This is a genomic window from Vibrio jasicida CAIM 1864 = LMG 25398 (assembly GCF_000400365.1).
GTDB classification, from domain to species: Bacteria; Pseudomonadota; Gammaproteobacteria; order Enterobacterales; family Vibrionaceae; genus Vibrio; species Vibrio jasicida.
The window spans coordinates 1-115,343 of sequence record NZ_BAOG01000090.1; the positions used below are offsets into that span (position 1 = coordinate 1).

The window sequence follows — 115,343 nt, forward strand, 5'->3', positions numbered from 1 at the left end:
GATATGTAGCTATTCTACCTGATAAGCCGATAACGCAGTAGAAAGCACCTACAAACGCTGCCCAAAGGGTTCGGCTAAAAGCGTTTTACTCTTTGTTGAGTCAATTTTACTTAGAACCACTAGGTTTCAATCGACTCGCCGCGATTAAAACGCTTTTATCTCGAACAAAATTTAACCACGAAAGATAAACAGACCCTAGTTAGCAATGACTTGGTTCAGCTCTTTAATCATGGTTTGCGTCGATTGGTAGCCACCTGCGGTTAAGTACCAAGCCGCTGGGTCCATAAACAGCACGCGGTTGTTTTTCGCTGCTGGAGTGGACTTCACAAGATCGTTGTCGAACAGCTGTTTTGCTTTACCGCTGCTCTGACCGATCGCTTGTTCGCGGTCAAGGATAAGCAGTACCTCAGGTTGCGCATCAGCAATGTATTCGAATGAAATCAGGTTACCGTGGGTACGTGGTACAGATTTCACGTTCTCAGAAGTCGACGTTGCAAAACCTGCTTCTTCATACACAAATGAGAAACGGCTGTTGGTGCCAAACATCGCCAAGCTGTTACCGCTGTTTGAGACGGTCAGTGTGCGTGGTGGCTGAGTTTCTACTTTTGCGTGCAGGTGATTAATTTGTTCTTGAACGCATTCAATCAACTGCTCTGCTTGCTCTTCTTTGTCGAAGATGTCACCCAGCGTGCGCCAGTGTTCTTGGGTTGTTTTCCAGTAGTCGGTGGTGTCGATACGGAACATGTAAGTTGGCGCGATGTCGCTCAGATCTTTGTAAATATCTGCCATGCGACCTTCTGCGATGATTAAGTCTGGCTTAAGCATAAACAGTGTCTCGAAGTTCACTTCTTTCACGCTGCCCGTGTTTGCGAACGAGTCGATTTGGAATTTTTCTAGCGACTTTGGTAGCAGCGTCTTTGGCATGCCGACGGGTGTTACGCCCAAAGCATCAATGTAGTCTAAACTGCCGTAGCCCAATACAACGACGCGTTGTGGTACGCCATCAATGTCTACTGTGCCCAAGCTGTGTTGGTAGGTTTTAGCCATTGCCCCCATAGGAGCCAATGCAAGCAGCAAAGCTCCCGTTGCTACGCGAAGAGAAGTTTTACTAAACATAATGATTTCCAAAAGGTGCGATGCAATCTCGCAAGAGTGCCTTAAAAACAAATAATGCTTTAAAAAATAGAGCGCGAGATTAGTCGTAAAGCGGTATAACTTATTTGATTAAAATCAAATAAGAATGATTATTGATTGCAGACACATTAGCAGATAGTCTATATGCAGCAACAGAATTAGCGGAATAGTGAGTATTCAAAAAATGAATTTAGCTCAAGTCGACTTGAACTTATTGTTTATTCTCAAACACCTACTTGAAGAGAAGCATGTTTCCAACACCGCGGTATCGCTCAATATGAGCCAACCATCGGTGAGCCGCTCTTTACAGAAACTCAGAAACTTGTTCAACGATGAGCTGTTAGTACGTACTGCACACGGCTATGAATTGACCCCAAAAGCGGAAGTGATCAAGCAAGATTTGAACACGGTGTTAACTGGGCTAGAAAAGCTGATGTACGGTCAGTCATTTGTGCCAGAAAAGAGCAACGGTACGATCCGTTTTTACGGCTTGGTTCCGCAGGTGATTTTCTTACTGCCACCGATTGTTTCGCGCATCCGTGAAGAAGCGCCGAACATGATTGTCGATATCGATTCCATCCCGAAGCGCCATTTCGATTCGCTGATCGCAGGGGATGTGCATTTTGTGCTCTCAACCGCCGAGCCACCTAGCTCTGAGCAGAATTTGTACCGCATGAAAATTGCCAATCGCGACTACCGATTCTTGATGAGCGAAACCCATCCACTTGCCCATATTGAGGAACTGACGGTGGAGATGCTGCTCGATTGCAACTTCGGTCAGATCTCACTTCAAGGTGGCAAAACACTGTCGATTTATCACCGTTTTGTTGAGCTTGGCGTGGTGGATAAAAAACGCCAATTATCGATTCCTGTTCAGCTTTCAAACTTCAATGCTGCGCCCGCGATTGCTGAGCAAACGGATGTGATTTTTCACTTGCCAACGCCGTTTGCGGAAGACGCTTGTCAGGGAAGAAAGCTGATCACGAAAACCGTACCGAAAGCGATTCGAATGAGTGAAGAATCGGTCTATTTGTACTGGCATAAGCGCTATCATAACGACCCGATGTGTAATTGGGTTAAGTCATTATTTAAAGAAATATATGGCTCAACTGAGAGTGAATGGTAAAGAATATTATTATTCATAATTGACATAGTCGTAATAGCTTCGGTAAATGCTCGGTTGCTTGTCTTCGTCAAATAAAGGCTATTTAATGCGAACCATTATCATTATAAGTTCCATTAAAATTTATAGGTTTTTACCATGTCGAAGACGACTCCGTTTGCGCCAAAACCATTAGCAGTGGTGATTGGTGCGCTATGTACCTCTTTTTCCGTCTTTGCTGATACAACGCCAATCGAAACCGATGAGCAGCTTGTTGTAACAGCAACTCGTACCCAGATGGAGCTGAAAGACGCTCCAGCTTCTATGTCGGTGATCACTGCTGAAGACATCGAAAACGATCCAGGCATCACGTTGGCGGACATCGTGTCTAACGCAACCAGCGTGGAGTCAGACTTCGACAGCACACGTGCAGGTCGTCAGCAAATTTCGATTCGTGGTATGGATTCGAAATACACACTGATCATGGTAAATGGCCGTCGTATGAGTTCGGCAAGTGCGATCGTACGTGGTAACGACTTCGATCTTTCTGCGATCCCAATGGATTCAATTGAGCGAGTAGAGATCATCCGTGGTCCTATGTCGGCGCTTTACGGCTCTGACGGTATGGGCGGTACGATCAACATCATCACTAAGTCACCAAGTAACGATTGGAGCTCGCAACTTAGCTTAGACAACACCACGCCAAACGATGGCAATGGTGGTCAAGAGTACACTGTGGGTCTAACCACGTCTGGCGCTCTGATTGAAGACACGCTATTTGCTCGCTTCTCTGTTTCTCAAACGAGTCGTAATGCATGGCAGCCATACTCTGGCGAGAAAGGCGGCATCGATCGTGAAGAGGTTACTGCACTTGAAGATCGCGATAGTTTAGCGATGTTCGGTACACTTTCATGGCATTTGGCGGACAATCAATTTATCGATCTTGACCTTGGTTACAGTGACGACGAGCGTGATACCGCAGCGGAAAGTGGTACTACGATTTTGTTCTCGGAGTCTCGCGTTAAACGAAACAGCCAAGCGCTATCGCACACCGGTTTTTGGTCTTGGGGTGATACGCAAGTTCGTTACTCACGTGAAAACGTAGAGAACATTGAAGCGGCAAACGATGGTGCTGATTCAATTGAAGAACTAACACAAATTTTTGAAGCATCAGCTACGACTTACCTAGGTGAAAGCCACACCGTGACGTTTGGTGTGGACTACCAAACTAGTGAGCTGACCAACCCAGAGCACATCGTGGGTAACAAAGCAGAAGCTTACCAAGGTGCGGTATTTATCCAAGACCAATGGGAAATGACCGATACGTTGATGGCGACGATTGGTGGTCGTTTGGATAAGCACGAGCACTACGGTGAAGAGTTCAGCCCGCGTGTGTACCTAGTACACCAAACAACGGACGACTTGGTACTGAAAGGTGGTGTGGGTAAAGCGTTTAAAGCACCAACCATGACGCAAAACCACCCAGACTTCTCGATGAGCAGCTGTAAAGGTAACTGTAACATCGTAGGTAACGAAGATCTGGAAGCAGAAACCAGCGTGAACTACGAGTTCTCGGCGCTTTACAGCGGTCGTAACTGGAACCTAGAAGGCGCGGTATTCCGTAACGAAATCGAAAACCTAATCGAACAGACAAACATCTTCTGTGAAGTCGGTACGTGGTCGAGTGCAGTGATGAGTTGTATTGATGACAATGGCGACCCAATCGATCGTGAACTGTCTAACCCGTACAAGTCTTACCAAAACGTATCGAAAGCCGTTATCCAAGGTGTGGAGCTAACGGGTAGCATTCAGTTCAATGAGCAATGGGCGATGTCTGGTAACTACACTTACTTAGACACCGAAGATAAGTCGACAGGTGAAGAGCTGAACGAGCGTTACAAGCACTCAGCATTTGCACGCCTAAACTGGTACCCAACTCAAGATTTGAACCTGTTTGCGAGCGCACGCTACCGTAAGATTGATTCTCAGTTAACGCAAGACGCTTACACCACGATGGATTTAGGTACGGTTTACCATGTGAATGATGCACTACGTATTCGTGCGGGTATCACCAACCTAACCGATGAAAGTGTATCAAGAGAGCTAGAAAACATCGGTTATGTTGAAGCACCGCGTACTTACTATGTTGGTATGACAGCAGACTTTTAAGCTCTAGTTACAGATTGATTCGATTGGATTTAAGTCGAATTTAATCGAAGCAAGACATGGCGTTGCAGTACACTCTGTAACGCCTTTTTGCTTTTAGGGATGAATAGGAAAAGACAATGCTTCAAACTTCTTGGTTATTTTGGGCGCTCATGTCGGCGGTATTTGCGGCGATGACCGCAGTGTTGACCAAACTTGGTGTGGCGAACATCAACTCAGACTTGGCGACCTTTATTCGTACCTGCGTGATTCTTGTTTTGGTTGGTTTGATTGCTTACGCGACCAAGCAGTTCAGTGCCATTGGAGAGATCTCGACCAAAGGCATGGTGTTCTTGGTGCTATCGGGTTTAGCGACAGGTGCATCGTGGCTGTGTTACTTCCGCGCCATGTCATTGGGGCAAGCCTCTCAAGTTGCGCCGATCGACAAACTAAGCGTGGTGCTGGTGGCCATATTCAGTGTGGTTTTACTGGGAGAAAAGCTCAGCATGATCAACTGGATGGGGATTGGCTTGATCACCGTTGGCGTGATTTTGGTAAGCCTACAAAGTTCTTAAAGGTCACTATCACCTGAGTATCTCGTCTCTTGGAATAGCGAGAGACGGATGTAATTCAGAATCGATATGCAGAGTGCATGGGGTTCAAGAGAACAGTTTGGTTTCTCAGCACTTTGCTCTTTGACTCTTCGGGCACTGTTCTTTTCATTACGTCCTTTGCGCTACTTTCTGAATCACAAACGCTTGGCACTGGTTAAACTGCGCGAAAGCTTGTAGTTCCTCTTCTAAGGCGACGAAAAACGCTTCTCTGTCTTTGAGCAAAGGCTCGGTAACTAGGTTAAGAACGTTCAGCGTTGAACTGGTTTTATCCACTTTGCAGTCGGCGCGCGCGACCAGCTTTCCATCCCACAATATTGGCAAACAAAAATAACCGAACTGGCGTTTTGGCTCTGGAACATAACACTCAAGCAAGTAATCAAAGTTGAAAATTGCACTGGCGCGTTTTCGTTGGATAAGCAGGTTATCAAATGGGGAAAGGATTTTAGCGCGTTTGCGGTTGAGCCGTTTGTCGAGCAAGTTCAGCGCATCGCTACAGGCATAATAAGCTGAATTGTTGATGCTAATGGCTTCAATCTCACCCAAATCGACTAATTCGGACAGAGCTTGTTGTACCGGCTTCTTGACCCCTTTCAGTAGGTAAACCATTTCAGGCAAAGTACCGAACCCATGAGATTTAAGATAGTTGAGGACTAAGAATCGCGCGTGTTCTTGCTTGGTTGGCATCGATGTATCAATGTCTTGAGGCAGAACATGTGAGGTTAGGTCGTACACTTTCTGGAAACCACGACGTTCGCTTATCATCAAATCGCCCTGCATGTATAAGTTCTCTAGGGCGCGTTTGGTTGGCTTAGTATTCCAGCCATCGGTCTTATGGTTGGCAGATTCGAAATCCTTTGCCATCAATGGGCCTTCTTGCTCAATTCTGTTCAAGATAGACGCCATTAAGTCGTGGTCTTTTTTGTACCAATGCTTTTGCTGATCGGATTTGATCGCCGCTTTGCGAGGTAAGCTATGACGGTATTGCGACATAGGTAAATACGCCGCCGCGTGAGACCAATATTCGAAGACTCTCTTTTCTGCCACCAGTTGGTCTAGGTGCTCAAGTTGGTAGCTTGGGTTTCGACTCCATAAAGTATGATGGTGGGCGCGCTGAACGACAGAAATCGTATCAATCTGCACATAGCCCAGCAGCTCAAAGACGGCTAAGGTCTTCGCTTTGGCGCTGCCTTTGTTGCTTGTTAGTGGCAACCCTTGAGAGAGCAAAGCCAATTTTTGTGCTTGAGCAAGATTGAGTAATTTCATGTCGTTATTTGTCTTCCTTGTTACTTTCTATTGCCCGGACTCTATTGCTCGGAAGGTTGCTCAGTGGCAAAGCCTCGCAGAACGTTGGTTAGTGTGATGGTCGCAAAGACCACAATCACCAATGACAGATGCCACGCTTGGCTTAACCCGAGCTGCACCAATGCCATACTTACAATCGATGACACCACCATTTGGCCACCGCCCGACATCGCCGCAGCTGCTCCCGCTTGCTTCTTATAGGGTTGCATTACCATGGCTTGAGCACAAGGTAGAGCGATAGCATTGCCTAAAATCATCAGAAGTTGGCCTAGCATTAAGTACAGCGGCTCAACAGGGCAGAAGAACAGCCACGCTGCGGAACTGACGTGCAGGATTGGCGTGACCAATAGCATCTTCTTCGTGCCGATGATTGGGCGCACACGGTTACAGATACTGGTGCCGCAGATCATGCCGAACGCCGGAATCAGTGCCCACATCGCGTATTGATCGGATGTCATACCGATTTGGTTTTGCATGATAAAAGGCATCACCGAAACGGTTGTGATCATCAAGCTGAAGTTAAGCCAACCAATGCTGGCAAAGCTCATAAAGTAACGAGAAGTCAGTAGGTCACGATATTGCAGCAGCATCTTTTTCGGTGATGGCAACGCAGAGGTTTGTGTGATGGTTTCTTGGAAACGAAATACGATCACAGTCCAAGCCAACAATACGTAACCCAACAGTGAGATAAACACCATAGTCCAGCCGAAGTGGGCGTTAATGAAACCACCAATAACCGGAGCAACTAACGGTGTGATAGAGGCCGCCATCGCAATATAGGACAAAGCGACAGGGAGCTCAGGGCCACTAAAGCGGTCGCGAGTTGACGCTCGGGCTAACACCGCGCAACAGCCAGTGCCTAAACCTTGCAGAAAACGGCCTGCTACCATGCCAGTGAAAGTGTGGCTTAGGAAAATGATCATCAATAGACCGAGCATGGCAATCAACAAGCCAGCTAACAGCACCTTTTTACGGCCTAACGCATCAGATACCGGGCCATAGATAAACTGAGATGGACCGAAACCAAGTAAGTAAACACTGACTAGCAGCTGAGCTTGGTCGAGGGAAATATCGAAATCTTTCGCGATCCAAGGCAGGGATGGGAACACCAAGCCCATGCTGAGTTGACCAACACTGATGATAAGACACGCCAGCAAGATGGTTTTAAATTCAATCGGTCGACTCATGATTTTTCACCATCGCCACGGCGGCGCAGGCTTCCTTCCTCATCAAATTCATTCAATTTGGCTTTCACACGTTTGACCGTCGATAGGCTGACTTTGCATTGCTCTGCGACGCTTTGTAGCGTATTGCCTTCCAGAAGCAAAGTTGCAATGTGTTGATGTTTCGCTTTGTCTGCAGGGCGACCTCGGAATTTTTGCTTCCACATCTGTGGGTCGTCTTTTAGTGCTTTTCGGCCTTGTTCTGCGGCGAACAAGCGATGTTGAGTTTGCACTTGTCCGTAGCCAGCAAGCAGCGAAAGCAAGGTTTGCGTTTGTACGGAACCAGGTTCAAAGGTCAGTGGTTCACAAACGGTTTTTAGGATGACACCTTTGTTAAGCAGGGTTTGAATCGTGCTTAAGGCTTGGCTGAAGTCTCGGCCAAAGGCGGTTAGCCACCAAAGTACAACGGTGTCGCCGGTTTGCACCGTAGTTAAGAGCTGTTGAAAGGCTTGTCGCTCGGCTGGTGGCGTGCAGCCGCGTACCTTGTCTTCAAGGTGAATTGCTTCAGGAGCAAAGGCTTTCAAAGCGTTGAGCTGCTCAGGGTAAGCTCGGTTTTTTGGCGAATGCCGCGTATAGAGAAAGGTAGCCATGGGTACAATGCGTCTCTTGAAATTGGTTCATATACTGTAATGGTCCATAAATATACAGAGGTTCATTAATAACCACAACACCAAATGAGCCTACTTAAGGTGGTGATCTTTTATCTCTATGATACATAAATGAAAACTAGCCGAAGAAATGGGCTAGTTTTACAGGACTGAATGAGTTCGGTGGGTTTATCGCAATAGGAAGTAAGGCGTATTAACGTAAGCATGTCCCGCTGAAATCGCATAAGGCAGTACGACTTTACCAACAGAGACCGCCGTGTTTACCAGTGGTTGAACGTTGATATTGGCATTCATCAAAGTAGGGCGAACGTTGGGAGCCAAGCGATAGTGGCTTGGAGTGGAAACGCAGCCAGAAAGTGTAGACGTAAATAGCAGTGCAATGATGATTGATTTGATGGTTTTCATAATGGTGACTCTCAAAAATAGTATTTTGGCTCTGGTTTTGGTTATCGGGATGAGCCTTGGTTGAGAGGAAGATTGCCTGAGTCGAACGAACGTCACCATCAATGTAAAACAAGTCATAGCGTGCAAGACTAAAAGTAATACTGGGCGTTACTAAGTATTAGTTTTTACGAGTAAGGTCGTACTAAATGCCCCCTGGATGGGTTGTTTAGTGCTTTGGAAGGAAATAGAAAGCAGTAAAAAAAGCCAGAATGAAACCGCCCATTCTGGCTAGGAGCCAAACGAAGGTGCTCAAAACACAATCTGGAGGCAGATTGCTTACATGGAACGTACGGTCAGTGGTCGGCGGCGACCAATCTTAGTTAGAGCGAGCTGCCATAAGCTCAAGTCTCGTGAGCGGAAGGCGCCAGCACAGCTGAGTAAGTAGTATTTCCACATACGGTAGAAATCTTCACTGTAATCGCCTTTGATCTGATTCCATGAGTGTTGGAAGTTAGAGAACCAGCACATCAGGGTTTTGTCGTAGTCTTCACCGAAGTTGTGCACATCTTCGATATTGAATCGATCTTCCATCGCTTCTGCGAGGTTCTTCATTGATGGAATGACGCCATTTGGGAAGATGTATTTCGAGATCCACGGGTCCGATGCGGTAGTGCTGTGGTGTGAGCCAATGGTGTGTAACAAGAACACGCCATCGTCTTTCATGAAGCGTTCTGCGCACTCGAAGTATTCCGCGTAGTTCTTCGGTCCCACGTGTTCAATCATACCGATAGAAACGATGCGATCGTACTGTACGGTGGGTTTGAACTCGCGGTAGTCCTTCAAAATGAAGTTCGCGACTACGCCATTTTCTATCGCCAGTTTGCTGCCTAGCTTCTTCTGCTCTTTCGATAGAGTCAGGCCATCGCAAATCACACCATACTTCTTCGCAGCGTAAATCATAAAGCTGCCCCAACCACAGCCAATATCGAGAATACGCATCCCCGGTTGCAGATCGAGCTTACGACAAATCAAATCCATTTTATGTTCTTGCGCTTCGTCCAGCGTTGCTGCTCGATTCCAGTATCCACATGTATAGGTCATGTGCGAGTCGAGCATTTTTTGGTAAAGCTTATTGCCGATGTCGTAGTGGTGCGGTACATCGAATTTACAACGTTCAATGCTTTGTGGGTTAACCCAGCTTTTCAGTTTTAACTTCGCAGCGGAAGAGGCGAACTTGAGCTTTTCAGCCAGTCCTAATTTGCCTTCAATATCGTTTAAAAGTACGCGCTCAAAGAACTGATCCAAGTGGCTGCAATCCCACATCTTGGACATGTACGCTTCCCCTAAACCCAAGGAGCCTGACTGCATCACAAGCTCATACACTTTTGGGTTAAACACTTGGATATCCCACGGTTTAGAACCATTGATGGTGATACCTGCTGGGGCTAACGCCTCTTTAAACATTTCTTCTAGTTTGTTCATACTATGCCTATTTCACGTGCATGTTCGCTACGTATTCATCTTCTGCCCAATACATACGTTCGGCGACTTTGGCTTCCGGATTTAGGCTAACGCCATCTAAGACGCGCTCTCTAAAACGCAAGTAGCCGCCTTTATCAATCAGATGTCCCATGTGGAGGTAAATCGGCTTACCGCCCAACATCTCTTTTTCAAATTCGAACAGATTGTCGATGACAGGGTGTAGGACGTCTTCCGTTACCCAATTGAGGAACATCTTGCCAACGCGAGGGGTCTTCTTCGAAGTTCGACCGCCCAGTTTGACCATATAGAATTGTTTTGGATCTCGACGCCAAGCCAGCGTCGGACAAGCGAGCACACATTCGCCGCAGCCAATGCATTTGCTTTCTTCTTTCACCGCTTTACCGTCTTTGAGTGACAAGCAATCTACTGCGTGGTGCGCACAAGCTTTGACGCAGGCGCCGCAACCAATACAGCGATGACTTTCGAAATTAATCTTGGCGATACCTAAGATGCCAAAATCCGCCATATTGGCTTTGGCACAGTCGTTCGGACAGCCTGCCATGACCATTTTTAAATGGTATTTGCTAGGGTAAACGTGACGCTCCATTCGCTGCGCCAAGCCAGTGGTATCGGTATTAGCTTTCTGGCAGATTCGACTGCCCTGACACGCGACGATATTACGCCCACCAATCGACTGATAACCTGCTTGCGTGTCTTCGACATCAATGCCACATGTATCAACGGTGATGTCTTTGATGAAGGGCTCCAGTGCTTTGTTGACCTCTGGAATGTCTTCATAACGAATGCCGGGCATCGCCAGCTTTTGTCGTGTGGTGAGGTGAATAACACCATTGCCCCACTTTTCGGCGATCTCTTGCGCAGCACCGAGTAAGTATGCGGGCATAATGCCCCCCGGAATGCGCACGCTGATCATGCACTCGCCACGCACTTTTGATAGGCGGTAATCGCCATTGGCGCGCATTTTGATGATATCTACGTCCATCGTCATTGTGATTCCCTCCTAATCGATCATGGTTCTAGCATGGTCATAACGGAAAACCGGACCATCCAAGCACACGTATTTGTCGCCAATTCGACAGTGACCGCACTTACCTACTGAGCAAGCCATTCTGCGTTCGTAGTCGACCCAAATCTGATCTTCTTGAATGCCTCTGGATAAGAAGTCCTGCACGACGAACTTAATCATGATCGGTGGACCCACTACGATGACGCGGATGTTCTCTTTGTCAGAGAGGTCGAGCTTGCTGATGTGCTCGGTGACTAGGCCGCTCTCATAGAAATGCTCATCGCCGCCGTCATCCAAGGTGGTGATGACGTGATTGGAGTAAGACCAATTCAGCAAATCGTTTTTGTACAACACGGCATCTTGGTTTTTGAATCCGAGGATCAAAGACATCTTCTTCACATCACTTGGGTTGTTGTGAAAGTAGTTAATCAGCCCTTTAACCGGAGCAACGCCAGTGCCGCCCGCGACCACAATGAGGTGTTTATCTTGGTATGCTTCCATCGGGTAGCCGTTGCCCATTGCGCCGCGCATCATCACGCGGTCACTGGCGTTTAATTGGAACAGCTCGCTGGTTACCTTGCCGACATTACGTATCAGCAAGTCGACGTAACCTAAGCCGTAATCGGAGACGGAGATAGGTGCTTCGCCCACAAGGGATAAACCCACTTCGACAAATTGTCCGTAGTGCACCGGAAAGTCGCACGCAACGCGAAAATTCCATTCCAGTTCGGTGTGCTTTTCGATATGAATAATCGGGTAGCTTTGCGGCAACATTTTGTTTTCACAATCGCACATTAGAGCGCCTCCTCTACAATCGATGTCATCTTGTTGATGATGTTGCTAAATGAGATGTAGTGAGGGCATCGGTCGTCGCAGCGTCCGCATCCAACACACATATGGTGTTCGCCTTGGCGAGACTTAAAGTCGTTGACCTTGTGTAAGGCGCGATAACATAAGCGCTCTCCGGTTTTATGACGGAAGCTGTGACCGCCTGCCATATCCGAGAAGCCATCAATCATGCAACTGGCGTGTTGGCGGCGACGTTCACCCACTTTGGCTTCTTGGTTGTAAACCACATCAAACACGTTGAAGCAGGCACAAGTCGGGCATGAAGAAGTGCAGCGACCGCAACCAATGCAGCGTGAGTCGTATTCTGACCACACCGGATGGCTGAGTAACACTTCACGTATTTTCGTTGGGTCATCGCAAACCGAATCTGGCGTACGGACTTTGACCGGATTGGACTTGACGAAGCTGACACTGTGCTCAACGTCTTTGCCTTGTGAAAAGTAGGGCGTCAGCTCTGGATCTTTAATAGTGACAATGGCGCCGTGATCACTAAATTGCACTGAAGCGGCGAAATTATCGGTTTTGTTGGTGCCCATAGAGACACAAAAGCAGTTTTCGAAACTTTCGCTGCACTCAATCAGTACAAGTTTGAGTTTTTGACGTAGACGTTTGTAATAGAAGTCTTCGTGGCCGCCGTTTTCTAAAAACATGTAATCAAGACTTTTGAGCGCATTGATGTCACAAGCTCTGAGAAACAGAAACACAGGGCGCGCATCAACACTGGATTCTCGCAACTCGTCGGCGTTAAACCAAAATAGGGTTTCGGTGATCGGAAAGACGATCTCTTTGGGTGAAAAATGGCTTTTCTCTTTCCACTCCAGTTGGTCGTAACGTTCCAATTCTTGGTAATCCAAATTTGGGGTATGGGCAAAACGCCCCGCGTATTCTTCATAGACGGGCGCCATCACCTTATAGTTCTGACGTAACGCCTCGATCGCCGAACCCATTTGCTGAGTAGTTAAAAACTTAGGCATTGTTCTATCTCGTTATTTTCAAAAACTAATGAATCGTGCGTTCTAAACAGGGCTCGGCGGTGGACTCAAACCATTCCAGTGACTGGGAAAGGGAAACCACGTTTCCAACCACTATGATTGCTGGCAGTGGTGGTTTTTGCGTTTTGCAGGTTTCATACAGTCCGGCTAAGGTAGTGACGATCTTGCTTTGATTTTCTCGTGTCCCATTGCTGACGATGGCGCAAGGTGTATCTGGCGCGAGACCGTGAGCAATGAGGTTGTCTGCGATCGCTTCTGCTTTGTGTAGCCCCATGTAGAAAATTAGGGTGTGGTCGATGGCGGCAAGTGCGCTCCAATTCGGTTCGCTAGCATCATTACAGTTTCGTCCCGTTACCAAGGTGACACCCCTCGAAACTTGTCTATGAGTGACCGGTATCCCCGCGTAAGCGCAGCATCCAAGTGCCGCAGTTACACCCGGTACAGCCTCATAGTTGATGCCTTGCTGTGTTAAATAGGTCGCTTCCTCACCGCCTCGACCAAATACAAACGGGTCGCCCGCTTTTAGGCGACATACCGTAAGGCCTGTGATTGCGTAGCCCTTCATCATTTCGTTGATTTCTGCCTGAGTTTGCGAACATTTACCGTAGTGTTTACCCACGCAGATTTTTAGGGTTTTTCGTGGGATGACGTCCAAGACTTCTTCCGAAACCAGGTGGTCATAAAGCACGACATCAACGCGATTAAGCAGACGAAATGCCTTAATGGTAAGCAGTGACGCATCGCCTGTGCCTGCTCCAACCAAATAAACCTGACCATAAGATGGATTGGATGCCTTCATGAGAAAATACCCCAAATCAATACAACGAATAGGATGGCGGCAATAACCCAATAAAGAACCTGATGGACGTTATCGCTGACCCAACCTAGTTCTTCTAACATCTCGCTAGTCAGGTCTAAATTTATCTGCTCTACGTAATCGTCCAGTTCTTTCATTTTCAATTGGCTTCGTGCAATCCCCTGATGTATTTAAGGTTATTGATGAGAGCCGTTAAGTTAAATCAAAGAAAAATAAACACCTGTTCAGAACTGATTAACGATAGGGTGTTTGGGGGCAGAATTTGAATCGGTCAAAAGACGGCGGAAAGAGAGAAGTGTCGTGTCAGATCTTGTGACTTAACTGACTGTAATAGAAATAAAAAAAGCCATAGCGATATCTGCTCTGGCTTTGTCTTTTTTCGTAAGAAATTCGCTATGCTGCTTTGAGGTGGCAGACGCGATTCTTGCCCAATCTTTTTGCTTGATAAAGTGCTTTGTCAGCTTGCTCCACTACATGGTGATAGCTGGTTTCTAATGGCGTAAACCCAACACTTGCTGTAAATCGCACATCGCCACAACCCAATGTGAGATGGCTTCTTTGCAACGCGGTTAGGAAGTTATCCAGCTGATGTTTGGCATCAAACTCGTCATTGGCTTGGAACACGATGGCAAACTCTTCACCACCATAACGCGCTAAACAAATCCCTTTTGGTTTAGGGAAGCAATCGCGCATCACTTCTGCAGTCTTTTGGATGACTAAATCGCCCACTGGATGACCGAATTTATCGTTGATGTATTTAAAATTATCAATGTCGACCATCGCGATAAAACGGTTCTCTGAATGAAGCTCTCTCGACACTTTTGCTGCCAAGCACGCTTTGTTTTCGAGTTGCGTCATTGGATCTTGATGGCGCAAACGGTCATGCAATTTCAGGTTTGCCAACGCTACTTGGGCGTAGTTTTGAATCAAGCTCAGTACGCATTTGTAGGTTGGGAATCGGCAACTGACGTAAGTCACGCCAAGCAGCTCTCGTCCATCAAACAATGGAATACAGTAGTGGTTACTGTTGATCTTGAGCTTTGTCGTCAGCTCGTCGCCGTACTTCTTCGTTCGGTAAGTCAGCGCGCTATGAGAAAAACGCGCAGCGAGTTCCGCTTCGGTTAACACCAGCTTTTTGTTGCCGTGATAATCGAGGGTGTAGAAGCTGTAATTCAAGCTGTCGTAGACACAGAACTGTATGCCTCTGTGGTAGCAAAAGCGATCCAAGACATGCTTGAGCTGGGTTTTGAACTCACCAACGCTCTCCGTGCCATTTAGGCAGGCTAAAGACAAATGCAGTTGGTAAGTGAGGTAGTTGATTCCGATGGCGAGTGCGAGTAGAGAGGCAATGACACCGGCGGTTAGCGTGAACGGATAACTGCTGTTGAGGATGTCGGCACGGTCTGTCCCTGCGACAAACACCCAGTTTAAGCCGTTGTCTGCATCGAAAACCGAAATTTTAAAATTATCTTGGTAATAGTATTCGTGTTTACCAAACAGTAAGCCCGACGCGACTTTATCGCTGATACCGCCATGATAACTCACTGAATAGTCACCGATGCGGCTTGGATCTGGATGGAATACCAAGCGTTCTGTATCTCTGTCTACGACAAACACATAACCTTTATTCAATGTTTTAAGACCACGCAATTGTTGAGTGGTATGAAGAAGATCGAACTCAAGCCAAAGTTGGTATTTCAGATTTGGGTTGGCGTGCTTGATGGCGAATACCCAGCGTTGCTGTGGGTTTTGGTACAGCGAAGAGATAGAGAATTTATCGCTGACAGTATCCAGTTTGTGCCATTGAATTGCGCTGGTGTCTGGTTGTTTTATTTGACCAGATAGGCCATAAGCGATGCTGTTGTTGGATGTGGTATAGAGGATATTGGAGTATTGCGGAGAATAGTCGATGATGCCTTGGCTTAGTTCACGGAAGTCAGGATCATTGAGGTCTTGTTTGCTTGCTTTTAATGCGGTCTCTAGAAGGTAGAATTTGCTGAAAGCCGCTTCGATTTGGGAGTGTATCAACCGTTCTGCAGTGATGATATTGGTCTGTGATTGCCGATAGACCATCGACTCGGAATCGACTAACTGAGCGTAAGCCAGATAGACCATGAAGCCTGCGAGTAATAGCAAGTAAGGCCGCAGAATGCGGATTAAGAATTTAGGTAAAGCCATATGCCAAATAACGTTGTATATATTATAAATGTGATTTGGCTAACAATATTAGATTAGTTTCACTTGTGCATCAATGCGTATGGTGTGCTATTTGAGCTGATTGCTGTTTATGTATCCGAAACGTCGATAAAACAAACCCAGCTTACGGCTGGGCTTGTCAAAACTTGTAGGAATAAGCTGCATTTCTGTCAGGTAAGCTTTTTACTCTGGTTGATAATGCAGAATTGCCATTGAAGTCGGAGAAAGCAGTACTTCGCCCTCGGCATGACCAGGATTGAGGTTACGCACATTGGTATCACACACGGTCACCCACTCTTGACCACGCTCATTTGGTAGCTTAAATCGCGCAGGTGCGTTGGTTTTGTTGATCAGGTAAACCAACTCTTGCCCTTCCTTGCCGATGCCTAAATGCAGCGCCACAGAGCTTAAACGGTTCCAATCGTCGTGCTCCATCAAGCTGCCATCAATACGACGCCAGAAGATACGGTTGTTATTGCGATTCTCACCACTGAACGCTCGAATGAATGGCACCATATACTGATTACGATTAGCGACCATTTGTGACATCCACACTTTGAAGTGCTGTTTGCGTTCTGTGCTCGACCAATCTAGCCAACTGGTTTCGTTATCCTGACAGTAAGCGTTGTTATTACCGCCTTGCGTGTGCGACAACACATCTGCGGTTAGGATATGAGGGATACCAAATGCAAACAACAAGCTCGCCATTAAGTTACGCTTTTGTTTTTCACGCGTGGCGATGATCATCAGGTTTTCGGTTTCGCCTTCCACGCCATAGTTTTCAGAGCGGTTATCACCGTGGCCGTCGCGGTTTTCTTCACCGTTCGCTTCGTTGTGCTTCTGTTTGTAAGACACTAAATCTTGCAAGGTGAAACCATCGTGATACGTGATGTAGTTGACCGTGAGTTTGTAAGGCCAGTTTGCTGCGCTGTAGATATCACGAGAGCCCATCAAACGAGTCGCAAATTCTTTTAGATAGCCTTGGTCACCGCGCCAGAAGCTGCGAGAGATGTCGCGCAGTTTATCGTTACATTCGTTCCAACCAAATGGGAAGTTACCCACTTGGTAACCGTTAGGACCGATATCCCAAGGTTCGGCGATCAGCTTGGTTTCGCGAAGAATTGGGTCTTGTGCGACCGCTTTAAAGAACGCTGCTTCTGGATTGTAATCGTCGCCTTGGCGACCTAGCGTTGCTGCCAAGTCAAAACGGAAGCCATCGACTTTAAATTCACTCACCCAGTATCGCAGCGTATCCATAACGAGATTCAGTGCTGGCTGGTAAGTTAAGTCGACTGTGTTGCCACAACCAGTAAAGTTCGCGAAGTTCTGACCATGTTTGATGTAGAAACGTGAGTCGAGCGCTTTTAGGTTGAAGATCGTTGAGCCTTCACCGCCTTCCGCCGTGTGGTTATACACCACATCAAGAATCACTTCGATGCCGTGTTTATGTAGCTCGCGGATGGTGGTTTTGAGTTCGGTTACCGCGTTTTTTTCTGCATAGCGAGGATCTGGCACCATGAACAAGTATGGGTTGTAACCCCAATAGTTCACTTTATCCATCTTTAGCAAATGCGGTTCATGCATACACGCTGCGACAGGTAGCAATTGCAACGTATTGATGTTTTGCTGCTTGTAGAACGCCAACATTTCAGGTGAAGACAAACCTAAATAACGGCCTTTTGTATCGCTTGGAACTTCAGGGTTTTGCTGAGTGAGTCCTTTAACATGAGTTTCAAACAACACCATCTCTTCTCGTGGTATGCGAGGATGATCGATGTCTTGCCAATCAAAGTTGTCTTCTATGACGACACACTTTGGCATATCGAAGCTTTTTGCAGGAGAAAATGGAGGCTGGTAGTGAAGGGCTTTATCAATCGACTTTGCATAGGGATCGGAGATCAGCAAAGGTTCGTCTTTGTGCGTCACCACATAGCCATACTTTTGCCCCGGTTTGATGTCAGGGATAAAAGTATGGCGAATGCCTGCATATTCGCCTGGTAAGTCGTGAAGCTTGTAGCTACCGTCTTCCGCAAATAGCGCAAGTTGAATGTCTTTACTACTCGGAGCATGAATAGAGAAGTTACAACCTTCTTTATTTACGGTTGCACCGAGTGGGTATGGGCGAGAGTGAAGTTGTGTCATCAGCGAATCTTTTTTTAATTTTATTGCTACCTTTAAGAAACTATAAGTAAAAAACTTTGTCTTACTAAGGTCAACCACCTTATATCGAAAATTATCACTGTAATTAAATTACTTTCTACGACCTATTTTTGACAAAAATATGAAATGGCTATCACTTTGTAGCGGCCATAAACTGAAGAAACTTACTAATTCCTCCCTAGATTGGTGATCTGACTCGAAAAAACACCATTCGGTATATTTTCTCATCCCTTCTCATCCCCCCTAAATTAGTTTGGGGTGGAGGACGTCATCCTTGTACTCCTTGGGTAATCTTAAGACTGTTGAAACAAACGGGGACTTGTTCCCATCTTACCTCTCTTTCTTTTGGTGCGTTTTTACTGCCTATATTCACCAAAAAGAGCGAGCAGGGAAGACAGAATTATAAATACCCTTAATGGAGTTAAGAATGAAAAAAGTAAGTGCAATTGCAGCGGCTGTTGCTGCAACTTTAGCTGCTGGTTCTGCGTTCGCAGTGGATTTCCATGGTTATATGCGTGCTGGTGTTGGCGTTAGCGCTGACGGTGGCCAACAAGTAACATTTGAAAAGAACAAAATCGGTCGTCTAGGTAACGAAGGCGATGTATACGGTGAAGTTCAACTAGGTAAAGAAGTTTACAACAACAACGGTAAAACGTTCTACGTTGACTCAATGTTTGCAATGACTTCTAACGGTTCAAACGACTGGGAAAGCACTTCTGCTAACTGTGGTCTTGACGGCGCTGGCGATGTTAAATGTGTTGATGATGCACAATTCGCACTACGTCAGTTCAACGTTCAAGCTAAAGGTGTTCTAGATTTCGCTCCAGAAGCGACTCTATGGGCAGGTAAGCGTTACTACCAACGTCACGACATCCATATCTCTGACTTCTACTACTGGAACATCTCTGGCGCAGGTGCTGGTATCGAAAACATCGAAGCTGGTCCAGGTAAACTATCTCTAGCATGGGTTCGTAATGACCGTTCTGACATCGCTGACCCAGGTAACGATGGCGGTGACGCAAACGTAAATACACTTGATGCGCGTTACGCGGGTCTTCAAGTATGGGATAACGGTTCTCTAGAACTAGGTCTAAACTACGCGCTAGTTAACGAAACTGACGCTGCGCCAAACAGCACTAAAGATGCGAAAGATGGCGTAATGTTCACAGCTGAATTGACTCAAGGTCTAGATTCAGGCTTCAACAAAACTGTAATTCAATACGGTACTGAAGGTTACTCTAAAACAATGGCGTTTTACGGTGACGGTAGCTGGTACGGTGCAGAAGCAAACAGTGGCGCATCTGGTTACCGCCTAATCAACTGGGGTGTAATCGGTATGGGTGATAGCTGGGAACTTGGTCACCAACTTGTTTACGGTGTAGGTGAAGACATGTGGGACGGCCAAGACAAATGGGAAGCAATGTCTGCTGTTGTTCGTCCAATGTACAAATGGGATGACAACCACAAAACTATCTTCGAAGCAGGTTACGCTATCGATGATAACGACGGTGCAGAGAACAAATACGGTAAGCTAACAGTTGCTCAAGCATGGTCTGCTGGCTCTAGCTTCTGGGCTCGTCCTGAAATTCGTCTATACGCTTCTTACCTAACAGCGGATAAAGACGACAACTCGAACACATTCGACAACGGTCGTTCTGACGATACATTCCAGTTCGGTGTACAAGCTGAAGCTTGGTGGTAATCATCTAGCCACTAAGTCCTAAATTGTCCTAGAATGATACAGCCAGAACCTTATCTGGCTGTATTTATTTCAAAAAACAATAATGAGTCGAGGTAGACGGTAATGAAAAAATGGCTTGCTCCCGTACTGTTGGGAATGTTGGCTACAGGTTGTACTTCTGTAGAACAAGTCGATATGAGCCCGAAAGGTCAGCAACAAGTGATCACGCAATCGGGCGACATTCAATGGGTACCAATTGATGTGCCTGTGGTTACTGAGTTCGCTTTGACTGACAAAAGCCAAATGCTGTTAGATGGTAATAGCGCTGGCGCAATTGCAGCGTTCGCGTTACCAGGTAATCGTGGCAGTCTAGATATCAAACTAGAAACATTCGTAAACAAAAATCTAGAGTTTTACGCACCTAATGTCGTTGTTATGAACACGGCTGGCGAAACTATTTATCAAGCAGATTTCTCAAAGTTTAAGTACGAGCCAGCAAAACTGTTGGATAACGATAAATTCGTACTTGAAATGAATGTGATTCCTGACATGACAGGTAACGACTTGCATGTTTTGGTTTACACGACTTCTTCTGATCTCAAAGGAAGCTCAGAAGTTCTTCACCCTGCAAAAGCCTTCGCTCTGGCAAATCACACTCAGCCGCCAGATATTGCAGATCCTCAAGCAAAACACAGCCCACTCGGTCAGTTCCGTTTTTCAGTATCCGCGAATGATATCGTGAATACTAAGATTGTCGCGAAGAACGACAATATTCCGCAAGGTACAGACTTAACCAGTTACTACCATAATGCCATCAAAGCAGCCGTCGAAGCGGATGATATCCCGAAAGCTCTGACGCTTCTCGATGAGGCAAAAGAACTGGGCATTGAAGGTGCACAAACTGTATTTGTTAAAGCGGTAAATACCAAATAAATGAATAAAAAAGGTCAGCAAATTGCTGGCCTTTTTTAATTGCTTTTAGAACGATAAAACTCACCCCTACATATAGTTAGCTTATTCACAAATTTATTTGTTTTACTTTGTTTTTCATATTTAACAGATCAATAATTAAAGTGTGTTCCTAACCTTACTCGTCATCGATTAGGAAATAATTAAACCTCTCAAAGTAATCTGGCTCAGCAAGATAGAGAACAATATTCTTTATCGCTAGTTTGGTATTTTGTTCTTTTTAAATATTAACTTTATCCAGATTGGTGAGTTTGTATTTACTTTGGAATATTAAAAAGGAATTAACGTGAAAATGAACATGATGAAAACTTCACTTGCTGCTGCCTTACTTGTTGCTCTTGCTGGTTGTCAATCGACAGCAGAACCAGAAGGTGCTGCTGAACCTATTGTTAATCTGTCTCAAGACGAAGTCGTTGCTTTCATGGCGGCTTGTGACAACCCAGATAGCACGGCGAAAGGCCCAATTTCTAAACCTCTGTTTGTTGTCGGTACGTTTGCTGATTCAGATTGGAAACATGTACCTCAACGTAAATACACTTACAAAGGCAATAACTTCTATCAAGTTGTGACGCAAGAAAACGCAGGCTCTTTCAAAATGCAGTACGCGACTGAGTTGTGGTTCCCACAATTTACCGCGAAAGGTAATCGAATGAATGTCGGTGAATTAACGCCATTAACATTTGGTGGTTACGGCACAGATACTTCGGTTGATATTAAAGAAGATGGAAAATACGTTTGGAGCCTTCAATTTGAAGGAAAAGGTAAGCCACTTCACGTAATGGTAAATAAGTGCCAATAATATTCCATTCAGTTATTTGAAATTTATTTTTATTTATTAACCCCTGCATGGGAAACATGTTGGGGTTAATTTTATTTGGGAGAGTTAAATGCGCAACGTACGATATAAAAAACTATTTGGCCAATCGCTTTTAGCCTTGAGTGTGGTTGGTGTTTTATCCGCGTGTAATTCCTCTGGTGGAAGCGATAATGGCAGCACGCCACTTCCTGATGCAAGTTATGCTTGCCAAGCGAATGTAATGGAGCAAAGCAACCAACTTCGCACCTATCAAATCATGGTTGAGAGCTTTGTTGATGGCGATTCGAGTATCGGCCATGGCACAGGTTACGGCACCAGTCATCATAACGGTGATCTTCAAGGGATTATTGATTCGCTCGATTACATCCAAGACTTGGGCATGAATGCGATTTGGTTGACGCCAGTTTTTGAATCGGAAGCCATTGATGGACAAGAATATTGGGCCGATCGTTTGGATGCAACGGGCTACTTTGCTACGGACTATTTTAAGATTGATCCTCGCTTTGGCGATTTAGAAACGGCGAGAACCTTAGTTGATGAAGCACACAAACGCGGCTTGTATGTTTTCTTTGATGGCGTGTTTGGTCATCACAAAGAAGGGTTGATTAAGCCGTCTCCATCGGGTTTATTACCTTCTGGTTCGAGCAATCCGGTCGACTACCCAGCAAGCTTGGATTTCTATAAAGAAGTCGCGACTTACTGGGTCAAAGAGCTAAAAATTGATGGTTGGCGTTTAGACCAAGCGTACCAAGTTCCAACCGACGCATGGACACAAATCCGCAAAGCGGTGGATGAAGCCTCACAGAGTGTGACTTACACCAACGTGGAAGGTGATCAAGTGAATCCTCTGGGTTACATGGTCGCTGAAATCTGGAAGGGCGAGTCAGAAATCGCGAGTAATGCATATGGCGCGGCTGACGATCCTGCGCTGTGCTCTGCATTTGATTTCCCAATGCGCTATCGCGTTGTGGAAACACTGGCTGTCAATGAGAGCGGTGTCGGCGGTCGTGGTGTGGATTGGTTAGACAATGGCTACCAAACACACAATCAATATCCTTCTCATGCTCAACCAAACTTGATGATTGGTAATCACGATTTGGTTCGCTTTGGTGACTTGTTGCAACGAGGCGGATTAGCGGATGTGAACGATGCTGAATACTGGCAACGCCACAAAGCCGCGTTTGCATTCCAAGCGGCTTACACCGGACCAATCACACTCTATTATGGAGATGAAATCGGTGACCAAGTTGATGGTTTTGACGCAAAAGAAGACAACAATACGTGTGCGGTTCGTGGCGTGTGTGATGACCATGTCGCGCGAAGCAGCGCCAAGATCGAAGGCGTAACAGCAACCCTAGATGCCAACCAAGTTGATCTGAAAAACTACGTTAAGTCATTGATGACTATGCGTGCTGCTCATCCTGCTTTGTATCAAGGCAGCCGAACTAACTTGGTAGCAAGTAATGGCAGTTATGTGGACTTGAAAGTATCTGGCGATGACCAAGTCTTATTTGCTTTGAATACCTTTGAGAGTGCTCGCAACATAGTGCTGACAGAAGCGCAAGTCGGTAGCAATCAAGCGCTGGTGGATTTAATCACTAACCAACAAATCACACCAAGTAACGGGCAATACCAGATCCCGATGTCATCATTACAAGGGCGCTTCTTCAAAGTGAGGCAAAGCGGACAATAAGTTTTCCCCATTCATCCAAAGCCAAGTGTTGCTGCTGACCCCCATAGGCGCACGCTTGGCTTTTTTCGTCTCATTGTCTAAGGTGCCGTTCTTTCTTGTTCTTCGGTGGCGATATTGCACGTCGAATTCCAGCTTTCCTTTCTAAATCTATTTGTGTTATATCGAACATTCACCGCTAAAAATTGAAAGAAACAGTACGCAGTTTGTGAGATGTGCTGCACGATTATGAGAATATTCACATTCATGCAAAGTAAAAGTGTGATTTAAGGCTTACTCATGTGTAATTGTTATGTTTATCTTTTTGTGGATTTATATAACTAATGGAAAATTATAATGAAATCCATAACGAAACCCCTCTGTCTATTACCCCTTATTTGCTCTCCATTCGCGTTCAGTCACGTTCTTAATGGCGACTTTGAACAGTGGAATGGCAATGCACCAACGCAGTGGTCTGTGATTGATTCCGGCATTGCTGTTTCACCGACCAGTGACCCGCACCAATCTGGTGGCCTTGCGGCTCAAGTTATCGTAAATACAGGTACCCAAAGCAACACCGACTTTTTGCAAACCATTAATGTGGAGCAAGGGAAAACCTACCCATTTTCTGTCGCGGTTTATCATACGGAAGGTAATGTTAAAGCGCGTTTGGTGGTTGATGGATACCACAGCTACTCTAACCCTCAGCAAACCAATCAGTGGCAACAACTCACGCACAGTTACACTGCATCATCAAACAAAGCGATCAATGTCGGGTTACGCTTTTATGATGAGTCGGGTTTTGACGGTTCTGAAGTCGTTTATGTCGATAACTTTCAGCCAAACCAAAATGGTGGTACTCAGCCACCGGTAGAAAGCTGTAATGACAACGAAGTGTTATTGACATTGAACACCGATAGCTATGGCTCAGAAACGAGTTGGGAACTGAAGGACAGCCAGTCAAAAGTGTTGTTTTCAGGCCAAGGTTTCGAATCTTCGAAAACTTACGAAAAAACCATGTGCCTAGCGAACGGTGATTACCAGTTTACGATCAGTGACAGTTATGGTGATGGGATTTGTTGCGGTAACGGCAGTGGCTCATACGCCTTAATGTTTGGCCAAACCACATTAGCGTCTGGTGGTGAATTCACGAAATCTCAAACCACAAGCTTTACTCTTGGTGGTTCAACGACGCCTCCGCCAGTGGTTGGGGAATACTATAAAGCCGCAGAAGGCAAAACAGGTTTTGAGTTGAAAACAGCGCTGTTTAACATCATCAAGGATCACACAGGACGCGGTTACTCAGCGATTTGGACCTTAGTGAAAGACGCGGACATAGACACCTACTACGAGAAAGATGGCTCCATTCTCGATATGTATTCTGAAAAACCATCTGGCAGCGATACGGTGAGCTTTACCAAGGTCACTGACCAATGTGGCCAATACAAAACGGAAGGCGATTGCTACAACCGTGAACACTCATTCCCTAAGAGCTGGTTTGGTGGCAAGGTTGAACCGATGAACTCGGATGGTCACCACCTATTTGCAACCGATGGCTATGTGAATGCGAAGCGCAGCAACTGGCCATTTGGTGAAGTGGGTAACAGCACTTACGTATCTAGCAATGGCTCAAAAGTTGGCTCAGCAAGCTCTACTTTGGGCTATTCAGGAACAGTATTTGAGCCTATTGATGAGTTCAAAGGTGATTTTGCTCGTGCGTATTTCTACATGGCGACGCGCTATGAAAACGTCATTGGCAACTGGGAAAGCAATTCTAGCAGCTCTGACGCGGTATTGAACGGCACGAAAACGACCGTCTTTGAACCATGGATGCTGAACATGTTGAAACGTTGGCACAAAAACGATCCTGTTAGCGCGAAAGAGATCAGCCGTAACCAAGCGGTGTTTGAATTCCAAGGTAACCGCAACCCGTTTGTGGATCACCCTGAGTTTGTAGAGATCATTTGGGGAAACTAACCCCATAGTTAAAGCAAATCGTTAGAAACAACAAAGCCGCCATCGTCACTGTTCGAGCGGCTTTTTTAATGCCGTTTTACAGGCACAAAAAAGGGGGAGGTTTTACCCTCCCCAAGCTAGCACATGATTGCGCCTACTGTTTTTAGTTCTTAGTCACCGTCACGATTGGTGCGGCTTTATCAGCTGCGTTGAAGTGGAAGTTGTAGTTTCCTGCTTCTGCAATTGTGATTTTAAGGTTTGCACTGTCGCCACCAACATCCATGGTGACTGCTGCGCCGAGCTCTACATTGCCTTCCCCACCGAAGTTGGTGTCACCCGCCCAATCCGCACTTGCGATTTTCATTTCGTAGCTACCTGCTGCTAGGTCGATGTCTAAAGAGTAAACATCGGCGGCTACGTAGTTGAACTTCGCGCTTGAATCTTCAGCTGGCGTATCCCAAGTAGTGATCGTGCCGCGTAGGAAGAGTGAAGTTTCACCAAACGTTGGTGCGTCTGCCGCTTTCGTTACAGAAACAACCGGTTTGTCAGCTGAATCGCTTTGCTCATGAATTGCATTTAGAACGAAGGTGTATTTGCCTGTTTCAGTAACGGACAATGCACAGTTACCTTCAGTACCCAAGTCTAGAGATCCAGAAGCTTGTTCTGCGTAATCACAGCCAAAGTTTGGTGTACCCCAGCTATCATCAGCAAACTTAAAGCCGTAATCACCAGCTTCAAGTACACCCGTTACCGAGTACATACCGTTGCCAATGAATGACATTTCCCATTCTTCTGATGGATTCCAACCGTTCATGTCACCACGAACATAAACCTTGGTTTCACCGTAAGGAGGAATGCTCGATACGTCTTTGTTATCTGTATCAACAGGCAGACCAGCACCTTGTGCGTTACCTTGAGGTTGTACAAATACCGCTGTTGTAAGTGCCGGAACCGTGAAAGTCTCACCGGAGAAGCTTGCACTCTTAACGGTCATGTCAGCCGAGTTCTTCTGAACGTCATGCAGTTCGAAACCCGTTGCGCCCTCAATTTTGAAAGATTTCTCTTCTGCTGTTGAGTTCACTACCGCGACGATGGCGTCGTAGTTTGTATCTAGATTTGCACCAGCTGACGTACCGTCGTCAATAGACATCACAATCAAGCCTTCAACTTGGTCTTTGCCTACGTTGCGGAAATCAACGCGGTTCATGACCTCTTGAGCGGTATCTAAACGGAACAGTTCGCTTGAGCTACGGATAGTTAGTAGTTCTAGGAATTGTTGTTTAGTAAGTTCAATATCAGTCGAGTCTGGTTTTGCTGTGCCATCCGCAACGATGGTTTTGATTAGCTCCCAGTTCGCGCCGTCTTTGTCTTCACGAGGTAGGCCTACGTTCCAGTTGTTGTCGCTACCGTCGAAGTAAACACGGTTGAACCAGTCACCTGAATCGTAAGAGTCACGCTGCATTGATTTAGAGCGTAATAATTCTGAACCCATGTGAATGAACGGAATACCTTGACCAAGCATTACCGTCGATAGAGACACCGTTTGCATACGAGCGCGCTCAGCGGAAGAAGTGCCAGTCGCAATCTTGTAAGCGTTGTTGTCCCAAAGGGTTTGGTTATCGTGCTTAGATACGTAAGAGATGTTCTCAGAAGGCATCTTAGTGTAGCCCGCAGGTGCACCGTTGTAGTCTACGTTCTTACCAAGCTTCGTATCCCCTTTGTAATCGAGTAGAACGAATTCTGCTAGGTTGCCAGCCATGCCTAAACGAACGATATCTTGGTTGTGTAGACGACCGTTTACTGAATCTGCATCTGTCTTTGTTTCTTCGTTCGGGTACCCTGCGTTACCAAAGCCCTGGTTGAAGCGAAGTGGGTGTTTACCTTCAGAGTCCATGCCGCCATCGAATGGGCTACCACCACGGACCGCATCACGTAGACGGTCAGAGAAGGTACCGATTTCTGTGCCAGCCATATTTAGCTGTGTTGCTTGGTCGAAGCGCGCGTTGTTCGCGACTTCACCGAAGTCCCAACCCTCGCCGTAGAACAGCGTATTAGGATCAACCTTACGTACTTGTTCTAGCGCGTACACCATCACGTCTTTTGGTTGGTGGCCCATCAAGTCGAAGCGGAAACCATCGACTTTGTAGTCATCTGCCCACACAAGCAATGAGTCAACCATCAGTTTACCCATCATTAAGTTCTCAGTTGCTGTGTTATCACAACAAGTTGAGTTCTCAACGCCACCTGTGTTGACGTTCAGACGGTGGTAGTACCCTGGGACGATTTTATCGAGAACTGACTTGTCGTTTACGCCAGATGCGTTGGTGTGGTTGTATACCACGTCCATAACCAGCTTCAGATCCATTTTGTGCGTCGCTTGCACCATTTCACGGAATTCAAGGATACGTTTAGAACCGTTTGGATCAGTCGCGTAGCTGCCTTCTGGCACAGTGTAGTGGAATGGGTCGTAACCCCAGTTGAAGCTGTCTAGCATGCGTAGATCGTTCATCAGAGCTTGTGCAGCACCTGTTGCTGGATCGTAGCTGTTTAGGACATCTTCAATCACTTTTGCATCGTCTTCGGTTTCACAAACAGAGGCTTCAGGCTTAATGCCACATAGCTTGCCTACCGTATCCGTGATATCAACGCGTTTAGCTTCGTTTTCATCAACGGTTGCGATATCGAAGGCAGGAAGAATGTGAAGCGTTGTTAAACCAGCATCTTTCAGGGCTTGAAGGTGAGTAACAGATTCACGCTCAGCTTCCGTCAACGCAAGGTATTTGCCGTTTAACGATTCTGTGCCTTTCGTGTCACTAAAGCTAAAATCACGTAAGTGTGATTCATAAAGGACATGGTCTTCGTCTTTTTCAACCGTTGGGCGATCGTAATCATTCCAGCCTTGTGGTTGCAGGCTAGCACTGTTTAGATCCACAACTTGTGAGTAAAGCGAGTTTTCAGAAAGGCTTAATGAATATGGGTCAGTCACAAGGCGCGTTTCTACCACACCTGTTGTTGGGTGATAAACCTTCACTTCGTAGCGGTAGTATTTATTCAGTGCATCGCTTTGCGCTTCAGAAGCCCAGATACCAGTAGTTGGGTTTTCTGTCATCGCAACGGTGGATTCTTCTTTCAAATCGGCATCGTAGATGATCAGGTCAACGTCTTGCGCTGTTGGTGCCCAAAGTTTGAATGTTGCTGCATTGCCTTCAACAATGGCACCAAGTTCCTGACCAATGGCGTTACCTGCGTCTGCATCTGCGAATACCGCATCAAGCACACCTGGCTTTTGGACTTCAGTGGCAGAGATAACATCGCCACTTGCGTTGTATGCCACCATCACGATTTGTGACTTCAGAATAGAGCGTAGCGTATCAGAATCCACATCAATGCCTGCGGCTTGTAAGCTCGCAAGGTGACGGAAACGAGATTTCAGTTCTTCAGACAGGTCTCCTGCTTTCGTCAACTCAACGGCTGTACCGCCAGAAATCTGCTTGTCTTCGTCCATCTTGATGTCGTTGGTCAAGCTGTAGAATAGCTTCATCGAGTCGGCGTTTGCTGCCGCTTCCCAAGCGATAGTGTCGGCATCTAACCAGTGTGCTTTCTGGCCATCAATATCAACAGGACGATCTGCAATTGGCTCATAGTAAAGCTCACTACTGCCGTGGAAGCCGAATAGACCTTGAGACTCACCCAGTTTGGTTAACTCCACTTTAGAGTTCGCGCTGCCAAAGGCTTTTTCATCGCCTTTGTGCAAGATGAAGTTCATACACTCGTGTGGGTCTGATGCGTCAGGGTTCACTTTAAGTACGTAGTAAGCGCCGTAAGTTTCGCTGATGCCTTCGAACGAAAGCGGTGCTGCCCAATCCGTACCGCCGTCAGCGATCCCCATTGCTTCTAGGTCAGTACTGGTACAGCCTTCGCCATTCCAAAGGTGTAGGCCCCAACCGTCGTAATCACTTGCTGTTGAAGCCGAAGCAACATCGCGTTTGTAATAGATGACAACTTCGTTCTCTCCCGCAGGGTGAAGGCCGGAGCCAGGGTTCGTAGTGTCATCGCTAGAGCTGTCACTGCCACAGCCGCTGATCACTGCTACAGAAAGTAGAGGTAGCACGGTTTTGGCAATCGCTGATAATTTAAATGTTTTATTGTCCACGTTTACAAATCCATTGTTATTGAATTGAGAATAGATTGGGCAAGATGCCGAAAAGGAAATGTTCAACTAAATGCTAATACACTGAACTATCAGCAAAATGTGAGAGCAGGCGGTTAAGTTTTTTACAAGAGAAAATTTTCTATCACACTAGATTTTGTTCACAAATTAAATAATAAAACGAGCGCATAGTGAGATGTTAAGCACAGCCTAAAAATGTAAATTTCTATAGGAGGAGATCGGGGGGATGATAGGGGAGGAGAATGTCTAAGCCCCAAAACTGTGATTAGGTTCTATAAAAGCAAGGGTGATATTTTTCTTTAAAAAATAAGTTTAGATGATATTGAATAAATTGCCCTCACAGTAAAATTGTAAACTTCAGATTTTGCCTACATGGTCGTTATATAATAAAGGCGGTGTACAGTGGAATGATTGCTTTCACACCCAAATTAACAATTTTCTAGATTCCCCGAGCTACGGGAAATCCTTATGGGCCCTGACCTAAAAAGAGGCTATTTATGAGTAGTATGGGCATTGCCATTGTGGCAACTGGCCTTTCACTCGTCCTGATATTTGTGTGGATGATCTCGTTGTCGATGCGTAAGCAACGTCTCGAGACCGAGAGGAAAGCTCGTGAAGCGGCATACCGCAAAGCGATGCAGAAGGCGCGAGAGCAAGAGCGTAAAGAACGTGCGTTTAAGGCGGAAACGGGGCATATCCCGACCATTCTTTATTTAGCAAAAGAAGCGGAACGAGAGAACATTAAACAGGCGCTCTATTGGTATGATAAAGCGGCCAAGTTAGATAATGTCACTGGTATGTACGGTGTAGTAAGACTTGCCGAACGTATGCGTGAAGATGTGATCTTAAGAGAGCAGGCAAACTTCTGGCGTACGGCTATTTCGGGCATGGAAGGCGATATCGATGCGAAATTCGCGACCGGAAAAGCGCTCGTATTTGGGCGTGGTACAGAGAAAAACATTCCTAAAGGTCACCAATTAATCGAAGAAGCTGCCGATGAAGGCTGCATTCCAGCCATGCTGTATATGGGCGAATGGCAGTTGTCACCAGAAAACACATCAGGTCAGCGGGCTGATGCGTTGTTTTGGTTTATGAAAGCTGCAGAGCAAGACAGTGCTGATGGCAAAATCCAAGTAGGTCTATGCTATCTCAATGGCATTGGTACTGAAAAATGTATGGTCAAAGGCTGTTATTGGTTAGAAAGAGCGGCGGAAAGCGGCAGTGCAGAAGCCATGTTCCATGCAGGTGAAGCGTGGAAAGACACTGGCAAAACAGGTAACGCGATTGCTTACGTTTGGTTGTTCTTGTCTGCGAACATGGGTTATGAGCCTGCGAGAGTTGTACGTGATGAGGTTGCCAGCAACATCGGTGTAGATGTGGTGGTTGGCTTACAATCAATTGCTAAACCGCTACAAAGAAAGTTGGCTTCTGGCGTGGTGAAAAAGCACTCAATCATCAGAGCCTTAAACAAGGTTTACAAGCGTGAGCCGTATTTCCCTGGAGAAGAAGAACTGAACGAGTTGCTTAATGAAGAGCATCATGAAGAAGCAAACGTACCTGATGGGATGCCAGAGTTAAACTTCGAAAGCGAAGTGTCCGCACAACAAGAATTTGCGCCTCCACCAAAACAACCTTCCAAAGAAGTGCTCGATTTTACGCAAAACTTCTTACAGCCACAGAATCTCAACAAGCCTCATTCGTGAGGCTTTTTTATCACTCAAATTCTTCTTTACTCTATCGATTGCATAATTGTTGGGTGATCTTTATGCAAAGCTTCAACAGAATTCTACCTGTCACCGAGCTGTTGGTATATAAATCGACAAATAGAGGGAAATCCCCCCTTGCTGAAAATACATGAATTAAGCTCCAATCCATTATTATTGATTAGCTCATATCATGGCTATGAAATTACTTTGTTAGCTTAAATTATTTTTAGTTAACTAGAACCATTACTTTAACTAATATTTGCTATTAAGAATTATATTATTAAATCTTAATTTCTATTTTTGTTACTAAGTGAATGCTATTGATCTTTAATTAAATTGAGCGCAAGATACCAAAAATAAAAATAGCGCATACTCTGCGTATAAATACAGTCGGAAGTAACCTGTTATTATCCTTTTCAACATAAAAGAGCAACGTCGTGCTCTTTTTGTTTCTATTAGAGATTTGTGTATGTTGAGAATCATTAGTGCAGATAAGTTCATCTCTTCAAGGTTTATCTTGGAATACAGCAAAGTGGAGTTTGCATCTTTGTTGGGTGTTTCCGTAGCTAAGATAACCAATATAGAGAATGGCAAATCTTCGATTCCCCCGGTGTACGATTACGCCATCAATCATTTGCTCAGTGAGCATCCGTTTAAAGATAGTGCAGTGGACGCCTTGTGCTCCCATGAGACACTTAACTTCGCTCGTCGTGTTGACGTAAACAGTAAGGTTCAGCGTCTTTCTTGTAAGCGCTGTGACAGTCGAAGGTTACACGTTATGGCTGGTATGAGTGGTTTGTATTTTGTCGAATGTATGGACTGCAAGCACACCATGTATTCGTCTGGTAACGCGGTGAAACGGTATCAATTGTGGTCAAATAACGGCGTTAAACTCGATAGCCATTTGTTCGATTAGACTTGAGCTCGAAGAAAGCACCAAAGAAAAAACAATAACGTGAAAAGCCATCAGCAGAAATGTTGATGGCTTTTTGTTATAGTTTATAAATTGTTAAATATAAGCGTATTTATTGTGTTTGTTATTGCTAATAAATCAATCTAGTTAAATATAGAGTGATGAAAATCGCAAAATTTTATTTTCTTTTGATTCCTTTTTTAATAATAACTGGTGAGGTCACATAATTCTTCACCTGAATTCAATTTAAACCAAAATTCAATATCATTGGCTTATTGAAAGGAAAGTGATAAAGATCGCGAAATTTTATTTCGAGAAAATAAGAGTTATAAATATGAACGAATAATCACGAAATTTGGTTTTTTAATTTTAAATATTAAATCCATTTGTAATATCTGTCTTATCGTTTTTACAGAACAAATAAGAGATATTTCAATGAAACGTTTAATTATCGGTGTTAGTAATTACATGCCAGAAGACTTCAGTTTATTATCTGAATCTTTGGATGAACAATTTAACCGAACTTTAAAACCGCTAGAGCATGTCGAATTAACTGACGTTGGCGCTGCAATTATTACTTCTTCAGATATTAAGGCTGGTCTACACAAAATTATTTCTGAGACGGGTTATGGTATCCCGGTCTTCTTAGTAACAGATGAAAATCCGGTCTCCGCCGACGATTATGTCTGGTTAACCGGTGTTATTGATCTAGAAAGACAATCAATTGAATACTACGGTCGTCAAATCAATGAAGCGGTGACCAAGTACGAATGCCGCCTATTACCGCCTTTCTTCAAACAATTGACTCACTATGTGGAAATGGGCAATTCTGCATTCGACTGCCCAGGACACCAAGGCGGTCAGTTCTTCAAAAAACACCCAGCGGGTAAACAGTTCTACGATTTCTTCGGTGAAAACCTATTCCGCAGTGACTTGTGTAACGCGGATGTTGATTTAGGTGACTTGCTGATCCACGAAGGTTCTGCTCACCAAGCTCAAGCGCACGCAGCAAAAGTGTTCAACTCCGACAAAACCTACTTCGTACTCAACGGTACTTCGGCTTCAAACAAAGTGGTTTGTAACGCGTTAGTGACCGAGGGCGACTTGGTGATGTTTGACCGTAACAACCACAAATCAAACCACCACGGTGCGTTAATTCAAGCGGGCGGTACGCCAGTTTATCTAGAAACGGCACGTAACCCTTGGGGTTTTATCGGTGGTATGGATGAGCACTGTTTTGATGAGGAATACATTCGCGCTCAAATTGCGAAAGTATCACCAGAGCGTGCGCGTGATGAACGTCCATTCCGTCTTGCGATCATTCAGTTAGGTACTTATGACGGTACGATCTACAACGCGCGTTACGTGATGGATAAGATTGGTCATCTTTGTGACTACATCCTATTTGACTCTGCATGGGTAGGCTATGAGCAGTTCATTCCTATGATGAAAGACTGTTCTCCATTGCTACTGGATCTGAAACCAGAAGATGCGGGTGTGATCGTGACTCAGTCTGTTCACAAGCAACAGGCTGGCTTCTCTCAAACCTCGCAAATCCATAAAAAAGACCACCATATTAAAGGTCAGGCTCGCTACTGTAACCACAAACGCTTCAACAACGCGTTTATGATGCATGCGTCAACCTCACCATTCTACGCGCTGTTCTCTGCTCTAGATGTGAACGCGAAGATCCACGATGGTGAAGCAGGTCTACGTCTATGGCGAGATGCAGTTAAGACAGGTATCGAAGCACGTAAAGAAATACTGAAAAGCTGTGAGCTGATCCGTCCATTCATTCCGGATGAAGTTGAAGGCCAGCCATGGGGTAGCTACGACACCGATCTTATCGCAACCAATAAGAAGTTCTTCATGTTCGAGCCAAATGCAAGCTGGCATAAATTCGAAGGCTACGGTGAAGGTCAGTACTTCGTTGACCCTTGTAAATTGCTACTAACCACAGCTGGTATTGCAGAAGATGGTAGCTACGCAGACTTTGGTATTCCTGCAACGTTATTGGCGAACTTCCTACGCGAAAACGGCATCATCCCTGAGAAGTGTGATTTGAACTCTATCTTGTTCCTGCTTACTCCAGCAGAAGATATGGGCAAGATCCGTCATCTTGTGGCGCAAATCAACCGCTTCGAGAAGTTCATTCGTGATGATGCACCGCTAAACATCGTGCTGCCTCGCGTTTATGAAGCAAACAAAGAACGCTACCGCGGCTACACCATCCGTCAGCTATGTCAGGAAATGCATGACATGTACAAAGAGCTGAATGTGAAACAGCTACAAAAAGCGATGTTCCGTAGCGAATACTTCCCAACCATGGTGCACAAACCAGATGTGGCAACACGCAAATACTTCCGTGGAGAGTGTGATTACTTACCACTTAAAGAAGCGGTAGGCCGTGTCGCAGCAGAAGGCGCGCTTCCTTACCCTCCTGGCATCATATGTGTGATCACTGGTGAGGTTTGGACACAGCACGTTGTCGACTATTTCTTGTCTCTAGAAGAAGGCATCAACCGATTCCCAGGCTTTGCACCAGAGATCCAAGGTGTGTACCTAGAAGACGTCAATGGCCGCACCACCGCCCATTGTTACGCCCTAAAAGATTAATCTACCCGTTCGCACCGTGCGTGAAAACCGCGGTGCGAACCGTTTATTCGTGGAGAATAATTTATGAGTACTGAAACCAAAAAAATGTCGGTGGTGCAACTTACCATTCTGACGTTCATTAACATGGCTGGTTCGGGCATCATCATGTTGCCAAGTAAGCTAGCGCAAGTAGGCACCATTTCGATTTTGTCTTGGTTGATTACGGCTGCTGGCTCTTTGGCTCTCGCGTATGTGTTCGCAAAATGTGGTCGCTTTAGCAAACGTGACGGTGGTATGAACGGTTATGCGTCGTACGCGTTTGGTAAATCGGGTGCGTTTATGGCGGGTTGGACCTACGGCTTATCATTGTTGATTGCCAATATCGCAATCGCCATTACCTGTGTCGGTTACGGCTCAGCGTTTTTTGAAGTGACTTTGTCGCCAGTAGAAACCTGTCTGTACACCATCGCTATCCTTTGGATTTGTACCTTCGCTAACTTTGGTGGTGCGAAGATCACAGGTCAAATCGGCTCGTTTACGGTCTGGGGCGTTATTCTTCCTGTCTGTTCTTTGGGCATTGTTGGTTGGTTCTACTTCAGCCCAACTATGTACATCGAAGCGTGGAACCCACACCACCTACCATTTGGTGAAGCGGTAAGTGCGTCGATCGCGATGACACTTTGGGCATTCCTAGGCCTTGAATCGGCTTGTGCAAACTCAGAAGCGGTAGAAAACCCAGAGAAGAACGTTCCAATCGCAGTATTGGGCGGTACGCTGATCGCGGCAGTGGTTTACATTGTTTCAACCAACATCTGTTCTGGTATCGTGGCGAACTCTGAGCTTGCTGCTTCTACGGCGCCATTCTCAACGGTATGGACAGTAATGCTAGGTTCTACTGCAGGTAAAGTGGTTGCGGGCATGGCAGTGCTAGCTTGTGCGGGTTCACTACTTGGTTGGCAGTTCACCATCGCGTCGGTATTTAAATCGTCTTCAGATGCGGGCTTCTTCCCGAAACTGTTCTCAGAAGTTGATAAACGCGGTACGCCAATCAAAGGTATGCTTGCTATTACAGTCATTCAATCCGTCTTGTCGCTTATGACGATCTCTCCGACGTTGAACGAGCAGTTTGAAGCATTGGTTAACCTTGCGGTTGTGACTAACGTTATTCCTTACATTCTATGTATGGGGGCGATTTTCATCATGCAAAAAGTGGCGCATGTACCTGACCGAGAAATGAAAACCACCAACATCATCGCTTTGGTTGGCTCTCTCTACAGCTTCTACGCGTTGTATGGTTCTGGCTATGAAGCCATGATGTGGGGCTCTATCGTTACCTTCCTAGGTTGGAGCGCTTATGGTCTGATTGCTTCTAAGCATGAACCGCTAGTGAACTAAGTTTTTTCAATCGAGCCTTCCCATACGCGGTGTGGAGGGCTCTTTTGTTTTTATCCATTTGGCAGATTAAGGACACAAAAGAAAGTTACTCGCCACTCGTAACGTGAAAACTCATTTTCGACAATTGGGGGACGAAAGATGATTAGCCAACCTGTTAAGATCGGTGACGATACCGTCGTAGTCATTCCAAGCGTGATCCTGAGCGAGCTCGGGATAAGGGAAGGGGACACCCTCGAAATTGCGCTCAATAAAGACAAAATGGAAATTAAGAAAATGGTACTGAAAACCAGCTCTCCAACCGATTCCAGCGAAGAAGGCTAGAATTGAGTTAGAGAATCTTGGTTTGTCGGATACACTACTGGTTTCGCAAATCTGGCGCTCGCCGCTGTCTTTGAACTATTGATAACAACAAGAAGAGGTCTGGTACTATGCAAGGTATCCTCTCTATACAATCTCATGTTTCTTTTGGTCACGCTGGTAACAGCAGTGCCGTTTTCCCAATGCAACGCATGGGTTTCGAAGTGTGGCCTATTCACACGGTTCAATTTTCTAACCACACCCAGTATCAAGAAGGCTGGACGGGTCGTGCGTTTTCGGCTGATGACATCAGCGAATTAGTTCGTGGTCTTGGCAACATTGGCGCGCTAGAGAAGTGCCAAGCGGTTCTGACTGGTTACCAAGGCAGTGCTGAGCAATGTCTGGCAGTAGAAGATACCGTCACTAAAGTTAAACAAGCGAATCCAGAAGCGCTTTACGTATGTGACCCAGTGATGGGCGCGCCAGACAAAGGCTGTATTGTTGCGCCGGGTATCGCAGAAAACTTGTTGAATCGTCTAATGCCAATGGCGGATGTGATCGTGCCTAACCAGTTCGAGCTAAGCCAATTTGCAGAGATGGAAATTCACACGTTGGATGACGCGATTAACGCTTGTCAGCGTGCGCTAGCAAAAGGCCCTAAAGTGGTGTTGGTGAAGCACCTTTACTGCTTGTCAGATGACAGCTTCAATATGCTGCTTGCGACACCAGAAGGCACTTACCTAGCGAAGCGTCCTCATTTTGAATTTGCCAAAGCACCGGTAGGCGCTGGCGATTTGATCTCGGCGATCTTCACTGCTGGCCTATTGAAAGGTTGGACGCCAAAACAAGCGTTCCAACACTGTCACGATGCTTGCTATGGCGTACTTAACGCGACTTACCAAGCGGGTGAATGGGAACTTCAAACCATTGCAGCGCAACAAGAGTTTGTAGAGCCAAGTGCGCACTTCCCATTGGAAGAAGTAACACTCAGCCAAGCGTAAATTCAGGCTGTAAGCAGTAAAAAGGGAGCATTGAGCTCCCTTTTTGATTTCTATAGCCTGTTCTACACAACCACAACGTTAAGTCTGTCCTAACAGCGAGAGGTATCAACCTTAAAGCTGTGTCCATCAGCGCCTTTTCCATCCAAGCGGTAATACGCATAGCATTTGCCTACCATGAGCGCTTCTGGTGATTCGTCATTGCCATACCCAACCATGGAGTATTGATTGTTCTCGATGAAGACTAAATCTGTCTGTTTCATCTCATCGGTGATGGTTAAGTTATCGAAGAAGCTGACCTGCTCACCGCACTCACTTTGGGTTTCTGGGTAGCCATTGTAAAACTCTTGATACCCAGCAGCGGTTAAGACGCATTGGTCTGCCCCGTGGTCTTGCTTAAAAGCTTTCGCATTCTGATTGAGAATAGAAACGTGATACTGCATGTCGGCAAAGATCACTTGAATGGCGGCTGTGCGGGCATCAGAAGTTCGTTGGTTGGAGTGATAAACGGCATACGCAGTTAAGCCGCCGAGCACGACAGCCGTTAGCAGCCACTCTTTTGACGAAAATCCAGACAACAATCTCATCGGTTTTTACCCTAAATACAACTCAACCATGCGCATAACAGGGCGGGATTCTACGCATGGTTTGAGGGAATTTTAAGGGCAAACTGCGTGTTTCAGAAAAACCTGACACAAACTTGAAGAACGATCAAATTATGAAGAGAGGAGCATATTGCTCCTCTTGCATTTAGAGTTAATTTGGTGTCGGCATTGGAATAAGGTTAGGCGATACAATCAGTTGAGCTTCCGTCGCCGCTTGTACCTCTTCAACGGAAAACTCTGGCGCGAGTTCGGTCAGCATCATGCCTTTATCGGTGATCTCGAATACACCCATCTCGGTAACAATCAAATCCACCTGACCCACTGCAGTCAGCGGTAAAGTGCAATGTTTGAGTAGTTTCGGATTGCCTTTCACCGAGTGTTCCATGGCGACAATCACTTTCTTTGCGCCGACCACAAGATCCATCGCGCCGCCCATTCCCGGGACCATTTTGCCCGGAATGATCCAGTTGGCAAGATTGCCACGTTCATCCACTTGCAGCGCACCAAGTACGGTTGAATCCACGTGACCGCCACGAATGATGGCAAAAGAGTCGGCGCTGTTAAAGTAACATGATCCTGCGATTGCTGTGATGTTCTGTCCGCCTGCATTGACCAGGTCAGGGTCGATTTCTTCCTCAGATGCCAGTTTATCAATGCCAATTAAGCCATTTTCCGCTTGCAGTAATAGCTCGACGTCTTTGTCTACTTCATTGGCAACCAGCGTTGGTAGACCTATTCCTAGGTTAACGATGTCGCCATCTTGCATCTCTTGAGCAACGCGCCATGCAATGCGGCGGCGAACGACTTCTTTATCTAATTGTGCAGTCATTAGTTGTCCTCCACTAAGATGTAATCGATGTACAAACTTGGGGTATGCACGGCTTCGGGTTCAATGTCGCCCAATTCCACAATCTGCTCTGGTTCCACCACCACGGTTTCTGCCGCAGTTGCCATTAAAGGGTTAAAGTTTTGAGTGGTTTTGCTGTAAAAAACGTTGCCTCGACGGTCAACTTTTGAACCACGAATCAGCGCTAAGTCGGCCTTCAGTGGCATTTCCAAGAGATACTGTTTGCCATCAACTTCAATCACGCGTTTGTTCTCTGCGACTATGGTGCCAAGCCCGGTTGGTGTTAGTACGCCACCCAAACCCGCGCCAGCACTGCGAATGCGCTCTGCCAATGTACCTTGAGGAACCAGCTCTACTTCAAGTGTGCCTTCGTTCATTTGCTTGCCCGTTTCAGGGTTGGTGCCGATGTGTGAGGCATACAGTTTCTTCACCCGTTTTTCCGCGATGAGTCGACTAGAGCCACGACCCGGTGAGCCTGTGTCGGTACTGATTAAGGTAATGTCTTTGATGTCTTTTTTGATCAGCAAGTCAATCAAACGCTCTGGGGCTCCCGTCGCCATAAAGCCACCAATCATGATGGTCATGCCGTCGTGTAGTAGGTCTCCAATTTGCTCGGTAGTGGCTGCTTTTTTCATGTTTTTCGTGTCCATGAGAGGCTCCTTTTAGCAACGTTTTAAAATCAACGCCGTGCCCATGCCGCCGCCGATGCAAAGTGATGCCAAACCGTAATCGCGGCGAGTGCGTTGTAGTTGATAAATCAAGGTGGTCACAATGCGGTTACCTGATGCACCGATTGGGTGACCCAGTGCAATGGCACCGCCACTTAAGTTACTGCGTTCTAGCAGCCACGCTTCATCTATATTGTGTTGCTCGGTAAGAGAGCGAACCACGCCAAGTGCTTGTGCAGCAAACGCTTCGTTAAGCTCAAAAACGTCGATATCTTCAATCGCCATTTCGGCTTTGGCTAAGGTATTGGCAATCGCAGACACCGGACCTAAGCCCATCACCTCTGGAGCGATAGCACCTTGTCCGTATTCGATGAGTTCAGCTATTGGCTTGAGGTTGTGGCGTTTCACTGCGCTTTCGGAAGCGAGCAAAATTGCGGATGCGCCATCGTTAATACCGGATGCATTGCCTGCGGTAACGCTGCCTTCTTTATCGAATGCAGGGCGCAGCGCCTGTAGACCTTCAAAGGTGCTGTCGGCTTTCGGATATTCGTCGTTCTTCACTTCGAATTGGCGTTTGCGATCCACAATGGTAATTGGCGCAATTTCTGCTTCAAAACGACCATTTTCTATCGCGCTGACTGCTTTACGTTGGCTTTGTAAGGCAAAGGCATCCTGATCTTCTCGGCTGATTTGGAATTGCTTGGCGATGTTTTCTGCCGTAACACCCATGTGGTAGTTGTGGAAGGCATCCGTCAAACCATCTTTGATGATGCTGTCTTCTTGGATTTGATGACCCATGCGGTAGCCGCGACGAATCTGGCCAGAAGAGACATAAGGTGCGTTAGACATGCTCTCCATACCGCAAGTAAGCACTAACTCAGCATCGCCCGCCCTAATGTGGCTTGCACCGTCCATGATGACTTTCATGCCACTGCCACAAATCATATTGAGGGTGTAAGCGGGAACGGATTCTGGAATGCCTGCCTTCATTGCGGCTTGACGACCCGGTCCCATGCCTGCGCCTCCAGTCAGTACATTGCCCACAATCACTTCATCGATTTGTTCTGGTGCAATATCCACTTGCTCCAAGGCTGCCTTGATGGCATGAGCGCCTAATTCCACACCGGACAATGACGCTAACGAGCCATTAAAGCTGCCAATTGGGGTGCGCTTTGCCGCCACAATAAAGATTCGTTCCATACCGCAGTTTACTCCGTAATCGTTCTGTCACAACCAGTGTAGGGAGTGCGATGTGCTCGCGATATAGCCAGGAATTCAAAGCCGCTTTGCGAAAATGCAAAGTACAAACGAGGCGCAAATCACGAACTTTTACCCCCACCAATCTTAAGGTGAAAGGAAATCAACTTAGGAGAAAAACACATGCTTGATCGTATTGCTTGCGCCCCATGCTGCTGGGGAGTGGAAGAGGCATCTCATGCGACCAACCCAAGCTGGGGAAAGGTGTTAATGGATGCGAGTGACAGTGGCTTTCGTGGTATTGAATTAGGACCGGATGGCTTTTTCCCAGAAGATCCTGAACTGCTGAAAAGTGCGTTTCGCGTACGTGGATTGCAGATGTGCTCTGGCAAGGTACAAGTGCCATTTTGCGATTCTGCAAACATGTCTGCCATTTTGGAAGATGTCGATACCGTTTGTCAGCGCTTAGATGCATTGGGTGTAAAGAACTTACTGGTGATGGAAGGCATTCACGCGGAACGCTATGGCTATATAGGACAAAGCGTCACTGCACCGCGTTTGAAAATGGAAAGTAAACGAACCATGATTGCCAACCTCGAACGCATCATTAGCGTAGCTAGCCAATATGGTTTGCGCTGTTTACTTCATCCGGGCATCGGCGGTTACATCAGTTATAAAGACGAGATCGATTTTGTCATGAGCCAGGTTCCAGCGAACAAGCTCGGACTTTGCATCGATATCGGGCATGCATTTTTAGATGGGATGGATCCGCTGGGGCTTATCCGTCAGTACGGAACGCGCATTGAGCATATTCATGTTAAAGATGTGTCGACGGACAAATTGAGGTTAGCTAATCGCGATAAGTTGGAGTGGGTCGATGCGTACAGCAAAGGGCTGATTACGCCACTAGGGGATGGCGATATCAAGCTCCAACAAGTGATGAGTGCACTTAAGGCGGCCGACTATCAAGGTTGGATCGTGGTCGAGCATGAACACGGCACCGCAGACGTGAGTCAGGTTTCGCGCGATTTAAAACGCAGTCGCGATTATCTCGCTCAGATTGTGGCGTAGTTCGATATTCGATTCTAAAAAGGTGACGATGATGCTCAGCGATCCTTGGTTCTATCTTTTGGCGATTCCTGCGGTGTTAATCTATGGCATTGGTAAAGGTGGGCTCGGTGGGGCGCTGGGCATTTTGGCTGTTCCTATGATGGCGCTGGTGGTGCCGCCAACACAAGCCGCAGCGATTTTATTGCCCATTCTGTTGGTAATGGATGCCTTTGCGGTGCGTCATCATTATCGAAATGCCGATGTTCGAGTGCTTAAAACCATGCTGCCTGGGGCTTTGCTTGGGGTGGTATTAGCGGGCTTATTTCTGAGTATCACGCCAGAGTCAGGGTTGAAGATCACCGTCGGTGTGTTGTCTTTGCTGTTCTGCTTTCAGTATTGGTTAAGTGGTGAAACACCCTCTCAATCAGGGAAGCTAGATGCTTGGGTTTGGAGCACTCTGAGCGGTTTTTCCAGTACTGCAATTCATGCTGGTGGCGGTCCCGCGAGTATTTATTTACTCCCGTTGAAACTGCCTAAAATCAACCTGATAGCAACCATGGCGGTGCTGTTCGGCATAGTGAATGTAGCGAAACTCGTGCCTTACATTTGGCTTGGTGAATTTGATTCGACCAACTTAATGACTGCGCTAGTGTTGATTCCACTCGCGCCCGTTGGCGTTAAGATGGGTGTGTATCTTTTGCATCGCGTCAGTCAGGAAAGAATCTATCAGCTCTGTTACTTGTTCTTGTTTCTTTCAGGCGCCAAGCTGACTTACGATGGCGTCAGCAGCTTATTGTTTTAAATCCAATCCGTCTTAACAAGGGGTTTTTAATAAGAACTCTTTGAACTTTATCGCCACTGGAGATGCAGTTTTGGGTGAATGATAGTACAGATTCAAACTCCAAATACTGGTCTCATACTCTTCCAATAACGGTACTAACTCGCCTTTATCTACTGCTTCTGTTGTGACAAATTGCGGTAAGTACGCGACGCCTGCACCCTTTAAGGTGCCACTAAGCAACAGGTCACTGTCATTCACTTCAATAGTTTTTGGCACTTTCAGCACCATGTTTTCCATTCCTTGACGGAAGATCCAATCGTTGCTGCCTGTCAGTGTGGTTGCAATCAAGCAAGCGTGGTCTCTTAGTGCTTCTGGATGCGTAGCCAAGCCATGCTTTTCAAGATATTGAGGCGAAGCCACGACGATAAACGGGCACTGCATCAGCTCACGTTTCACCAGTAATAAATCTTTTTCACGGTAGCCTTGGAAGCTAGCGTTAGCGCTGATCATCAGGTCACAAGTACTGGCATGATCTAATGCCCAAGGAGTGACGTTGATGTTGAAGGTCACCTTTGGGTTAAGCTTGGAATAATCGGCGATTTTGTCCATCAGGTAGTGATTGGCATACACGGGCGTGCACGCGATGTTGATATGACCTTTTTCGCTGTCTTGGAAGTCTTCTAATTTGCGGCTGATACGCTCGGCGCTGTCAACAAGAGGAGAGAACTCTTCATATAAGGTTTGGCCTGCTTGAGTGGCTTCCAATAATCGGTTCGAGCGGCGGCATAGGGTAGTGCCGAAGTGTTGTTCCAGTTCTTGCAGCCAACGGCTTCCGGCGGAGACCGAAATATTGAATTTACGCGCTGCGGAGGAGATAGACCCAGAGCGGATCACATAGACAAAGAACGCCATTTTATCGAGCATGAGGTTTGCCTCCAAAAGCAAAAGGGAACAAGTGCTAACACCTGTTCCCTTTGTAAAACATTAAGTTATCTTATGCACGTGCTTCAGTCGCAGTTCCAGATACTTTTTTACCCAGTTTTTTCGCCATCGCTTCTTCCATTTTTTCCAAGCTGACGCCTTTGGTTTCAGGCACATACTTGACGACCACGAACATACAGATGAGGGACAAGACGCCGAATAACCAGAAGGCAAAGGCACCGTTGAAGTTCTCTTGTAGGTAGGCGTTTTCATTGAGCATTGGGAATGACTGCGTCACGATAAAGCCAGTAAACCATTGTGCACCGACCGCGATAGCCATGGCACGAGAGCGGATACTGTTCGGGAAGATTTCTGAAATCATAGTCCAACATGCGCAGCCCCAAGAGGTCGCGTAAGACACCACGTACAGACAAAGTGCGAATAGCGCCGCGTAACCTTCCGTTTGCTGGTAAAGCACGTAGCCAACGATGAACATACCGAACGCACAGCCAAAGGTGCCGTATTTCATCAGTGGCAAGCGGCCGACTTTATCGATCAGGTACATACCCAAAGCGTTACCACCGATAAATACGATACCCACGAACGTGGTTTGGAATAGCGCGTTTTCAGTAGAGCCTGTGATTGGTTTTAAGATCTCCGGAGTGTAGTACATGATCACGTTGATACCGGTTAGCTGCTGGGCTGCCGCGACAAACGTACCGATAACCAAGATTGCGAACAATAATGGCGAACGCAGGCTGACCTTGTTCTTCTTCGCACCATGACTTTCTACTAACGACTCTTGGATCTCTTTGATCAAGCGGTCCGCGTGTTTCGGGTTAGAAATTCGAGAGAGAGTATCTTTTGCTTCGGCGACTTTGCCTTTTAGTACCAGCCAACGTGGTGACTCTGGAATGAGGAACAGCAACATGGCGAAAAGCGCGGCAGGAATCACTTCTGACCCGAGCATCCAACGCCAACCGAGATCGACGAGCCAAGCCTCGGACATGCCTTTTGCAATTAAATAGTTAACGTAGAACACGCCAGTCTGACCGATAACCGCGGATTGCTGGAACATGCTCACCGCGCGCCCACGGAAGTCTTTTGGCGCGACTTCCGACATGTACATTGGTGATACCACACAAGCCAGACCTACCGCGACACCGCCTACGATACGGAGCATGACATAGAACGAGAAGGTTTGTGCGAGGGCAGAACCGATGGCTGAAATGATAAAGAGGATAGCGGCGATAAAGAGTGTGTTGCGTCGACCGTATTTAAGGGCTGCCCAACCTGCGCTTACTGCGCCAATAATACTCCCTAGTACAACGCTGGATACGGCCCAACCGGTTTGTGCTGCTGACAATCCGAAATATTCACGGATTGGTCCAATTGCCCCAGAGATAACAGCAGTGTCGTAACCTAATAAGATGCCTCCGAGTGCAGCGATACAACAAATCCTAATGATGTAGGCGAGGTTGTGCTTTCGAGCTTCGGCCTTGGATGTAGCTTCCATTGTTTTTTCCTTTATTAGATCCCCAATCCTTCCCTTAACCATCGAATAAGAGCCAGTTGGGTAGCGGCCAATACTCCGCTTTGTAGGGTACGAGTATTGGATATCTATATTGCCGACTTGTTGTGTTTATTAGATGTATGAAAATTATTTTTCATTTGTCGGTTGGTTTAATCATATTTACTCTTTTGTTATTCGACTAGGTGTCTGTTCGTTTTTTATCCTAAAGTGTTATCCAAATCAAATAATGAAAAACATTTTTCATTTGATGTGCTTTATTTAACTTAATGATTTTAAATGATAAATTATAAATGAGATCCAGATCATACTCGCTTGAAAGGCACGTGGCTATTAGCTTTTTTCATGATTTAACAATTTGATGACATCGATTGCTTTGATTGAAAAATATTTTTCAATTTGTCTTTTTTTCGCTAATGTAATTTCCAGTGAAACGAAATTGGTGAAAGAAAAGCATCGATAAAAACACGCTTTTACTTCACGACATTTATTAAATAACGCAAACATTGTCGGAGAATAAAAATGAGCAACGTGCAATATGGAATTAGCCCACTGACTTGGACCAACGATGATATGCCTGAATTAGGCGGCGATATCCCATTGGAAACGTGTCTAAGTGAAATGGCAGAAGCTGGTTTCACTGGTACAGAGCTAGGTACTAAGTACCCACGTGAGCCAGAAGTTCTAATCCCTCTACTAGAAAAACATGGCCTAGTGCTCGCTTCTGGCTGGTACAGCGGCAATCTAATGAAGCTGACTGCGGAAGAAGAAATCGCAGCGATGCAAGAGCACATCAAATTGCTTAAGGCTGCTGGCTGTAAAGCAATGGTGTTCGGTGAAGTGAGTAACACGGTTCACGGCGACATCAACACGCCACTTTCTCAACGCGTGATCCTTACTATGGATGAGTGGAAAACCTACTGCGCGAAGTTAACTCAAGTTGCGGAATACCTTCTAAACGAGCACGACATCAAGCTGTCTTTCCACCATCACGTCGGCACCATCTGTGAAACGGAAGATGACATCAACATCATGATGGAATTCACTGGCGAAGCGGTTTACCTGACTCTAGATACGGGTCACATCACTTACGGTGGTGGTAACCCAGTGACCATGATCAAACGTTGGGGTCACCGTATTGGTCACATGCACTTTAAAGACCTTCGCCTAGAAGTAATGAAAGCCGCGCGTGATGCAGACAAATCATTCTTAAACGCAGTACTTGATGGCGTATTCACTGTTCCTGGTACAGGTGACGTGGATTACGACGACGTATTCGCAGCACTAAAAGAGCGCAACTACCAAGGCTGGTTGCTGGTTGAAGCAGAGCAAGACCCAGCGAAAGCGCACCCATTGACGTACGCGACAACTGCTTACGAGAACATCACAGGCTACGCGAAGAAATACGGCCTATAAGAGCACAAGCAAGGAAGGGGAGATTCGTCTCCCCTGTATCAAGCCGCGGAGACAACGTGGCTACAAAAATGATTGATACTACCGGGGAAGACAATGAAAACTGTACGCCTAACTGTTGCAGAAGCGCTAGCTCAGTACCTAGCCGCACAAATGATTGAAATTGATGGTAAAAAAGAACAGCTGTTTGGTGCAGCGTTTGCCATCTTTGGTCACGGTAACGTGACGTGTTTTGGCCAACAGCTAAAAAACATCGAAGACAAAATTCCGACTTGGCGTGGTCAAAATGAGCAGTCGATGGCAACAGCGGCAATCGCGTATGCCAAAGCGAACTTACGTCGTCGCATCGGCATCGCGACCAGTTCAATTGGTCCGGGTGCAACCAATATGGTTACCGCAGCAGGTATCGCGCACACAAACCGTTTACCAGTGCTTTTGATTTCTGGTGATGCTTACGTCAGTCGTCTGCCAGATCCTGTGCTTCAACAGCCAGAGAATTTCTACGATCCTTCTATCACTTGTAACGATGCGTTCAAACCGCTAACACGTTACTGGGATCGCATTATCTCGCCAACGCAATTGATGCACTCATTGCCTCAGGCAATTGACACTATGCTTGACCCAGAAACCTGTGGTCCAGCGTTTATCGGCTTACCACAAGATATTCAGGGCGTGGCTTACGATTTCCCTGAAGTCTTCTTCCAAGAAAAAGTACACCGCATTCGTCGTCCAGAGCCAGAAGTGGCAGATCTAGAAGATGCAAAAGCGGCGTTGCTTAGCGCGAAACAACCTTTGGTTATCTCTGGCGGTGGCGTGCATTACTCACTAGCAACGGACGAGTTGGCTGCCTTTGCGAAAAAACACAACATCCCTGTGGTTGAGACCATTGCTGGTCGCGCCACGATGCTGCAAGACAATCCTCTAAACGCAGGTCCAATCGGCGTGACAGGCTCAGACTCTGCAAACTACATGGCAGAGCATGCGGATGTGGTGTTGGCGGTGGGTACTCGCTTACAAGACTTCACGACAGGCTCTTGGTCGGTGTTCAAGAACCCAGATATGAAGCTGGTTACCATCAATACCGCACGCTTTGATGCCATTAAACATCGCGCTATTCCAGTTAAAGCAGACGCAAAACGTGGCTTAGTTGAGCTGTCTAACCTACTGGGTGATTTCCGTAGCAGTGACGAATGGGCGGCAACGGCGAAAGTGCAAGCGGATGAATGGAAGGCCGTGGTGCATCGCCGTACTCATCCTCAACCAGGCGACCTACTCGACGGTACGTCTTCTTATGCAGAAGTGATTGGCAAGCTCAACAAATCTATGCAGCCGGGCGACACCGTACTTACGGCAGCGGGTGGCTTACCAGCAGAGCTCGCGATGAACTGGCAGAACTACCAAATTGGTAAGTTCGACATTGAATTCGGCTTCTCTTGCATGGGTTATGAAATCGCAGGTGGTTGGGGCGCGAAAGTCGCGAACCCAGATAACGATGTGGTTGTGCTCGTCGGTGATGGTTCTTACCTGATTCAAAACTCAGACATCTACTCGTCAGTTCTGACGGGTCACAAGATGATTGTCGTGGTATGCGATAACGGTGGTTTCGCGGTGATCAACAAGCTGCAAAACAATACGGGTAACGAGTCGTTCAATAACCTATTGGAAGACTGTCGCCGTCCTGATGGTGAGGTAGCTCGCGTGGACTTTGCTAAGCATGCCGAAGCGCAAGGCGCAATCAGTGAGAAGCTGACCTCAATCGACCAGTTTGATGACGCATTCCAACGTGCCAAAGAAGCCGACCGTACTTACGTGATTGTGGTTGACATCGACCCAGTATCGCCAATGGCTTGGTCTAAGTGTGATTGCTGGTGGGAAGTGGGACTTCCTCAAGTGACACGCAATGACGACACCGCTGAGAAAGTGGCGGCATGGGAAGAAGGCAGAGCAGCGCAACGCGCCGGCGTTTAAGCCCAAACCGATTTATGTATCAAAACATCCAGCTTTAAAACAGATTTCAACAATTCGATTTATAGGCTCTTAAGCAAGAGCCTGTCAAGGAGTCAAACATGTTTAATGAAGAACGTCATTTTGAGCAACCAATCCGTTGGGCAATGGTCGGCGGTGGTCGTGGCAGTCAGATCGGTTACTCGCACCGTAATGCGGCGCAGCGTGATGGTTTGTTCAAATTGGTAGCTGGTGCATTCGATTTGGATGCGGATCGTTGTCGTGATTTCGGTGAGAACTTAGGTCTAGATGGCGACCGTTGCTACGCAAATTACAAAGAAATGTTTGAGAAGGAAGCGCAACGCGAAGATGGCATTCAAGCTGTTTCAGTCGCAACGCCAAACTCAACGCACTACGAAATTTGTAAAGCAGCACTGGAAGCCAACTTGCACGTCGTGTGTGAAAAACCAATCACCTTCACGACGGAAGAAGCAGAAGAACTCAAACAGATCGCAGCAGAGCGCAATCGCGTGATTGGCGTGATGTACGGTTACAGCGGTTTCCCAATGGTTCAGCAAGCGCGTGAAATGGTGAAACGTGGTGATCTGGGTGAGATTCGTGTTGTGAACATGCAGTTTGCTCATGGCTTCCACAACGAAGAGTACGAGAAAAACGATCCAGGTTTGAAATGGCGCGTCAGCCCAGAAGTCTCAGGTCCAACTTATGTTCTAGGCGATGTAGGTACGCACGCTTTCTACCTGTGTGAAGTGATGACAGGTCTTGAAATCGACCGCCTGTCTTGCATGCGTCAAAGCTTCATCCAGTCACGTGCTCCGCTCGAAGATAACGCTCACATCATGATGCAATTCAAAGATGGTGCGGTCGGTACGCTTTGGGCATCTGCAGTGAATGCAGGTTCGATGCACCAACAAAAAATCCGCATCGTCGGTTCGAAAGCGTCCATCGAATGGTGGGATGAGCAACCAAACCAACTTCGTTTTGAAGTGCAAGGTGAAGCTCCACGCATTCTAGAGCGCGGTATGGGCTACCTATACCAAGATGCTCCGGGTGTGGCTTCCAACCGTGTTGGTGGTGGCCATGCAGAAGGTTACTTTGAATCATGGGCGAACTTGTACCACCGTTTCGCGTTGGCGTTCGATGCGGCGGACCGTGATGACCAGCAAGCGCTGTCTGAAATTTGGTTCCCGGGTATCGACGCTGGCATCGAAGGCGTACGCCTATGCGAGAAGTGTGTGGAATCTGCAGACCAGAACGCCGCTTGGGTTGAATACAAATAATAGGAACAGACGATGACAAACATTGCACTTGAAATAAATCGACCATTGGATGCCATCGTTTTAGGACGTGCGGGCGTAGATCTCTACGCTCGCGAAGCTAAAACCGACATGGCGGACATCTCCGGCTTCAACAAATTCGTTGGCGGCTCAGCAGCAAACATTGCGGTGGGCATTGCCAAGTTAGGCGGTAAGGTCGGCTTTATTGGCTGCGTGGCTGACGATGCATTCGGTGGTTACGTCAAAGGTTACATGACGGAGCAAGGCATCAACCTTGATGGTATGAGAACCGATGATTCTGGTTCGCGCACTTCGGTGGCATTCACTGAGATGAAGCCAAAAGATTGCACCGTGCTTATCTACCGTAACAACGCATCGGATTTGACCATCAAACCAGAAGAGATCGACCCAACTTACATCGCTAGCTCAAAAGTCTTGGTAGTCACGGGTACGGCCTTGTCGGAAAGCCCAAGCCGTGAAGCCACTTTGATTGCGATGCAGCATGCCCGCCGCAGCAATACCTTAGTGGTGCTGGATGTCGATTACCGTCCTTACTCTTGGCGTACGGATACCGATGCTTCGATTTACTACGGCATTGCCGCGGGTCTTTCAGACATCGTTATTGGTAATCGTGAAGAGTTCGACATGATGGAAACCGTCATTGCACCGGGTAACACCGATGATGACCAAACGGCGGCTCGATTCCTCACGGAGAACACGCAAGTGGTGGTGGTGAAAGCCGGTGAGCATGGTTCGAAAGTGTACGACCGTACGGGGCATAAGTTCGAGCAAGGCATTTTCCGAGTGGAAGCCAATAAGCCATTTGGTTCTGGTGACTCATTCGCCGGCGGTCTGATTTGGACGCTAGTTACTGGCGGTTCGCTAGAAGAGGGCGTACGCAACGGCACGGCTGCAGCGGCGATTAATGTCAGCGGTCACAGCTGCACAGAAGCCATGCCAACCAAGGAACAATTATTCGATTTTATTGAGACGCGAAGTTAAGCACGGTTTGGTGCTTTCGGGCACCACATTGCTGCGCGTTTGGTCTCCCGGGCCGGTATGTCACTTGAGGGTAACCAAACAGTGCTCGTACACACCATCGTGGCCCGGCTTTTTTGTTAAGCCACTTTCAGAAGGATAGGACAGTCTCGTTATCAAACGAACTGTGAGGAGAAAAGAAAAATGGGAAAACACATTCCACCATTTGATAACAAGAATGAACCAATTATTGGTGCGAACGACGAAGTAACGCCGCTATGTTACTTCAACCAAGTGTTCTTGAATCAGAACGAAACTTTTGACCATGTTATCGAAGGGTATGAGTCTGTCATCGTATTGGCTGGCGGTACTTGCAGTATCACTGTGACGAAAGACGGCGAGAGCGAAACGTTCGACAACATTGGTAAGCGTAAATCAGTTTGGGACGGCAACCCAGAAGCGGTTTACGTGCCACTTGGCTACCGCGCAACCATCCAATGTGTGAGCGACAAGGCTGACGTCATGATTGCGGGTGGTAAGTTTGAAGCGTCACTGGAGCCTTTCTGTGTCCGCGAAGAGAACGTGGACATGGTTCAGTACGGTTCAGATGACACCAAAACACACCGCAAGATCAAACACGTGCTGGGTCAATCCAACGCAGACAAACGTGGTCGCTTATTAGTGAGTGAGCTATTCACCGTTGGGGCAGGCGGTTGGTCTGGCTTCCCTCCACACAAGCACGATGAAGATCGTGTTAAGCCTGACGGCAGCAAAGAAACCCTTTACGAAGAAGTGTATCAATTCCGCTTCAACCCAGATTTTGGCTTTGGTGCGCAGTTCCTATACGAGCACGAAGACGACTTTGGTCCGGTTTACCACGTGCGCACGGGCTCAGTGATTGCCATCGACAAAGGCTATCACCCAAGTGTGGCTGCTCCGGGTTACGAAATGTATTACTTCACCATCATTGTTGGCAAAACAGAGAAATCTTTGATTCAGCACTTCGATCCGCACCATGAATACCAAGTGGAAACGATCCCTGGCATCAAAGACATGATCGCGAAATTTAAGTAGGGGAATCATCATGTTGGTAAATTTGAATGACCTATTGCCGGAGGCTGCGGCGTCTAACTACGCTGTCCCTTGCTTTAATGTGTTCGGCTTTGAAGATGCACGTGCTGTTGTTGAAGCGGCAGAGCAAGTGAACAAACCTGTAATTTTAGCCTGCAACAAAGACGTAGTGGATTTTTATGGCGTAGAAACCGCTGCGGCGATGTTCCTAAATCTAGCGCACAAGAGCACAGTGCCTGTTGTGCTTCACCTTGACCACACTTACGAAGAAGACATCGTCTTTCGTGCGCTTAAAGCTGGGTTTAGTTCCGTGATGTTTGATGGCTCGCAACTGACGTTGGACGAGAACATTGCTCGCACCAAGAAAGTCGTGGAAGTGGCGCATGCGTTAGGAGCATCGGTAGAGGGTGAAATTGGTTCGGTGCCTTACGAAGAAGGTCGCGACCACATAAAATCTATCTACACAGAACCGGAAGACGCGGCGCGCTTTGCAGAAGAGAGTGGCGTTGATTGTGTCGCAATTTCTGTCGGCAACGTTCACCGCTTAACCGAGCCAACTTGTACTATCGATTTTGGTCGTCTAGACCGTATCGCAAATGCTGTGGCTGTGCCGTTGGTGATTCATGGTTCGAGTGGTATCCGCGATGAAGACATGCTCAAGCTCAAGCAAAGCCGCGTGTCCAAGTTCAATATTGGCACCTGTTTGCGTCAGGCTCTGGGCCATAATCTTCGCGATTACATGAATCAGGAACCACAAAAGTTTGACCGTATTTACTTCATGCAAAAGGCGATGCCTTATGTGAAAGAAGAAGCGGTACGAAACTTTGAATTATTATCTTAAAATAGCGGCCCCTTTTGTTACTATAAGGGGCCTCTATCTCCAAGCGTTCATTGATAGGAGAGCAGTATAACTATGGATGTTGAAGTGAAAGCACCTGCAGATTTAGACACACTAAAAGAGTTAATCGCAAAGCGTTACGACAGTTTGAGCGGGCGTTTGCAGCAAGTCGCGGATTTCGTAACCGACCAGCCGATGCTGGTGGCGGTAGAAACCATGGCGACCATTGCCAAGCAAGCTAACGTCCCCCTGTCGACCTTAAGCCGATTCTCTAATGCGATGGGCTTTGATGGCTTCACTTCTATGCAAGTACTGTTTCGCGATCAATATTTGAATCGCCCGAGAGATTATAAAGAGCGCGTTCGTAAAGCTCGTGAGATGGAGGACGTCCCGCATGACTCGCCTCAAGCCATTTTCCAAGATTTCGGACACGCGAACATTGAAGCACTAGAACAGCTTCAAATGTCGGTCTCTCCTCAAAAGCTGGAACGTGCAGTGGCTCTGATGGATGGTGCAGAAACCATCTACATTCAAGGTACTCGCCGCGCTTACCCAGTGGCTTTCTATCTTTGGTACGCCCTCATGAAATCTGACAAGAGTGTCGTGCTCTTGGATGATCACGGTGGCATGTTGTCTCCGTTAACTCGACGAATGAACGATAAAGACGTTCTGTTTGCTATCACCTTCAATCCATACGCGGAAGAAACCAGCCAACTGATTGATGATGCTTGCAAAAAGAACGTGCCGATTGTCTGCATTACTGACAACCAAATGACGCCTCATGGCAGCAAAATGGATGTCTGTTTTGAAGTGCAAGAAGGCGAATTGATGGGCTTCCGTTCGCTCAGCAGCTCCATGTATTTGGCGCAGGCGATTGCGGTGAGTCTGATTTGTCGAGAAGTGAAGTAATTTCATCGCTCAGTAATCTCGAATAGGGACGCGATCCTGCGAGCGAATAAGCAGTAAAGCGCGCAGATTTTTCCATACCTTTGTCCACTGATTAGGTGCAACTTAGCGGTTGTGCTGCGGGTTTGCTCGAGCTGAATTCGGCTTATGTCCTGCAATGTACAGGGCAATGAGAAGAGGTAAATCTGATGCGTTTTGCTCTACATGGCATGTGCTCTCTGCACAGCAATATCCTATCTGATGTCCGACTTGCCAAAGAAACTGGCTACCAAGGACTCGAAATCCACACCGAAAAACTCTGGCGTTATATTCAAGCTGGCTTCACTGCTGAACAACTCAAACAGCGCATGGATGAGTTTGGCATTGTCCCAACAGCGATCGACATCATTGGCGCAGTTGAAGTGACAGATAAAGCCGGCCAACGTCAATTGTTCCAAGATTCAGAGACGTTGTGCCGTTTTGCGCAAGCCGTGGGTGCACCTACCATCCAGCTCAATGCTTTTGAGGCATTAAATGGCTTAACCAAAGAGCAAAACATCGAACTCACGGCACAGAACATTCGCCAGATTACCGACATTGGTAAGAGCTATGGCATCCGTTTCCAATATGAAGGCGCGGCTTGGACTCCAATCGCCAAGTTGGAAGATTACTTCCGCCTGTACGACGCCGTCGGCCGCGACAACTTTGGTTTTGTTCTGGATACATGGCACTTATGGGCATGTCGCGGGGCAACGTTGGAGCAAGTGGCAAATATCGATGCCGAGCTGATTTACAACGTGCACTTGTCTGACGGTAAGCGTCCTGCTCCGGGCGAGGCTTGGCCCGATGAGCGCGCTCTACGTGGTTACTTGTTAGGGCAAGGTGAGGTGCCATTAAAAGAATGGGTCGATGCGATTCGCCAAACAGGTTACGACGGCTTCTATTCTGGTGAATTCCTCAATGACCAACTGTGGGAAGGGGATTACTACGACATAGCCACAGATATGTTGGCGGGCATGAAGCGTCAATTCGATTAAGCGACACAGAAGGGAATTACTATGTTTAATATTGCTTTATTTGGAGCGGGTCGAATTGGTCAAGTCCATGCGGTCAATATCGAACGTTCACCAGAAACCACGATTTATTCGCTTATCGAACCTTATGAAGTCTATGCGGATCAGTTTTGTGCGCAGTATCCGCAGACAAAACGCCAAACCGTAGAAGAGGCGATGGCGGATGACGACGTTCATGCGGTGTGCATTTGCTCTTCAACCGACACTCATGCGGATTTGATTGAGCGAGCAGCAAAAGCAGGTAAAGCCATCTTTTGTGAGAAGCCAATCGACCTTGATTTGGGGCGAGTACGTGATTGCTTGGGCGTAGTAAATCAGCATCAAGTGCCTTTCTTATTAGGCTTCAATCGCCGCTTTGACCCGCATTTCCTGAGTCTTAAGAAAGCGTTGGATGACGGTCAAATTGGCGAACCAGCAAGCGTAATTATCACCTCTCGTGATCCTGCGCCACCGCCAGCACAATACAGTAAGTCGTCCGGTGGTATGTTCCGTGATATGACGATTCACGACCTCGACATGGCGCGGTTTATCTTAGGGGAAGATCCAATCGCAGTTACTGCACATGGCAGTTGCAAGGTAGATCCTGCCATCGGTGAAGCGGGAGATATCGATACCAGTGTGGTGACGCTTACATTTCCTTCTGGCGCGATGGCGACGATTCATAACAGTCGTCGCTCTGGTTACGGGTACGATCAACGTCTCGAAGTGCATGGCGAGAAAGGTACGCTGCAAGTGGCGAATCTGACCGAAAATCTAGTCAGCCGCAGTACAGAAACAGGGCAAACAGGCGCAACACCGAAGTACTTCTTCTTAGAGCGTTATGAGCGTGCTTACGTGGCGGAATGGCAACACTTTGTTGAAGTACTGAAAGGCGAAGCGCCATGCTGCTCTGGCATAGATGGCGAGATTGCTCTGACGCTAGCGGATGCTGCGTTAGAGTCGATGCAAACAGGGAAGACGGTTCGTTTGTAAGTCACCCTTAACAGGAAACAAAAAGGGGAGCCGCATTGGCTCCCCTTTCTATTTCCTACACCAAAGATGCGTAAATCTTACTGATGCATAAGTCTTACTGAGTTTTTTGCTGTTCTGATTTGCAAACAGCGGCAGTGAAGATAACGTCTGTTGAGCTGTTTAGCGCTGTTTCAGCAGAGTCTTGAATTACACCAATGATGAAACCAACTGCTACAACCTGCATTGCTACGTCGTTTGAAATACCAAACAGACCACACGCCAGTGGAATCAGTAGTAGAGAACCACCAGCAACACCAGATGCGCCACACGCTGATACTGCGGCAACAATACTTAGAAGTACTGCTGTCATGAGATCAACTTCGATGCCCATAGTGTGTACTGCTGCTAGCGTTAGCGTTGTGATGGTGATTGCTGCACCTGCCATGTTGATGGTCGCGCCCAGCGGGATAGATACAGAGTACGTATCTTCGTCTAGGTCTAGCTTCTTACATAGGTTCATGTTCACTGGAATGTTCGCAGCACTTGAGCGTGTGAAGAATGCTGTTACGCCACTTTCACGTAGACATTGGAACACTAATGGGTACGGGTTTTCTTTCGTTTTGAAGTATACGATCGCTGGGTTAACCACTAACGCAATGATCATCATCGAACCTAGCAGTACCGCTAGCAGATGTGCGTAGCTTGCTAGTGCGCCAAAGCCTGTTGTTGCAAACGTTGATGCAACTAGACCAAAGATACCGAACGGAGCAAGACGAATGATGAAGCGAACAATGTGAGAAACACTGTGGCTTAGATCTTCGAATACCGCTTTCGTCGTTGCTGATGCGTGGTGAAGCGCAAGACCAAGACCAACACCCCAAGCAAGAATACCAATGTAGTTAGCTTCTACTAATGCGTTTACTGGGTTATCAACCAGTTTGAACAACAAGGTTTGTAGAACTTCTGCGATACCTTGTGGTGGCGTTGCACCTTCAGCACCGGTTACTAGCGTTAAATTGGTCGGGAAAAGGAAACTTAGTAATACCGCGGTTAGTGCTGCAAAGAAGGTACCCGCTAGGTAAAGAACCACGATTGGGCGCATGTAAGTGTGTTGGTTTTTCTTTTGGTTCGCGATAGACGCTGCGACCAAAATGAACACCAAGATCGGTGCAATGGCTTTTAGTGCGCCAACAAAAAGGCTACCAATCATGCCAACACTTTGAGCATGGCTTGGAGAAATTGTTGCTAGTAAGATACCAAAGACGATACCGACGAGGATTTGGAGAACGAGGTTACCGCGAGCATATCGGGCAACGAGACTGTTGTGTTGCATACATCATTCCTGCAATGTGATGTCTGAGCAAGCGCGCAAAATTCAGTCATTACACGGCGTAATGTTCCTTGTAAAACAAGGGCTGAAGGTTGGAATTGCGTTGCTAAGACGTCCTGATTATCAATTATCCTGTTTTTATAAATTCAGCCATATTCTTGCTGAATATCACATATCTTAGCTTGGTAATATTTTGTGTCTAGTTTTAGTTTGTTCTTAGTTTAAATGTTTGCTTGATGTTGCCATTATTGGTCTTTTGTGTTGATTTGTGTCGCCAAATATGAATGATGGTTTTTCATTAAGTTATTAAAAAAGGAGGCGTTAGCCTCCTTTGTTCTATTGATTACCTAAATACTACAACTTAGTAACCTTGTTGGCGTTTTCGCTTTTCTCCGACGACATTACGTACCATCTTTCCAAATTGCTTGCTTTGCGCTCGCTTCTTAGCAAGTGTCGCGCCGTTATGGGCTTGTTCGCGCAGTAACTTCAGGTAGTTAGTAAAGCGGCGCATCTCCAACGTGCCATCTTCAATCGCAGCTTGAACGGCGCAACCTGGCTCTGTTTGATGCTGACAATCACCAAATCGGCATTGCTCTGCTAATGCTTCGATATCAGAGAAGGTCTCACTAACGCCAGCTTCGCAATCGGTCAATTGGATCTCACGCATTCCTGGCGTGTCCATTAAGACGCCGCCAGAAGGTAACAAGTGAATAGAGCGAGAAGTGGTAGTGTGTCGACCTTTGCTGTCGTCTTCACGGATACCACCCGTTTCTTGTTCTTGTTCGCCTAGTAGCGTGTTCACTAAAGTGGATTTACCCACACCAGATGAGCCAATAAAAGCAACGGTTTGCCCTTCGCCGCACCAACTCATTAACTTGCTTACGCTCGATTCATCTAGGCCATTTACGCTTTCGACCATTAGCAATGGATCGAGCCTTTGCACCTGAGTTTTTAGTTCATCGACATCGTCACATAAATCGGCTTTGGTCAGCACAATCACGGGCTCAACATCGGCTTCATTGACCAAAGTTAAATAACGCTCAATGCGGCTGAGGTTAAAGTCGTGGTTGACTGAACAAACGATAAAGACCGTATCCACATTTGCGGCGATAAGCTGCTCGGCAACCTTGCTGCCTGCGGCTTTACGACTGAATAAGCTGCGGCGTTCAAGTAAACGAGAAAACTGCTGTTGGTGGTTTAGTATCACCCAGTCGCCCACTGTCATGCTGGGTAGTGAGGCTTGGATAGGCAAATGGGTTTCACCTTGCTCGCTTACCACGACATAGCCACTGCGATGGTGAGCAATCACTCGTGCGAAGAGCGTGTCTTCATAATCGTCTAACGTCAGTTGTTGTTGAAAAAACGGTTTCCAACCTAATAGCTTTAACGGGTTAGGTTGAGTAAGTAGTGTTTCACAAAAAGAATGTGTTTTATTCATTGTTGAATTATCCCAGACGCCACAAAGCGCCTTAATACAAATCGTATGAGGGTCTAATTCGCATAGAGCTGACCCCGGTGGAAACCGGGCAAAGAAGGGAGGTGCTGTGGCTTAGCCACGAGAAAAAGTTGGACGTTTACCCTTTCACTGCCCAGTTAGTGTTATTCATTACAATCATCATATTTCCTCTTCGTTGGTGAGTTAACGGCCGGAGTATAGCGGCTGTGATTCGAATCTTACAACTCCTTTGCGTTTTATATGTGTTTTATTCGACGTTCTTCCATCTCTTGTGAATAGGTGTTGGCTTTTACGCCGTAGATGATTTGGATATGTCGGTCATCGATGATCACCACACCGTGTGCCCCGTGTTCTTTCAATGCTTTTTGATTCACGATAGCGGTGCTTTTTAACGTTAGGCGTAGCCTTGTCGCGCAAGCGCCCGTTTCGACCAAGTTATCCAAACCGCCTATGGCTTGTATCACGGTGTCGACATCTTGTTCCAGATTTGGATTCACTTGGGTCAGCATTTTGAAGACGCGAGAAAGGGCTTTTAACATGGCGAGAAACTCGTTTGGCAGCAAAGCCTTGTTTATATCTCAGCTGCGGCTATTTCGCTCTGATTTAGGACACAAAATTATGCATTGATAGCTTGGTGAATGCTGCTCAGAGAAAAGAGAGAGGAATAAAAAAGCTCCTCACGTTGGAGGAGCTTTGAACTGATTTGCCGAGCAACAATTAATGCTGATGCTCGTGCTTTTTCATTCCAGCCATGACTTTTTTAACCGGTGCGGTAAAGCTTTGCTTTTGACCATTGTCGTAAGTCACGGTGACTTCGATTTCGTCGCCTTCATTAAGCGGCTGTTTAAGGTCGAACAGCATGATATGCAGGCTGCCCGGTTTTAGCTCGGTGGTTTCTTTTGCTGTTAGTGTGATGTGATCTACTTGACGCATCTTCATCACATCACCTTCTTTAATCACATCGTGCAGCTCAACTTTGCCTGCTGCTGGTGTTTCTGCTGCAACGATATTGATGTCTTCTTGGCTTCGGTTAGCAAAGGTAACAAATACAGCACTTGTTACGGCACCTGGCGCCATGGCTCGTGCATACGGCTCATGTGGCATTACATTGAGGTTTGCTTGTGCCAAAGGGCTTAGAAGTAGGGCGGAGAGGGCTAACGTTTTGATTGCATGCTTAGCTTTCATTGGTTTTTCCTTCTGCAGTCAGTTTGGTTATCGCCTCGACAATTGGCGCAGGCGTTAAAGTATGTGGCACTTTAGTGATGAGTGTGCCGTCGGGCTTCAAGAAATAGAAATATGAGCTGTGGTCGAGAGTGTATTTCAGCTCAGAACCTTCGAGTTCCGTTTTACGGAAGATAACACCGTACTTGTGAGCAAGTGGGGTGGTGACATCCAACGGTGCTGACAGGCCTTCAATCATAGGGTGGAAGTAGTGCGCGTATTTGGCGGATGCATCGGCTTCGTCGCGCTCTGGATCAAGCGAGATAAACATCGGGCGCAACTGTGCTTTTTGCGCATCGTCGATTTGATTGAGTGCGCCTGCTAGCATGGCTAATGAGGTCGGACACACGTCTGGACAACGCGTAAAGCCAAAGTAAACAATGCGAATGCGATCATCGCTGGTATCGAAGATATCGACAGGTTTATCGCCTTCGCCGAACAACACACTTTGTTCGGTCGCGACTTGTTGTTTTTTCTCTACGTCTTTTTGTCCATCTAGATACGTTTTGGTACCAAAGCCGAGGACAAAAGCAACCACGAGAAAAAGAGACCAATTACGGCTCATATCAATTCCTTATCTTTGCATTTTGAGGGCTGGGTAGATGGTGTCTTTACCGTCGGAAAGCTCACCAACCCACGTCATCGAATCTTGTGTACAAACGGGCAATGTCACGTCGCCCACGAATTTACCCGGCGCCACTTTCTTCAGCATGAATTTTGGCTCGCCCATTTCCATTTCTCGACCAACCAAACTTAATACAAGCTGATCGGCTTCGCTGTCTTGCCATTCGACTTCGAGTTGAGCGGGGATCAGAGGTTGAGCAGTATCGACGCTAAGCGTCATCGCAACATCATGTTGGATGCAAGGTTCAGTAGAGAGGAAACAGTATTCATCGAGCGACTTAGGCTCGGGCGCTGAAGAGAAGTTTTTGATGAGGGTAGGCGCGTAAAAGCCAGCAACCAGTGCAACGGCTATCCCTGCGATTTGTAACACTTTCATTAAGATTCAGTATTTATCACTTAACATTGTCTGCATCCTAGCACAGATGGGATGTAGGAAAACTCGTAACTTCAACAAATTGTGCACTATACCCAAGTAACCTCGAGATGCTGGTTCAGCGAGAATGATTTGGTTTGTAGAGCGTAAATAAAAAAACGGAGCCAATGGCTCCGCTTCTTAAATGATGGAATAGTGGTTCAGATTTATTTGTTTGAATCCGCAAACTTTTCTAAACCAAGTACCAGTGCAATGGCAGCTAGCATCATGATCACGGCTAACACCAGTTGTGATGGTTGAGACGTGATGTGCTCAAACTCAAACGGTGACAGGTTTTGCTCTAGCAATGGTACTTGTTCACCTTTCGAGTTTGTACGCCATGTTAACGTCTCTTTCCAAGGCCAGATCTTCGGTAGCGTGCCGATCATCAAGCCTGTTAGGAACATCAAAGTTAAATCGCGGAATTTGCGCAGTAACCAAGATAACAGGTGAGAGAAAGACAATAGACCGACCACACAGCCAACAAGGAACAGTGCAAGAATATCAAATTGGAACCCTTTCACTGCGCCTAGTACAGGAGCGTACATGCCGATCAACAGCAAAATAAAGCTGCCTGAGATGCCCGGTAGGATCATTGCACAAATCGCAATCGCACCTGCAAGAATGGTGTTGATTGCAGTTGGCTCCATGTGAAGTGGTTTTAGTACCGTGATGCTGTAGGCAAAGCCAATACCAATCAAGAGGGCAACAAAGCGAATCGCATCGCGTTTCTCTACTTGGCGAATGATGTGGTAGACCGACACCAAAATCAGGCCGAAGAAGAAAGACCAGATTGGAATTGGGTGGGTTTCTAGTAGCCAACTGATCAGTTTTGCCAGTGTTGCGATACTAGTGAAAATGCCCGCAAACAATGAAATCAGGAAGAAGCCGTTAATATGGTTAAATACGGCTTTGAAGCCATCTTTTTTCCAAATCGAGAAAAGTGATGGGTTAATACGTCGAATGCTTTCTAGCAGCGTGTCGTAAATGCCGGTAATGAATGCAATGGTGCCGCCTGATACGCCAGGGACAACATCAGCTGCACCCATGGCCATTCCTTTAAAGTAGGTGATTAGATAGTTCATTTCTCAAGTACTAAGTCATGTTGATGGCAGTGAGTATACAAACATTGATGTCAAAAAAGTATGAAATAGTGTTTCGGAAGAGTTCGAAATGATGGCTTTTCGGAGAAACACAAACTCTATCGCGAGTTTGAACAAATAAAACAGAACGATAAGCGAGATTTAGCAATGTGAAGAGGGGAAATATAAAAGGCGCAACACTGTCTAAATCATCCTAACTAAACAATAAATATCGTGAATCTGGCCATTTGATGATTTATTTATCATTTATGAAGTGTGGTTGCGTATTGCAACTGCGTTTTGCGTTTTGGTTTTGCATATTGCAAATTTATTCGTTCTGGTCTGATCTGATATGAGATCTTGTGCCCAAAAATAAAGCTTTTCAAATTGGCATGATTAATGCATAATTCTTTTCGACCCTTCTTAAGCCGAGGGTCACCTAGCCAACTGACGTTGTTAGTGAATACACATTGTTCACATCATACATAAGCCAATCGCCTTAATTGCGGTTGGCTATTTTTTTGTCTGTAGTATACCCAAATAACCTTGAGATGCTTGATTCTGTGAGAATGACTCGGGTATATATGTACAACGTTTCCTACGTGCTTTGCAATTTGCACTTTTCAACGATTAATGAGCAATAAAAAGGGCTGACGCATAACGCCAACCCTAGTATCTAGCACTAATTTATTCAGTCCGATCAGTAACCCATCAACTGCAACAGATTTTCCGCTGTTACGATGGCTTCCTTACGGTTAGCAATGTTGAGCTTTTGGTACAAGTTACGAATGTGAGTCTTAATCGTTGTGCCTGCGACATCCAACTCTTGCGCGATTTGTTCGTTGCTAAAGCCTGAGTAGATTAGACCAAGAACTTGCCATTCGCGTTGAGTCAGTGGACTTGTACGAACCAGTTCCGGTACGTTCGGGTGATTCACCAATTTCTCAATAAAGTCTTCATCGAAGTGAATAGAACGACTGCGTTGGTTTGATGAAATGTCTTTCATCAATTGCTGAGCACGATGACGTTCTAGGTCACCGAGTTCGTGACGAAGACTTAGCTTCTCTAACAGACCACCAATGGTGGCTCCATCAGTAAGGAAGTTACCTACCATGCCAGTTTGGTTCGTCATAACTAGGGCTTCTTTCAATAGCGCTTTCGCTTGGTCTTCGTCTTTTTGGCGTGCTGCCAAGATAGCCTCTACAACCAAGTTGCGGTTTGTATCCGTCACCAAATTCGTACGACTAGCTTCGCTTTGCAAAAAGTTCAGTGCCTCACGTGCTTCATCATATTGGCCTAGGTTGATATGAGCGCGAGCAATGTTACGCCATTGCAGTTGTTGGAAGTGATTACATGCGGATTCAGGGCGAACGGCAGTATTCAACCATTCTTGAATTGCTTCTGTGTTACCGCGCGCTTGCCAGAACAAGATCAGAGAAAGTGATGCGTTCGCAGTCCAATCTACGTGGTAAGTAGACTGTTTCATCAAGTGTTGGATGTGCTCAATGAATTTTCCTGCTTTATCGAGTTCACCACGGCCAATTGCAATACGTGCCAGCATTGAGTAGCTATGTAAGTGCTTGCTTGGTGAGTGATTTTCCAGAATTTGCAGACCTTTGTACGCACACTCTTCCGCTTCATCCAGACGGTTCCAACACCACAATACTTGAGCGCGAATACGCAGCAAGAATTCATGAAGGGGTACGTGTTGTAGCTGCTGGTCTTCGATCAGACGGAAGCCTGAGTCTTGCAGTTCAAATGCTGCTTGAACGTAACCTTGCGCAATCATAATTTCGCTTTGCTGCAGGATTGCCCACAACGCTTGGTGGTAAACCTGATACTGGCGAGCCAACTTTTCGGTTTGCTGCATCATTGGCAATGCACGATCGAGCTTACCCAATACGTGGTTAACTTCACCGACGACCGATGTCGCCACGATGCGACTGCGGTACACGGTAGGGTCAAGTTGGCTCAATGCAAGTTCGGCTAGTTCCAATGCACGCTCTGGTTGGTTGCTGTTGATCGCAACTTGAGCGAGCAGGGCGTGGGCTTGGCCTTGGTAGCCAGAATCCAACTCGATATCTCGCTTAGTGTGTTCTTCTTCGGCTTCTGCCAGCAACTCGCCCACTTGATTGTAACGGTGTTGGCTTTGTGCCAACCATGCTCTTAGCATCGACAGTTTTGGATGGCTGAAGAGTAACTCTTTATCCAGTTTGTTGATCGCCGATTCTAAGGTGGTTAACTCACCTTGGTTAAACATCTTCCAACCAAATTCATTTAAGATTTCGACGATCAAGTCGGTATCATGAGATTTCTGCGCATGATGAATGGCTTGATGCGGTGCTTTCTGGTTCAACCAAGCAACGGCGGCATTACGATGTAGGTCTTTTTCTTGTTGTGGAATTCGAGCAAGACGTTCATGAGAAAGGAATTCGCCAAATAAATTGTGGAAGCGGAACCAGTTTTGCTCACCTTCCAACGGATAGATGAACAGGCCATAGCGGTTTAGAGATTCAATCATACCTAGCGCGTCTTCACGCTGTGTGAGTGCGAAAACTAATTCATCATTGAAATGGTCCAGCACCGACACTTGCATTAAGAAGTGGCGTGTTTCGTGATCAAGCAAATCAAACACTTCTTCGACGAGGTAATCCCATAGGTGCGCATGATTAAACTGAGAAACCGACTCGACGGTTTGTGCCAGTGTGCGGTTTTGATGTTGTGCTTGCAGCGCGATCAATTGCAACGCGGATGGCCAACCTTCCACATAGGTACGTAGATTGTTTGCCATGTCTTCATCAATGCCATCGGCAATACGTTGGTTGAAGAAACGTGTGGTTTCCTCTGTATCGAATGCCAACATTTCGTTGCCAATTTCGATCATTAAATCGCGTACGCGTAAGTTAGCCGTACCCAAAGGTGGTGCCGCACGGCTTGTCACAACCACGGTTAGGTTGTCTGGCATGTGCTTTAAGAAGAAGCGCATTGACTCATGAATTTCGTCGTTGGTGATCAAATGGTAATCGTCTAAAACGACGTAGCACTCATGCTGAAAATCCGCCATTTCGGCGAAAACTTCGCTGAATAGAGAGCGCAACGAAGAGAACTGACGTTTCTCCGCCAGTTTTTGAGCATTAGAGCAGTTGTAGTTGGTGGCTTTATTTAAGGCTTGCAGTAGATAGTTAACGAAACGAAAGCCATCGTTATCGCTATCGTCAATGCTATACCAACCGACATTGGGTTTATCTGACAGCCACTGAGCCGCCATTGTGGTTTTCCCGTAACCAGCAGGCGAGCGGAATAGTACTAATTTGTAGTAAGGCGCTTGTTGTAGTAAGTCCAATACTCGTGGACGGACGATAGCATTATGCAAACGACCCGGACGAGTAAGTTTAGATGGAATCCACATTATTGATTCTGTCCTTGTTTTTTGAGCTAGCGAAACTAGAAAACTGACTCACACCACTAAAAATTTTAGTTTGTATGAAAAGTGTACAGGCTTGTGAGTCGTTTGGGATGGTACGACATCAGAAATGCCTCTTACTTTGATCCACTTCCTAATTCTCGAGAGTTGATGAAAATGCCGTCAACTACGCCCTGCATTTGTGATTCTGGTCACTTAAATGTCGCTGGTATTGATTCCATGTAGTTTGAGTTGCACATCTATTACGAAAAAATTATCGATGTTAAAAGACGTAATGTGATCGATTAGACACTTTTTACATTGGAGTGGGAAGGGGTCATAAAAACCGTCATGAACAAATTTTAATCTTTCTCAAGATTGGTTGTGATCCGAATCACTAAGAACAGGACGAGAGACAGCTGTGTTGCGATTTGGATCACTAACTTTTCAATGGTACTCCCTCTACGCCCTACCCCCTCCTCCCACGAAGGAGGAGAAACAGGAGGATGTTTATTCACAGAGGGAAATGCAGGATGTATGGCAGATGAATTACTAAATGACGTGAGAATTTCTTAATGAAACCAACTCAACAAAAACAATTTGACAAGAAGTCGTTCCAAGAGAGTGTGAAGAAGCATCTATCTGTAACTTATGCACACACGATTGAAAATGCAGATAGCCGTGCATGGTACCTAGCAATGGGTCGCGCACTGGCAGAATTCACGACTTGTGATTTGCTTGCTACAGAAGAAGATCCTCGCATCAAGAATGCGAAAAGTGTTAACTACCTTTCTCTAGAATTTCTAATCGGTCGTTTAACGGGTAACAACCTAATCAGCATGGGTCTTTACGAAGAGATCACTGAAGCAATGGCTGAACTAGGTCACAACTTAACCGACCTTCTAGAAGAAGAACGCGACCCATCATTGGGTAACGGTGGTCTAGGTCGTCTAGCAGCATGTTTCATGGATTCATGTGCGGCGCAAGAATTCCCTACTGTAGGTTACGGCCTGCACTACGAATACGGTCTATTTAAGCAGTCGTTCAAAGACGGCCGTCAACAAGAAGCACCAGACGCATGGCGCGGTGTAGAAGGTTACCCTTGGGAAGTGGCTCGTCCAGAGCTTGCGCAAGAAATCGGTTTCTACGGTCACGTTGAAGTGGTAAACGAGAACGGTAAAGAAGTTCGTAAATGGGTTCCTGGCATGTCTGTAAAAGCAATGCCTTGGGATCTACCTATCGTCGGTTACGAATCAGACACGGTTTACCCTCTACGTCTTTGGGAATGTCAGGCTATCGCACCATTCTCACTAGCAAGCTTTAACAACGGTGATTACTTCGAAGCTCAGCACGCGCTGATCGACGCAGGTAACATCACTAAAGTGCTTTACCCGAACGATAACCACGAGAAAGGTAAAACACTGCGTCTAATGCAACAGTACTTCCACTCAGCAGCGTCTGTACGCGACATCCTACGTCGCCACGAAGCTGCAGGCTACTCTCTAGCGGATCTACCGAAGCAAGAGACTATCCAGCTTAACGATACGCACCCAACCATTGCTATCCCTGAGTTAATGCGCATTCTAATGGATGAAAAAGGTCTTACTTGGGAAGCGGCTTGGGAAATCAGTTCTAAGACATTTGCGTACACCAACCACACACTACTTCCAGAAGCACTAGAGACGTGGCCAGAGTCGCTAATCCAGCGTCTACTTCCACGTCACATGGAAATCATTTTTGAAATCAACCACCGCTTCCTACAAGAAGTTCGTAAGATGTGGCCTGGTGACGGTGAGAAGCAAGCGAAGCTTTCTATCATCCAAGAAGGTTTCAACCGCATGGTTCGCATGGCTAACCTATGTGTAATCGGTTCTTACGCAGTAAACGGTGTAGCAGCACTTCACTCTGAATTGGTTAAGAAAGACCTATTCCCAGAGTTCCACGAGATGTACCCAACTCGTCTACACAACGTAACGAACGGTATCACTCCTCGTCGTTGGTTGAAGTTCTGTAACCCAGGTCTTTCTAAGCTAATCACTGAGAAAGTAGGTCCAGAATGGCCTGCGAAACTAGAGCAGCTAGAAGGCATCGCTAAATACGCAACAGACGCGAAATTCCAAAAAGAATTCATGGCTGTTAAGAAAGAAAACAAACAGCGTCTTGCTGATTGGGTTCTAGATAACATGGGTATCGAGCTAGATACTAACGCTATCTTCGACGTTCAAATCAAGCGTCTACACGAGTACAAGCGTCAGCACTTAGATCTGCTACACATTCTGTCTCTATACCACCGTATCCTGAACGAACCAGGTTTCGAGTGTGAGCCACGTGTATGTTTCTTCGCAGCAAAAGCAGCACCGGGTTACCACCTAGCGAAAGAAATTATGTTCGCAGTTAACAAGGTTGCAGAGAAGATCAACAACGATCCTCGCCTCGGTAACAAACTGAAAGTGGTATTCATCCCTGACTACCGCGTGAGCATGGCTGAGATCATCATCCCTGCGGCAGACGTTTCACAACAAATCTCGCTAGCGGGTAAAGAAGCATCTGGTACAGGTAACATGAAGATGGCTCTTAACGGTGCCCTAACTATCGGTACGATGGATGGTGCTAACGTTGAGATTCGTGAAGAAGTGGGCGACGAGAACATCTACATCTTCGGTCTTGATGTTGAAGGCGTGAAAGCGGTGAAAGCAGCTGGCTACAACCCTTACGATTACTACAATGCTGACCACTTACTGAAAGCGTCTCTAGACCTACTAACAGGCGAAGAGTTTACGCCAGGTCAACCAGGTCTGTTGCGTGCGACATTTGATAGCCTACTAGATGGCGGTGACCCATACCTATGTCTTGCTGACTTTGCATCTTATGTGAAAGCGCATGAAGACATGGGCAAACAATACAAAGACCAAGCGGGTTGGGCTAAGAAAGCCATTCTTAACACCGCCCTAGTTGGTAAGTTCACATCAGACCGCTCTATCCGCGACTACGTGAACAACATCTGGAAACTTGAGACGGTAAAACGCTAATAGTGATACCCAAGTAACCCCAGGATGCTTTGTTCAGCGAGATTGACTTGGTTTTCAGGCAAGGCAACGATTTGAAGATATAGTGGTTCTATATCAAAAATTGTTAACGAAGCATGTAAGACAAGGCAACTCGCCCTCTGGGAGCGTGTCATTGACCCGATTTCGGTGTCAAACAACTTGGAAAGAGGCTGCTATTCCGCGGCGTTGCTTTCCTTGAACTCGAATCAATGACAACGCTCTGAACTGTGCATCTTGAGGTCACTTGGGTATAAGACCAAGGTAGCCGAGTGCTACCTTTGGTCATTTTCAAAGATAAATTATTGATAACAATAAAACCCTACATGGAAGGTGTTGGTATTACCTTCGGAGAAAGCGATGAAAGAACAAACAGCATTAAAGAAAGTCGCAGACATGGCGCGATTAGCAGATAGCTACGTCAGCGCGTGGGGAGACGAGGCAAAAGTTTCAGAAGAAACACTGCGCCGCTTGCTCACTTCACTTGGCTACGATACTAGCAGCGATGAGAAGCTATTGGCTTCAGCTGAGAAAAAACATAAGAAAGACGTACTAGCCCCTGTTCTTGTTTTACGCGACGGCGAACCAGTCGAAGTGGAACTAAACCTAGGTACGAGTGCTCGCGAGAGTGAATTTAGCTGGCGTTTAGAAACAGAACAAGGAGAGGTACTTGAAGGCTATCTTCAGTCGCAAATTGTTCGTGATGAACGAGCTGAGGGTGGCCCTCTAGTGTTTGCATTGCCAAAGAACTTGGCATGGGGTTACCACAAACTGATCATCAGCCGTAAGCGTCGCAAAACGCCTTACGAAATGTCACTGATCATCACACCTAAAGCGTGTTTCAAGCAAGAAGATCTAAACCAACACAAAAAGCTATGGGGCCCAAGCATCCAGCTTTATACACTGCGTACTCAGCATAACTGGGGTATCGGTGATTTTGGCGATCTAAAGCAACTGGTGAGTGATATCGCATCTCGTGGCGGTGACTTCATTGGTTTGAACCCGATTCATTCATTGTTCCCTGCGAACCCAGAAGGTGCGAGCCCATACAGCCCGTCTTCTCGTCGTTGGCTGAACATCATGTACATCGACGTAAGCTCTGTACCTGAATTCGCGTTAAGTGCAGAAGCACAGCAACGTGTTGGCAGCGCAGAGTTCCAACAACGTCTGCAAAAAGCGCGTGAATCACATTGGGTGAATTACACCGAAGTGTCTGAGCTGAAGATGAGCGTGTTACCGCTACTATTTAGTGAGTTCAAAGCGCGTCACTTAGACAAGAACACTGACCGTGCTCGTGCATTCCTAGAGTTTGTAGAGCTTGGTGGTGATAGCCTACTTCACCAAACGGCATTTGATGCTTTGCATGGTGAATTGCACGCGGAAGATTCAAGCGTGTGGGGTTGGCCTGTATTCCCTGAGAAATACCGTACATTTGACTCGGCGGCGACTCAGAAATACATCAAAGATAATCAAGAGCGTGTTCACCTGTACATGTACCTACAGTGGATCGCTGACGATCAAATCAAAGAAGCGCAAGCACTGGCTGAAGAAAAAGGTATGACCGTTGGTCTTTACCGAGATCTCGCTGTAGGCGTTGCGGATTCAGGTAGTGAAACGTGGGCTGATGAAGGCAACCTAGTTCTAGATGCAAGTATCGGCGCGCCGCCAGATATTCTTGGTCCTCTAGGTCAAAACTGGGGTCTACCACCGCTAAACCCACAAGTGCTAGAAGCAACTGGTTACGATGCGTACATCAAGCTATTACGTGCCAACATGAAGCACTGTGGTGCGCTGCGTATTGACCACGTTCTTGGTCTACTTCGTCTATGGTGGATTCCAAAAGGCGAAAAGGCGACTGAAGGTGCTTACCTTTACTACCCAGTTGAAGACATGCTGGCAATCCTAGCACTTGAATCTCACCGTCATCAGTGTTCAGTTATCGGTGAAGACTTGGGTACCGTGCCAGATGAAATTGTCGATATCCTACGTGACGCAGGCGTTCACTCATACAAAGTGTTCTTCTTCGAAACATCAAAAGACGATGGCGGCTTCATTTCTCCGAAACATTACGCTGAACAGTCGATGTCGGCATTGTGTACACACGACATGCCAACCCTCCGTGGTTTCTGGCATTGCGATGACTTAAAGATGGGGCGTGAGATTGGTCTTTACCCAGACGAGCAACAATTAGAAGGTCTATTTGAGGATCGTTTGAAGTGTAAACAAGGCATTCTAGACAGTGTTCGTTGGCACGGTTACTTGCCAGAAGGTATTGGCCATGATGCTCAATACGTTCCAATGGACACGTACTTGAGTGAAGCGCTTCAATTGCACGTTGCTGCGGGTGATTCTGCATTACTGAGTGTTCAGCTTGAAGACTGGTTAGAGATGGATCAACCAGTTAACATTCCTGGCACGGTAGATGAGTATCCAAACTGGCGTCGTAAGTTGTCGATGAACCTTGATGAAATCTTTAGCCGTGAAGACGTAAACCGCATTTCGAAACGTCTCACTGAAGTGCGTGCGAAAGTAGGCAAATAATGAGTATTGAGTGATGTAGGAAATCGTGAATTTAATTGCGTAGAGGTACGAAAGTACAGCCTAGGTCACTCATTAAATCGGTACGATCCGTTAGGATGGAGTACCGTTATTATGCCCGCAACAATAGCGGGCATTTTTGTTTTTTGATGCCACTTTATTCATTGAATGGATAAAGTGAGCGGTTTTATATTTTTGTGAATTCGCAACGTTTGGCTGAGGAAATCCGATATTCAAAAACCACTAGGAGAATATCGGTGCTAGGGAGAAAGATTTGAAAACTAAGGTAAAGAAAAACCACAAACGCGCATACGAACTATTGGCTGAGGCGGCTTACTCAGACCCGTTTGCTACACTGGGGCCTTTTGCGAATGACGAAGAAGGTTCATTAAGAGTCTGGATGCCAGGTGCAGACAAAGTTGAACTGGTTGTCGAAGGCGAGCCACGTGTGGAATTAAAGCGCGATGGTGACAGCATTTTTGTCCTAGAAGAAGTGCGCGATTTGCACTTAACACACTACCAATTAGCGGTGAATTGGGATGGTGTTGAACAGCTTGTCGACGACCCTTACCAATATCACAATATTTATCAAGAATATGAGCACCTGCATACGCCAAAAGACATGTACCACTACATGGGCTCACATTTCGTGACGATGGAGCGAGATGGTAAAAATATCTCGGGCGTTCGATTCCTTGTTTACGCACCTCATGCATCCGCCATTAGCCTAGTTGGCAGTTTCAACCAGTGGGATGGCCGCCGTCATCCGATGCAACGCCTTGATTACGGCATTTGGGGCTTGTTCATTCCTGATTTGGAAGAGGGCGTACAATACAAATTTGAGCTCAAAGGACCAAATGGGGAAGGGCTTCCTCACAAACAAGACCCTTGGGGTTTCTTCTCAGAGCAATACCCGTCTTTCGCATCGATTACGTACGATCATAATCGTTACCAATGGCAAGACACCAAATGGCAAAACCGAACGGTCACGCAAAAACGTGATGAGGCTTTATCCTTCTACGAACTCCATGCTGGTTCTTGGAAGCGCAATGCGGACGGTGATTTCCTAAATTATCGTGAGCTGGCGACTGAGTTGGTTCCATACTTAGTCGACATGGGATATACCCACGTTGAACTCATGCCAGTGTCTGAACATCCGTTCTTTGGTTCTTGGGGTTATCAGCCAGTTGGCCTATTTGCCCCAACCAGTCGTTACGGCTCACCTGACGATTTCAAATTCTTCGTCGATGCGTGTCACCAAGCTGGCTTGGGCGTGGTACTGGATTGGGTGCCTGCTCACTTCCCGTCGGACGATCATGGCTTAGCGAACTTCGACGGTACGCCACTGTTCCACGATCCAGATCCTCGTCGTGGTTGGCACCAAGATTGGAACTCATACATTTACGATTTAGGTCGTGAACATGTTCGTCGCTTCCTTGTGTCTAACGCACTGTACTGGTTCGAGCAATTCCATATTGATGGTATTCGTGTTGATGCTGTCGCTTCAATGCTCTACCTAGACTACTCACGCAGCCACGATCAGTGGATCCCGAACGTCGACGGTGGTAATGAGAACTACGATGCGATCGCAACCTTGAAGTGGATGAACGAAGAGGTGTATAAGCACTTCCCGAATGCGATGACGATTGCAGAAGAATCGACCGCATTCCCGGGTGTGTCTGCTCCGACGTTTATGGGCGGTTTAGGCTTTGGCTTTAAGTGGAACATGGGCTGGATGCACGACAGTCTATCGTACATTCAAGAAGACCCTGTTCACCGCAAATACCATCACAATACCATCACATTCCCGCTTGTCTATGCACATAGTGAGAACTACGTATTGTCGCTATCTCATGATGAAGTGGTGTACGGCAAAGGTTCTATTCACAACAAGATGCCGGGTGATGAGTGGCAGCAAACTGCAAACCTACGTGCGTACTACGGCTACATGTATGCGCAGCCAGGTAAGAAACTCAACTTCATGGGCGCTGAGTTAGGCCAGACGGCTGAATGGAACCACGACGATCAGTTGCAATGGTTCTTACTTGAGTTTGGTCGCCACCAAGGTGTACAAGCGCTGATTCGTGACTTAAACCACTTATACCGAAACGAAGCGGCGATGCACGACCAAGATTGCGTGCCTGCTGGCTTTGAATGGCGTCTGCAAGATGAAGCTGATTCCAGCATTTTGGCGCACGAGCGTATTAGCCAAAAAGGCGAGCGTGTATTGGTGATCAGTAACTTCACACCAGTGCCGCATGAGCGTTTCCGTTTGGGTGTTCCAATGGAAGGCAAATATGAGCTTCTGTTGAATACTGATGATGTGAAATACGATGGCAGCGATTTTGAAGTGCTGGCCAGCGTAGAAACAGAAGAAGTAGAAAGCGAGTCGTTACCTCAGTCTCTTGAGCTGCGTTTACCGCCACTATCAACCGTATTCTACAAATTGGCAAAGTAAGCTGAGTTTACGCACATAACTCAAATAGCCAAAGAACCTGATAAACATCAAGCCCGCTTTACAATGTAAATCGGGCTTTTTTTGACTCTTTCAAAACTTTTACCCGTAAGGGCTCTCTATCACTAAATCCAGAACTTGAATATATCTATGCATCTGATGATTTAGTTTTTCAATTAAAGAGATCGTTGAGTGAGCGTTGTCACAATTCATTAACACTTCACCATGTGGTGACAACAACATGGTGCGATCTTTTTAAATTCCGTAATAAGAACATTAGAGGGAATGAATGTGAATATTACTTATCGGCAATTGAAGGCGTTTGTAGCGTTAGCAGATACTCAAAGCTACACATTGGCTGCAGAAAGAGTCCATTTAACTCAATCTGCATTGAGTCAGATGATCAGAAAGCTGTCTTTACAGATGTCTTGTGATTTAGTTGAAAACAAAAACCGAAAAGTAACATTAACGGAGGCCGGAGAGTCGTTTTATTTAGAAGCGAATATGATAGTTAACAGACTTGAAAAGTGGGAACAAGATAACCGTGCTCGGCAACAAGGGAAGCATGAAACACTCGTCATTTCTTCTTTGTATTCAATGTGTGCTTCTTTGGTGCCTAAAACGATCCAACACCTCAAAAAACATAACCCTCAGTTTGCCTTTAGATTAATTGAAGAACGAGTCGACGATATTCATGCTTCGGTTTTAGAAGGGCGAGCAGACGTAGGTTTAGGCACTCCGCCTAACAACTCTATGCTTAACTTTGAATTACTCTTTCGTGATCACTTGTGTTTCGCATGCAAGGTTGGGCATCCTTTAAGCGAATTGAAACAGATTAGTTGGGAAGAAGCTCACTCTCATGCTTCTATTGGTATCAGTCCGGGAAATAGCCTAAGAAGCCTCGCTGATCAGGCGTTTATAAGTGCTGGTTTGACATATGATCCAGAAGTTTGCGTGTCTCATACATCGACGTTGTTGGGCATGATAGAAAGTGGCTTGGGTTCTGCTATCTTATCTTCCACTATTGCGGCCTTGCACGCTAACGAACATCTGCGCTTCATTCCAATTGTACGTCCAGTACAGTATCGCTCTATCGGCATTATTACAAAAAAAGAAACTCATCATGAAATTATTGATGAGTTCATTTTAAGTTTGAAAAAAAGCGTTAATGCTTAGCTAAACGACTTTGTTTCCTACACAGGTCCAACTGGTAATCCGAGCAATGTGTAAATTAAAAATGCTGCTCCCCAAACTGTGAACAGAATACAGGCATAAGGGAGCATCATCGCCAAAAAGGTACCAAATTTCACATTGGAATTGTATTTAGCAATCAATGCTAAAACCATGGGAATATAAGGGTTTGTTGGTGAAATGATATTGGTTGTTGAATCTGCAATTCTATAAGCCATTTGTGTGTATTCTGGCGAAACATCAAGCAACATAAATAAGGGAATAAAAACAGGAGCCATAATTGCCCATTGAGCCGAACCACTAAAAACTATAAGGTTCATCAACCCTGCAAGAATCATAAACATTGCGAGCATCAATAACTTCGGCATTTGGACATTTGATAATAACTCGGCACCATTTACGGCAACAAATACCGCAAGGTTTGACCAATTAAACCAAGCAATAAACTGCGCAATAACAAAGACTAGAACAATATAGCCACCAACTCCGTTGAGGGAGCGTGCCATAAGCTCAGGCACATCATTTGGTTTTTGAATAACGCGTGCTTTTAATCCGTAGACGACGGCATTTAGAATAAAAAACGCCATAATGATAGGGATAATCCCAGATAAGAATGGCGACGGTACCAAACCCCCGGTTTCGTTTCTTAATGGTGAGTCACTAGGAAAGATTAATGCGATTATTACCGCTATAAATATAACAGAAGTTACTCCAGACCATTTCAAGGCATTAATTTCTTGTTCACTGATTTGATATGCCCTTGAATCTATTCCCTCACTTTCATTATATGCTTGTTTGCTGAATCTAGGTTCAATGTATTTATCAGTGATTAAAGTTCCTGTAACGACAAGTAACGGTACTGAAATTAACATAAAGTACCAGTTAGCAGCTGGGCTTATTTCTATAGGGTCAATAATGCTTGCGGCTTCAGTTGAAATTCCCGATAGTAATACGTCTGTTCCCGCTATGAAGATATTGGCAGTGAATCCTGCTGCGACAGCGACAAAACCGGCAGCAATTCCAACAACAGGGTTTCTGTTGGTAGCGGAAAAAATGATACCAGCTAGAGGAGGGACAAGAATGAAAGCTGCATCTGATGCTAAGTTACCAATAATACCAGTGATAAATATCGATGCTGTAACGAATTTTCGTGGTGCATTGAGTAAGGATTTTTTTATGGCTGAATCCGCTAATCCCACCTCCTGAACAAGGCCAACGGCAATCATCATGGACAGAACCAAACCCAGCGGCTTGAAGGCAATGAAGTTACCAATTGCTGAATTCAGCATATAAACTAACCCTTCACCACTTAGTAGGTTTTTAACTAAAACCTCATCTTGAGTTAGAGGATGGATAACGCTTCCTCCTAGCAGTGAAGTCAGCCAAGATAGAACCATCACCGAAAAGCAAAGGATAAGAAACATGTAAAACGGATGTGGTATTTTGTCGCCTACCTTTTCTATTTTTTCTATTAACCTTGTTTTGTTATGGACGCTATTTTGCTCGAGCATATGTGTCATATTCGTATCCTTTGACGGTAATAGTCCTTAAGCGTAATGTCTACGTAGTTAGATCAGCTCTGTTCAAGTAATGAAATGAAATAGGCGGCTCCAATCGGTAATATACGGTCATTAAAGTCGTATCGTTTGTGGTGTAAGCCAATCGTTTCATTTCCTTCATTTGTTCCATTTCCTATGAACCCATAACAACCGGGGACTTTCTGCAAGAAGAAAGAAAAATCTTCACTAGCGAGTAGTGGTTGGCATTCGCTATTGACTTTTTGTCTGCCGACTACAGAGATTGCAGCAGTGATCGCAGACTGAGTTTCTAGGCATGTATTGATAGTCGGTGGGTGTGATATTGGCCCAAGAGAAAAATGTGCTTCCATTTCAAACGCTGCTGCAATATTGGTTGTCAGTGTCTCCAATTGCTTAACGAGGCGATTACGAACATCATTGGATAATGTTCTAAACGTACCGCTCATGTTGGCAATATCTGCAATTGCGTTTGTTGTTTCTCCGCAGTGTAATTGAGTGACAGATACCACAACAGGATCGAAAGGACTTTGAGTCCTGGTAACTAACCCCTGTATTCCTTGATAAACATGGGTTGCGACGAGAAGAGGATCTTGAGTGTTTTGAGGTATACCCGCATGACCACTTTTCCCTTTTATTGAAATAAAAAGTCTATCAGAGCTAGCCATTATCGGACCGTTTTTAAAGGCGAAATGTCCTTCAGGGATTCCCGGCATGTTGTGTAATGAATAGCAAGCATCTAAAGGATACTTCTCTAAAAGACCATCGGTGAGCATTCTCTTGGCTCCTCCAACGCCTTCTTCTGCGGGTTGGAAAATAAGAACAGCTTTGCCTTTAAAGCTTCTATGAAGAGCAAGGTATTTTGCAGCATACAGTAGCATTGTGGTATGGCCATCGTGGCCGCAAGCATGCATTTTTCCTGAGTTACATGAGCGATGAGCAAAGTCGTTCTCTTCATGTATGGGGAGAGCGTCCATATCAGCTCTAAGTCCGATAGTTTTTCCTAGGCCTTTATTGCCTTGGATTGTAGCTACTACTCCAGTGGTACCAAAACTTGTGTCAATATTTTCAATACCAAACTCTTTTAGTTTTTCGACGACCAGTTTCTGAGTTCTGAATTCTTCAAATCCGAGTTCCGGATGTTTGTGAAGGCTATGGCGTACCTCTGTCATCTCCGGTAGCCAAGCCTCAAGATTATGTATCGTGTTCATTACAACCCCTTTTTAACATTCGTGAAACATTTAACAGTAAGAGAGATTGCGAGCCTAGTTTGATATGTAATAGGTTTATTAGATTCTGTAATGAGCGCGTTTGTTTGTTGATGTCACCTGAACATTCTTATGCGTATATTGGTGTTTTCGTTCTGAGTGATTTCTCAAAAAAGGTATATTTTTTCAAAAGACGACTTATGAAAGTTGCCACCTTTTTCATTTGAAAAGGTTTTAGAGGTTAGTTGCCGAGGTGAGGTAGCTTTTGTGCTATGTTTAACTTTCCTATTTGTTGAGCTTATTTAGATGCTGAGAAAAATCAAATCTTTACTGGTTAAATTGCTGTTGCTCCTTTTAGTGGTACCTGTAGTAATGGTTGGCATAGTGAAATACGTCGATCCACCAATTTGGGGGTGGAAGATCAGCCGCATGATTTCTCCTCCTGAGGGATTCCCTGAAGAGAGTCAGAATGAGTGGGTGCCTTTGAACGATATTTCTAAGCACATTCAATTGGCCGTGATCGCGACAGAAGATCAAACGTTCCCGACCCATTACGGTGTGGATTTCGATTCTTTATTTAAAGTGATTTCTCAAGCCGGAGAAAATGGCCCTTCGCGTGGTGCGAGCACGATTACTCAGCAAACTGCAAAGAACGTGTTTCTGTTTCCTTCCCACTCTTATGTGCGCAAAGTGTATGAGCTTTATTTTGCTCTGCTGATGGAAGCGATGTGGAGTAAAGAACGCATTCTCGAAGTGTATTTGAATGTGGTGGAATTTGGCCCGGGTATTTATGGCGCGGAAGCCGCTGCGCAAAACTACTTTGGTATTCCTGCTAAACAACTTTCAACACGCCAAGCAGCAAGGCTTGCAGTAGTGCTGCCAAATCCATATCGCATCAAAGTCTACCCTCAGACTTCATACACCATCAGCCGCGTCAATTGGGCGATGAGACAAATGCGCAACCTTGGTAGCGTTCAGCTTTAAACTCCCTTTTATCCTGCTCATAAATAGAACTACGCCCCAATAAAAGCAAAATGTGAAGCGTCACAAGCTTTAGGGCGTAGCCTTTCAGAATGATGTGCTCAGTTTTTCATCCATTTACTATTAGTGTGAATAAAACTACAACACGAATACTGCGCCTATGCGCAACCAATGGACTGAACGATGAAACTGAATCTGATTACGACTACCTTATTGCTTGCATCGGCAAGTGCCATCGCCGAGCCAAACATTACCATTTCTACCACGACCAACAGCCGTGACTTTCCTTTAAGTGCAGAGCAGCCTTTGATTGTGCCATTAACCAAAGATGGCTATACGCTCAAAATCACTGGCGTTGAAGGCGACTGTGTGGCGCCTGATGGTCAGAAGGTCAAATTCAACAAACCTATCGCGCTGAACTGTGGACAGCCAACAGAACTGCCGTTAAAAATCCGCTTTACCGGCGACTACTCTTTCGCTTTTGATGCGGAAGCGAAAACACTGCGTTTTAAGCGTGAACCAAAGAAATCTGCTAACACTGAGTTCAAACGCCCAATCCCACAAGTGCAATGTGAGGTTTACCAAGGCGGCGAAGTCACCATCGCGTTAGGTGACAGTTTCCCAGATGGCACCAAGTTGCGTGATGCTTACTCTGGGCAAATGGTCGAAGTAAAAGATCAGCAAGTATCGCTGACGCCAAGCAAAGATTCAGGCGGGTTGGTGCTACTAGAGTCAGTGAAGAAAACCAAAGAAGCAGTACCGTTTGATTATCGCAATGCCAACATTTACTTCGTGATGGTCGACCGTTTCAATAATGCCGATACGAGCAATGACAACAGCTATGGGCGCAAGAAAGACGGCAAAGAAGAGATTGGTACCTTCCACGGCGGTGACCTAAAAGGCGTGATTGAGAAACTGGATTACATTAAGAGCCTAGGAACAGATGCGATTTGGTTATCGCCAATCGTTGAGCAAGTACATGGTTTTGTGGGTGGTGGCGATAGCGGTTCATTCCCGTTTTACGCTTACCACGGCTACTGGACGCGTGACTTTACCAAGATTGATGAAAACTTCGGTAACGAAGCTGATCTTAAAAAGCTGGTGGAAGAGGCACACAAACGTGGCCTTAAAGTCTTGATGGACGCAGTAATCAACCACACCGGTTACTCAACGTTAGCCGATTTGCAATTTGACGGTATTGAGGTGTTAAAACCAAACGCTGATTTACCGAAGAAGTGGGGCGACTGGCAACCAAAAGCGGGTGAAAATTGGCATAGCTACCACCAGAATATTGATTACCAGAGTCCAAACTGGGCGAAATGGTGGGGTGGTGATTGGGTAAGAACAGGTTTGCCGGGCTACCCTGCTACAGGCAGCAGCGATATCACCATGTCATTGGCGGGTTTACCTGACTTTATCACTGAATCAGACAACGCCGTGAAGCCTGCACAATGGCTATTGGATAACCCAGGCACTCGCGTAGAAGCGCGTGACAATTACACCGTTTCCGATTACCTCATTGAGTGGCAAACTGATTGGGTGAAACGCTTTGGTATTGATGGTTACCGTGTCGATACGGTGAAGCACGTTGAAGGTGATGTGTGGAAGCGTTTAAAAGAAGAAGCGTCGAGCAGCCTTGAACAGTGGCGTAAAGAGAACGGTAAATTGGGTCAACCATTCTGGATGATGGGTGAAGTATGGGGACATACCGCTTATCGCAGCCCTTACTTTGACGATGGCTTTGACGCCTTGATTAACTTCGACATGCAGAAGAAGTTAGACAAAGGCGCGGCGTGTTTCAGCCAAATGGCAGACACCTACCAAAGTTACGCAGATACTATCGCCAATGAGAAAGACTTTAACCCTGTGAGTTACATGTCTTCTCACGATACGGAGTTATTCTTCTCTCGCTTCAAAGATTACGGCATGCAGCGTAACGCCGCGAATGCACTGCTTCTGAGCCCTGGTGCTGTTCAGGTTTACTATGGTGATGAAGTTGGTCGTAACATTGGCCCTTATGCGGACGATTTCCACCAAGGCACACGTTCTGACATGGTGTGGAAGCTATCGGATGAGAAGCAAGCGTTGCTAAAACATTGGCAAACACTTGGTCAGTTCCGTAAAGCGCACCCAGCGATTGGTGCGGGTCAGCATCAAGTGATTGAACAAGAAGGCGCGTACGTGTTCTCTCGCTCGCTTGGCAATGACAAAGTCGTTGTGGCGTTTGTTGGTCGTGAGAAATAAACGACACTACGGCATCAGCCCCTTCTCACTTGAATGTGGGAAGGGGCTGCGTGAGTGCTAACAGGTTTTTCTTCCTAGATAGTCGTATTTAAAACTCAATATCAGAGGTTTTGAAAGTAATCAGTCCAACAAGATAGTTGATGATGGATATGACACAAGCAATGCCAGCACAGCCGATTAAAGTCATCGCCAAATCACCAAACTCAGCGGCTCTGTGAAGGCCAAATCCGATGACCAGATAATAGAACAAGCCTAATAGTGCTCCTGCACTCCCTAAGTGATCGCGATAGTGAGTTAACGCGCCGCTTAAGAGGTTTGGAATCGCCAGTCCAAATGATAGGGAAACCAATACCACAGGAATGAAAAACCAAACTGACTCTTGCATGATGAATACACCAAATCCGCCAATCAAAAGTAGCCACGATGCAAACATCACAATCTTTTCGTGACTTAAATGCATGCGTATTAACTTCATATTGATGACAGAACCTAATACAGAACCCAGTGCGAGTATGAACCCTGTATTGCCGAAAAAATTAACGCTTGCGCCCAGTTTTTCAAACATAAATGGTGCGATGCTGTAATAAGAAAACAGCGCAATGTTAAACAACCCTACCATGAGTGTGATGTACCAGATGTGCGCATCGGTCAGCATCTTTATACCGACGGATAACAGGCTATCTTTTTTGGTGTGTGCTGGCTTTGTCTCCGGCAATTTGAACAACGACCAAACCAACAGTGCAATGATGAACACGACCATGGCGATGAAAACCCATTGGTATCCGCCGAATGATGTTAGCCAACTGCCAGCCAACATTCCGATCACAGGGCTAATGCCGATCGATGTTCCAACAATCGAAAAAACGTGGCTGAGCTCTTTACCATGATAGCCATCACGAATGATGGTTTGCGTGCAGACAGAACCAACCGCCGCTCCAAAAGCGCAGCAACCAAAACCGGTTAGCAGCAAGTTGAATGTTGGTGCGAGCATGGTAAAAATGGCTGCAATAATAAAGACGATAAGCCCTAGTATCGTTGATACTCTTCGACCTATGACGTCACACATTCTTCCCCAAAAAACCACACCAAACGCAAAAGCGACAAAGAAAATGGACATCGCTTGTGCGGCTTCATTGCTACTGACGCCAAACGTACTTTTCACGGAAGTCAGTGCAGGGCTGTACATTGTCTCGATGATCTGTGGAAACATTAAGAGCACAACAGCCAACGGAATGGACACTTTTTCTATTAATTTATTCATTGTTAAGTTCTCAAAAATACCTCTATTGCAGAGCGTCGTTTGAACATTTAGCTTGATGTTGAGTGAACGACATTCGATTACGTGTTTCACGTTTCTTGGTTTACGTGATGCAGCAAAGTATATCTGTGCCATGCTTTGGGGTTATAATGAGAATCAAACATAAAATATCGAAATAAGGACAGGTTGATTTCAATGGCATTACTTTCGAAAGGTGATCATTTTTGTGCTGATGAACACAATGGATTGGTCATTGGCGTCGCTGTCGAGGTATCGGATCATGATTCAGGTATTCATTTCCATGCGAAAGACCAGTTACTTTCATCACAACATGGTTGCATGACGATAACGCTTGAGGACGTCAAGTATGTGTTGCCACCCATGAGAGCAGCATGGATTCCTAAAGGGGTATCACACAACGCTCAGTCAACGAATGTGGCGCAATACCGTTCTCTCTATTTTGACCCGTCATTGACAGAGCGTTTGCCGCGGAAGATTCGAATTTTCGATGTGACGCCTCTGATGAGAATCTTGATCGAAAGGATGTCTTTCTGGCCATTTGATAAACCTGAAAGTGAACAGGTTAATACCCTGAATTTATTTATAGAAGAGCTTAACGATTCTGAAGATGTCTATTTACAATTGCCGTTACCTAAAGATTATCGATTACAGTCGTGGATCGCGAAAATCGATGATGAAGCGTTTACCGCGCCTTCTTTGGCTAAGTTAAGCCAATGGGTTGGGGCGAGTGAAAAGACGATAACGAGGATCTTTAATCGTGAGACGGGGATGCCGTACCAAAGTTGGCGTCAGCAATGGCGTCTGTTGGGGGCGATTGAGCTGTTATCCAGTGGCATGAGGCTATCGGATGTTGCGCATCGGTTGGAGTTTTCAAGTGACAGCGCATTCATTTACTTTTTCCGCCAAAAGACGGGGACCACGCCAATGAGTTACTTAAACAATGAGCCGAGTTTTGGTGGGAGCCAACTCAAATAGTCGTCCAATTGCTATTTAGCCTCGTTCTCTTATGATAAAGAAAAGCCCTTCCTTGACGACTCAGGGAAGGGCTTTGTTATTTTCGATTCTTACTTAGCTACTTCAATAGCTATCGGTATCAATCGCTATTTATTTCTTTAGCTCTTGGTCGATGACTTTCTCAAGCTCTTCGAAAGGTACATAACCTGGAATAACTTGGTCATTAATGATGATCGCTGGTGTGCCACGTAGACCTAGGCGAGTGAAGTACTCGTAGTTCTTATCCAACAGCGCTTTGGTCTCTTTGTCGTCAACAAGCTGTGCTTCGGTGCCTGTTTTCTTAGCGATTTTTTGCAGCGAACTTGCATCGTGTGGTCCCGGTTTTTTCACCAATAAGTCATGTACTTGCTTGTATTTGTCATGTTGGTTTTGCCATACGTTCAATGCGTAGCTTGCTGAGTTGTAACCGTTCTTCTCGTACTGTTCTTTGAACGATACCGTCATGTTCAGTACTTTTATTTGCGGGTATGCTTTCTCTACCTTCACCAACTCGCCTTCAAGACGCTTACAGAAAGGACAGCTGTAATCAGTCACATTGATGATAGTCAGTTCTGGATTCTCCGCCCCGAAATACGAGTGCTTGCCATCGTTCAAGTAAGTGCGCACTTCTTCAAGCGTAGAGCTGAATGATTTTTGGTAGGCGACGTACTCTTGTAAGTTTTGATGCAAAGAGTCGAGGACTTGCGGGTTCTCTTGCAGTATCTGCGTAATGTCATCCAGTTTCTCTTGAGTGGTTTTTTCTGCTGCTTGTGAAAACATTGGCACTACCGTAAGTGCTACCGTTAAAAGGGTACGTGTGAATTTCATGATCTTTCCTAAAACTATCGGTCTTCACTGTTTTGTTAGTGAAGTGGTTAAAAATAAAACAATTAATTTGGGGGCAATAGGCCCTAACAATCGGGTTTTATTCTCTAAACACACACAGTTTTAGGTGCACCCGAACTTTTTCGGGTATCGGTTCGGTATGATGACGGAAAGCGTTACGTTCACCACCACAGATAGAGAGTAAGATCAACGTAAACAGAAATAAGGGAACAATGAAGCTATCCAGATGGTTTTGTGAAACCTGAATCAACTTTTCAGATAGTTCACACTGTTTCGTTAGGCCTTTTTCGCTCTTTTGTTGTTGCGCAGTAGCGTGTTCAGCCGTGACTTGATCCGCTACGAGAGGGCAAGATTGATAGAGGCCCGCATTTTTACTTAAACAGATCACGATCACCCAAGCTACGAGGGCAAGTGTCCAGCGAGCGATGTTAGATTGTGATCGAAGCAAAAGGCAAATCCTAGGTGAAACTCTATATATGACCGCACAACCCTAAATTAAATTTCATTGGGCTTTTGTTAGTTTTTAGTCAGAAAACACCAAATAAGCAACAAAACATGAAGCACGTCGAAGGTGTGGTTAAATACAATTTTGCTCAAAAGTTAAACATACTTTGTTAAACGTTTGATTCGTACTGATGTTAGATAAATCTACCTTATCTTGGTCATAAATATTTATTATCTTTTAAATGTGATTCAAATCATAAAATAAAACTTCATAACTGAGTGAGATGATTGTTCGGCAAACGGATTGATTTTGATCATCTCTCTAGCACATTATTCAAGGGATCATCTATGTGTTCTGTTCCACATATATAGGTGAATTTATGACAAGCCCTGTTCATGCTGAACGCAAGGTAACGATTGGGTGTTACATCGCACTCGCGTTTGCGGTTGTGTTCTTCTCTGGTTTAATGCAATCCAACGAATGGTATGGTGTATTCGACTTTACCACTCTTAATGGCTCTTTCGGTAAAGTGGCTTACGGCGTAACGGAAGGTGCGGATGGCGCGGTACAAGCTGCGACTACCTCTTTCCGCGGTACTGGCGGTAGCGGTGCTCGTGACGGTTTCATTTTCGCACTTACTTTGATTCCAACCGTTATGTTCGCATTAGGTATGATCAACGTACTTGAGCACTACGGTGCACTTGAAGCTGCTCGTAAGCTTCTTACTCCTCTTCTACGTCCTCTTATGGGCATCCCTGGTAACTCTGGTTTGGCTCTGATTGCTTCTCTACAAAGTACCGATGCAGGTGCGGCAATGACGCGTCAGCTAAAAGATGAAGGTCACCTAACTAAGCGTGAAACGGACGTATTTACCATGTTCCAGTTCACTGCTGGTGCAACCATCGTGAACTTCTTCTCATCAGGTGCTGTGCTATTCACGCTGACGATGGCTGACGGCTCTCTAGCGGTAACGTCTTCAATTGGTTTAGCGGTTGTTGTGATGTTTGCATTCAAGATCGTTGGCGCGAACCTGTTCCGCATCTATCTGAACATGACTGAAGGTAAAGAAGATAAGCAAGACCAAAACAAATCTGAGAACCTAAAAGAGGAGACGGCATAATGGGTGACGTTAAAGCGAAAAAACCAATGGTGACGGATATCTTCGTCGAAGGTGCTAAGAAAGGTTGGGTGATTGCGACTACCTCTACGGTTCCTAACGTATTGATGGCATTCGTTATCATCAAAGCGCTGCAAATCACTGGCGCGCTGGATCTGATGGGTACTGTGTTCTCTCCAATCATGGCGGTGTTTGGTCTTCCTGGTGAAGCGGCAGCCGTTCTTATCGGCGCTTGGATGTCGATGGGCGGTGCAGTGGGTGTGGTTATCACGCTGTTTGACCAAGGTATCCTTAACGGCACGCACATTGCGATTCTAGCGCCTGCTATCTACCTTATGGGTTCTCAAGTTCAGTACATGGGTCGTATCATGGGCCCTATCGGTACTGAAGGTCGTTACATCCCAGTTATGATTGCAATCTCAGTATTGAACGCGTTTGGTGCAATGCTGGTGATGAATCTGTTTGTCTAGGAGTGAGTCATGCAATTCTCTCTAAATGAATATCTAGAAGAGCTACGTCCGCTAATCAATGTGGATTGTGGCACTTACACCACTGATGGTATCGAGTTCATCGCTTCTCAATTTGAAGAGAAGTACCAAGCGATGTCAGGTTGGAGCGTAAAACGCATCGACTGTGGCAGAGCCGGTGTTGGTCTTGAAGTTCGAAATAAGCCGGAAGCTGAGCAAATCGACGTGATGTTGATTGGTCACATGGATACCGTGTTCCCTGTGGGTACCGCTGAGCTTCGCCCAATGTCTCAAGATGCAGAGAAAGCCTACGGTCCGGGCGTCTCGGACATGAAATCTGGTTTACTGAACATCGTATACGCGATGCGCAACCTAGACCAAGCGGTGTTGGATAAGTTGTCTATCGTTATCTGCATGAACCCAGATGAAGAAACGGGATCTTTGGACTCTGTGGATTGGATTCAATCAGTAGCGAAAAACGCTAAGAATGTACTGGTTGCAGAAGCAGCACGTGCAGACGGTGGTTTAGTGAAAGCGCGTAAAGGCATGGCTCGCTACAAAATGACCTTTAATGGCGTTGCAGCTCACGCTGGTAACGAGCCAGAAAACGGTCGCAGCGCAATCACTGAGATGGCGAACTGGATCTTGGCAGTCAATGCAATGACCAACTTTGAATCTGGTACCACGTTGAACGTCGGTATTGTCTCTGGTGGTAACGGCGCGAACATCGTCCCTGAACATGCTGAAGCGATCGTGGATGTGCGTTTCTGGAGCAACGAAGAATACGATGATGTCGATAGCAAGCTAAACGGTATGCTGGAAACACCATTCGTTGATGGCGTGAGCATTGAGCTGGTTCGTGAAGCTTATAAGCCTTCAATGGTGCCAAGCCCACAAACGGAAAGCCTGATGATGCTAGTTGAAGAAGCGGCAAGTGAACTGGCGATCGACATCAACTGGAAAGAAGTCGGTGGTGGCTCTGATGCAAACAACACGGCGATTCTTGGTGTTCCAACTTTGGATGGTCTAGGACCTATCGGTGCAGGCTTCCACAGTGATCAAGAGTACTTGTTGCTTGAGTCTATCGAACCACGTATCAAAATGTTGATGCGTGTCCTAGAGAAGATTGCTCAATAAGGCATTCTGCTTCTAAAGCTTGCTTCCCAAAGCTGTTGGTTTCAAAACCATTTGGTTTCCAAGACTTTTTGTTTCCAACGCAATAATCCCCCGGACTTCGGTCTGGGGATTTTTTATCTAGCCATTTTGTTTCCTTTCTTCATTATCAATACTTGCCATTAATCCTACGTTCAGGTTCATCGTCTTAATATCTATGCCACAGTCATAAGTTTAGGAGGCACGATGACCACAAGCATGTCTGTAAATTCGGCGTCCGATGACGTCTTAGACCAAACGATGCAAGCACCAGATGAGAAAACCTTCTGGCGTAAAATGAAAAATTCCGTCAAGAAAGCAGGCGAAGAGATTGCTGTTATGGGCATCAAATCATGGCTCGCGATGGCAGATTCCAATACCTCTGTTCGCCACAAAGCTATCTTAGGTGGCGCATTAGCTTACTTCGTTCTCCCCACTGATATGGTGCCCGACGTACTAGCAGGCGTCGGCTTTACCGATGACATGGCAGCACTTACCCTAGCCGCGAACTCGGTCGGCAATGCCATTACCGACGAGCATGAAGAACAAGCGAGAGAAAAGCTGAGTTCGATGACGGAGTAGGGTTATGAACTATTCTTTAGATTCCAGACAAAACAAAAGCCCCGATGTTTCCATCGGGGCTTTCATTTAGACAGGATAATTTAGCTTGGAAGGAATTAAGCTTCCGCGCGTTTTAGATGTACTTCTTCTTCTTCGACTCCAGCTTTTGGATCGTTGAAGCGAGCTTCATCCAATGCGCCTTCCGATTTAGCAACAATGATAGTCACTGCACTGTCACCGGTGATGTTTACTGCGGTACGAATCATATCAAGTAGACGGTCAACACCCATGATAAGTGCAATACCTTCTAGCGGTAGACCTACTTGGTTCAATACCATTGCTAGCATTACTAGACCAACACCAGGAACACCTGCGGTACCGATCGACGCCAATGTTGCCGTCATGATAACCATTAGGTAGTCGCCCATAGTTAGGTCGATATTGAATGCCTGTGCGATGAACGCTGTCGCCACACCTTGCATGATCGCCGTACCATCCATGTTCACGGTTGCACCCAGCGGTACTGTGAACGATGATACGCGGTTCTCAACACCCATGCGGTGCTTAGCCGTTTCCATTGTCACTGGAATCGTCGCATTCGATGATGCTGTCGAGAAAGCAAACATGATCGCGTCTTCCATCTTACGTAGGAACGTAATTGGGTTTAGACCCGTGAAGCCTTTTAGCATCAAGCTGTAAGTTACAAGGCCGTGCAGCAATAACGTACCTGCTAGTACAACAAAGTATTCAGCAAGGTTGAAGATTGCGCTTAGACCAAGACCGGTAAACAGCTTCGCCATTAGGAAGAACACACCGTAAGGCGCTAGGTTCATCAAAATCGCAACCAATTTCATGATGACTTCATTCAGATCAGAGAAGAAAGCGGCAATACGCTCGCCTGGCTTACCCGCTGCACTGATCGCGATACCGAATAGTACGGCAAACACGATAACTTGCAGGGTTTTACCTTCTGCCATCGCGCTGATTGGGTTAGTCGGGAACATATCAATGATCACTTGACCCAAAGATGGCGCTTCTGCTGATTTGAATGAACTTGCTGCAGTTAGGTCTGCACCAGCGCCTGGCTGGAATAGCGTACCCATGGTTAAAGCAAGTGTGATTGCGATAGCGGTTGTTGCTACGTAGAAAGCAAGGGTTTTACCACCCATGCGACCCAATGTTGATAGGTCTTTTAGGGAGCTGGTACCACAAACTAGCGAAACAAATACTAGCGGTACGACAAGCATTTTTAAGCTGGCAACGAAGATCTGTCCACCAACTTCGAATAATCCATTAACAATGTATGCGTCGACAAATCCGTTGTCGGCGAAAAGTGTGCGAATTGCAAATCCTGTCAAGATACCCGCTACCATACCCAAAATTACGCGGCTGGTGAGCGACATCGGTTTCTTGGTATTCATGAGAACACTCCTTATAGTTATGCACCTTAAGTTCACTTCAAGGCGGCGAGCAGATTAGCAGTGGAGTGCGAAAATACGAAAGAATAATCGTCTGAATGGTTAATAGATGTGAAGTTAGTCACTCTAAAAAATAGAATTTTAACTAACCGGTAACGAATTGAATGGTTAAAAAGTTTTCAATTTAACAAATTTATCGAATATACAACCGATAGAAATGATTTCTTACATTCTCAGTTAGTAGAAAACAGTATGCATAAAAGTGAGGCTTTTGATGCTCAGTGCATAACTAAGCATCATTTATTCATCTTACTTCCAGGTTATTGCTTTAACGGTGGGCGAGTTTTTTCATCAACGCTTTGAGCGAAGTTCGACAATGCTTGGTAGTCGGCTGGAGACCAAGTGGAGCGTGACTTTAGCGCGCTAGGCAATGACGAAAATGCTTTTTCCTTGTCTTTTGCTATTAGTTCGACGCTCATCCACTGAGCGATGGGTTGTCGATCGGCAAAGTAAGCATCTAATGAAAGCTCATGGTTCGCACCGGAGTAATTGGGTGTTAATTGTAGCGCCATATGGTAGTCGCGGAATCTCACAACCCATTTATCTGGCAAGCGTTTTGAACTATCCCACCATACTCCGTCTAGTTGTTGAATCTTTGCTTTTGTCACGGATTTAGGTTGTGCTTGCAGATCCTTTAATGCTTGTTGGAAGGCGCTGTCCATGGCTTTTGAAAAACTTTTAGGTGTTAGGTCTGGGTTACTGAGCAGTACCTGTTTTGCTAGGTTTGCACCAAGCATATTCGAGTAAAGATCTTCAGAGGAAAACGCAGAGGCCAGTTCTTTAAAGCCACTCACCGACACCATGCCAAACCATTGAGCGATTTCATGCCATTGTGCGAGACGAAAAGCAGTCAGTGCTGCAGCTTGAGCGCTGCGTTCGATGTTTTCTTGCTCGCTGAGTTTGTTTTTATGCTCGTACCAACGAATACGTCGAACACGCAATTCTTCAGGCAGATCTAAGTGTGCTGCTCTGCCTAAATAGTGTCGATTTAACTGAAACAGATAGTAGGTGTAATCTGAGGTGTCCCGCACGTGTGCCGTATCAATAAAGCCGCCTAACTCGGTAAAAATCAGACCATTGGCTTCTTCATTTAATCCAAGCAGGCTGCCGGGTACAGACTCACTGCCGTCATTGTAGTGGTGAGTACCCACTTCGTTGCTAGACAATACATTTTCTAAGGAGAAGAAGGGTACTGGCACGCTTCCTAACTCAGCTTTGAGATCGACTCCGAATGCGCAACATGGCCTGACGCCCACGGGCGCTTTCAGTGCTTGTGCTTGGACGAACCCGCTACAAAGGCTAAGTAGTAATAGTGCTGCTTTCTTCAAACCATACTCCTAGAATGCTTCATTGATTTGGAAATAAAAACCGGTGCTGTCTTTACCTATACCAAGGTCGACACGGACATTAATGCGTGCTTTAAAGGCGAATCGATAGCCAACGCCGACGGTTGGTAGCCAGCTGCTGGCAAACAAATCGTGGTAGGTTGGCGCAATGTTACCTGCACCCAACCAACCAACCACACCGTGACGACCAGAAATGGTGTGGCGAATTTCTACTTGTGTCGAAAGCTGATGTTTGTCGCGATACTGCCCTTGGTAGTACCCGCGCATGCGTTGATCATCACCCAGTTGGGCGTAATCGAACCAAGGCGCGTCACCGAAAATAGATTGTGAATATACCTCCATCGCAACAATCGTCGTGTCAGACCATTGTTGGTAAAGGCGGTAGTTAGCAATAAGATTGTCGTAGTCTTCATCACTGCCCAGTGAATCTCTGTTCGCAACCCATTCGATATCGAGAAATTGCCCTTTCATGGGATTAGGTTCGAAATCGCGAGTATCGTATTCCATTCCGACTAATACGCCACTGCTGGTGGCGTCTGTGACTTCGGAAGGTAGGATGTCACCATCCACGCCATCAACTTTATTGAATGATTGCCATTGCCAGCCCAATTTCGCGTAGGTATTGGGTGCGACTTCTACTGCAATTTTGGGACTCAGTTGCAAGCGTTGTCCTTCGTACTGAACTTTGTTGCGATCATTCTCAGCTACTTGGCTGCCGATACCCCAATAGTATCCGGGAGTATGGCTGATCCACGCTTCACCAAGTAAGCGGACTTTGTCACTGTTTAGATAAGTGCGATTGTTCAAGCCCAAGCCATAAGAACCTGAGGTTGAACCGTAAGAAGTGACAGTGACGGTTGAATAAGGGTCGCCTTGTTGCCAGTCGTATGGTGTGTACAACCCAACGGCGGCTACGCCGATTCCGAAGCCTTGCTCTGGGTTGACGAATGGACCCGGTAATACACCCCAATCGATTAACTTCGATTCATCCACAGTTTCGCTCGAACCCAGCTTAGTTAGGATGTCATCCATCAAGCTGCTCTCATCTTGCTGCATAGCAAAAACATGTGGTGTGCAAAACAGTGCTGCAATTGCAAGGGAATAAGAAGCTTTCATCTTCTCTTTACCTTAGAAACGACGATCTATAGAGAAGAAGATGCTTTCACGATCACCAAAGCCGGCTTCACCTAAAAGGTACCAATCGTCATTGATTTGGTATTGCATGCCTGCGATGGTGTTCCATTCGGACTCCAAATGCTGTTTAACGTCGAAGCGACCAGAGAGGTTGATACCGGCTTGTTTCAACGTACCTGAAAGTTCTTGTTCTACGTTTTGGTACATCGCACCAACCCAAAGTCGAACTGGTACTCCATTTTTGTGGAAGTCGAAGCCAACACGAGGAGAGACGACGATCGCGTCAATTGCACCGTCGATCACATTGAGATTTGTTTGGGTGTAGCTTGCGTCAACAAGGGCAAATAGTTGGTCGTATCCGCCAGCAAGAACAAAACCACCACCGTAGGTGTACCCTTCGAGGTCTAGGCGGAATGGAAATTCACCAATTTTTTGGCCAAGGACACTGACTTTTACGTTGGTCTCTGAATAGCCATCCAGTGTACCCACCAACCCATACACATTTAGGAATGGAAGCAGCCAAACATCACCGCGCAACGTCACCACATCGCTGGCTTGTTTTCCTGCGCCAGCTTCCATGTTGAGCATTTTCTCTAAGCCATGCAGTCCGCTTAGAGCAATAGAATCGACATTGATGCCTTGTTCCATACTCATATAGCTTAGGTTTAAGCCAAAGGGTTTTGGTAAGTCATAGCCAAGTGCTTCTGCTTTATCTTTCCAGATTGGCAGTGAGATCGAGTCAGCATTCGCCACGCCAGTGAATAGACAGGAAGCGGCAACAAGCAAGGAGCGTAATTTCATAAGTAACTTCATTAAACGTGACGATCACAACAACACCAGGGGTCTTGTAATAAGGGCATCGACTCTGGAGTTTGCGTCACGGAAAAATCACAGCTTCATCAGAAGGACGAAGCGCCACAGCGTGAGTTAAGAGTGATTATTGTTTGGTATTTTCGTGGAATCTTAACGTCGGCGAGCGCATCTTACTCCTAAAATTAAGAAAGTAAACTTCAAAGTATACTTTTGATTGTTGTGCGCTATACTCTGCATCCACTTACATGAGGTTGGTGAATCTAGGACCATGAAACTTTCAGAAAAGAAACGCTTAGCGCTGATTGAAGCAGCTCAACAAGAGTTCATTGAACACGGTTATAGCAGTGCGAATATGGACAGAGTGTGTGAGCGAGCAGCAACATCAAAGCGAACCTTATATCGCCATTTTGAAAGTAAGGATGTGTTGTTTATTGAGTCGATCCAATCGGTGCTTGAAACACAAAGAGCGCGTTTGCAACTCACATACAGGCAAGATGTGGATATAGAATCTCAGCTTCGTGACTATTTGTATTCTAAGCTGGATTCTATGTACGAAGACTTTGGTTTGCCTTTGGCTAAAATGGTGATCAGTGAGTTTATGCGTACACCGGATTTAGCCGAAAACTACCTTCATCAACTTCAACGTCAAGATGAACTTCTCCAAGCTTGGTTTGCTGAGGCGATAGCAGACGGAAAATTCAAACCTCTTGATCCTGCAATGATGAGTAACATGCTGATGTGTTTGCTCAAGGGCAACTTTTTGTGGCCACAACTGGTGGCGAATCAAGCTGTACCAAATGAAGAACAGCGCAAGGAAACCGTTGAATCAATCCTGACGCTGTTTTTCAATGGTTATTGTTGTTAACTCTTATCTCTAATTTGTGGTTAAGCGACGCAATGTAGGCAGTTGCTCGTGATCCCATGTCCAGAAGTCTTGCCTTTGATTGCGGATGCCTCCAACCCAGTAACTTTGTGTGGCTCGGCATTTACCATTCAAGCATGCTTGACCTTGTTTACTTAAACTAACTTGATGTTCCCACCAGTTTTTCTCGAGTTCACTTATCGTAAACAGCGGTTCTTCGTATTGGGAGAGTGGTAATAGCAAAGCGTAAAACATCACATCACCCAAGGTTGGTAGTGGTTCCTTGGTGAGGTACTGCTGAAACCAATCTTTGACCGTAATTGGGACGCTGTGCTTAGCTAATGTTTCCAATGCCAATCTTTGCGTGAGGCTCAACCCTGAACTTGAATGAGGCAATTCTTGAAGGTGCCGTTTTAATACAGTTTTGATGTTTGGCAAGCAATCTAACTCGTGATGTTTGATTAAATTCAAAAGTGAATCCGGCGTGGGGGATGTTAACGCGTGCCAACACCGGGCGGTTTGACTTAATAGTCTTGCAGAGACAGGTTTTCGGTGTTGCCAGCAAGAGCGAATGGCTTCTGCGGGCAGTTGCCCAAACCCAATAAAGCGCTCGGTTCCCGGAAACTGATTGAATTCGATGATCTCAATGATTTTGCCTTCGGTTTCCTCTAGCAGAGAGAGCCCTCGAAGTAGCATGAATTGATCGTAGGCATCATGTTCAACCCAAAAAACGATACGTTCATACTGCACGTCGAGCAGGGTATGGATATTGTCTTGCTCAAACTGCGCTACCTCTTGCACCGAGTCTTTTCTCCCCATAACAGGCAGCAATCGGTCCACAACGTATTGTGCTCTTAGGGCAAGAAACGTGTTGTCATCATCGGGAATTGGACCAATACACAACGGATCAATCATGGGCAAGAAGTCACCTTCGAAACCGCATGTCTTTAGTTGCTGCTGAATGTCATGACCGCAGCGTACATGCAGCGTTGTCAACTCGGCATCGAGTGGCTTTTCTTGATTATCAATGGCACGTTTATGGAATTCGAGCTTTTCCACGTGCGCTTTTAACTTGCTCCAACTAGGTAAACCAAGCTCTCTTGCTAAGGCGTGTTGCACATCCGAAAGTTTGACTGATTCTGGCGTGAGCTTTTCTGGCTGAGTATGAAACTGCTTAACCAGCTTTAAGGTATCTTCATTATTTTGGCGGATCGCTTTCAAGCGTTTTTTTGCCACGGATTTTTGCTGGTTTAGATTAATTGAGAAGCTGTTGTGAGATTGCATTTTTCACCTTTCTTATTCTTCCACACTCGCCTTAACAGAAGCTATAAAGAAGGTAAAAACAAATTGTTCCTGCTAATGAGAGCAGGGAAGTTGAATTGCCATGAACTGAGTTCTTTCCGCGAGTGTTGGGCGCTTTAGGCTTGAGCACCCTGATATTAGGTGCTCAAGCTTTGTCATGCAATACGTTGCGAGAGAATGGTGTCACAAAATAAAAGATTGGAGTCAAGAGGGTTAAGCTCGGTATTCGGCGCTTTTTAGCAAAGCTTGGTATAGCGCAAGGGCAGCGGGGCCACTTTTCGCACCTTTAGGTAATGTAAGGTGCAAAGCCACTTGATACTGATTGGAGTGTTCTAATTCTAATACTTTGATTTTGTTGTTCTGACGATATTCGACCAGATGTTGAGGTAACCGACAAAACCCGACACTTTGTTCTACGGCTCTGAAAGCGTGGTCAAAATTATCGACAGTAATTCGCTGGCGCGCTCTCAGCCAACCCACATTTTGCTTCGCTTTATCAGAGTCTCCTAGATCACGCACTACAATCTGGCTGGTGGTCGCAAAGTCTGCCAGTGACACTTGTGGTTTTCGCGCAAGCGGATGATGTGCCGAAATCACTGGTACCATCGTGATCGTACCGAACGCTTCTGCTGGGTAGTTAGTAATGGGAAGGTTGATGATCGCGATGTCTGCTAATTCATTCACTACCATGTCTGTGGTTTTACTCAGAGAGGTTTCTACTACTTGAACTGAAGTTGTGTTGTTTTGTGTGAGAAATTCGCTAAGTGGAGTATAGAGCCAACTTGGATCGCACAGGTGATCGATAGCTACCGTAATTTGCGACTCTACACCGCTATTTAGTTGTTCACTGATCATTTCAAGTTCACGAGCCTGCTCAAGCATTGACTGCGCACGACGTAGCATCGTCTTGCCGTGTTCGGTTAACCCCGCCTTACGACCTTTTACTTCTATTAGCTTGATACCAAGCTGGTCTTCGAGTTTTTTCACCGAATAGATAAGCGTGGTATGGCTTTTATTGAGCGTTACTGCGGCTGACTGAATGCTTCCCGCCTGTTCAATTGCTTGTAGTGTTTGCCACTGCTCTAAGGTTGTTTTGAGTCTCATCGGTCAGTTTTTTCCACAGTTAATGGCAAAATTATGAACTTTTTTGTCAGTTTTATAAAGGCAATAATCTTTTCATCGAAAGCGAGTCAATAATAAGAGGAGACTCAAGATGGCGAAATTACTGCAAGTTGATTTTGAATTTCATGGCCCATTTGGTGAAGAGATGTCGAATGCTCTGATCGATTTAGCGAAATCAATTAACCAAGAGCCGGGCATGATTTGGAAAATCTGGACGGAAAGCGAAAAAGACAAACTCGGTGGTGGTATCTATCTTTTTGAAGATGAAGCCACGGCGCAAGCTTATCTCGAAATGCACACTGCTCGTTTGAAACAGATGGGTGTAGAAGAAGTAAGAGGCCAGATATTTGATATCAATACGCCGCTGAGCATCATCAACCAAGGCCCAATCGGAGAGTAACATTATGACTAACCGCACTTTTCTAACCGTTCATGGTGTCATATATACGGTATTTGCGTTTGCGCTGTTTTTTGTTCCGACCATGATGTGGCCGATGTATGGCGTACAAATTAACGACCAGTACGCGCTGTTTTTATCGCAGCACACGTCGATCTTTTTAGGTGGGATTGCTGCGGTCAGTTTGATGCTACGTGATGTGGAACCTAGTAACACAGCCAAGCAACTGTTCAAAGCGCTGTTGGTCACGAATCTATTAGGCGTGGTGATCACCACTTACGCAGGCATTACAGGTGTGTTTGTTGGCTTTGGTTGGAGTGACCCTGCTTTCTTCTTATTACTGAGTGCGCTCACTTTTATTCAATGGAAGAAACAATCGTAGAACAAACCATATCAAGAAAGCCCCGCGATGCGCGCGGGGCTTGCTTTTTTAATGAGGCATAAACTCGCCACCATCTTTCATTATCTTTTTCGCAATACGGTTCATGACACGGATGAAGACGCGCCGAGCCAAACCATATTTAACGTTCGTTACCGCGATACGACATAAGTTGTCTTTCTCATCAAAACCATAAAACACCTTCGCTCCACACTTATCGAGATAAATTGCAGCAACATTGTTGGCTTTTGTTTCATCTGGTTGAATGAGTGCTACGGGGGAGCTCTGTTTGACCGCATTTTTCCATAGCGATTTTTTTGATTGAGTCTCGGTTATGGTGTTTGTACTGCCAACGAAAAGCACTCGGCTTTTCACGCGCTGTTCCATAAAAGCGTAGGTTGGATTTGAAGCATAGAACCACTGTGTCGGCTCGGCAGGAGTGACGTGGATTTCAGCGATTTCCAATTGGTTGTCTTTTGTATGACAGTGAACGGGCATCGGCTTTTCTGGCAACTTACAACCAAAGATCATTCCGTACGGCTTCGTTTTCGCATCCACAAAATCGAGGAGCCCCTGATTAAGGCTGATCGAACCAATATGAGAGCTTTCAAATGGTGCTTTTTGTTGAGCTTCTTCCAGTAGCGCCATTTGCCTAGGGCTATCATCGACGACATGGAACACTTTGTCCGCAAGCAAGTCGCCATTTGGATGATAAATTCGATATCGATAGACGCCGGTAGAGTTAGAACTTTTTTCGCCTAGGTTCCAAGTCAAACAGTTGGAGTGATTCAGCTGAATCGAAGACTCATATTCATGTGAGTAACCTCCAATTGAAGCTCTGTATGGGTGATCGATGCGAACTGTTAGGGCGACTTCAGGTTCATAACCGTCCTTGTCGTCATCATCTTCTGGGAAATAGCCGATACGAAGTCCAAAACAACGTTGATCTTCCGCACGAACTAGGGTGGTTTGTTTTATTAATTCGCTTGGGTCATCATCTTCTGGAATATGGTAAATGCCCCAATCGAGCAACTCAAAAGGAGAAAGCGCAGCATGACGATATTTTCCAGCTTGTATATCGGCAACAAGCTGTTGGACTTTCAACGATGGGTGCTGCGCATATTCACTGATGAGTGTTGTGAACTCTGGGAGGTTAGCGACCAACTCAATCAGCTTAAGTAGTTGGCTTATCTCCAACTGATCTGTATAGCGCTTTAGATCGGTTTGTTTGGCAAACCAAGGCATCGCATTGACCCAATGCTGCTTAATTGCATACTTGAGTAAGACGATCAGTTGCGCATCACGTTCATACAGTTGTTGAAATAATTCAGGTAGAGAAAGCTCTCGTTCATTCTCAAGCTGCTTCAACCCAAGACTTGGTTTGATTGCAAGTAGGTTCAACAGATTATCTTGTATATGTGGTGAGGCTTTCCAATACAGTTCATCAATACCAGGAATACCGTAACTGGTATCAAAATCACTGATGAAGTTAGTTTTTAGTGTATCCAGTAATTTTTGTAACTGCTCTGAGTTTAGCGATGTCGTTTGGGCGATCTGAGCAGTGATCCACTCTACTGTCTCGGATTGCTCTGTGGTGATGGTGTAACCATTAGGGTTACGACGTCCCATTTGTTCACTTACGGTGTAGCGAAGAGAGTCTAAGAGCGCTTCATCATAGTAACTGGTTTTGATATTTGGTCTTCGTTGCTCCAGCAGCTCGAAGAAGCGCAGCTCAGCATCCGGACGGAGTTGTTTTAGTGCTGATCGAACGCATTGTTTGCTTTGTTCTGTTTGTTGCTGCGCTTCGAACTGATCGAAATACATGTCCATCAAACTGATTTCATCATCGTCCCTACGATCGATTTGAGACAATAGTAATTCCAAGCGCCCAGTCAGTTTATCGATCTCTGAATGGTATTCTAAGTCATCGACAAATGAGTGTGATTGATCGCTTAACTCTCCATAACGATCGCAATAAAAATAAGACAGCATGCGAGTGACTTTCGCCGGAGCTGATGTCAACCAGAGTAAAAGTAAGCGATGGCAATAGATTTGCTCAGGAGTATTTTGTAGTGAGCCCCAAACATGAGCGGCGACTAATAGCTTTTGGGCTTTGTCGTCAAAGTCACGCAGAAACTCATAGTAAGGCTGATTTTTGTTGATTTGTCTGCTGTCACTGAGCTGTTCGATATTTCCTTTAAAAGATTTTAGCGTGACATCGAAATCATCGCTTTCATTGCTTAGAAATGCATCGACGATCTTCCAATCTTGTTTTGCTTGGGACTCCTCTTCCTCTGTGAGAGGAACGTATCGCCAACGTTTCTCGGCAGTCTCAATACAATGGAATCGACTGTTTTCACTCAAGGTGAGAAGAAGCTCTGACTTTAGGCTTGAGGCAAGTTTGTCCTCAAATGCTTCTGTCGCCCTGTCGTTGATACCGTGCTTTTTATCGTGGTAAAGCATGCCAGCACAGAAGGCCAGTTGACTGGCTAAGCTAAACTCGTCATCAAACGCGTCAGCCAATTGTTCGAGAAGATCAGTTGCCTCTTCACGATGTTTGTTCAATAACTCATGGGCAAGCTGGGTCTCTTTCTGGCGAATATTGTCTCGGTATGCACCACATTCTTTGACATAGTTTAGAAACTGCGCCTTCCAATCACCGTTATAGCGTTGGGTGAAATCCTCATCACTTATGAGCTCAAAGTCGTGGACAAGCCCATGAGCCACATCGGCATGAAAAGACGCTTTGTTGTTCCAACAATGTAATACGTCAAACAAGCGTAAGATCTTTTGATTGTTTTCCGCTATCGCTGCGTCATCCAAGTCTTCATTGTGCCAATCGTGTAGGATGTCACCGGCAATGGTCATCATCTCTTCGTGATAAGAGTCATAGCGGCCGAGGTAATATTCGAATTTCTCGGAGATATCGAAGTTACCTTTTCTCGCAGCGATTTGAATGTTACACGGTTCAATCACATCTAGGACTTGTGCATCTTCCCCACTCTCGATGTAATGCCAAATTGTTTTCCCTTCATTAAAACCTTCGGTAATGAATGACTTCCATTGCGCAATACCAGTGCCTCGATAGTAGTAGTGATCACGGTAGTAGTCGTCTTCATTTTCGATGACTTTGGGTGGAACAATTGGACGACCCAGATATGCTTCGATCTCACTGGTAAGTGCCATCGCTGCTTGTTCTGCTGATGAGTCAATAAAGTTGCTCATCATCACCGCGTGGTAATCTACTTCATGATCATCGATATCAATGCCATGAATGGGCGACATGATGGAATAGATGAATCGGTCTACTGGGCGTTCAACATAGTAGCGAGAGTCATCTGTATATTGTAGGTAGCCTTGTTCAGCAAAGCGTTGCTTCATTAAAGATCGAAATACCTCGAACTCGTGTGGCTTTTCACGGAAGATCTTAAGTAATCCAGTGACCTGGCTACGAGTCGTTAGGTCGCTTGCACTCTCATGTTTAGAATCATCAAACATGTATCCTCGAGCAGCACTGTTATCACAGTAGCAAAATGCTTTCAGTGTATCGTGGGTATAACCCAAATGGTTTGTCAGAACTCCCAATGCAAACTCACCGTGGGGAGCGTGTTCACTGTCCCAATATGGGATGGTGTAACCGCCAAGATAAAAAGCCAAGCGAGGGAAGGTGAGCCCTACAATCAAAAGTGGTAACAACCCAAATACTTGCTCTTCAGATACCCACATCTCACTAGAGTCATTAAATTGTCTAGCGAGGTGGCAAATCAATTTAGCCGTTTCCTCTAATTCAGACTCTAGTGCTTGATGTTGACATGCTCGAAGAAAAAACGCGCCTTCACTGGTTAAATAGGTGCTGTTTAATAACTGAGTTGGTTGAATATCACTTATGTACGAGTAGCCAACGTAAGCAAACACTTTTTGAGCAATTTTATTTTCAACCAATGAACCAATTTGATCGTCACTCCCGCTATTTACTTGGAAGCGAACATGACAATGATAGTTATCAAAGGCATTTTCTTGCAGGAGGGCTTCTCGATAGTGTCTTAGGGCTTGGCGTAAAGATTCGAGAGATTGAGGGTCGTATTCCACGACCAGAGATTGGGTATCTAAAGCAACTGACATAATACTTGCACTACAACTGTTTACATAAGAGTTGTGAGAATAAGTAGAGCTGATATTTATGTCACTGAAAAGATGGAGATATTTATAAAGAGGACAGCTTTGATTGCTCAGATTGTGATAACCATTGAAAAAAGCCCCGCAATAGCAGCAGGGCAGGTTCTTACTTGGTTGGATCACTCGCTCTTGTAGGTGTAATTGTAATACCCATAACCGTATGAGCTTGCGGCTTTTTTCTCAATGGCGTTAAGGATTACACCTTTAACTTCTACGCCAGATTGTTCAAATCGACTACGAGCGACTTCAAGTTCTTTTGATGTCGTTTGGTCAAATCGTGCAACCATCAGAGTGGTGCCTGCAATCGCACCAACGATACTTGGGTCAGTCACTGCTAATACTGGCGGTGTATCGATGATAACTAGGTCATACTCTTGCGACGCTTTTTCTACAAACTCAACAAATCGTGGGTGCATCAAAAGCTCAGAAGGGTTTGGTGGTACTTGACCACGAGTAATAACGTCCAAGTTCTCAACTTTAGTCTGTTTGATCACAGTCTCTTGACCAATCTTGCCGCTTAAGAAATCAGAAAGACCGTTATCAGCCGTCAGACCAAAACATTGCTGCAAGTAACCTTTACGCATGTCCGCATCGACCAGCAGAACTTTTTGACCTGTCTTAGCTGCTACTGCTGCAAAGTTTGTCGATACGAATGTTTTACCAATTGAAGGCGCAGGACCCGAGATCATCAGTACGTTGTTTTTCGCTTCCATCATCGCAAAATGAAGGCTAGTACGAAGTCCACGTAATGCTTCAATCGAAAGATCTGCTGGGTTTTCTTCTGCTAGTAACAGTAGGTCCTTGTTACCCTTGCGCTTAAGCTTGTTAGCGACTTCCAGTTGTTGTACGGACTTAGGAACGCTGGCATAAACAGAGATACCTGTTTGTTCTATCTCATCTGGAGAGGTTACACCACGGTGGAAAGCTGTTCTCACAAGGACAAAAGCAACGGCCACCATTCCGCCTAATAGTGTTGCTAAAACAACAATAAGAGGTTTTTTAGGCTTCACTGGAATAGCGTAAGACTGTGCACTATCAATAATACGTACGTTACCAACGGTACCCGCTTTAATAATGTTCAGCTCTTGAACTTTGTTTAGAAGCTGGATGTAGATCTGTTGGTTCACTTCGACATCACGTGTCATACGTAGGACTTCACGCTGCGTTTTTGGTAGTTTTTGAACTTGTCGGTTCAAACGAGCTTTTTCTTGCAGTAACGTCTGGCGCTTATCCAGTAGCGATTTGTATGCTGGGTGATCCTGAGTGAACTTCTGGCTGATTTCACTTTCTTTGAATGTCAGCTCGTTCAGTTGCGCTTCAAGTGCGACCATCACTTTGAGTGTTGATTGTGCTTCAAGGTTTAAGTCGATCGATTCGTTTTCTTGTCTAAAGCGATTCAGTACATCTTCTGAGCCATTCAGCTTATCTTTGATTTCAGGTAAGTGATCTTTGAGGAAGTTTAAACTTTGTTCGGCTTCTGCTGAGTTTCTTCTCACATTCTGCAGGAAATAGTTTTGAACAACATCGTTCAAGATTTGTTGGTTACGCTCAGGGTATTCCCCTTCAATACTCAACGAGACAATACCAGTCTTAGCGCCTCGCTCAGAAATTGATAGTTGTGAAGCGAGCCTGTTGATCGCGTCAAGCTTGCTAATTTTACTGATTGAAAAACTGTCTTCGTTTTGTGCAACCAACTCACGAACTTTGATGTGGTAGCCATTCATTTCAATCGTCTGACCAACGATACCAGATAGTACGACTTGATCTTCAATCATAAGATCAAAGGTCCCCTTTTCTGCATCTGTCACCAGTAACTCATGTTTTAAAGTTCGTGCGGTACGCGGAATCTCGAAAGTAGAGACAGAAATGTAATCTTGAGTGCCATTGATGCGAGCCAGACCTTTACCAATGAACGCTAGGTAGTTTGGGGTGGTTATGGTCGTTAAATTAAACTTATCGACGGTATCGCCAAGGATCATGCGAGATTTAATGATTTCAATCTCTGTAGTTGCTGAGGATTCGGCAGCGAAAAGATCCCCCATGTCGCCAACCATCGCAGATATGCCGCCAGAGCTTTTTTGTTCGATCTGAATCAACGCATCAGCTTTGTAGATTGGTGTAGATAGCAATGCAACAGCAATGCCTAATGTTGCAAAGAGAAGCGTAATACCAATGATGAACCATTTAGCATCGATTAATATGCCAAACAGTTTGCCTAAATCGATTTCATCATCAGTTGGTGCAGATGAACTTATAGTTTGGTTAGCCATTGTTTTTTTATTTCGCCAAGTAATCTGAAGTTATAGTTTTTTTACCCAAGCATGGGCGGATTGTTCAATTAGAGAAAACGCATGATCAAAGGCCTCTCTGCTTTGTCTGAACGGATCAGGAATGCTGGCTGCGTTCATCCAATGTCCAAATAACATAGTTTTGCCTCTGGCTTCTGGAACGATCTTAGTCAGCGCATCAATATGACCTTGCTCCATCACTAAGATTAGATCTTGCTTCGCACACAGCTGCGCAGTCAGTTGTTGCGCTTGGTGATTCTCGAGTGAAAACCCTTTTTCTGAGGCAATCAGCGTTGCGGTCTCATCCGCTGGTTTCCCAGTTAGGCGGCTTTTCTCAACGGCAATACCTGCTGAAGAAATGGTTTTATTCGGAAGAAGCTGTTGAAGCACTCGTTCTCCTGTCGGAGAGCGACAAATGTTACCTACACACACAACAAGAATGTTTGAAAACATGATTTATTCCTTATCAATAACTTTCCGACAGGGCTTGCCTGTTCTAGACAAGCCCTGTCAATAATGCTTGAGCTACGGCCAATTTCTTACACGAAGCACACCTTCTGTAAGCTCATTGAAGCCTGAAATCGTTGGTACTAGTTGTGCTATAACACGATTCCAACGACTGACTGGTGCCGCAGTGACATACACGATGTCATAAGGCTTTAGGTCAAATTCAGTACCAATTACTAACGCGGCTGCGTCAGATATATCGAGTTGGTAAATATCGCCTAATGCTTGATTGTCTTGTGCTTTTCTAATAACGAACACACCAGTCGCATCTGCAGAAAGTTGATTGATACCACCAACATTGCTTAGAGCTTCGGTCAAGCTCATACCTGCGCGATCCATTTTCAATAGCTTGGGATCGTTAACTTCCCCCATGACGAACACTTTTTGAGTGTCATTTCTTGGTACATGCACGATGTCGCCAGGTTGAAGTAATCGGTTTTCAGTAAGGTCTCCTTCTTGCATTAATGCATAGAGAGAAATGTTCTCGACTTTGCCTTGTCGTGTGAGTGTGACGTTACGCCAGTCTGCGTCTTGACCTAAGCCACCAGAACGATTCACGGCATCTAGCAGAGTCAAAGGGATGTTGGTGATCGCTTGTTGCCCTGGCTTATTAACTTCACCGGTTATATAAGATTTCTTGGAACGGAATGCGGCAACACTGACATCTACTTGAGGGCTTTCGATGTATTTCGCCAATTTTTTGGAGATGTCTTTTCGAATTTGTCGGACGTTTTTACCCGCGACTTTTACAATACCTATGTATGGGTAAAAGATGGTGCCGTCTGCATGTACCCAGTTACCTGCTTCTGCAGAGCTGCGATAAGAACCAGCAGGAATAGTAAGCTCAGGGTGATCCCAAATAGTGATATTCAGAATATCGCCAGGACCGACTTCATACTCGTAAGCCGCGAGTTGATGGTCAAGCGTTGGGTTCGCTTTGGTTTCGACATCCGAGTTTTTTAACTGCGAGACTTTATCAAGAGTCAGTTGAAATATATTGAAATCTGCAGCTGTGTTGGTGCTGCCGTCCTCAACGATACGCTTACCACTCGTGGATAAGTGACTGCCCGGTACTGTACATCCGGTAAGAAGTACAGAGGAAAGGAGTAAACTGCCTAGCTTTTTATAATTGGAGTTCATGCTTTTATTCATCTGACGTATAGAGTTAGTTGCTAACAGCAACATTATATTTCCAGAAAACAACAACACGTTATATGGCACGATAATTAATTGTAATTTATAGAATGCTCAATAGGAAACGGGTTGCATCCGGCGAGCGCACTCTAAAGAATTTCGTTTGTCGGGGCAATAGACGATAAATTGATAAAATGCTAGTGATATATAGCTATTTTTTATATTTATGGGGTCTGAGTGGGGATTATTTGATGAAGAGCTTTATTAATTGGCTCTAATTTTTGGTATTGGCTCACAAATTGCGTATTTTTCGTAAAATTCAATTAGTTATAAATGCGGTATATCTAAAGATAAAATTTATTTATTTTGTTGTGTATTGTGATTTAGATCTTATTTTTTCTTCTCAGTCAATATGGATTTGTTATGGCTTTGACAAAAATAAAACCGAAGATGGTCAGACTTTGATGCTGATGCCATGTGTGGAAATTGCATGAATGGTTTCTTGTGAAATAGACCTCATCCGAGGCCTTTTTTGATCTATCGGTTAATTAAACGAACTTTTTCATTATCGCTTAGCCAATCCCTTACTATTTAGATAAGGCAAGATGTGCGGGCGAGACTCTCCAGACAGCTTTCCGGCTGTTTCTTGTGACCATGCGCTCTGCTTTTGATTGCTTGTGCGGCTCGCGTAGTAATCTTGCATGGTTTGATCGTAAGCTTGTACATCGTCTACGTTCAGCGTTTGGTATTGGTTTTCGTGGACAATAACGTTAACGGGCAAGCGTGGTTTTACTTCTGGGTTTTGAGCAGGGTGGCCCAAACACATACCAAACAGGATAGCGGCGTTGTTAGGTAAACCGAGTAGCTCATCGACTTGCGCAGCACTATTTCTTAAGCCACCAATGTATACGCCACCTAACCCCATAGACTCCGCAGCTAACAAACAGTTTTGCGCCATGATGCCGGAATCCACAGCACCAATTAGGGTCAGTTCAGTAAAGTCAGCTTGAACGTCAGGATTGATGGTTGTGTGACGCTGGTAATCAATGCAAAACACCAAAAATTCTGCAGCACTTTCAACGTAAGCCTGATTGCCAGCGTATTGTGCTAGCAGTTTGCGCTTTTCTGCGTCTGTTACTCGAATGATAGAGACCACTTGCAGCATGCTAGAAGAAGAGGCGGCTAATCCGGATTGGAGAATCGTTTGTAGTTGTTCACTTGCAATAGGCTCAGAGGTGAACTTACGAATAGAGCGATGACCGAGAATGGTTTCAATCGTACTGTTCATGATCAATCAACTTCCTTAGTTTGTTCTTAGTATTGGCTGAATCTTCACCATAACGCTATTTATATTGAGCGTAAACCAGGATGCGCTTCAAACTGTGGCGACGAGCAAAAGGTGAGGCGCTTAGAAAGTGCAGTGAACATAAAGTGACGTTATTTGTAAAGTTGGGTATATAATGATTTTTAATAATCAATAACTTACCAAATGTAGAAAACATGAAAGAACTGATACTTCATACTGTCACTGTATTCATGGGCTTTTTTGCCATCATGAACCCAATCGCCAATATACCTATCTTCTTAAGCTTGACCGCGGATGAAGACAAGCAAACCGTGCGCTCAATTGCGTTTCGTTCTGTATTTATCGCCTTTGTTATCGTTGCAGTGTTCGCTATTGCTGGCAAAGTCATCTTCGACCTATTTGGTATTACCCTTTACGCACTGCGCATTACTGGCGGTATCTTAGTATTCCTCATTGGCTTCCACATGTTGCAAGGGGAATCGACACACAAGAAGACCAAGGAGAAGGCTTATTCACCGGAGCAAGAACAAGCCGCGTTGAGCATTGCCGTTTCACCATTAGCAATGCCGATATTGGCGGGGCCAGGAACACTTGCGACGGCGATGAACTTTGCAACAACGGGTGGAATCACCGAAACCATCATTACCATTGCTTCATTCGCAGTCCTTTGCGTGATGACTTATGTCCTGTTTTTGTTTGGTGACAAGTTAGTGAAAGCTGTTGGTCCAAGCGCACTGAATGTGATCACCAAAATGATGGGATTGATCCTTGCGGTGATTGGCACACAGATGTTTATTGAAGGTGCTGCCGAAGCGTATAAAACCGTCTTTGCGTAATCTCTGATTGAACGACTAAAAATCCACATCAACGCTTTGGTTGATGTGGATTTTTTGATCCTAAGTTTCCACTTAAAATGCAAGAAACACATAGACTTCGCCTATCTCAATAATAAGAATAACCGATTGTTGCTGTAGCACGAATTTCAGTAATCTTTTTAACGTCTTTATTGGGGGGAAACATGGCAACAAAAGCAATCGTAGTCGAAGGTGGCGCAATGCGTGGCGTCTTTGCTAGCGGCGTATTAGATGCATTCTTAGAGCAAGACTACAAACCATTTGATTTTGCGATTGGCGTATCAGCCGGGGCTTCAAACTTGATCGGTTATCTAACTGATTACCCGCACCGTAGCATCAACGTCATCACTAAATTAGCAACCAGCAAACGCTTTTTCGATCCTACCCGCTTTTTGAAAGGTGGGGATTTGATCGACGTGAAATGGTTGTTTGAAGAGTCAAATCGTTTGTACCCAGTCGATGAAGCGAAATTGTTTGAAGGCATTCCTTTCTTAGCGGCAACGACGAACATCAATACAGGTAAAGCGGATTACTACCGAGTGAATCGTCATAACTTCCACAATGCGATGGAAGCAACAACCGCTCTGCCTATTGCTTACAAACATACTCCGTGTTTCTCCGGCGGTTGTTATACCGATGGTGGTGTGGCTGATTCCATTCCTGTACGAGAAGCTTACCGTCGTGGTGCTCGTGATATCACGGTTGTTCTTTCACATCCTTTGGCTTATGAGAAAAAGCCAGTGAAGACGCCTTGGTTAATGAAGAAGTTGTTCGCTGAACATCCTCAAATGGCAGAGGCGATGCTTCATCGCTCAGAGAACTACAATGAGTCGCTTGAGTTTATTCGCAATCCTCCCAAAGGAACGCGTGTTCGCGTGGTTGCTCCGCCAGATGAATTCAACGTTCAGCGATTGTCTATGCGTCAATCTGTCTTGCTCGAAGGCTATGAAATGGGGTTGGAAGCAGGACGCGCTCACCTTACCAACCGAGCAGGTGAACACGGCTTAGACAGAGAAAACTGCCATTTTTGTATTTAATTCTTGAGTATGAGGAGTTAGTCCAAATCGACTTCAAGCGCTCCCCAAGAGGACGGTTCTCCCTCTCTTGTTAAGGGGAACAGACGAGAGTCAGGTTTGGCATAACTTAACCGATGTAGACGCTGAGTCACGTGGTAGCTGTCGAGCCCCGAAATGGTCACCAAGTCGAGCAGTTCCAAATCGAGATAACCGTCTGGCATGATCGCTCTTTCCGGTGCGTGCACCATTAACACTTCACCGATCAGCATCTCTGTTTGATTGCTCTCAATCTTGATGTGCTCTCTCAAAGCTAGGCCCATCTTGAGGTTACTTTCAAGGACAAAAGGCGCAGGAAACGCATCATCGTAATAAGGTGTCAGGCCTACGGCTTCAAACTCTGAGATATGCTTTGGGTAGCGCGCGGAGGTTTGATGGGCTTTTTGCACAAAGTCGACGCCGATAGCGTTGATGGTGAAATGCTTGGTATCGAGGATGTTTTCTAGCGTGTGACGGCGACTTTTGCGTGGACGAACGATAAAGCCAAAGAGAGGTGGATGCGAGCCCAAATGAACCACCGAGCTCACCACAGCAAGGTTCTCTTGCCCCTGCCTGTCCCTTGTGCCGATGAGGTTAGCGCTTTTGTATCCCGCTAGAGAGTTAATTAATCGGGTGCGTTGGCGTTGCTCCATCGCTTGAATGTCGTGCTTCGAGAGTTTGATGTTTTCCATATCCTTGAAAGGGGCGGGTGAGCCCGCCCTCCTTGTTGATTTTATTTCGGCATGATGACTTCATCAATTACGTGAATCACGCCGTTCTTTGCTTTAACGTCGGTAGCAATCACGGTAGCGTTGTTGATCATCACTTTATCGCCCATGGTTTTGATCATCACGTCTTGTCCTTGGACTGTCGTCGCTTTGTCCATTTTCACTACGTCTGCGGCCATTACTTTGCCCGGAACCACATGGTAGGTAAGAATCGCGACCAGCTTGTCTTTATTATCTGGCATCAGCAACATATCAACCGTACCATCTGGAAGCTTAGCAAATGCTTCGTCAGTCGGTGCAAACACCGTGAATGGGCCTTCACCTTTCAGTGTATCCACTAAGCCTGCGGCTTTGACTGCTGCCACCAAGGTGTTGAAAGAGCCATTTGCAACAGCCACATCAACGATGTCTTCTTTCATCATTCCGTGTTCGTGGGCTTTTGCTGGCAGTAAAAATGAAAAGGTGGCAAACAAAACCGTGGTCGTAACCAAAATACGTTTCAACATTGTGCATTCCTTTAGTTGTTTGGGGACCGCTCTCTCCCTGATAAAAGTCCCTGTTTGTACGCGCGCTTCTTTCTAGACGATCAACTGGCTTTCTTTTTGTTCGAAGGCCGAACGTGTTGTGCCAAAATTCTCGCGCCCTCTACTTTCACTTCTGTGCGTTTGCGCCATGCCCACAATCGCTCTCTTGCTGCTTTTGCGCTTGCCTCTACATTTACGACGGGCGCGAGATATCGGGAATCGGGATCCAGTTGGTACATGACGGTTTCCATTGCGGTCATTTTCCATGGTTCAAACAACAAGGGCGTGGGAACCATTGCAAGTTCTGGAATCCATTTATGAATGAACTCACCGTCAGCATCGTGCTCTTGTGCTTGTTTTGTCGGATTGTAGATGCGAATCGTATTGGTGCCAGTCACACTTGCTTGCATCTGAAATTGTGGGTAATGGATTCCCGGTTCAAAGTCGAGGAACAACTGAGCTAAGTGGGTCACGCCATCGCGCCAATCCATGTTCATATGATGCGTTAAAAAGCTCACTAACATCGCACGCATGCGAAAGTTGATGTATCCGGTGTGATGAAGACAACGCATACACGCATCGATGAGCGGTATCCCGGTTGTGCCTGACTTCCAAGCGTCCAAGAGTGCCTCATCTCTTACGCTTGCTTGCTGTAATAAAGGTTCATAAGCTCTATTGACACAACGAAACTCCATTTCGCATTCGGATTCAAACTTCTGCATAAAGTGAAAATGCCAATGCAACCTCGAAGACAGAGCTATTAAGCTGCGACGAAACCCAGTCACTTGCCAATGTTGCAACAGGTATTGGTACACTTCTCGAAGCGATATATTGCCCCATGCGAGATAGGGAGAGAGGCGAGTGCATGCGGTTCGAGATGCTGTCGGGCTAGAAATACTTCGATAATAATCGCGTCCTCGGCGTTGAAAAAAGTCTTCCATGGTTTGCCAAGCGAGCGAACCTCCGCCCGTTTGCATGCCTTTTATTTTTTCTAACCAAGAAGGTGGGGGCGTAAACGAAAAACCAAGTGCGTCAACATCGAGGGTAACAAGAGAAGCACTTTCAAGGTCGATAGCTTTAATCTCAGCTCGCATAACCGTATCCCAATGCTTATCCCAGCCGAGTCGGTCTTTTGCTCCTCGAATGACTGCGCCATGTTCAAATTCGCGCCACGGAATCCCTTGTGCTTGAAGCCATGCTGATACTTGTTTATCTCGTTCAAACGTACAATGCAGTCCGATTTCTTGATGGGAGAAAATAGCATTGATGTTGAACTGGTTTTGAATCGCGCTGAGGCAATCTATTACGCTACCCGACATTACGGATACTCGATGACCAAGAGCCGAGAGTGTTTCGTCCATGTCTTGGAGCGATTGCCATATAAAACGCCAGTGACGAGCAGAGTAATGTGGGTCATCCAGTAACACGGGTTCGACAATGTAAAGCAGCACAGTTGGATGTTCTGAAGATAAAGCGTGTTGTAAAGGCGTATGATCGGTTAGGCGTAAATCGCGTTTTAGCCACACTAAGTTGATTGTTTGCATTGTGCCCCTCGCTTGTTTTTTCGATTTCTACGTATTTGCGGGGCATATTTCTCACTCAGTGATCGATTTTATTGATGTTGACGTAGAGGCACGGAGCAAGGAGGTGCTTTATGTCTATGCCACTCAGTAAATTGGAAAAATTCTTCTATATCGACAAGCTTGTTATCCACTCTCTCGATCTCGCTCTGTATCAAGTATCCGTCTTAGTCGATGGAGAGGAACACTTTGTTACCGACGATAAAGGCAAATTTTTAAGAGCGCATTCGATACTGGAGTTGCAAAAGCAATGTCGTCACTTGAAAGCGAAAAAGCAGGTGCTTCGCCAACAAAGTGCCTATGACGAAATGGTTGGGCAGTCATCCAAAGATGGTACTAATGAATTAGAAGTGCCTCTGCGTGATAACCAGCTTTACTGACTGAGAAATAACCAAAAATTGAACTCGACACCATGTGATGCTTGCTAGACTGACACAAAGCATCACACGGAATCGGCTATGCAGTATTACCCAACTCAAGACATTATCTCTGAGCAGCGGTTCGGCTTTGGGCCCCTTTATCAACACAGCTCGCCAAGTTTAGAAAAGCAACTAAGCAGTAAGACTTATTGGCATGAGGCAGTAACCAATTTGCCGAGTACAAACGAAGTGCTGTTGGAACTGAGAAAGCTCAATGACACCAAACGAGAGCTCAAACAATCCCCAACCAAAAAGCGTGAAGTGCAAAAGCAAATCGGTGCGTTCTTTCGTGAGCAATATTTGCGACAAGTCGAGGCTCGCAACCAACAGACTTTGCACACTCCGTGTGGATTTCAGGAACGCTTGATTCAATTTTGGAGCAACCATTTTGCCATATCGGCAGACACACGAAAGGTGCGTCCGATTGTGGCTAGCGTTGAAAATGAAGTGATTCGAGAACACTGGAATGGCAACTTTGTTGAGATGCTCTTAGCGGTGAGTCAGCACCCAACCATGCTGATGTTTCTGGATAACAACTTGTCGGTAGGACCGAACTCCAAACAAGGACTGAAACAGGGTAAAGGGCTCAATGAAAACCTCGCGCGAGAAATCATGGAGCTGCATACGCTTGGTGTCGATAGCCAATATACACAACAAGACGTAATTGAGCTGGCAAAAGCCATTACTGGCTGGAGTGTTGGATTCAAAGCACCAAAAGTTGGTTTTCAGTTTAATGCAAGAAACCATGAGCCAGGCTCGATAACTTTGCTTGGCAAGCGCTATTCTCAACAAGGTATTGAACAAGGACGAGCGTGTTTGAGAGATCTTGCGCTTCATCCTGATACCGCAAAACATATTGCACGAAAGTTGGTGCAGCATTTCCTAGGAACCTCCGGTGAAGCCTTGGTTGAACCGCTCAGCCAAGCTTATTTGAAAGGCAAAGGGGATTTGCTTCCGGTTTATCGAGTGTTGATTCAAAACGCTTTGAGCCAATCGGCAGAGGTGGTGCGCTTTCGTACTTCTCAGGAGTGGTTATTTGCGGTTTTGCGCAGTGCTGATGTCCGTTTTCCTGAATCTAATGACATGCAAATGAGCAAGTCGGGGAATAAATTACTCGGTGCGCAAAGAAGCTTAGGGCAGCCTCCTTTTATGGCGGGTTCTCCTGCTGGTTGGCCAGACAAAGACGCGGATTACAACAGTCCATCGGCGCTAACTCAGCGGTGGCAGTTAGCGAATCGAATCGCTCGACTGGCGGTGAAAAGTGCCAAGTCCCAAGGTGTGAAACCACAAGCTTTTGTTGAGCAAATTAGCCAACAGCTTTACGGCAATGCGTTAGACGAACACACAAGGTTGGTGATGAACAAAGCCCCATCGGCAGAGATGAAGCTTTCTCTACTTTGGCTTAGTCCACAATTTCAGTATCGATGAGGTGAGTGATGACAATAGATAAACAAACGAACTTAACATCGACTCGTCGACAATTTTTAAAATCCGCTTTAGCCGTGGGCGCAACAAGCTTGTTGCCTAATGCAGTCTTTGCTCAATCAAGCTCTCCAAATATCTTTGTTTGGATTACGTTGCGGGGTGCGATGGATGGATTAAACGTTGTGGTTCCTTATGCTGATAAGCAGTATTTAGCTCTCCGTCCGACGATTGGTTTAGCAACAGAAAAACTGAATAAACTCGACGATTTTTATGGTTTGCATCCGGCGATGAAAACCAGCTTCGAGTGGTATCAAAATAAGCAGATGGCGATGATTCATGCTTGTGCCACCGCGTATCGTGAGCGCTCTCATTTTGATGGGCAAAAGGTGTTAGAAAACGGTACAGACAATCCGTTACATCGTGATGGATGGTTAAACCGATTGCTGCAACTGGATGCCAAGTCGAAAGGTTTGGCGATCGATTCAGGGTTACCTTTGATTGTTCAAGGAGAGAAGGCGGTCAGCAGTTGGTATCCAAACAATCTGCAAGCGCGAGACAGCCAAGTGGAGCTGCTAGAGGCTTTGTTTCAAAGTGATGAGAAGCTTGCGAGTAATTTTGAAGAAGCGCTGAAGATTGAAATGATGTCGAATCGTAATCGTCCCGGTAAGCAGTTTCCTGTCTTGGCGTCTCAAGCGGGAACTTTTCTCTCTGCTGAAGGTGGCCCTAACATCGCGGTATTGGAACTGGGCGGATGGGATACTCATGCAGGCCAAGGCGCAGAAACAGGAAGGCTCGCCAATCAATTGCGTAAATTGGATAACGGTCTTGCCAACCTAAAGAAAGCGTTAGGGGATAACTGGTCGAAAACCGTCGTGATGGCGGCAAGTGAATTTGGACGCACTGCAGCGGAAAACGGAACCAAAGGTACCGATCATGGAACAGCAAACGCCATGTTTATTGCTGGTGGAGCCATCGAAGGTGGCAAGGTATTGGGAGAATTTCCAGGGCTTGCCCAAACTGAGCTTTATCAAGGGAGAGACTTAGCCCCTGCTAATGATATGAGGGCGGTGATCAAAGCCGTTCTACAGCAACACATGAGCATAGAATCGAGTGCGCTAGAAAGCGTATTTCCTGACAGCGTCTCAGATAAAGCTTACGCAGGCCTTATCCGTTCATCTTAGTTTTTACCTTACAACGATAACAAAAACGCCCCGTCTCCAAGCCAGAAGCGGGGCGTTTATATTTAATGTGTTTGAATTTTACGCTTGCTTACGTTGCGCGTCTTTCTTCGCCAGTTTTTCTGCGCGTCGCTGCTCACGCTGTTTGGCACTTTCACCACCAACGTGTTGTTCGCCACGAACCGCTGCTAACGACACTTGCTTTTCACGCTCGCGGAAGCGTTCTACTTGCTCTTCACTGTGTTTACCAAAACATTTCGGGCAGCTTACGCCTTGCTCAAATTGCTCTGATTGTTTGTCTTCTTCCGTGATTGGCAGTCGGCAAGCATTACACAAGTCGTAATCTGCTTTTTCCAGCTGGTGGTTCACCGCAACGCGACCGTCGAATACGTAGCAGTCGCCTTCCCACAAGCTTTCTTCTTCTGGTACTTCTTCAAGGTATTTCAGAATACCGCCTTCTAGGTGGTAAACCTCATCAAAACCCTGCTCTTTCATGTAAGCAGTCGACTTTTCACAGCGAATACCACCAGTACAGAACATCGCGACTTTTTTGTGTTTCTCTGGATCCATGTTTTGTTTTACATAGTCAGGAAATTCGCGAAAAGTGTCAGTATTTGGATTAACAGCACCTTTAAATGTTCCGATCTCAATTTCATAGTCATTACGAGTATCAACCACAAATACTTCTGGATCAGTAATCAGATCGTTCCAATCTTGCGGCTTCACGTAAGTACCAACCACATGGCGAGGATCGATGCCTTCAACGCCCAATGTCACGATCTCTTTCTTTAGCTTTACTTTGGTGCGGTTAAACGGCTGAGTATCTGAGTACGACTCTTTGTAAACAATACCAGTAAGGCAAGGCTCGGCATTTAGCCATGCAAGCAGTGTATTAATACCTTCGCGTTTCGCTGCAACCGTACCGTTAATACCTTCACTCGCCAGTAGCAACGTTCCATGTACACCGTGGGCTTCCATTAGGGCAAGCAATGGCTCGCGTAACTCTTGGTAGTTTTCCAGTTCCACAAACTTATACAGGGCGCAGACAACATACTGACTCATGATTATTCCTTACTTTAAAAGGTCGATGGTTCGACGACTCGATACCTAACAATTTTAGCGGCTCGGAGTATACCTGAGTAATTTAGTCGGAAATACGGACAAACTATGCGGATATTTTCAGTCATATTGACAAGGCGATTTTTTCGACAAATCTTGGCGCGTAGCATTGGAAATTAATGGGTATGAAAATTTGAACTAGATCACATTTGTTGTTCTTTTCTAGAAATGAACTAAGTTAATGAAAATTAAATCTTTGTGGAAAACTTCATCACTTTATCAGGTTTGCGGTGCTTGTCTCTAATTGCAGTTCCTGTCGAGCTTGATGTCGGTGTCAATATGTTTCCTTACCCTCTCCATCTTCAGTTCTAACTTTTAAAAAACTCACTTGTAATGATAACTATTATCATCTAGATCTATTACGTACATATGGTGCTCAATATTAAAACTACACACAAGATATAGATTATGGACGTTATAAAACGAGATGGACGGAAAGAAAAAGCCAGTCTAGATAAGGTGACTCGAAGAGCCGAAGCGCTGGCTGATGGACTAAAAGTTGAACCTATTGCAGTTGCACAACGCGTGGTAAGCGGTTTGTACGACGGCATTAAGGTGACGGAAATCGATGTATTCCTCGCTGAAACGGCAGCAAGCCTTGCGACGGAACACCCTGATTATGCCAAGCTTGCGGCTCGCGTGATGGTGAGTTCTCTGCAAAAAGAAACCAGCGGATACGCAACTGCAACACGTGAGCTCTCTGAAATCGGTATTCTTTCCGATGCTTACGTCGACTTTGTTGCCAAGAATCAGTTTGCGCTCGAAGAGATGATTGACTACAAACGCGACTATCAGTTTGATTATTTCGGCTACAAAACTCTCGAGCGTTCCTACCTATTGAAAGTAAAAGGTGTGGTGGTTGAACGACCACAAGATATGTTCATGCGCGTGGCAGTCGCTGTCGCAGGTGACGATCTTGAAGAAATTCGAGAGCTATACGATTTGCTCAGCCTTGGTTACTACACTCATGCTACGCCAACGCTGTTTAATGCTGGCTGTAAGATGCAGCAACTATCTTCGTGTTTCCTATTGGCGATGCAAGAAGACTCCATCAACGGCATTTACGACACCCTCAAAGATTGTGCACTGATTTCTAAATCGGCGGGCGGCATTGGGCTACACATCCACAATATTCGTGCGACTGGGGCGCCAATTATTGGCACTAACGGTGTGTCGAATGGCATCGTGCCAATGCTCAAAGTCTTCAATGAAACGGCTCGCTATGTGGACCAAGGTGGCGGTAAGCGCAAGGGCTCGTTTGCGGTTTATCTGGAACCTTGGCATGCGGATATCGAATCCTTCCTCGATTTACGTAAAAACCACGGTAAAGAAGAGTTCCGCGCACGTGATTTGTTCCTCGCTCTATGGGTGCCAGACTTGTTCATG

93 protein-coding genes (1 of these 93 running past the window's edge) are annotated in these 115,343 nt (G+C 45.8%); 45 read left to right on the top strand and 48 right to left on the bottom strand.

Annotated features, from left to right (window positions below; translation table 11 throughout):
* Positions 1–195: 195 nt before the first annotated feature.
* The gene (locus tag VJL_RS21025; protein WP_038881232.1) at positions 196–1,116 is read right to left on the bottom strand and encodes a siderophore ABC transporter substrate-binding protein; all 921 of its coding nucleotides are present in this window, start codon (positions 1,114–1,116) and stop codon (positions 196–198) included.
* Between the two features lie 202 nt (positions 1,117–1,318).
* Between VJL_RS21025 and VJL_RS21030 the strand changes: the two genes are divergently transcribed.
* From VJL_RS21030 to VJL_RS21040, 3 genes are all read left to right on the top strand, one after another.
* Positions 1,319–2,260 (top strand): LysR family transcriptional regulator, encoded by a 942-nt coding sequence (locus tag VJL_RS21030; RefSeq protein WP_038881235.1) that lies wholly within the window; start codon positions 1,319–1,321, stop codon positions 2,258–2,260.
* 135 nt (positions 2,261–2,395) lie between these two features.
* Positions 2,396–4,405 (top strand): TonB-dependent receptor domain-containing protein, encoded by a 2,010-nt coding sequence (locus VJL_RS21035; RefSeq protein ID WP_038881236.1) that lies wholly within the window; start codon positions 2,396–2,398, stop codon positions 4,403–4,405.
* 116 nt (positions 4,406–4,521) lie between these two features.
* Positions 4,522–4,956 carry an EamA family transporter gene (locus tag VJL_RS21040; protein ID WP_038881239.1) on the top strand — a complete coding sequence of 145 codons (435 nt, stop codon included), beginning with the start codon at positions 4,522–4,524 and terminating at the stop codon, positions 4,954–4,956.
* A 147-nt stretch (positions 4,957–5,103) separates the two neighbouring features.
* On the opposite strand, the gene VJL_RS21045 is transcribed toward VJL_RS21040, so the two are convergent.
* The 12 genes from VJL_RS21045 to glgX form a co-directional block, all read right to left on the bottom strand.
* Positions 5,104–6,258: a winged helix-turn-helix domain-containing protein gene (locus VJL_RS21045; RefSeq protein ID WP_038881242.1), complete on the bottom strand. Its 1,155-nt coding sequence runs from the start codon at positions 6,256–6,258 to the stop codon at positions 5,104–5,106.
* Between the two features lie 41 nt (positions 6,259–6,299).
* On the bottom strand, positions 6,300–7,484 hold the full coding sequence (locus tag VJL_RS21050) for a multidrug effflux MFS transporter (protein ID WP_038881245.1): 1,185 nt from the start codon (positions 7,482–7,484) through the stop codon (positions 6,300–6,302).
* On the bottom strand, positions 7,481–8,110 hold the full coding sequence (locus VJL_RS21055; protein ID WP_038881247.1) for a recombinase family protein: 630 nt from the start codon (positions 8,108–8,110) through the stop codon (positions 7,481–7,483). The genes VJL_RS21050 and VJL_RS21055 overlap by 4 nt, the downstream gene beginning before the upstream one ends.
* 186 nt (positions 8,111–8,296) lie before the next feature.
* Positions 8,297–8,533: a hypothetical protein gene (locus tag VJL_RS21060; RefSeq protein WP_038868912.1), complete on the bottom strand. Its 237-nt coding sequence runs from the start codon at positions 8,531–8,533 to the stop codon at positions 8,297–8,299.
* A 315-nt stretch (positions 8,534–8,848) separates the two neighbouring features.
* Positions 8,849–9,994: a cyclopropane fatty acyl phospholipid synthase gene (cfa, locus tag VJL_RS21065; protein WP_038881249.1), complete on the bottom strand. Its 1,146-nt coding sequence runs from the start codon at positions 9,992–9,994 to the stop codon at positions 8,849–8,851.
* A 7-nt stretch (positions 9,995–10,001) separates the two neighbouring features.
* Positions 10,002–11,003 carry a sulfite reductase subunit C gene (gene asrC, locus VJL_RS29830; protein WP_005429205.1) on the bottom strand — a complete coding sequence of 334 codons (1,002 nt, stop codon included), beginning with the start codon at positions 11,001–11,003 and terminating at the stop codon, positions 10,002–10,004.
* A gap of 12 nt (positions 11,004–11,015) precedes the next feature.
* Complete coding sequence (gene asrB / locus VJL_RS29835; protein ID WP_009706541.1) at positions 11,016–11,816, bottom strand: anaerobic sulfite reductase subunit AsrB; 801 nt, start codon at positions 11,814–11,816, stop codon at positions 11,016–11,018.
* On the bottom strand, positions 11,816–12,844 hold the full coding sequence (gene asrA, locus VJL_RS21080) for an anaerobic sulfite reductase subunit AsrA (RefSeq protein WP_038881251.1): 1,029 nt from the start codon (positions 12,842–12,844) through the stop codon (positions 11,816–11,818). Before asrA ends, asrB begins: the two co-directional genes overlap by 1 nt.
* A gap of 25 nt (positions 12,845–12,869) precedes the next feature.
* On the bottom strand, positions 12,870–13,661 hold the full coding sequence (gene cobA / locus VJL_RS21085; protein WP_038881253.1) for a uroporphyrinogen-III C-methyltransferase: 792 nt from the start codon (positions 13,659–13,661) through the stop codon (positions 12,870–12,872).
* Positions 13,658–13,816: a hypothetical protein gene (locus VJL_RS29700; RefSeq protein WP_009706538.1), complete on the bottom strand. Its 159-nt coding sequence runs from the start codon at positions 13,814–13,816 to the stop codon at positions 13,658–13,660. The genes cobA and VJL_RS29700 overlap by 4 nt, the downstream gene beginning before the upstream one ends.
* 256 nt (positions 13,817–14,072) lie before the next feature.
* Entirely contained in the window at positions 14,073–15,794 is a 1,722-nt protein-coding gene (locus VJL_RS21090) for a sensor domain-containing diguanylate cyclase (protein ID WP_081635019.1), read from the bottom strand.
* A gap of 264 nt (positions 15,795–16,058) precedes the next feature.
* Positions 16,059–18,017, bottom strand: a complete 1,959-nt coding sequence (glgX, locus tag VJL_RS21095; RefSeq protein ID WP_038881257.1) for a glycogen debranching protein GlgX — start codon at positions 18,015–18,017, stop codon at positions 16,059–16,061.
* Positions 18,018–18,462: 445 nt separating this feature from the next.
* Between glgX and VJL_RS21100 the strand changes: the two genes are divergently transcribed.
* The 5 genes from VJL_RS21100 to VJL_RS21120 all read left to right on the top strand — a co-directional run bounded on the left by VJL_RS21100 (position 18,463) and on the right by VJL_RS21120 (position 25,148).
* Positions 18,463–19,737 carry a maltoporin gene (locus VJL_RS21100; RefSeq protein ID WP_038881260.1) on the top strand — a complete coding sequence of 425 codons (1,275 nt, stop codon included), beginning with the start codon at positions 18,463–18,465 and terminating at the stop codon, positions 19,735–19,737.
* 102 nt (positions 19,738–19,839) lie between these two features.
* Positions 19,840–20,649: a MalM family protein gene (locus VJL_RS21105; RefSeq protein ID WP_038881262.1), complete on the top strand. Its 810-nt coding sequence runs from the start codon at positions 19,840–19,842 to the stop codon at positions 20,647–20,649.
* 328 nt (positions 20,650–20,977) lie between these two features.
* Positions 20,978–21,484, top strand: coding sequence for a hypothetical protein (locus VJL_RS21110; protein WP_038881265.1), 507 nt, complete (start codon positions 20,978–20,980; stop codon positions 21,482–21,484).
* A gap of 88 nt (positions 21,485–21,572) precedes the next feature.
* Positions 21,573–23,195: an alpha-amylase family glycosyl hydrolase gene (locus tag VJL_RS21115; protein ID WP_038881267.1), complete on the top strand. Its 1,623-nt coding sequence runs from the start codon at positions 21,573–21,575 to the stop codon at positions 23,193–23,195.
* Positions 23,196–23,528: 333 nt separating this feature from the next.
* The gene (locus VJL_RS21120; protein WP_038881269.1) at positions 23,529–25,148 is read left to right on the top strand and encodes an endonuclease; all 1,620 of its coding nucleotides are present in this window, start codon (positions 23,529–23,531) and stop codon (positions 25,146–25,148) included.
* Positions 25,149–25,290: 142 nt separating this feature from the next.
* Here VJL_RS21120 and pulA read toward each other — a convergent pair whose 3' ends face one another.
* On the bottom strand, positions 25,291–29,280 hold the full coding sequence (gene pulA, locus VJL_RS21125) for a pullulanase-type alpha-1,6-glucosidase (protein WP_038881271.1): 3,990 nt from the start codon (positions 29,278–29,280) through the stop codon (positions 25,291–25,293).
* 515 nt (positions 29,281–29,795) lie between these two features.
* On the opposite strand from pulA, the gene VJL_RS21130 reads away from it, so the two are divergent.
* From VJL_RS21130 to pdxY, 6 genes are all read left to right on the top strand, one after another.
* Entirely contained in the window at positions 29,796–31,001 is a 1,206-nt protein-coding gene (locus VJL_RS21130) for a tetratricopeptide repeat protein (RefSeq protein ID WP_038881273.1), read from the top strand.
* Between the two features lie 472 nt (positions 31,002–31,473).
* Positions 31,474–31,920, top strand: coding sequence for a helix-turn-helix domain-containing protein (locus VJL_RS21135; protein WP_038868929.1), 447 nt, complete (start codon positions 31,474–31,476; stop codon positions 31,918–31,920).
* Positions 31,921–32,352: 432 nt separating this feature from the next.
* Positions 32,353–34,533 carry an ornithine decarboxylase SpeF gene (gene speF / locus VJL_RS21140; protein WP_038868931.1) on the top strand — a complete coding sequence of 727 codons (2,181 nt, stop codon included), beginning with the start codon at positions 32,353–32,355 and terminating at the stop codon, positions 34,531–34,533.
* Between the two features lie 63 nt (positions 34,534–34,596).
* The gene (potE, locus tag VJL_RS21145) at positions 34,597–35,907 is read left to right on the top strand and encodes a putrescine-ornithine antiporter (protein WP_038868932.1); all 1,311 of its coding nucleotides are present in this window, start codon (positions 34,597–34,599) and stop codon (positions 35,905–35,907) included.
* Positions 35,908–36,045: 138 nt separating this feature from the next.
* Positions 36,046–36,228, top strand: coding sequence for an AbrB/MazE/SpoVT family DNA-binding domain-containing protein (locus VJL_RS21150; protein ID WP_038868933.1), 183 nt, complete (start codon positions 36,046–36,048; stop codon positions 36,226–36,228).
* Between the two features lie 107 nt (positions 36,229–36,335).
* Complete coding sequence (gene pdxY / locus VJL_RS21155; protein ID WP_005429237.1) at positions 36,336–37,205, top strand: pyridoxal kinase PdxY; 870 nt, start codon at positions 36,336–36,338, stop codon at positions 37,203–37,205.
* An 89-nt stretch (positions 37,206–37,294) separates the two neighbouring features.
* Here the strand turns inward: pdxY and VJL_RS21160 are convergent, their stop codons facing one another.
* From VJL_RS21160 to VJL_RS21175, 4 genes are all read right to left on the bottom strand, one after another.
* On the bottom strand, positions 37,295–37,789 hold the full coding sequence (locus VJL_RS21160; protein WP_038881275.1) for a hypothetical protein: 495 nt from the start codon (positions 37,787–37,789) through the stop codon (positions 37,295–37,297).
* A 169-nt stretch (positions 37,790–37,958) separates the two neighbouring features.
* A complete protein-coding gene (locus VJL_RS21165; RefSeq protein ID WP_038881277.1) occupies positions 37,959–38,636 on the bottom strand; it encodes a 3-oxoacid CoA-transferase subunit B in 678 nt (225 codons plus the stop codon).
* A complete protein-coding gene (locus VJL_RS21170; RefSeq protein WP_038881366.1) occupies positions 38,636–39,289 on the bottom strand; it encodes a CoA transferase subunit A in 654 nt (217 codons plus the stop codon). The genes VJL_RS21165 and VJL_RS21170 overlap by 1 nt, the downstream gene beginning before the upstream one ends.
* A 27-nt stretch (positions 39,290–39,316) precedes the next feature.
* Positions 39,317–40,522 (bottom strand): acetyl-CoA C-acetyltransferase, encoded by a 1,206-nt coding sequence (locus VJL_RS21175; RefSeq protein WP_038881281.1) that lies wholly within the window; start codon positions 40,520–40,522, stop codon positions 39,317–39,319.
* Between the two features lie 180 nt (positions 40,523–40,702).
* Here VJL_RS21175 and VJL_RS21180 point away from each other — a divergent pair, with 180 nt between their 5' ends.
* Together VJL_RS21180 and VJL_RS21185 are read left to right on the top strand one after the other, a co-directional pair.
* Entirely contained in the window at positions 40,703–41,590 is an 888-nt protein-coding gene (locus tag VJL_RS21180; protein ID WP_038881283.1) for a TIM barrel protein, read from the top strand.
* A gap of 31 nt (positions 41,591–41,621) precedes the next feature.
* On the top strand, positions 41,622–42,371 hold the full coding sequence (locus tag VJL_RS21185; protein WP_038881286.1) for a sulfite exporter TauE/SafE family protein: 750 nt from the start codon (positions 41,622–41,624) through the stop codon (positions 42,369–42,371).
* Positions 42,372–42,383: 12 nt separating this feature from the next.
* On the opposite strand, the gene VJL_RS21190 is transcribed toward VJL_RS21185, so the two are convergent.
* The gene (locus tag VJL_RS21190) at positions 42,384–43,274 is read right to left on the bottom strand and encodes a LysR family transcriptional regulator (RefSeq protein ID WP_038881288.1); all 891 of its coding nucleotides are present in this window, start codon (positions 43,272–43,274) and stop codon (positions 42,384–42,386) included.
* A gap of 70 nt (positions 43,275–43,344) precedes the next feature.
* Positions 43,345–44,787, bottom strand: a complete 1,443-nt coding sequence (locus VJL_RS21195) for a sugar porter family MFS transporter (protein WP_038881291.1) — start codon at positions 44,785–44,787, stop codon at positions 43,345–43,347.
* A 537-nt stretch (positions 44,788–45,324) separates the two neighbouring features.
* On the opposite strand from VJL_RS21195, the gene iolE reads away from it, so the two are divergent.
* From iolE to iolG, 9 genes are all read left to right on the top strand, one after another.
* Positions 45,325–46,218 carry a myo-inosose-2 dehydratase gene (gene iolE, locus VJL_RS21200; protein ID WP_038881294.1) on the top strand — a complete coding sequence of 298 codons (894 nt, stop codon included), beginning with the start codon at positions 45,325–45,327 and terminating at the stop codon, positions 46,216–46,218.
* A gap of 93 nt (positions 46,219–46,311) precedes the next feature.
* A complete protein-coding gene (iolD, locus tag VJL_RS21205; RefSeq protein ID WP_038881297.1) occupies positions 46,312–48,183 on the top strand; it encodes a 3D-(3,5/4)-trihydroxycyclohexane-1,2-dione acylhydrolase (decyclizing) in 1,872 nt (623 codons plus the stop codon).
* A 98-nt stretch (positions 48,184–48,281) separates the two neighbouring features.
* Positions 48,282–49,457 carry a Gfo/Idh/MocA family protein gene (locus tag VJL_RS21210; RefSeq protein WP_038881300.1) on the top strand — a complete coding sequence of 392 codons (1,176 nt, stop codon included), beginning with the start codon at positions 48,282–48,284 and terminating at the stop codon, positions 49,455–49,457.
* A 12-nt stretch (positions 49,458–49,469) separates the two neighbouring features.
* Positions 49,470–50,456 carry a 5-dehydro-2-deoxygluconokinase gene (gene iolC / locus VJL_RS21215; protein ID WP_038881302.1) on the top strand — a complete coding sequence of 329 codons (987 nt, stop codon included), beginning with the start codon at positions 49,470–49,472 and terminating at the stop codon, positions 50,454–50,456.
* Positions 50,457–50,636: 180 nt separating this feature from the next.
* Entirely contained in the window at positions 50,637–51,506 is an 870-nt protein-coding gene (locus VJL_RS21220) for a 5-deoxy-glucuronate isomerase (protein ID WP_038868950.1), read from the top strand.
* 10 nt (positions 51,507–51,516) lie between these two features.
* Positions 51,517–52,344, top strand: a complete 828-nt coding sequence (locus VJL_RS21225; RefSeq protein ID WP_005437843.1) for a class II fructose-bisphosphate aldolase — start codon at positions 51,517–51,519, stop codon at positions 52,342–52,344.
* Positions 52,345–52,416: 72 nt separating this feature from the next.
* On the top strand, positions 52,417–53,250 hold the full coding sequence (locus VJL_RS21230; RefSeq protein ID WP_005437844.1) for a MurR/RpiR family transcriptional regulator: 834 nt from the start codon (positions 52,417–52,419) through the stop codon (positions 53,248–53,250).
* Between the two features lie 185 nt (positions 53,251–53,435).
* Positions 53,436–54,263 carry a sugar phosphate isomerase/epimerase family protein gene (locus tag VJL_RS21235; protein ID WP_038881305.1) on the top strand — a complete coding sequence of 276 codons (828 nt, stop codon included), beginning with the start codon at positions 53,436–53,438 and terminating at the stop codon, positions 54,261–54,263.
* A gap of 21 nt (positions 54,264–54,284) precedes the next feature.
* Positions 54,285–55,271, top strand: a complete 987-nt coding sequence (gene iolG / locus VJL_RS21240; protein ID WP_038881308.1) for an inositol 2-dehydrogenase — start codon at positions 54,285–54,287, stop codon at positions 55,269–55,271.
* 94 nt (positions 55,272–55,365) lie between these two features.
* On the opposite strand, the gene sstT is transcribed toward iolG, so the two are convergent.
* The 8 genes from sstT to malT form a co-directional block, all read right to left on the bottom strand.
* Complete coding sequence (gene sstT / locus VJL_RS21245) at positions 55,366–56,583, bottom strand: serine/threonine transporter SstT (protein WP_038868957.1); 1,218 nt, start codon at positions 56,581–56,583, stop codon at positions 55,366–55,368.
* 358 nt (positions 56,584–56,941) lie between these two features.
* A complete protein-coding gene (rsgA, locus tag VJL_RS21250; protein ID WP_038868958.1) occupies positions 56,942–58,018 on the bottom strand; it encodes a ribosome small subunit-dependent GTPase A in 1,077 nt (358 codons plus the stop codon).
* A 254-nt stretch (positions 58,019–58,272) separates the two neighbouring features.
* Positions 58,273–58,575 carry a PTS sugar transporter subunit IIB gene (locus VJL_RS21255; protein ID WP_038868960.1) on the bottom strand — a complete coding sequence of 101 codons (303 nt, stop codon included), beginning with the start codon at positions 58,573–58,575 and terminating at the stop codon, positions 58,273–58,275.
* 178 nt (positions 58,576–58,753) lie between these two features.
* The gene (locus VJL_RS21260; RefSeq protein ID WP_038868962.1) at positions 58,754–59,221 is read right to left on the bottom strand and encodes a copper chaperone PCu(A)C; all 468 of its coding nucleotides are present in this window, start codon (positions 59,219–59,221) and stop codon (positions 58,754–58,756) included.
* Entirely contained in the window at positions 59,211–59,822 is a 612-nt protein-coding gene (locus tag VJL_RS21265) for an SCO family protein (protein ID WP_009706507.1), read from the bottom strand. Before VJL_RS21265 ends, VJL_RS21260 begins: the two co-directional genes overlap by 11 nt.
* A gap of 9 nt (positions 59,823–59,831) precedes the next feature.
* Positions 59,832–60,257 carry a hypothetical protein gene (locus VJL_RS21270; protein WP_005437869.1) on the bottom strand — a complete coding sequence of 142 codons (426 nt, stop codon included), beginning with the start codon at positions 60,255–60,257 and terminating at the stop codon, positions 59,832–59,834.
* A 203-nt stretch (positions 60,258–60,460) separates the two neighbouring features.
* Entirely contained in the window at positions 60,461–61,378 is a 918-nt protein-coding gene (locus VJL_RS21275; protein WP_038881311.1) for a polyprenyl-phosphate transporter, read from the bottom strand.
* A gap of 697 nt (positions 61,379–62,075) precedes the next feature.
* A complete protein-coding gene (malT, locus tag VJL_RS21280; RefSeq protein WP_038881313.1) occupies positions 62,076–64,784 on the bottom strand; it encodes an HTH-type transcriptional regulator MalT in 2,709 nt (902 codons plus the stop codon).
* Positions 64,785–65,353: 569 nt separating this feature from the next.
* Here malT and VJL_RS21285 point away from each other — a divergent pair.
* The 4 genes from VJL_RS21285 to VJL_RS21300 all read left to right on the top strand — a co-directional run bounded on the left by VJL_RS21285 (position 65,354) and on the right by VJL_RS21300 (position 73,991).
* Entirely contained in the window at positions 65,354–67,807 is a 2,454-nt protein-coding gene (locus VJL_RS21285; protein ID WP_038881316.1) for a glycogen/starch/alpha-glucan phosphorylase, read from the top strand.
* Positions 67,808–68,182: 375 nt separating this feature from the next.
* Positions 68,183–70,363: a 4-alpha-glucanotransferase gene (malQ, locus tag VJL_RS21290; protein ID WP_038881318.1), complete on the top strand. Its 2,181-nt coding sequence runs from the start codon at positions 68,183–68,185 to the stop codon at positions 70,361–70,363.
* A gap of 250 nt (positions 70,364–70,613) precedes the next feature.
* Positions 70,614–72,818 (top strand): 1,4-alpha-glucan branching protein GlgB, encoded by a 2,205-nt coding sequence (glgB, locus tag VJL_RS21295; RefSeq protein ID WP_038868973.1) that lies wholly within the window; start codon positions 70,614–70,616, stop codon positions 72,816–72,818.
* 288 nt (positions 72,819–73,106) lie between these two features.
* Positions 73,107–73,991, top strand: coding sequence for a LysR family transcriptional regulator (locus VJL_RS21300; RefSeq protein ID WP_038881367.1), 885 nt, complete (start codon positions 73,107–73,109; stop codon positions 73,989–73,991).
* A gap of 17 nt (positions 73,992–74,008) precedes the next feature.
* Here the strand turns inward: VJL_RS21300 and VJL_RS21305 are convergent, their stop codons facing one another.
* The gene (locus tag VJL_RS21305; RefSeq protein ID WP_038881319.1) at positions 74,009–75,526 is read right to left on the bottom strand and encodes an AbgT family transporter; all 1,518 of its coding nucleotides are present in this window, start codon (positions 75,524–75,526) and stop codon (positions 74,009–74,011) included.
* Positions 75,527–75,579: 53 nt separating this feature from the next.
* Complete coding sequence (locus VJL_RS21310) at positions 75,580–76,752, bottom strand: M20 aminoacylase family protein (RefSeq protein ID WP_038881321.1); 1,173 nt, start codon at positions 76,750–76,752, stop codon at positions 75,580–75,582.
* Between the two features lie 303 nt (positions 76,753–77,055).
* Here VJL_RS21310 and mtgA point away from each other — a divergent pair, with 303 nt between their 5' ends.
* Together mtgA and VJL_RS21320 are read left to right on the top strand one after the other, a co-directional pair.
* Entirely contained in the window at positions 77,056–77,733 is a 678-nt protein-coding gene (gene mtgA / locus VJL_RS21315; protein WP_038881322.1) for a monofunctional biosynthetic peptidoglycan transglycosylase, read from the top strand.
* A 180-nt stretch (positions 77,734–77,913) separates the two neighbouring features.
* Entirely contained in the window at positions 77,914–79,974 is a 2,061-nt protein-coding gene (locus tag VJL_RS21320) for an alpha-amylase (RefSeq protein WP_038881323.1), read from the top strand.
* An 88-nt stretch (positions 79,975–80,062) separates the two neighbouring features.
* Here VJL_RS21320 and VJL_RS21325 read toward each other — a convergent pair whose 3' ends face one another.
* Positions 80,063–81,235: an MFS transporter gene (locus tag VJL_RS21325; protein ID WP_038881324.1), complete on the bottom strand. Its 1,173-nt coding sequence runs from the start codon at positions 81,233–81,235 to the stop codon at positions 80,063–80,065.
* A 192-nt stretch (positions 81,236–81,427) separates the two neighbouring features.
* Here VJL_RS21325 and VJL_RS21330 point away from each other — a divergent pair, with 192 nt between their 5' ends.
* Positions 81,428–82,228, top strand: coding sequence for an AraC family transcriptional regulator (locus VJL_RS21330; RefSeq protein WP_038881326.1), 801 nt, complete (start codon positions 81,428–81,430; stop codon positions 82,226–82,228).
* Positions 82,229–82,357: 129 nt separating this feature from the next.
* Here VJL_RS21330 and VJL_RS21335 read toward each other — a convergent pair whose 3' ends face one another.
* Positions 82,358–83,074 (bottom strand): DsbA family protein, encoded by a 717-nt coding sequence (locus VJL_RS21335; protein WP_038881328.1) that lies wholly within the window; start codon positions 83,072–83,074, stop codon positions 82,358–82,360.
* Positions 83,075–83,171: 97 nt separating this feature from the next.
* The gene (locus VJL_RS21340) at positions 83,172–83,540 is read right to left on the bottom strand and encodes a hypothetical protein (protein WP_038881329.1); all 369 of its coding nucleotides are present in this window, start codon (positions 83,538–83,540) and stop codon (positions 83,172–83,174) included.
* A 376-nt stretch (positions 83,541–83,916) separates the two neighbouring features.
* On the opposite strand from VJL_RS21340, the gene VJL_RS21345 reads away from it, so the two are divergent.
* From VJL_RS21345 to VJL_RS21360, 4 genes are all read left to right on the top strand, one after another.
* Positions 83,917–84,657 carry a nucleoside recognition domain-containing protein gene (locus VJL_RS21345; protein ID WP_038881332.1) on the top strand — a complete coding sequence of 247 codons (741 nt, stop codon included), beginning with the start codon at positions 83,917–83,919 and terminating at the stop codon, positions 84,655–84,657.
* Positions 84,657–85,124, top strand: coding sequence for a YjiG family protein (locus tag VJL_RS21350; RefSeq protein ID WP_005374849.1), 468 nt, complete (start codon positions 84,657–84,659; stop codon positions 85,122–85,124). The genes VJL_RS21345 and VJL_RS21350 overlap by 1 nt, the downstream gene beginning before the upstream one ends.
* A 9-nt stretch (positions 85,125–85,133) precedes the next feature.
* Positions 85,134–86,258 carry a M20 family metallopeptidase gene (locus VJL_RS21355; protein ID WP_038881333.1) on the top strand — a complete coding sequence of 375 codons (1,125 nt, stop codon included), beginning with the start codon at positions 85,134–85,136 and terminating at the stop codon, positions 86,256–86,258.
* Between the two features lie 222 nt (positions 86,259–86,480).
* The gene (locus VJL_RS21360; protein WP_009698021.1) at positions 86,481–86,855 is read left to right on the top strand and encodes a YkvA family protein; all 375 of its coding nucleotides are present in this window, start codon (positions 86,481–86,483) and stop codon (positions 86,853–86,855) included.
* Positions 86,856–86,950: 95 nt separating this feature from the next.
* Here the strand turns inward: VJL_RS21360 and VJL_RS21365 are convergent, their stop codons facing one another.
* The 4 genes from VJL_RS21365 to VJL_RS21380 form a co-directional block, all read right to left on the bottom strand.
* A complete protein-coding gene (locus VJL_RS21365; protein WP_038868990.1) occupies positions 86,951–88,255 on the bottom strand; it encodes a dicarboxylate/amino acid:cation symporter in 1,305 nt (434 codons plus the stop codon).
* 317 nt (positions 88,256–88,572) lie between these two features.
* Positions 88,573–89,640 (bottom strand): DUF4056 domain-containing protein, encoded by a 1,068-nt coding sequence (locus VJL_RS21370; RefSeq protein WP_038881335.1) that lies wholly within the window; start codon positions 89,638–89,640, stop codon positions 88,573–88,575.
* Positions 89,641–89,649: 9 nt separating this feature from the next.
* A complete protein-coding gene (locus tag VJL_RS21375; RefSeq protein ID WP_038881337.1) occupies positions 89,650–90,774 on the bottom strand; it encodes a BamA/TamA family outer membrane protein in 1,125 nt (374 codons plus the stop codon).
* A gap of 12 nt (positions 90,775–90,786) precedes the next feature.
* Positions 90,787–91,593 carry a hypothetical protein gene (locus VJL_RS21380; RefSeq protein WP_038868995.1) on the bottom strand — a complete coding sequence of 269 codons (807 nt, stop codon included), beginning with the start codon at positions 91,591–91,593 and terminating at the stop codon, positions 90,787–90,789.
* 280 nt (positions 91,594–91,873) lie between these two features.
* On the opposite strand from VJL_RS21380, the gene VJL_RS21385 reads away from it, so the two are divergent.
* Positions 91,874–92,470: a TetR/AcrR family transcriptional regulator gene (locus VJL_RS21385; protein WP_038881339.1), complete on the top strand. Its 597-nt coding sequence runs from the start codon at positions 91,874–91,876 to the stop codon at positions 92,468–92,470.
* Between the two features lie 9 nt (positions 92,471–92,479).
* On the opposite strand, the gene VJL_RS21390 is transcribed toward VJL_RS21385, so the two are convergent.
* Both VJL_RS21390 and VJL_RS21395 read right to left on the bottom strand, forming a co-directional pair.
* Positions 92,480–93,751, bottom strand: a complete 1,272-nt coding sequence (locus VJL_RS21390; protein WP_038881341.1) for a DUF1835 domain-containing protein — start codon at positions 93,749–93,751, stop codon at positions 92,480–92,482.
* Between the two features lie 231 nt (positions 93,752–93,982).
* A complete protein-coding gene (locus VJL_RS21395; protein ID WP_038881343.1) occupies positions 93,983–94,873 on the bottom strand; it encodes a LysR family transcriptional regulator in 891 nt (296 codons plus the stop codon).
* Between the two features lie 109 nt (positions 94,874–94,982).
* Between VJL_RS21395 and VJL_RS21400 the strand changes: the two genes are divergently transcribed.
* Complete coding sequence (locus VJL_RS21400) at positions 94,983–95,291, top strand: monooxygenase (RefSeq protein WP_038881345.1); 309 nt, start codon at positions 94,983–94,985, stop codon at positions 95,289–95,291.
* A gap of 4 nt (positions 95,292–95,295) precedes the next feature.
* Positions 95,296–95,670: a hypothetical protein gene (locus VJL_RS21405; RefSeq protein ID WP_010450666.1), complete on the top strand. Its 375-nt coding sequence runs from the start codon at positions 95,296–95,298 to the stop codon at positions 95,668–95,670.
* A gap of 48 nt (positions 95,671–95,718) precedes the next feature.
* On the opposite strand, the gene VJL_RS21410 is transcribed toward VJL_RS21405, so the two are convergent.
* From VJL_RS21410 to nfsA, 5 genes are all read right to left on the bottom strand, one after another.
* Positions 95,719–99,789, bottom strand: coding sequence for a hypothetical protein (locus VJL_RS21410; protein WP_038881346.1), 4,071 nt, complete (start codon positions 99,787–99,789; stop codon positions 95,719–95,721).
* A gap of 173 nt (positions 99,790–99,962) precedes the next feature.
* Positions 99,963–102,113 carry a polysaccharide biosynthesis tyrosine autokinase gene (locus VJL_RS21415; protein ID WP_038881347.1) on the bottom strand — a complete coding sequence of 717 codons (2,151 nt, stop codon included), beginning with the start codon at positions 102,111–102,113 and terminating at the stop codon, positions 99,963–99,965.
* A 30-nt stretch (positions 102,114–102,143) separates the two neighbouring features.
* The gene (locus VJL_RS21420) at positions 102,144–102,584 is read right to left on the bottom strand and encodes an arsenate reductase/protein-tyrosine-phosphatase family protein (protein ID WP_038881349.1); all 441 of its coding nucleotides are present in this window, start codon (positions 102,582–102,584) and stop codon (positions 102,144–102,146) included.
* A gap of 72 nt (positions 102,585–102,656) precedes the next feature.
* On the bottom strand, positions 102,657–103,778 hold the full coding sequence (locus tag VJL_RS21425; protein ID WP_038881369.1) for a polysaccharide export protein: 1,122 nt from the start codon (positions 103,776–103,778) through the stop codon (positions 102,657–102,659).
* Positions 103,779–104,337: 559 nt separating this feature from the next.
* Complete coding sequence (nfsA, locus tag VJL_RS21430; RefSeq protein WP_038881351.1) at positions 104,338–105,060, bottom strand: oxygen-insensitive NADPH nitroreductase; 723 nt, start codon at positions 105,058–105,060, stop codon at positions 104,338–104,340.
* 212 nt (positions 105,061–105,272) lie between these two features.
* Between nfsA and VJL_RS21435 the strand changes: the two genes are divergently transcribed.
* Both VJL_RS21435 and VJL_RS21440 read left to right on the top strand, forming a co-directional pair.
* Positions 105,273–105,914 carry a MarC family protein gene (locus VJL_RS21435; RefSeq protein WP_005437917.1) on the top strand — a complete coding sequence of 214 codons (642 nt, stop codon included), beginning with the start codon at positions 105,273–105,275 and terminating at the stop codon, positions 105,912–105,914.
* A 182-nt stretch (positions 105,915–106,096) separates the two neighbouring features.
* Positions 106,097–106,969: a patatin-like phospholipase family protein gene (locus tag VJL_RS21440; RefSeq protein WP_005437919.1), complete on the top strand. Its 873-nt coding sequence runs from the start codon at positions 106,097–106,099 to the stop codon at positions 106,967–106,969.
* Positions 106,970–106,986: 17 nt separating this feature from the next.
* On the opposite strand, the gene VJL_RS21445 is transcribed toward VJL_RS21440, so the two are convergent.
* The 3 genes from VJL_RS21445 to VJL_RS21455 form a co-directional block, all read right to left on the bottom strand.
* Complete coding sequence (locus tag VJL_RS21445) at positions 106,987–107,676, bottom strand: flavin reductase family protein (RefSeq protein ID WP_038881353.1); 690 nt, start codon at positions 107,674–107,676, stop codon at positions 106,987–106,989.
* A gap of 41 nt (positions 107,677–107,717) precedes the next feature.
* Positions 107,718–108,218, bottom strand: coding sequence for a fasciclin domain-containing protein (locus tag VJL_RS21450; protein ID WP_009706482.1), 501 nt, complete (start codon positions 108,216–108,218; stop codon positions 107,718–107,720).
* A gap of 80 nt (positions 108,219–108,298) precedes the next feature.
* On the bottom strand, positions 108,299–109,780 hold the full coding sequence (locus VJL_RS21455; protein WP_038881356.1) for an FAD-binding domain-containing protein: 1,482 nt from the start codon (positions 109,778–109,780) through the stop codon (positions 108,299–108,301).
* 110 nt (positions 109,781–109,890) lie between these two features.
* On the opposite strand from VJL_RS21455, the gene VJL_RS21460 reads away from it, so the two are divergent.
* The 3 genes from VJL_RS21460 to VJL_RS21470 all read left to right on the top strand — a co-directional run bounded on the left by VJL_RS21460 (position 109,891) and on the right by VJL_RS21470 (position 112,841).
* The gene (locus VJL_RS21460; protein WP_020195380.1) at positions 109,891–110,196 is read left to right on the top strand and encodes a DUF6482 family protein; all 306 of its coding nucleotides are present in this window, start codon (positions 109,891–109,893) and stop codon (positions 110,194–110,196) included.
* Positions 110,197–110,274: 78 nt separating this feature from the next.
* Positions 110,275–111,663: a DUF1800 domain-containing protein gene (locus VJL_RS21465; RefSeq protein WP_038881358.1), complete on the top strand. Its 1,389-nt coding sequence runs from the start codon at positions 110,275–110,277 to the stop codon at positions 111,661–111,663.
* An 8-nt stretch (positions 111,664–111,671) separates the two neighbouring features.
* A complete protein-coding gene (locus VJL_RS21470) occupies positions 111,672–112,841 on the top strand; it encodes a DUF1501 domain-containing protein (RefSeq protein ID WP_038881360.1) in 1,170 nt (389 codons plus the stop codon).
* Positions 112,842–112,919: 78 nt separating this feature from the next.
* Here the strand turns inward: VJL_RS21470 and trhO are convergent, their stop codons facing one another.
* A complete protein-coding gene (trhO, locus tag VJL_RS21475; protein WP_038881362.1) occupies positions 112,920–113,900 on the bottom strand; it encodes an oxygen-dependent tRNA uridine(34) hydroxylase TrhO in 981 nt (326 codons plus the stop codon).
* 465 nt (positions 113,901–114,365) lie between these two features.
* Between trhO and VJL_RS21480 the strand changes: the two genes are divergently transcribed.
* Positions 114,366–115,343 carry the 5' portion of a ribonucleoside-diphosphate reductase subunit alpha gene (locus VJL_RS21480; RefSeq protein ID WP_038881363.1) on the top strand. Its footprint extends 1,281 nt past the window's final position, so only the first 978 of its 2,259 coding nucleotides appear in the window; the start codon lies at positions 114,366–114,368; its stop codon lies beyond the right edge, outside the window.

What these genes read in the sequence shown, in the direction of transcription:
- VJL_RS21420 (WP_038881349.1), bottom strand. Translation starts at nt 102,584, where the DNA reads ATGTTTTCAAACATTCTTGTTGTGTGTGTAGGTAACATTTGTCGCTCT.
- VJL_RS21060 (WP_038868912.1), bottom strand. Translation starts at nt 8,533, where the DNA reads ATGAAAACCATCAAATCAATCATCATTGCACTGCTATTTACGTCTACA.
- VJL_RS21335 (WP_038881328.1), bottom strand. Translation starts at nt 83,074, where the DNA reads ATGAAATTCACACGTACCCTTTTAACGGTAGCACTTACGGTAGTGCCA.
- rsgA (WP_038868958.1), bottom strand. Translation starts at nt 58,018, where the DNA reads ATGAATAAAACACATTCTTTTTGTGAAACACTACTTACTCAACCTAAC.
- VJL_RS21110 (WP_038881265.1), top strand. Translation starts at nt 20,978, where the DNA reads ATGAACATGATGAAAACTTCACTTGCTGCTGCCTTACTTGTTGCTCTT.
- asrA (WP_038881251.1), bottom strand. Translation starts at nt 12,844, where the DNA reads ATGCCTAAGTTTTTAACTACTCAGCAAATGGGTTCGGCGATCGAGGCG.
- iolD (WP_038881297.1), top strand. Translation starts at nt 46,312, where the DNA reads ATGAAAACTGTACGCCTAACTGTTGCAGAAGCGCTAGCTCAGTACCTA.
- VJL_RS29700 (WP_009706538.1), bottom strand. Translation starts at nt 13,816, where the DNA reads ATGAAAGAACTGGACGATTACGTAGAGCAGATAAATTTAGACCTGACT.
- VJL_RS21275 (WP_038881311.1), bottom strand. Translation starts at nt 61,378, where the DNA reads ATGAACTATCTAATCACCTACTTTAAAGGAATGGCCATGGGTGCAGCT.
- VJL_RS21270 (WP_005437869.1), bottom strand. Translation starts at nt 60,257, where the DNA reads ATGAAAGTGTTACAAATCGCAGGGATAGCCGTTGCACTGGTTGCTGGC.
- VJL_RS21330 (WP_038881326.1), top strand. Translation starts at nt 81,428, where the DNA reads ATGGCATTACTTTCGAAAGGTGATCATTTTTGTGCTGATGAACACAAT.
- pdxY (WP_005429237.1), top strand. Translation starts at nt 36,336, where the DNA reads ATGCAAGGTATCCTCTCTATACAATCTCATGTTTCTTTTGGTCACGCT.
- VJL_RS21090 (WP_081635019.1), bottom strand. Translation starts at nt 15,794, where the DNA reads ATGGTCTATCTGGCTTACGCTCAGTTAGTCGATTCCGAGTCGATGGTC.
- VJL_RS21320 (WP_038881323.1), top strand. Translation starts at nt 77,914, where the DNA reads ATGAAACTGAATCTGATTACGACTACCTTATTGCTTGCATCGGCAAGT.
- VJL_RS21130 (WP_038881273.1), top strand. Translation starts at nt 29,796, where the DNA reads ATGAGTAGTATGGGCATTGCCATTGTGGCAACTGGCCTTTCACTCGTC.
- VJL_RS21030 (WP_038881235.1), top strand. Translation starts at nt 1,319, where the DNA reads ATGAATTTAGCTCAAGTCGACTTGAACTTATTGTTTATTCTCAAACAC.
- VJL_RS21310 (WP_038881321.1), bottom strand. Translation starts at nt 76,752, where the DNA reads ATGAACACGATACATAATCTTGAGGCTTGGCTACCGGAGATGACAGAG.
- malQ (WP_038881318.1), top strand. Translation starts at nt 68,183, where the DNA reads ATGAAAGAACAAACAGCATTAAAGAAAGTCGCAGACATGGCGCGATTA.
- glgX (WP_038881257.1), bottom strand. Translation starts at nt 18,017, where the DNA reads ATGACACAACTTCACTCTCGCCCATACCCACTCGGTGCAACCGTAAAT.
- iolG (WP_038881308.1), top strand. Translation starts at nt 54,285, where the DNA reads ATGTTTAATATTGCTTTATTTGGAGCGGGTCGAATTGGTCAAGTCCAT.
- VJL_RS21365 (WP_038868990.1), bottom strand. Translation starts at nt 88,255, where the DNA reads ATGAATACCAAGAAACCGATGTCGCTCACCAGCCGCGTAATTTTGGGT.
- VJL_RS21235 (WP_038881305.1), top strand. Translation starts at nt 53,436, where the DNA reads ATGCGTTTTGCTCTACATGGCATGTGCTCTCTGCACAGCAATATCCTA.
- VJL_RS21385 (WP_038881339.1), top strand. Translation starts at nt 91,874, where the DNA reads ATGAAACTTTCAGAAAAGAAACGCTTAGCGCTGATTGAAGCAGCTCAA.
- VJL_RS21390 (WP_038881341.1), bottom strand. Translation starts at nt 93,751, where the DNA reads ATGCAATCTCACAACAGCTTCTCAATTAATCTAAACCAGCAAAAATCC.
- VJL_RS21115 (WP_038881267.1), top strand. Translation starts at nt 21,573, where the DNA reads ATGCGCAACGTACGATATAAAAAACTATTTGGCCAATCGCTTTTAGCC.
- VJL_RS21225 (WP_005437843.1), top strand. Translation starts at nt 51,517, where the DNA reads ATGTTGGTAAATTTGAATGACCTATTGCCGGAGGCTGCGGCGTCTAAC.
- VJL_RS21445 (WP_038881353.1), bottom strand. Translation starts at nt 107,676, where the DNA reads ATGGAAAACATCAAACTCTCGAAGCACGACATTCAAGCGATGGAGCAA.
- VJL_RS21160 (WP_038881275.1), bottom strand. Translation starts at nt 37,789, where the DNA reads ATGAGATTGTTGTCTGGATTTTCGTCAAAAGAGTGGCTGCTAACGGCT.
- VJL_RS21045 (WP_038881242.1), bottom strand. Translation starts at nt 6,258, where the DNA reads ATGAAATTACTCAATCTTGCTCAAGCACAAAAATTGGCTTTGCTCTCT.
- VJL_RS21405 (WP_010450666.1), top strand. Translation starts at nt 95,296, where the DNA reads ATGACTAACCGCACTTTTCTAACCGTTCATGGTGTCATATATACGGTA.
- VJL_RS21150 (WP_038868933.1), top strand. Translation starts at nt 36,046, where the DNA reads ATGATTAGCCAACCTGTTAAGATCGGTGACGATACCGTCGTAGTCATT.
- VJL_RS21025 (WP_038881232.1), bottom strand. Translation starts at nt 1,116, where the DNA reads ATGTTTAGTAAAACTTCTCTTCGCGTAGCAACGGGAGCTTTGCTGCTT.
- VJL_RS21425 (WP_038881369.1), bottom strand. Translation starts at nt 103,778, where the DNA reads ATGAACTCCAATTATAAAAAGCTAGGCAGTTTACTCCTTTCCTCTGTA.
- VJL_RS21415 (WP_038881347.1), bottom strand. Translation starts at nt 102,113, where the DNA reads ATGGCTAACCAAACTATAAGTTCATCTGCACCAACTGATGATGAAATC.
- VJL_RS21105 (WP_038881262.1), top strand. Translation starts at nt 19,840, where the DNA reads ATGAAAAAATGGCTTGCTCCCGTACTGTTGGGAATGTTGGCTACAGGT.
- cobA (WP_038881253.1), bottom strand. Translation starts at nt 13,661, where the DNA reads ATGAAGGCATCCAATCCATCTTATGGTCAGGTTTATTTGGTTGGAGCA.
- mtgA (WP_038881322.1), top strand. Translation starts at nt 77,056, where the DNA reads ATGCTGAGAAAAATCAAATCTTTACTGGTTAAATTGCTGTTGCTCCTT.
- malT (WP_038881313.1), bottom strand. Translation starts at nt 64,784, where the DNA reads ATGTGGATTCCATCTAAACTTACTCGTCCGGGTCGTTTGCATAATGCT.
- nfsA (WP_038881351.1), bottom strand. Translation starts at nt 105,060, where the DNA reads ATGAACAGTACGATTGAAACCATTCTCGGTCATCGCTCTATTCGTAAG.
- VJL_RS21230 (WP_005437844.1), top strand. Translation starts at nt 52,417, where the DNA reads ATGGATGTTGAAGTGAAAGCACCTGCAGATTTAGACACACTAAAAGAG.
- VJL_RS21440 (WP_005437919.1), top strand. Translation starts at nt 106,097, where the DNA reads ATGGCAACAAAAGCAATCGTAGTCGAAGGTGGCGCAATGCGTGGCGTC.
- VJL_RS21410 (WP_038881346.1), bottom strand. Translation starts at nt 99,789, where the DNA reads ATGTCAGTTGCTTTAGATACCCAATCTCTGGTCGTGGAATACGACCCT.
- VJL_RS21055 (WP_038881247.1), bottom strand. Translation starts at nt 8,110, where the DNA reads ATGGCTACCTTTCTCTATACGCGGCATTCGCCAAAAAACCGAGCTTAC.
- speF (WP_038868931.1), top strand. Translation starts at nt 32,353, where the DNA reads ATGAAACGTTTAATTATCGGTGTTAGTAATTACATGCCAGAAGACTTC.
- VJL_RS21120 (WP_038881269.1), top strand. Translation starts at nt 23,529, where the DNA reads ATGAAATCCATAACGAAACCCCTCTGTCTATTACCCCTTATTTGCTCT.
- VJL_RS21470 (WP_038881360.1), top strand. Translation starts at nt 111,672, where the DNA reads ATGACAATAGATAAACAAACGAACTTAACATCGACTCGTCGACAATTT.
- trhO (WP_038881362.1), bottom strand. Translation starts at nt 113,900, where the DNA reads ATGAGTCAGTATGTTGTCTGCGCCCTGTATAAGTTTGTGGAACTGGAA.
- VJL_RS21100 (WP_038881260.1), top strand. Translation starts at nt 18,463, where the DNA reads ATGAAAAAAGTAAGTGCAATTGCAGCGGCTGTTGCTGCAACTTTAGCT.
- VJL_RS21035 (WP_038881236.1), top strand. Translation starts at nt 2,396, where the DNA reads ATGTCGAAGACGACTCCGTTTGCGCCAAAACCATTAGCAGTGGTGATT.
- VJL_RS21450 (WP_009706482.1), bottom strand. Translation starts at nt 108,218, where the DNA reads ATGTTGAAACGTATTTTGGTTACGACCACGGTTTTGTTTGCCACCTTT.
- potE (WP_038868932.1), top strand. Translation starts at nt 34,597, where the DNA reads ATGAGTACTGAAACCAAAAAAATGTCGGTGGTGCAACTTACCATTCTG.
- VJL_RS21455 (WP_038881356.1), bottom strand. Translation starts at nt 109,780, where the DNA reads ATGCAAACAATCAACTTAGTGTGGCTAAAACGCGATTTACGCCTAACC.
- VJL_RS21380 (WP_038868995.1), bottom strand. Translation starts at nt 91,593, where the DNA reads ATGAAATTACGCTCCTTGCTTGTTGCCGCTTCCTGTCTATTCACTGGC.
- VJL_RS21345 (WP_038881332.1), top strand. Translation starts at nt 83,917, where the DNA reads ATGACAAGCCCTGTTCATGCTGAACGCAAGGTAACGATTGGGTGTTAC.
- iolE (WP_038881294.1), top strand. Translation starts at nt 45,325, where the DNA reads ATGAGCAACGTGCAATATGGAATTAGCCCACTGACTTGGACCAACGAT.
- VJL_RS21185 (WP_038881286.1), top strand. Translation starts at nt 41,622, where the DNA reads ATGCTCAGCGATCCTTGGTTCTATCTTTTGGCGATTCCTGCGGTGTTA.
- VJL_RS21165 (WP_038881277.1), bottom strand. Translation starts at nt 38,636, where the DNA reads ATGACTGCACAATTAGATAAAGAAGTCGTTCGCCGCCGCATTGCATGG.
- VJL_RS21195 (WP_038881291.1), bottom strand. Translation starts at nt 44,787, where the DNA reads ATGGAAGCTACATCCAAGGCCGAAGCTCGAAAGCACAACCTCGCCTAC.
- asrB (WP_009706541.1), bottom strand. Translation starts at nt 11,816, where the DNA reads ATGTGCGATTGTGAAAACAAAATGTTGCCGCAAAGCTACCCGATTATT.
- VJL_RS21305 (WP_038881319.1), bottom strand. Translation starts at nt 75,526, where the DNA reads ATGACACATATGCTCGAGCAAAATAGCGTCCATAACAAAACAAGGTTA.
- VJL_RS21170 (WP_038881366.1), bottom strand. Translation starts at nt 39,289, where the DNA reads ATGAAAAAAGCAGCCACTACCGAGCAAATTGGAGACCTACTACACGAC.
- sstT (WP_038868957.1), bottom strand. Translation starts at nt 56,583, where the DNA reads ATGCAACACAACAGTCTCGTTGCCCGATATGCTCGCGGTAACCTCGTT.
- VJL_RS21355 (WP_038881333.1), top strand. Translation starts at nt 85,134, where the DNA reads ATGCAATTCTCTCTAAATGAATATCTAGAAGAGCTACGTCCGCTAATC.
- VJL_RS21210 (WP_038881300.1), top strand. Translation starts at nt 48,282, where the DNA reads ATGTTTAATGAAGAACGTCATTTTGAGCAACCAATCCGTTGGGCAATG.
- VJL_RS21325 (WP_038881324.1), bottom strand. Translation starts at nt 81,235, where the DNA reads ATGAATAAATTAATAGAAAAAGTGTCCATTCCGTTGGCTGTTGTGCTC.
- VJL_RS21435 (WP_005437917.1), top strand. Translation starts at nt 105,273, where the DNA reads ATGAAAGAACTGATACTTCATACTGTCACTGTATTCATGGGCTTTTTT.
- VJL_RS21220 (WP_038868950.1), top strand. Translation starts at nt 50,637, where the DNA reads ATGGGAAAACACATTCCACCATTTGATAACAAGAATGAACCAATTATT.
- VJL_RS21395 (WP_038881343.1), bottom strand. Translation starts at nt 94,873, where the DNA reads ATGAGACTCAAAACAACCTTAGAGCAGTGGCAAACACTACAAGCAATT.
- cfa (WP_038881249.1), bottom strand. Translation starts at nt 9,994, where the DNA reads ATGAACAAACTAGAAGAAATGTTTAAAGAGGCGTTAGCCCCAGCAGGT.
- VJL_RS21255 (WP_038868960.1), bottom strand. Translation starts at nt 58,575, where the DNA reads ATGTTAAAAGCCCTTTCTCGCGTCTTCAAAATGCTGACCCAAGTGAAT.
- VJL_RS21260 (WP_038868962.1), bottom strand. Translation starts at nt 59,221, where the DNA reads ATGAAAGCTAAGCATGCAATCAAAACGTTAGCCCTCTCCGCCCTACTT.
- asrC (WP_005429205.1), bottom strand. Translation starts at nt 11,003, where the DNA reads ATGACGATGGACGTAGATATCATCAAAATGCGCGCCAATGGCGATTAC.
- VJL_RS21040 (WP_038881239.1), top strand. Translation starts at nt 4,522, where the DNA reads ATGCTTCAAACTTCTTGGTTATTTTGGGCGCTCATGTCGGCGGTATTT.
- VJL_RS21175 (WP_038881281.1), bottom strand. Translation starts at nt 40,522, where the DNA reads ATGGAACGAATCTTTATTGTGGCGGCAAAGCGCACCCCAATTGGCAGC.
- VJL_RS21360 (WP_009698021.1), top strand. Translation starts at nt 86,481, where the DNA reads ATGACCACAAGCATGTCTGTAAATTCGGCGTCCGATGACGTCTTAGAC.
- VJL_RS21375 (WP_038881337.1), bottom strand. Translation starts at nt 90,774, where the DNA reads ATGAAAGCTTCTTATTCCCTTGCAATTGCAGCACTGTTTTGCACACCA.
- VJL_RS21460 (WP_020195380.1), top strand. Translation starts at nt 109,891, where the DNA reads ATGTCTATGCCACTCAGTAAATTGGAAAAATTCTTCTATATCGACAAG.
- VJL_RS21400 (WP_038881345.1), top strand. Translation starts at nt 94,983, where the DNA reads ATGGCGAAATTACTGCAAGTTGATTTTGAATTTCATGGCCCATTTGGT.
- iolC (WP_038881302.1), top strand. Translation starts at nt 49,470, where the DNA reads ATGACAAACATTGCACTTGAAATAAATCGACCATTGGATGCCATCGTT.
- VJL_RS21465 (WP_038881358.1), top strand. Translation starts at nt 110,275, where the DNA reads ATGCAGTATTACCCAACTCAAGACATTATCTCTGAGCAGCGGTTCGGC.
- VJL_RS21180 (WP_038881283.1), top strand. Translation starts at nt 40,703, where the DNA reads ATGCTTGATCGTATTGCTTGCGCCCCATGCTGCTGGGGAGTGGAAGAG.
- VJL_RS21285 (WP_038881316.1), top strand. Translation starts at nt 65,354, where the DNA reads ATGAAACCAACTCAACAAAAACAATTTGACAAGAAGTCGTTCCAAGAG.
- VJL_RS21190 (WP_038881288.1), bottom strand. Translation starts at nt 43,274, where the DNA reads ATGCTCGATAAAATGGCGTTCTTTGTCTATGTGATCCGCTCTGGGTCT.
- VJL_RS21265 (WP_009706507.1), bottom strand. Translation starts at nt 59,822, where the DNA reads ATGAGCCGTAATTGGTCTCTTTTTCTCGTGGTTGCTTTTGTCCTCGGC.
- VJL_RS21135 (WP_038868929.1), top strand. Translation starts at nt 31,474, where the DNA reads ATGTTGAGAATCATTAGTGCAGATAAGTTCATCTCTTCAAGGTTTATC.
- VJL_RS21350 (WP_005374849.1), top strand. Translation starts at nt 84,657, where the DNA reads ATGGGTGACGTTAAAGCGAAAAAACCAATGGTGACGGATATCTTCGTC.
- VJL_RS21050 (WP_038881245.1), bottom strand. Translation starts at nt 7,484, where the DNA reads ATGAGTCGACCGATTGAATTTAAAACCATCTTGCTGGCGTGTCTTATC.